This is a genomic window from Bacillus sp. BR3(2024) (assembly GCF_039134555.1).
Lineage (GTDB): Bacteria > Bacillota > Bacilli > Bacillales > Bacillaceae_G > Bacillus_A > Bacillus_A cereus.
Genome location: NZ_CP152433.1, coordinates 642,844 through 735,000 on the forward strand (window position 1 = coordinate 642,844; position 92,157 = coordinate 735,000).

Sequence of the window (92,157 nt, forward strand, 5' to 3'; positions counted from 1 at the left end):
AAGAGTTTGAAGAACTTTTAGCAGAAGCGAAAGTACGTAACATTGAGATTATGCTTGATATTGTTGTAAATCATAGTTCGACTGAACATAAGTGGTTTAAAGAAGCGAAGGAAGATAAAAATAGTCCATATCGTAATTACTATATTTGGCGTGATGAAAAAAATAATTGGCAGTCTAAGTTTGGTGGATCTGCTTGGAAATATGATGAGAAGACGGAGCAATATTATTTACATTTATTTGATGAAACACAAGCTGATTTAAATTGGGAAAATGAAAAACTTCGTGAAGAAGTATATGATATGATGCGTTTTTGGCTGGATAAAGGAGTAACAGGATTCCGATTAGATGTCATTAACTTAATTTCAAAAGACCAATGTTTCTTAAACGATGAAGGTAGTACTGCGACAAGTGATGGACGCAAGTATTATACAGATGGTCCGCGTGTTCATGAATATTTACAAGAGATGAACCGAAATGTTTTTGCAGGAAAAGATGTAATTACAGTTGGAGAAATGTCATCTACGACAATTGATAATTGTATTAAATATTCAAACCCTGAGCGTAATGAATTAAGTATGACGTTTAGTTTCCATCATTTAAAAGTAGATTATCCGAATGGTGATAAGTGGACGAAGGCTGATTTTGATTTTATTAAATTAAAAGAGATTATGTCTAGCTGGCAAATTGAAATGCAAAAGGGCGGAGGATGGAATGCGTTATTTTGGTGTAATCATGACCAGCCTCGCATCGTGTCACGCTTTGGTGATGATGGAAAGTACCGAAACGAATCTGCAAAAATGTTAGCGACAGCCATGCACATGCTGCAAGGAACGCCTTATATTTATCAAGGGGAAGAAATCGGTATGACGAATCCTAAATTTGAGTCCATCGAGCAATATCGTGATGTGGAATCGTTAAATATATACGATATAAAGCTAAAAGAAGGGCTATCAAAAGAAGAGATTATCGGGATTTTAAAGCAAAAATCTCGTGACAACTCTCGCACTCCGATGCAGTGGAATGAAGAGATGAACAGTGGTTTTACAACAAGTACACCTTGGATTTCAGCGGCTGAAAACTTTAAAGAAATAAACGTAGAGAAGGCATTAGAAGATAAAGAGTCCGTATTTTATCATTATAAAAAGTTAATAGAACTTAGGAAAACGTATGATGTAATTACAGAAGGAGAATATGCTATTTTGGATAAAAATGATCCTAAGATTTGGGCATATACTCGTACTACAGAAAGTGAAGTGCTGCTTGTTATAAATAACTTCTATGGAGAAGAAATAACGTACTCTGTACCAGCGCACGTTCAATTAGATGGAATGAAACAAGAAATACTACTGTCGAATTATAAAGATGCTAGCAAGGATATTACAAAACTTAGCTTAAGACCATATGAATCAATTGTGTATCGATATACGAAATAAAAGGTTGTATGCCGCATGGGCATACAACCTTTTATTTTAGGACACCACTGTACAAAATGTTTACCTCTACCTCAGGTTTGAATTTTACTTTTGCATAATCTTTATTCCAATTTTTCTTCTTCCATAAGTCAGGGTGATAGGCGATAAGGTGTCTGCCGATACCGAAAGCATCACAGTTTGCTTTTTGTAACTTTTTCGTTATCTTTTTAGCTTCTTTCGTAAGTTGTGTAGACAATTCTTTATTTAGTTTTTTTCTTTCATCCATTTTGTAAAGATTATCTCTCGGAGCTTCAAGCGCTATAACTTTTAGTTGGAGCTTAATGTGAGCATAAACATTTCCTTTTTTATCTGTTGTTATTTTTAAGTCGCGTTTTAACTTTCGATTGCTAATTTCCATTGTTAAATAATCAGATGTTTTCTCTGATTCATCGCTAGTAAGCTTTTGGGTTATACGGGCACTTGTTCCCATTTTTCCAGTTAATAATACGAATAAAACAGATTGTTTCAAAGGTAAATGCCCAGTTAATTTATCATTATTAAATAAAGCTAGACCGTTTGTAATCACTTCTTTTCCTTTTATTTTTATAGAAGGGAGGGTAAAGTCTTTACCGGGATCTAACATTTTTGTAGCAGCTGTTTCTAAAGTTTCTTTTGGAAACACACTCATATCTTCTAAACTTTTCACTTTTTTCTTTAGAAAATCTCCAATTAGTAAATTTCCTACTTTCTTTTTTTCTAGTATCTCGGATGTTTCACCATCTACTGCAATAAGTTTTACTAAAGCAGTTGGGTTTGTTGGGTCCCGAAAGCTGACATCTAAATAAGGTAATATACCTTTTTTTAGGATTTTGGTTCCGAGTAATTGAACGCCATATTTAAAATAGCGAATATTCCCAGTCACATTTTTTTTTAGGGCATCGCTTGTATCCCTTATGTTATGCCCGTTTGCTGAATGTATTTCATTTTCGAATGAAGATTGCTCGCCGCTTGAACTTTTTACGAGTTCAAGCGTTTGCTGAAGTTTATTCTCTTCCGTAATATCATAACCAATGCTATAAGCTAATCTGGCTTCTCTTAATGGCTCTTGATCCCAACAGCCAGAAAGGAGGGAACTAGTACATAATATAAAAAGTAATTTAACTCTTTTTTGGAACATACTGTTCTCCTTTCTTATTTCTTATTACTGAATAAAGTAGAAATAAAAGAGGGAGGACAACGATGAAAATATACGTGAACTTATCAGTGAAAGTTGAAATTACTTTTAATTCTTCAGGTGTATCTATAAATAAGGCTACACTAAAAGCAATAATACCGACGATTGGAACAGCTTTTTTATGATTAGCAAGATTGAATATATGCCCAACTCCGATTGAAGCAGCGCAATAATAACTAGCAATAGAAGCCACAACTGTTATCATCCATATTGGTATGAATAGTAAATCCGTCCGGTCTATAATCCCGATATGTAAGGAGCGTAATAAGTAAGCAACTGGTTCTGGAATAAGCTCGATTTGTTTTGGGCTAAATACGATATAGCAAATCCAAACAGTAAAAGTATAAAAAAGAGTTACAAATCCGTTAGCGATAGAAATTGCCTTCAGTTTTGCCACAGAACTCCCGTTTACTTTTGGGAAAGCGATAAGAATGATTTCAAAACCATACATGGCTGTAATTGTTTCCTTGGATGCTTGAATTATATTCCACCAGCCGGCTTCTGTAATGGGAAAAATATAAGAGAAATCAGCTCGGGAAAGCCCTAGGGCAATTAAAAGAGCCATGGGCAAAATGAGAATAGAAGCTATGACATAAAATCGTACGATGACTTTAAATGTATTATAGGCTATATAGCAGCAAGCTATCGTAAATAGTAAGAGAATTGCGTACCAAGGGGTCGCTTGCAAAACCCACACTTTAATGACATTACAAGCATTTAACATAACTGTCATACCGATAAGAGTAAAATAAAAAACATAAGCAAAGCCTAATAGTTTTCCAAACTTATTACCAAATAGCATACAAACACTTTCATACATATCTGCATCAGGGAATCGTTTTAAGAAAAGCCACATTAGTAAAATAATAAGCTGAATCGCAAGCCCGGCGATGAGCGCGGAAATCCATCCACCACCTTTTGCTATTGGGTGAAGACGGTTAGGTAGAGAAAGGATACCAACTCCGATTTGGCATTGAATAACGAAAAAGGTAAATTGAACGAGCGAAATTTTACTTTGCGTGTTTGTCACCGTCCTCATCCTCTCTCGTTACATGTTGTCGTTGCATTTTTTTCGGTTTTGGATCATGTGGTCGTTCCCAAAACGACCAAATTGGAAGTCTTACGAAAGAATCTTTCATATCTTTTATCCGCATCGGGGCAACAGGAGAAAGATATGGCGTATGAAATGAATGTAATTGACATAAATGAACGAAAGTTATAATTAGACCGAATGATATTCCGACGTATCCGAATATAGCAGCAAGAATCATTAATGGAAAACGAAGAATTCGAACTGCTGAACTCATATCGTTTGATGGAACGAGAAAAGATGAGATGGCAGTTAAAGCTACAACAATAATCATCGTATAAGAAACAAGTCCAGCTTTTACAATTGCATCACCAATTACTAAACCACCTACAATACCGATTGTTTGTCCAACTCGGCTTGGTAAGCGAATACCAGCTTCCCGTAATAATTCAAAGATTAATTCCATTAAGAGAGCTTCAAAAATAGGAGGAAGTGGTACTTTCTCTAATGAAGCTTTAATTGTATACACAAGTTCGAGCGGCAATACATCAGGATGAAAGGCTACGGTTGCGATATATATAGCTGGTAAGAGAAAAGCAATCAAGAAACTCACTAAGCGAATCATTCGGACGAAAGAACCGACAATCCAGCGGTTATTATAATCGTCTGGTGATTGATAGAAAGCAAATAACGTAACAGGAACGATAAGCGCTGTGGGATCTCCATCAGATAAAATAGCAACTCGTCCTTCCATTAAATTTGCAGCGGTCCTATCTGGACGCTCTGTATTTAATTGCTGCGGAAATGGTGAGAAAGACGTATCCTCTATAAATTCTTGTATATATCCTGGAGGCATAAGTGCATCTGTCTTAATCGTTTCTAACCTTCTTTTTACTTCTGTAACTAAATCGTCATTCGCTATGTTTTGCATATAAGCAATAGCTACTTTCGTGTGCATTTCTTCACCGAGTGTAAAATATTTAACAACTACATTTGGACTCTTAATGAGTTTACGAATAGAGGCTAAATTCGTTGCTAAATCTTCTACAAAACCAGTATGCGGTCCACGTACAATACCTTCATTATCAGGCTCTGTTATATCTCTTTTTAAAGATAGAGCCGTTTCAAAAGTGCAAAAGCTTTCGACATGTTCATGAAAATATAAAGATTTACCTTGTAATAAAAGCTGCACACCATAATTTAAATTCGTTTCTTTTTTCATATTTAATGTAGAAAAAGCTTTATCTAAAGATAAATCCGATCGCGTTAATAATGGCTCAAGAGCTAATTGATGAATTAGATTTGGGTCTGCTAAAGATTCGATATATATGATTATTCCTTTTCCGTTTTGAAAAGGGAGATCTAATTTTTTTATATCATCAGAATGAGAAAGTTTATTTTCAATGTAATTAATGTTCTCAGGGAGTGATGGAAACATATGCTTTTGGCCCGTACTCTCTTGTTGTTCTTTTTTCTCTGTCATAATTTCCACCTCTTTTAGATAAAGTTACTTCTGTTAATTTTTGCTTTTTGTGAGAAATTTATGCTTGGATTATTTTTGACAAAGTAGCTTGAAAGTTACGTTACGTCATCTTTTATACTATAGAAAATAGGGTATAGGGGATGATATAAATGACTTTGAGGGATATGTGGGGATGGAAAGAAATTTTATATTTATTTATGTTTGTATTTGTTATTGTTCCAGTAACTGTTGAATCTCTTTTTTATAAATATATTTTAGAAATAATAGGTAACTCACTATATGCTGGAGTATTAATGGGCTTTATAATGGCAGTGATATTTACTACTGTAGTTTATCTTTTTTGTATCAAAAGATATAAACTCTCGTGGAAAGATATTGGAATTCGGAAGCTTTCATGGAAAGATCTTTTATGGACAGTTGGAGCGGTTATTTTCTTAATTGTAGCTAGTATTGCTGTATTAGTGATAATGGAGAAAATGGGTATTTCCTTTGAAAATAGTAAGACGGAGACGGTCCAAAATGATAAATCAATCTATTCATTCTGTATCGTGGTAATTGGAGCAGCAATTATATCACCAATCTATGAAGAGATTTTATATCGAGGTGTTTTTTATACATTTTTTCGTGATAGATATGGCATGTGGGGCGGTATGTTTATTAGTTCCATAATATTTACCGTTGTCCATATCCCTACATATAACACATTACTGGTGAATTTTTTGAGTGGGGTAGTATTTGCATGGTTATATGAGAAAACAAATTCTATTTTATCAGCTATGATTGCCCACGCATTATTCAATTTCATAGCAGTACTTCTAACATTTGTGTCGAATTAAGAAGATATATAGGAGGGATATATATGGAAATAGCTGTAGAACGTGTTTTTACGAAAGAGATTTTAAAAAGAGCAGCGAATTTGTTTCATGTAACAGTAGAAGAAAAGCCACTTGGAGATTTTGAGAATTATATTTTTAAGGCGAAGGGTGATAATGATGAAGATTATGTATTACGTTTAACACATTCTTCTCATCGTTCTAAACAAGAGGTAGAGGCTGAACTAGATTTTTTACGATATGTTGCGGAGAATGGGGCAAAGGTAGCAGGACCTCTTTATTCAACGTCTCGAAATCTCGTAGAAGAAATCGTAGCAGAGGATGGGACTTTCTTTTTCGCTTCTTTATTTATATATGCAAAAGGTGAGCAAGTAAAAGGAGCAGAATCGCCTTATTGGGGAGATGCTTATTTTGAAGCGTGGGGAAAAGCGATTGGGCAACTGCATCGCCTTACAATGGATTATCCTAAAACAGACTACCGTGATACGTGGGAAGAAGACGAAAGTGGAATTGTTAATGAATTAGAAGATGGTCAAGTGAAAGAGATTGCAGCGGTATTAATGGATGAAATTAAGGCTCTTCCAGTTGAAAGAGAAACGTTCGGTCTTATGCACGGTGATATTCATCAAGGTAATTTTCATTATGATGGTAAAGAGCTAACAATCTTTGATTTTGATGATGCTGCTTATAATTACTTTATACATGATTTAGCGATGGTTTTATACTACTCTGTTCTATTTACACCGTGGACAGCAGAAGAGAAGACAGATTTTGCTCGTAAACAGTTACAAGTGTTACGAAAAGGATATGAGTATGAGCACAGGCTGGCGGATAGTTGGTATGAATCGTTACCACTATTTTTACGTTTACGTGATATAGGTTTATATGGAACGCTTCAAAAGAAGTTTAAAGGGAAAGATATGCCTGATAACTTCTTGAAATTATCAGAAGAGCTATACGAAAGAATTATTAAAAGAGAAGCAATTGTGAATATATAATACATTTAGTTCAAAACAAAGTATATAAAACAAATATATACTTTGTTTTTTTATACAAAAATATGTTTACTTTATTAAAATAATATTGTCCTAGATTCGGTATACACTTATAATTTTATATATATTCTGAATATTCTTTATAAAAAGGAGGGGGAATGTTGGAAGCTTTCGTAAATTGGTTAAATAATATTGTTTGGAGTCCAGCACTTGTTTATTTATGTTTAGGAGTAGGTTTATATTTTTCTATTCGAACGAAGTTTTTACAAGTAAGACATGTAGGAGAAATGGTGAAGCTGACATTTCAAGGGGAAAAATCAGAAGCTGGTGTTTCTTCATTCCAAGCGTTAGCACTTTCGTTATCAGGACGTGTTGGAACAGGGAATATCGCTGGGGTAGCAACAGCGGTTGCATTCGGTGGACCAGGAGCTGTATTTTGGATGTGGGCAGTAGCCTTTTTAGGAGCAGGATCAGCTTATGTAGAATCAACACTCGCGCAAATATATAAGACGAAACATCAAGGGCAGTTTCGTGGTGGACCTGCTTATTACATTGAAAAAGGTTTAGGTGTGAAATGGTATGCTTTAGTATTCGTTGCAGCGACAATTCTTGCAACGGGGCTTTTACTACCAGGTGTACAAGCAAATAGTATTGCTGTAAGTTTAGAAACTGCTTTTGGTATTAATACTACCGTATCAGGGGCTATATTAGTTGTCGTATTAGCTCTTATCATTTTCGGTGGAGTAAAGCGAATTGTTAACGTAGCGCAAGTTGTCGTACCGTTTATGGCAATAGGCTATATTTTAGTAGCTTGCGTCATTGTTGCTATGAATATTGAAAAATTGCCAGAAGCATTTATGTTAATTATAAGAAGTGCATTTGCATTAGAAGCTGCTTTCGGTGGTATTATCGGTTTAGCAATCTCTTGGGGGGTAAAACGTGGTATTTATTCCAATGAAGCAGGACAAGGGACTGGACCACACGCAGCAGCTGCAGCCGAAGTATCACATCCAGCTAAGCAAGGTTTAGTACAAGCATTTTCCGTTTACATTGATACATTATTTGTTTGTTCAGCAACAGCATTTATGATGATTATTACAGGCATGTATAACGTATTTGATGCAAGCGGAAAAAACTTTATCGTTAATAAACTAAACGGCGCTCAGCCAGGACCAGGATATACACAGGCGGCGGTAGAATCTGTTTTCCCTGGATTTGGAAATGGTTTCGTTGCAATCTCGTTATTATTCTTCGCGTTTACAACAATTATGGCGTATTACTACATTGCAGAAACGAATATCGCGTACTTAAATCGTGATAAAGATCGCCCTTGGATGTCCATGGTACTAAAGTTTGTATTTTTAGGAGCTGTATTCTACGGCTGTATAAAAACAGCAGCAACGGCTTGGGCTTTAGGCGACATTGGGGTAGGAATTATGGCATGGGTAAATATCATTGCGATTTTATTGTTACAAAAACCTGCATTAGTCGCATTAAAGGATTATGAAAAACAGAAAAAAGAAGGAAAAGATCCAGTATTCGATCCAGGGCCATTAGGAATTAAAAATGCTGATTTTTGGGAGCATGAATACGGGAAAGATAAGAAAGAAGAAGTATCTTAATCGAATAAAAATGAAGAAGCAAAGGGGAAACCCTTTGCTTTTTTTATGGACAAATTGAAGCTAAAAGTTATTTTTGGGACTATTTTTGAATATAAAAAGAATGTACATGCATTGTTAGGGGAAGGGGGAGTATGTTGATAGAATTTCGTAATGTAAATAAATATTATGGTAACTTTCAAGTTTTGAAAAATATTAATGTGCAAGTGAAAAAAGGCGAAGTGGTAGTAGTTGTCGGGCCTTCAGGATCAGGAAAAAGTACATTGCTTCGATGTATAAATCAATTAGAGGCAATTACAGATGGAGAATTAATTGTACAAAATACAGAGGTACACAATAAAAAAACGGACATGAATGAATTGCGGCGAAATATTGGGATGGTCTTTCAACATTTTTATTTATATCCACATAAAACGGTTCTTCAAAATATTACATTAGCACCGATTAAAGTAAATAAAGTTTCCAAAGAAGAAGCAGAGAAAACAGCAATGTTTTATTTAGAGAAAGTAGGAATCCCTGAGAAGGCTAACGTATATCCACATCAATTATCCGGAGGACAACAGCAACGGGTGGCAATTGCTAGAGGACTTGCAATGCAGCCGGAAATTATGCTATTCGATGAGCCTACGTCTGCTCTTGATCCAGAGATGATTGGAGAGGTACTTGATGTTATGAAAGCACTGGCTAAAGAAGGGATGACAATGGTCGTTGTCACGCATGAAATGGGATTTGCTAGAGAGGTAGCAGATAGGATCTTATTTATGGATGATGGCCAAATTATTGAAGATACAACACCGGCGAACTTTTTTGCAAACCCTGAACAAGAAAGAGCCCGTTTATTTTTAAGTCGGGTGCTAAATCATTAGAGGAGGAATTTCATGCTTAAAATGAAAAAGTTATTTACTTTAATCGTATTTTCATGTTTATTCGTGCTTGTTGTTGCTGGATGCGGAAGTAAGAAAGATGAGGCAAAGGAAACAAATACGAAGCAAGGCGGGGCTGTTGAGCAAATTAAGAAACGAGGGAAATTAGTAGTTGGGGTGAAGAATGATACGAATTTATTTGGATTAAAAAATCCTTCAACAGGGCAGGTAGAAGGATTCGATGTTGATGTCGCCAAGGCACTGGCGAAAAAGATTCTTGGAGATGAAAAGAAGCTAGAGCTGAAAGAAGTAACGTCTAAAACACGCATTCCAATGCTGAAAAATGGTGATATTGATGCAATTATTGCAACAATGACAATTACGGAAGAACGCAAAAAAGAAGTGGATTTTTCAGATGTATATTTTAAAGCAGGACAATCGTTACTTGTGAAAAAAGGAAGCAATATTAAGAGCGTCGATGATATAAAACAAGGCGTTAAAGTATTAGCTGTAAAAGGATCAACATCTACAAATAACATTCGTCAAAAGTCACCAGAAGCGACTGTATTAGAGTTTGAAAATTATAGTGAGGCATTTACAGCGTTAAAGGCAGGTAAAGGTGATGTGTTAACGACAGATAATGCGATCCTTTACGGAATGGCAAAACAAGATTCTAATTATGAAGTAGTAGGAAAAATTTTCACAGATGAACCGTATGGAATTGCAGTGCAAAAAGGGGCAGATGATTTAACGAAAGAGATTAATACTTTAATTAAAGACATGAAAGCAAGCGGGGAGTATGACAAATTATATGAGAAGTGGATTGGACAAAAACCAGAAAAGTAGATAGTAAAAGTGAGAGGATGAGAGTACTCATCCTCTTCTTGTAAAGAAAGAGGGGAGAATATGTGCCTGATTTTTCTATATTAACGAATAACATTGATATGTATTTAGAAGGGTTTAAATATACAGTTATGTCTAGTGTAATTGCATTGATAGGTAGTTTTATTTTAGGAGTAATTTTGGCAGTAATGCGTATTGCACCTATTCGCATTTTAAATTGGATAGGATCAGCTTTTGTGGAGTTTGTAAGAAATATTCCACTTGTATTAATTGCATTTATATTCTATTTTGCTTTACCTGTAATAGGAATTACTTTAAATGGTTTTGTAGCAGGAACAGTTACGCTTACGGTATATACGGCAGCTTTTATTGCAGAAGTAATTCGCGCTGGTATTTTATCAGTTGCGAAAGGGCAGATGGAAGCTGCTCGCTCTTCAGGGCTAACGTATGTGCAGGCGATGTATTATGTTGTCTTACCCCAAGCAGTGAAAATTGTAATTCCCCCTTTAGGAAACCAGTTTCTCAATTTAGTTAAAAACTCTTCAATACTTGGAATTATTGCTGGTGCTGATTTAATGTATCAAGGAGATTTAATTTCAACGAAGACGTTTGTTACGTTTGATGTTTATATATTTGTCGGGATGTTTTATTTAATATTAACAATTCCGCTCAGTATGCTAGTGCGTTATTTAGAAAAACGCTTAGCAAAGGAGGCGGTGTAAATGGATTTCAAGGGAGCAATTACAGGAGATCATATTCTATTTTTATTAAAAGGATTACTTATAACATTAGAGGTAGCGCTCATAGCAATTGTACTTAGTTTTATTATTGGAAGTGTAATCGGTATATTGCGCTACACGAAAATACCTGTCGTCTCACAAGTATTAGGAGTTATAGTTGAAGTGATTCGAAACTTACCACTACTGTTAATTATATTTTTCACGTATTTTGCACTTCCAGAAGCAGGCTTGAAATTAGAAATTATAACAGCTGCAATTGTTGCTTTAACAATATTTGAGGCAGCAATGATATCTGAAATTGTTAGAAGTGGTCTATTGTCTATTGAAAAAGGGCAGGTTGAAGCTGCAAGATCTTCGGGATTAACGTATGTTCAAGCGCTTTGGCATATTATTTTGCCACAAGCATTAAGGAGAATGGTTCCGCCGCTTGTCAGTCAATTTATTTCATTGCTGAAGGATACGTCGCTAGCGGTTGTTATATCACTCCCTGAGCTTATGCATAATGCTCAAATTATTAGCGGGCAAAATGTGAATTACATGATTCCGACGTTTATAGTAGTAGCTTGTATGTACTTTATCGTAAATTATAGTTTATCAATTTTATCGAGAAGATTAGAACTCCGTTGACTCTTACAATATATGTAAGGGTTTTTTCCTTGTTTCTCCTTATTTTCCTCTAAATAGAATCTAAATCTTGCAATAATTCGATTTTTATATTGTTTTATCAGAAAAGTTTTAATTTTATATAGAAAATGTAATCGCTTTCGTGTATATTTTTATTATCAGAAAATTTTAACAGGATATAGGGGTATGGTAGGGGGAGGATTTAGATGCAGCAACCAACGAATGAGAAATTACATCGTACGATGAAGAGTAGACATTTATTTATGATCGCACTTGGTGGTGTAATCGGAACTGGTTTCTTCTTAGGTTCAGGTTACACCATTAATCAGGCTGGACCAGGGGGAGCCATCCTTTCATATTTAGTAGGCGGATTTATTATGTATTTAACAATGCTTTGTCTTGGAGAGTTAACGGTAGCGATGCCGGTTTCAGGATCTTTCCAAAAGTATGCGACGAAGTTTATTGGACCAGGAACGGGCTTTATGATTGGCTGGTTATACTGGCTCGGCTGGGCAGTAACAGTGGGTCTAGAATTAACGTCAATCGGTTTAATGATGAAAAGATGGTTTCCAAATGTTGATGTTTGGGTATGGTGCCTTGTATTCGGTGTTATTTTATATGCTTCAAACGCAATTTCGGCGAAAAGTTATGCCGAATTAGAATTTTGGTTCTCTAGTATTAAAGTAATTACAATTCTTGCATTTGTTGTGCTTGGTGGTAGTGCATTATTAGGATTTATATCATATGACGGAAAAGAAGCAGCACCTCTTTTCTCTAACTTTGTAAGCGATGGTGGACTTTTCCCGAATGGACTAGCTGCCGTATTACTTACAATGATTACAGTTAACTTCTCGTTCCAAGGAACAGAGTTAATCGGAATTGCAGCGGGAGAAAGTGAAAATCCAGAAAAAACAATTCCACGTGCAATCCGTAATACAGTATGGCGCATTATGTTATTCTTCATTTTAACAATGACGATTTTAGTAGGATTAATTTCTTGGAAAGAAGCAGGCGTAATTGAAAGTCCATTCGTAGTCGTATTTGATAAAATTGGTATTCCATACGCAGCTGATATTATGAACTTCGTTATTATTACTGCGTTATTATCTGTAGCGAACTCTGGATTATATGCAGCGACGCGTATACTATGGTCACTTGCAAATGAGGGAATGGCACCAACTTCCTTCCAGAAAGTAAATAAGCGTGGTATTCCAATTACAGCGCTAGTCGTAACGATTGCGGTAGCTGGATTATCTCTATTCACAAGTTTCCTTGCAGAAGATACAGTATACATGTATTTATTATCGATAGCTGGTTTATCGGCTGTTTCAAGTTGGATCATTATTGCTCTATCGCAACTTCGCTTTAGAAGTCAGTATATAAAAGGTGGAGGAAAGTTAGAGGACTTAAAGTATAGAACACCACTATACCCAATTGTCCCGATTTTAGCCTTAATTACAAATAGCATTGTTGTTATTAGTTTAGCGTTTATTCCTGAACAAAGAATGGCGTTATACTGTGGTATTCCATTTATCATTTTCTGCTATATATATTATTATATTAGTAAGAAACGGCAGAAACCGATGAAAGTGGAGATGGAAAAAACAAATGAAACTAACAATCAAACACGATGATATAGAAGCAGATTTATCGTATGGTCAATTAGCGATTGGAAAAGAAAACGGGTATTCACCGTTACAATTACTCATTTCTTCTATCGCAGGATGTAGTGCAATTGTCTTTCGAACAATTTTAGAAAAGAAACGTATTACATATGATACGTTTACAATCGAAACTGAAATTGGTAGAAGTGAAGCTTTATCGAAGCCAGTTGAAAGTGTTCATTTGCACTATAAAATTAAAGCAGAAAACATTACAGAAGAGCAGCTGGACAAGGCGCTGCAACTTGCAGTGAAAAATTGTACGATTGTTCAATCTGTAAAAGATAGTATAAAGGTTACGGAAACAATTGAACTAATAAAATGAAACATAAAAACGTGAGAGCCGTATTCTCACGTTTTTATGTTTTTAGAAAGAGGGGAAAGTGTAGTGGGCTGTTTAGGTTGTAAATTAGCAAACGAAGAGAAAAAAATATATAAAGTATATGAAGATGATTATGTAACTTGCTTTTTAGATCATGCGCCTTTCTACCCAGGACATACTTTAATTGTGCCAAAGCAGCATGTTGTAGAAGTAGACGAATTAGATGATGTTGCTCAATTATGGATGCTTCTAAGCTGATGGCAAAAGCGATTAAGGCATTATATAAACCAGATGGAATTACAGTTTGTCAAAATGGTAGAGTATTTAACGAGTTAACACATTACCATATGCATGTCGTACCAAGATATAAAGAGCGTTCGTTTGCTGAGTTTTATACGGTGCAACCGGAGGAAAAGAAGAATCATAACTTTGAAGAGACAAAGAATTTGTTAAAAGAAGCGATAGAGCAAATACTGCATATTGAAAAGGTGTAAAAGAATTTTTCTTAGAGATACAGTCAGGAAAATTCTAATATTAAAAAGCCCAATTTCTCAGTTACAATAGAGAAATTGGGCTTTTGCTTATTCTATTATTAAATTTTATCTATAAAAAGATTTTGTAGTGTCACAAAGTATAGCGCTCATTCGTTATATAGAGTGAGAGGAGGAATTATATGAAAGTTACAAACAACGATTATGAAAAGATGGAAGAGCTATATGAGTTGTATGAACAAAAGATTTATTATGTAGCGTATTCTATTTTAAATAATATTCAGCAGGCCGAAGATTCGGTTCAAGAGACGTTTATTACTCTTTATAAGAACTTGGAAAAGCTCCATAGCTTGAGTATTGAAGAGCTTAAACGCTACATTTTGAGGGTTGCGAAAAACAAGGCGATTGATAGCTATCGGAAAAATAGACGACATGAAACATTTTTAGAAGAATATGAAAGAGAATCAACAGAAACAGTAGATGAAAATATTGAAAAGTGGGAAAAACGTGTAATGTCCGAGTTTCAAATTGATGCATTGTTAAAAGAGTTAAATGAGTCTAATAGACAGGTGTTTAAGTATAAAGTCTTCTATAACTTAACGTATCAAGAAATTTCAAGTGTCATGGGGATAACGGAGGCCAATGTCCGCAAGCAGTTTGAGCGTGCTCGAAAACGAGTCCAAAATATGATAGGAGGTATACAACATGACGAATTCAAAGAACTCCAAAGAAATATATGAACTTGCTGAAAAAATTGCTTTAGATGATTTTGATAAACTCGAAGAACAACATGAATTTTCACATACATATACGCGCAAAAAGAAATTGTTTATGGAAGAAATGAAGCTGAGAGGCGAGCGACCACAGAAAAAGCGTAAAAGACATCGTATGTTAATCGCTGCTGCCTGTTTATTAATTGGTATGCCAACAACTGTTTTTGGTGCAGTGAAAGTCTATAATATGATTGTTCAGAAACAAAATTACGAAGTAAATGTGTCGGTAAAAAATAAGGACTCAAAAAAGAGTGATAAGTGGTATAAGCTGAAAATAGGTAAATTGCCAGAAAATATGGAAGCAATCGATGATAGTGCTATGAAATATTCATTTAAAGATAACGACGCAATGGGCGGGTTTTCATTTGTTCTTTCGAGAGTGGGAGAAAATGCGGATTTTCAAACTTTATATTCAAAAAGTTATGAAGAAAAAGAGATAAATGGCAGGAAAGCAGTAATTGTCCATAAAGAAACTGGAAACAACAACGTAATGTTTGACAGAAAGGTCTTTCTCTTTTTTGAGAAAGAAGGGATTATGTTAGAAAGTTATATTGGATCCGATGTAAACGAAGAACAAATGATAGATGTGTTAGGGAGTATTTCACTTGAGCCTACGTCAAAAGAAAAGGCATCATATATAGCAGATTATGATGAAAATCGCTTTACCAAAGCAGCTGAACCGAAAGAAAATAAGGTGATTCCATTGAAAAAAGATAGTAAACGACTATTTCATATAGGACAAAAGGTTCCAGTAACGATATCTATGGATAACAGCCAAATTGAATATGTGATAGAAAAAGTTGAAGTCTTTGATTCAATTAAAGATTTTAAACAAGAGAATTTTAATGAACTTGGCCTAGAGATATTAAGCAAGAATAAGGCTTTAGATCAGATGGGAAAATTACTATCGTACAGACGAGATGAATATAAATTAGGGAATGGTAAAGATTCAATTGATACATTAGTAGATTCGAAATTAGTTAATGTTAAATTTGTCTATTTAACAACAACAGTGAAAAATATTGGTAAAAAATCGACAGAAGAAATCTATATGCATCCATCCATAAAACAGCTTAAATTTGAAGGGAATGCATGGAACTACGCTAAAGAAGAGGGAATGGACGCAACGCGTATTATGACGGGTGAAGTTGATTACTTGGAACCTCACGGAGACGGGAAAAGCTTTTATAATATTGGCAGTATCACACCAGGACAAACGGTGAAGGTTAACTTAGGTTATTTTGTAGATGAGGATAAACTAGATTCAATCTTTTTGGATGCTTTCCATTACAGAGGGAATGGTGGCACTGAAAATATGAATGCGGAATATCGTTGGTGGATTGATATTCGTCAATAGTAACAAAGAGACTAAAAAGCTGCTTACATCTAGCAGCTTTTTTCGTCTTCATACATATGTAAAATTTCTTTCGCACGTATACGTAAACCATCTATCAATTCTGTCGGTTCTAAAACTTTTGCATCTTTTCCGAGTCTATAAAATAAAGGGGTAATAAAATTGATTTCTCCTTTATCAATTGTTGAATTTATATATCCTGTCCCATCCTCGTTTATTATAACGAATTCCTCAAGATAAGGGACGCTTTTACATTGGCGTACGCCTTCTGTTGTCAGTAAAACATGTAACTGAGTAGGGATGTGTACTACGTTAGAGTTAGAGGCAAACCACTCTTCTAAATTCATGAATGTATCCTCATTTTCTTCCGTTGATAATATGGAAAGAATACGATCGATGCGATACAGTAATACTTTTTTTCTACCGAAGTCATAGGACGGTAAGTACCATAACCCGTCGTGAGCATATACACCAATCGGATGAACATGTTTTGTTTTTATCCCTGATTTAGATTCGTATTGAAAGTGTAAATTTTTATTTTCAATAGCCGCTGTTAACACTTCGTTTAAAAGTGGGGTCTCAATTGTTCTCTTCGGATTCCAAAAGGCGATATAAGAACGTATTTTATCAACTTTCACTTTCGCATCATGTTGTAGGGAGCTATACAGTTTATGTGTAACGGAATTGATTTCTGTGTTAAAAGGTAAGTCGCGATAGTAACTTAAAGATTGAAAAGCAAAAAAGATAGAGACTGCTTCTTCTTCCGTAAATAAGATAGGTGGAATGACCCTAGTTGTTAATACTTTATAGCCGCCGTTACGACCTTGTTCTGCGTAAATGGGCAACCCCATATCACTTAAATCTAAAATGTATCTATGAACCGTACGAACGGAAATATTAAATTCATCAGCTATTTCTTGAGCTGTAAATGTTTTTTTCGCAGAAGCAAATATAAGAATATCTAATAAGCGTTTAGCTTTTGACAAATGTATCACCTTTTCTTTTTAACATGACATAAATTGTCATGTTTTATTGTTAGTATATTGTTTACATCATATGTTATCAAGATGAGATACAAGGAGGAAAAGATATGTCACGTGAAATAGTTTTATTTATAGCGGCGAGTTTAGATGGATATATTGCGAAAGAAAATGATGATTTAGAGTGGTTAATGGAAACGGAAGGAGAGGGAGATAATGGTTATACAGAAATGTACGAAACGATTGATACAATAATTATGGGAAAGAAAACGTACGATTATGTAGTAGAGCATACGGAAACATTCCCGTACTTAGATAAAGCATGTTATGTTTTTTCTCGTTCAGAAAAAGGTTCAGACGGAAACGTGGAATTTGTAAATGAAGATGTAGTGGAGTTTACAAAAAGGTTAAAAGCACAAGAAGGGTCTAAAATATGGATGGTTGGTGGAGGAGAGCTACTGAGAGAATTCTTTAAAAATAATCTAATTGATGAATATATTGTTACGATTACACCGCATATATTAGGCTCAGGTGTCCCATTATTTAAAGAAAAGAATCCAGAAATTAATTTAACTTTAACGGATACGAAACGTTTTGGGCAATTTGTAAATTTATATTATAAAGTAAAATGATAAAGTGAAACTTTAATCAGTGGGGGTTTTGTTCATCTCCCACTGATTATTAGTTGAACCAATCGGGCTTTTACGGGCAGTTGATCCCCCACCTAACTTCTTTGCTTCCGCTGAATTTTGATGTAGGGGTCTTACTGCCCGTTAATGCGGGATAAAGAAATGATAAAACAAGATCCATGATCAACTTCACTCGTGACAGTAATCGTCCCGCCGTGTAGCTCTACAATTTCTTTCACGATAGATAGTCCTAAACCAGTTCCACCTGTAGCTCGTGATCTTGCTTTATCAACTCGATAAAAGCGTTCGAAAATGTGAGGGAGGTCTTCAAGCGGAATACCTTCGCCTTCATCTTCAATTGCAATGGAAATATGTTTATGTTCTTCTGTAACAGAAATGTTTATATGAGAATGCTCTTTTGAATGTCTATAAGCGTTATTTAAAATATTCACAACAACTTGTTCGAATCGTTGTTCATCTAAGTTTACTAGCAGTGTAGGAGGACAAGAGAAAAAAACTTTAATGTACCTTTCTTTATACATGGCGTTTACTTTTTCACATATACGCGTAAGGAAGGTGTGTAAATGCACTTCCTTTACTTGAATAGAAAAGTTATGTTGTTCCATTTGTGCAAGTGAAAATAAATCTTGAACTAAGTTTGTAATGTAATCAGACTCATCTTTTATAATTGATAAATATCGCAAACGTTGTTCAGAAGGGGTGCTTTCTTTTAAAGCAATGTCAGCGTAACCTCTTACGTATGTTAACGGTGTTCGTAATTCGTGAGCGACACTTGCTAGAAATTCACTTCGCTCTGTTTTCATATAATGTAGATCATTTGCGAGCGTCTGAATAGATGATGCTAGTTCACCAATTTCATCATTTCGAGTAGTTGTTAATGAAACAGATAAATCACCTTTACTCATTTTTTCAGTGGCATGTTTCATGTGTAACAATGGTTTTGTTAATAATCGAGATAATAGGAAAATTGTGATGACTGTGAGTAGAAACGTGATGGCACCAGCAATAATGAATTGTTTCGTTAATCCATTAACTAACTTTTCAATTGATTCTGTTCCAAGAAACATGTACACATAGCCTTCATGTTTTCCATCTACTACAATGGGGCTAACTGTACATATATAATTAGATGTTTTCCAATGATTTTCTATAATCGCTCCATTATGGTCTGTTCGAGTTTGCATTTTACTAATATGATCGTTTATAGTCGTGTTTATTTCGTTAGATTTAGCTAGTATTTCTTTATTTGCATTTGTAATAACGACAGTTGTTTCAGCTTCAGATTCCATTAATGCTACGTGAGAGATGGTTTGCTCATCGTAATATTTTTCAAGTACATCTCGATGACTATTTCCTCGCTTTAATAAAGCTGTCATCTCTTCATTTACTCTAGTGTTTACAAGACTATAATAGAGCAAAATAAAGAGAACACTTTCAATTAAAAGTGTAACAATTAAAAAATAAAATCCGAATTGAATTGAAATTCGTTTCATCGTTTTGCCCCTTACTGTTCAGTATCAATCCATCGATAACCTACTCCATACACGGTTTTTAAATGATGATCAATAGGGAAATTTGCTTTTCGCAATTTATCACGTAAATTACGAATATGTGAATCGACTGTGCGATCTTCTGTATTTGTGTTTAACCCCCAAATTCGTTCGATGAGCTGATCACGGTTTAATACGTAGTTTACATGGCGTAAAAATAATCCGAGTAAAGAAAATTCAATTGGTGTGAGAAGGAGTTCTTCATTATGGACAGAAACGAAGTGTTTTGTTTCATCCCATACAATACCGTGATATTGGATTTGTTTATGTTCATTTGTACGTCTTAAAACGGCTTCAATTCTTGCGAAAAGTTCTTCTTCATGGAAAGGTTTCGTTACGTAATCATCGGCTCCAATTTTTAATCCTTGAACGACATCTACTGTTTGATCACGAGCTGTAACCATAATAATAGGAATGTTACTAAAAGATCGGATTTTTTTGCACGTTTCCCATCCGTCCATCTTTGGCATCATAATATCGAGTAAAACAAATTTAAAGTTTCGATTTTCTATATGTAAAATAGCTTCTTCTCCTGAAGTCGCACATACGCAGTTATATCCAATTGGTGTAAGATAAAGCGTTAATAATTCAAGCATTCTCGGTTCATCGTCTACGAGCAGTATATCAATCATAGAGAGCCCTCCATATTTATAATCGTTACTTAAAGTGTAATGCAAAATCATGAAGAAATGGTGCAGATTATGATGTGTCTGCATAATTTCTTCAGAATTGCTTGTTATTGTGGAGTTGAAATTACATTTTAGGTAATCATATTGGCTCAAAAATGATTAATACGGAGGCGGTATAGTGAAAAAAATGACCCGAATTTTTGGGATAACAATAATTACAGCAGTTGGTCTTGCTGCATGCGGACAAACGAATACAGACCATAAAAACCATGAATCTACAAAAGAGAAGAAAACAGAGCAAAAGGAAATGAAAATGAAAATGAATCAGGAGGTAACGGCGCCAAAAGAAATGAACCAAGGTGCATCTAATGATTTATTAACGACAAGTTTAAAAAATGTAACGAGATTAAACACAAACGACCCTTTGCAAATGGCAGTATTAACTTCACAAACGATATGGCCAGCAACTCATAAGGAGAACCAGCCAGGTGCTGTTATTTTAGTACCAGCAAGCGAGTGGCAATTAGGTATTGCGAGTGCAGACCTTATTCATCATCCGAATAACGGGCCGATTTTATTTATAGAAAAAGAAAAGATACCGGAAATGACGTTAAAAGAAATAAAACGATTAAATCCAATCGGAACGAAAGATGGAACACAAATTATGGTGATGGGGGATGTAGGTACTAGCGCGCTTGAGCAATTAAAAGGTTATAAAGTAAAACAAATAAAAGAAACAGATCCAGCTATATTTGCGAAGGATGTTGATAAGGAGTATGCCGATATAACAGGAAGCTACCCAAATAGTGTTATTATCGGTTCGTCTGAAGAAGAAGGACGTTTATATACAACACCAGCTGTAAACTGGATTTCTCATATGCCAGAACCGCTTTTATATACAGAAAAAGATAAGGTGCCAGAAGCGACAATAGAGGCATTAAAAATGAGAAAAGATAAAGCAAATATATATGTATTAGGGCCAGAAAAAATTGTTTCAAAAGAAGTAGAAAAAGAGCTAAGCAAATACGGGAAAGTAACGCGTATTAGTGGAGAGACCCCTACAGAAAACTCGATTGCGTTCGCTAAGTTTAAAGATGAAAAAACAAAATTTGGCTGGGGATTCACAAAACCTGGTCACGGTTTATCATTTGTTTCAAGTAAAACACCAGATTTAGCAGTTGCTGGGGCACCTTTTTCACATATGGGTAAACACGCACCTGCTGTATTATTAGAAGAAGGTAAAGCTTCACAACCAGTGTATGACTTCCTTGCAAGCATTCAGCCGAAGTTTAAAGATGATCCAACACTTGGACCATATAATCACGGTTTCTTATTAGGAAGTACGAGTGATATTTCATTTGAAACACAAGGAATACTAGATGAGAGGTTAGAAATTGTTCAGGAAAGTGGTCAAGGACACGGTGGACATTAATGAAATGAGAAAAGATGCTACTAAGGTAGTGTCTTTTTCTTTAGGAAACTTTTACATAGCAAAAAATCTTCTACTCGTTATATAATAGCTTTCGTGCAGTCGGCTAGATTTTCTTATGGAGAAAATCAAATTATAAAGGAGTAGAGGAGTGATATTTTGTTTCAAACGATAAAAAATGACTGGTTTTCTAATGTGAAAGGGGACGTGTTATCAGGAATTGTCGTTGCTTTAGCGTTAATCCCTGAAGCGATAGCCTTCTCTGTTATTGCAGGCGTGGATCCGACAGTTGGACTATACGCAGCCTTTTGTATTGCAGTTACCATTTCATTTGTTGGCGGAAGAACTGGAATGATTTCAGCTGCAACAGGTGCAATGGCATTATTAATGGTAACGCTTGTTAAAGATCATGGTTTGCAATATTTATTTGCTACAACAATATTAACAGGTGTTGTCCAGATTATTTTTGGCGTGTTCAAACTGAGCTCATTTATGAAGTTTGTTCCGAAATCTGTTATGAGTGGTTTTTTAAATTCACTTGGAATTTTAGTTTTTACAGCGCAATTGCCACATTTTAAAAATGCAACTTGGCAAATGTATGCACTCGTTGTATTAGGACTTGCAATTATATATTTATTTCCACGTATTACAACGGCTGTACCTTCTACGCTTATTTCAATTATTATTGTGACGAGTATTGCACTTATGAGCGGATTACAGTTGAAAACAGTAGGAGATATGGGAAGCCTGCCGAAAGAATTACCGTTCTTTAGTATTCCTGACGTGCCTTTTACACTTGAGACATTAGGGATTATTTTACCTTATGCAGTTATGCTTGCAATTATCGGTTTACTAGAATCATTATTAACAGCTTCAGTTTTAGATGATATGACGCATACGGAAAGTAATAAGCATAAAGAGGCACGTGGACAAGGGATCGCAAACATTGTTGCTGGTTTCTTCGGAGGAATGGCAGGTTGTGCAATGATCGGTCAATCTGTTATTAATATTAAATCAGGTGGACGAGGTCGCCTATCAACATTTGTAGCGGGCGGATTTTTAATCGTATTACTATTCGTTTTAGGAGATTATGTCGTTCATATTCCGATGGCAGCTTTAGTTGCAGTTATGATTATGGTTTCAATCGGAACGTTTGATTGGAACTCTGTAGCAACGATTCATAAAGTGCCAAAAGGGAACGCATTCGTCATGATCGTAACAGTCGTGGTCGTTCTTATCACTCATAATTTGGGATTAGGTGTAATTATCGGAACAGTAATTAGTGCGGTTTTATTTGCATTCAATATGGCAAAGATTCACGTGAAACATTTATATATTGAAAATAAGAAAATATACGAAATTCACGGTCAACTCTTCTTTGCATCTACAGCAGATTTTATAAATGCTTTTTCATTGGATGAAGATATAAAAGAAATCGAAATGAACTTTACTCATGCGCACGTATGGGATGATTCGGCAGTGGCATCAATTGATAAAGTTATTATGAAATATGAACAAAGTGGCGTGAAAGTAAGTATAACAGGATTAAATGAACGTAGCTCAAAACTTGTTGCAAATTTAGCTACTTATAATAAAAGAATTGCTAGTTAAAAGCCTCCTTTTTAGGGGGCTTTATTATATAATACGAGTAGGATAACGAAAAGGGGATTCAGCATATGTACAAACAAATTATATTAGCATGTGACGGTTCTGAACATGCACTTCGAGCAGCGGAACATGCAACATATATTGCAAAATGTAGCGAAGAAACAAATGTTGAAGTTGTGTACGTAGTAGATAATAGAACGGCAAAATCAGATATTATACAAGGTCAAACAGATTTAGAAACAATATCAGCTAGTCGAAAAGATAAATTAAAAGAGATTGAAGGTTTATTAAAGAAAGAGAACATTTCTTATACAATTACGATATTACATGGTGATCCTGGAGATACAATTGTTCAATATGTGAATACAGGAGATATAGATCTTGTCATTGCTGGAAGTAGAGGGCTCAATACACTGCAAGAAATGGTGCTGGGAAGTGTAAGTCATAAAATAGCAAAGCGTGTGAAATGTCCAGTGATGATTGTAAAATGAAATAGAATGTAACGAAGACCTTAGTATAACTGAGGTCTTTTTTTATGTATAAATGACTCTTATTTGTGGAAATACTAGATATATAAGTTGAAAAGATGTTAACTTACAAATTTGTAAGTTAGTTGTTAGAGAAATCGATGTTATGAAATTTTTCCCATTGGTAAAATAAAAGTATCAAAGGGGAGATAGGGAGGATGGAAGTAATGAAATCATTTCAAAATTTGTCATATAGCCAAGGTGTCAGTCTTATTTGTTTAGGGGGATTTGCTGCATCTGTTACGTTAGCCGTTTTAATAAAGGTGTTTCATCAAATCTTTTAATCTTATAGTAGGGAAGGAATGGGTTGTTATCATTAGTAGGAACAGCAATGAAAATAAAAAATAGCTCTTAGCATGTATGTAAATGCTAAGAGCTATTTTTATGCTTGTTATATATTATTTAAGCTTGTTTTGATTTTACTGACCCTGTATTTAAAGTAAGAGCAAGGAAGAACATTGCAAGTACGCAAGATGCAAGTAATAAGATGAATCCGCCATCCCATCCGAATGCATCTACGATAAAGCCCATAGCTGCACTAGCGAAAGCTGCTCCGCCTAAGTAACCGAAGAATCCAGTTAAGCCTGCTGCAGTTCCAGCAGCTTTCTTTGGTGCTAAATCTAGAGCGTGTAGACCAATTAACATAACCGGTCCGTAAATTAAAAATCCAATTGCGACAAGTGCGATACTATCAACCATTGGATTACCAGGAGGGTTTAACCAGTAAACAAGAACTGCGATAAATACACCAACCATAAATAGAATACCAGCAGGTGCACGACGTCCTTTAAATAGTTTATCACTCATCCATCCGCAAAGAAGTGTACCTGGAATACCAGCCCATTCATATAGAGCGTAAGCAGTACGTGAGCTACTATGAGTAAAGCTTTTTTCTTCTACTAAATAAGTAGGAGCCCAGTCTACAACGCCGTAACGTACGAAATATACGAAAACGTTCGCAATAGCGATGTACCATAAAAACTTATTGTTTAATACGTATTTAAATAAAATTTCCTTTACTGAAAGTTCGCGTTCGCGATCTTTTACTTTTTCATCTGGTGGATATTCCCCAGTATGTTCTTCAATAGAAGGTAGTCCACAAGATTGAGGTGTATCTTTCATCGTAATTAATACATAAATACCAACTAAAATTGAAAGAATACCTGGGAAGTAAAAAATACTTTTCCAGTCATCTGCGAAGAAGTATAAGCCTAATGTTACAAGGGAAGGCATAAGCGCTCCGCCAACATTATGAGCGACGTTCCAAATAGACATTTTTGTACCACGTTCGCTAATAGAGAACCAGTGCACCATCGTACGACCACAAGGAGGCCATCCCATACCTTGTACCCATCCATTTAAAAACTGAAGTACAAACATAAGTATAATGCTCGTTGTAATGAAAGAAAATGAGCCGAAAATAATATTAATGATACCTGATAAAAATAGCCCAGCTGCTAAAAAGTAGCGAGGATTACAACGATCGGATACGATACCCATAAGAAATTTACTTAATCCGTAAGCAATAGAAACTGCTGAAAGGATAACCCCAAGTTCCCCTTTACTAAAGCCTTGCTCGATTAAGTATGGCATTGCTAGTGAAAAGTTTTTTCGAACAAAGTAGTAGCCTGCATAACCGATGAAGATACCTAAGAATACTTGTAAACGTAATTTACGGTATTCGCTATCAACGCGATCAGCTGGTAAGCGTTCCGCGTGGGGCGCAGGTTTAAATAATTGTGTGAAAAACATAAAATGAAAATCCTCCCCTAATTAATTCGAAGCGTTTTAAGACAGAGAATATAAAAAGGCCATGAAATATAAAAAAGTTTCCTTTTTTATGATTCATAGCCGTGTACTCCGTTTCTCCGTGACTGTCAATATTAACTTCGTCGAAAATTATACAACTTTGTGACAAAAATGTAAACGTTTTTATGAATAAAAGTATTGACGGATTTTGTTCGCGGGATTAATATTTAAATACGTTAAATATTTTATTGTTTAAATAAGAGGTGGATAACATGCCAAATGATATGACGCATATCGATAAAATTCAAGCTCTTGCCTTTTCGATTGGAAAGAAAATGCAGACGGAGTTATTAGAACAAATGCAAGCAACAGGACTTACACCACCGCAGTTTTATATTTTAAAGATTTTAGATCATTATGGGGCTTCAAGAGCGACAACATTAGCAAAAAAGATGTATGTGAAGCCTAGCGCGATTACAGTGATGATTGATCGTCTAATCGATCAAGAACTTGTAGAACGCTATCACGACAAAGATGACCGTCGTGTTGTCATCATCGAGTTAACGAAAAAGGGGAAAGCTAGAGTAGAAGAGGCAATGACAGCTCGCAACGAGCATATTGCAAAATACTTTTCACATTTAGAGTTGCAAGAAAGAGAAGATTTATTACGTCTCTTTGAGAAGTTAGAAACCATTATTTGCGGGACACAAGAGAAAAAAGAGAATAACTAAGAGGAATTGAGGAGATTACATGGAGCAACAAGAAAATCAAAATAGAAAGTTGTTGTTAATCGGTTTAGTAATCGCGATGCTATTTGCTGCATTAGATGGAACAATTGTTGGTACAGCAATGCCACGTATCGTCGGTGACCTAGGCGGATTAAGTTTAATGACATGGTTAACGACAGCTTATATGTTAACATCAACGACAGTTGTACCAATTGCAGGTAAATTAGCGGATTTACTTGGTCGTCGTAACGTATATATAACAGGGCTAGTTATTTTCATGATTGGTTCGGCGTTATGTGGTATGGCGAATGGTATGACAGAATTAATTATTTTCCGTGGTATTCAAGGTCTTGGTGGCGGTATTATGATGCCAATGGCTATGATTATTATTGGAGATATGTTCACGGGAAAAGAACGTGCGAAATGGCAAGGTATTTTTGGTGCGTTATACGGTCTTGCTTCTGTAATTGGACCGCAAGTTGGTGGTTGGATTGTAGATGCAGTGAACTGGAGATGGGTATTCTACATTAACTTACCGGTTGGTATTTTAGCAACAATCTTTATTGCAATGGGATTAAAATCACATAAACAAACAGGACCAATTAAAATTGATATCGCTGGAATCTTTACGATGATTCTAGGTGTTGTAAGTTTATTACTTGCGCTAACGTTTGGCGGAAAAGATTATGCATGGGATTCTTGGCAAATTATCGGTTTATTCGCACTAGCTGTAATTGGTATCGTTAGCTTTGTTATTGTTGAAACGAAAGCTGAAGAGCCGATTTTACCAATGCATTTCTTTAAAAATCGCACATTTACAATACTGAATGCGATTGGATTCTTTATGAGTATTGGAATGTTCGGCGCGATTATGTTCGTACCATTCTTCATGCAAGGTATTGTAGGAGTAAGTGCTGCTGAATCAGGAACAATTATGACTCCAATGATGATTACAATGATTGTAATGAGTATTATCGGTGGGCAACTTGTATTAAAAGTTGGTGTAAAACCACAAATTATCGCAGGTATGCTTATTATGGCCGGTGGTTTTTGGTTATTAACAACGATGGATATGCACACAACGAAGCTTACAGCTACTTCTTATATGATGGTTATCGGTTTAGGAATGGGTCTTGTAATGCCGACATTAACATTAGCGTTACAAGAAAGCTTCCCGAAAAAAGACCTTGGTGTCGTAACGTCATCAAGTCAGTTCTTCCGTCAAATTGGTGGAACATTTGGTATTACAATTTTAGGATCAATTATGAATAACACTTCAGGTACAACGTTAACAAATAAATTAGTACCTGTATTAGATACATTCCCGAAAGAAGCGGGACAAATGGTAACGAAATTTAAAGATATGATTCACACAGATCCACAAGGTTTATATTCGATGCTATTTAGCCCAGAGGCATTAAAACAAATGCCAGAAGCGTTTGCTAACAGCATTGTACCTATTTTGAAAAACTCTTTAGTAGACTCGCTTCATACTGTATTCTTAACAGGATTAGTATTTATCGTAGTAGGTGCCATCTTTACGATTTTCTTACAAAAAATTAAACTATCAGATCGTAAAAAAGATGCTGAAGAGCCTGCTGTTGAAGAAAAAGAAAAAACTGTATCATACTCGTAATGAAGAAGCATCGCCTTATGGCGGTGCTTTTTTGAGTATAACCTTAAAAGCTTTTTAGTGAGAAATGATTGACGTATTTTTAGAAATACGTTATATTATTTTCTGTAAACGGTTACATGAAATGAGGAGAAAAGAGAATGAGTACGATTAAAGACGTTGCGAAATTAGCGGGAGTATCTGTTGCGACCGTTTCCAGAGTTCTAAATAAAAATGGATATGTTCATGAAGATACATTAAAAAAGGTAGAGCGTGCAATAGAGATGTTAGATTATAAGCCTAGTACAGTAGCGCGTTCACTGTATAATAAAAAGTCTCGTTTAATTGGCTTAGTTGTTCCGAATATCGTGAATCCGTTCTTTCCAGAAGTTGCACGTGCCGTAGAAGATGTAGCACATAAACAAGGTTACACAGTTGTTCTTTGTAACTCTGATGAAAGTTTAGAAAAAGAGAAACAATACATTGATGTACTTAGACAAAATAATGTAGATGGATTTATTGTAGCAACGAATCCACAAAATAGTGTTAATTACATGAATTTATCTGTTCCGGTTGTTGCGATTGACCGTATGTTTAATGAGCGTATTCCTACTGTATATGCAGATAACTATGCAGGAAGTCAGGCTGCGACAAAGTTGTTACTAGATAAAGGATGTAAACATATTGCACATATTCGCGGACCACGTGATGTGAGTACTGCAAATGAACGTTTTGAAGGTTTTGTAGACGTTATTACGCAAAATAATCTTTCGTATATGATTGCGGAGAGTACGTTTGAGCCAGCAAATAGTGAGCGTGTAGCGATGGAATTATTAGAAGAATACCCGCATATTGATGGTATTGTTGCTGGGAATGATTTAATTGCGATTGGTATTGTAAAGGCTGCACTTCAAAAGGGGATTGCCATTCCAGATGATTTACAAATTATCGGATTTGATGGCATTTCTTTAACGGAAATGATGTATCCATCTATTACAACAGTTGCACAACCGATATATGAAATGGGGAAAATTGCAACAGAGTTGTTGTTAGAGCAAATGGAAGGAAATACATTAGAAGAGAAACACTATCGTTTGCCAATTGAAATTATAGAACGAAATACAACGAAGTAAGGAGATGAAACAGATGCCAAATATTGCAGTAGTAGGAAGCATTTCAATGGACTTAGTGGCTGTTTCAAAAAAACGGCCGAAAGCAGGAGAAACAGTAATTGGTGAAGCGTTTCATACAATCCCAGGAGGGAAAGGGGCAAACCAAGCAGTTGCTGCAGCTAGGTTAGGAGCAAATGTAGCAATGGTTGGAGCGGTAGGAAATGATGATTATGGAACAGTAGTTAGAAAAAATTTAGAGAACGAACGCATTTTTATCGATTATGTGGTACCGGTTACAGATAGAACGACAGGAATTGCTCATATCGTTTTAGCAGAAGAAGATAACAGTATTGTTGTCGTACAAGGGGCAAATGCTCTTGTAAATAAGTCAGTTGTAGATCGCTCCAAAGACCTTCTTGTAAAAGCGGATATGGTTGTTCTTCAACTAGAAATTCCACTTGAAACAGTAAAATATGTATTGGCTATTTGTGAGGAACATAATATTCCTGTTATGTTGAATCCAGCGCCAGCACAAGTTTTATCAGAAGAAATTTTAGAAAAAGCAACTTATATTACGCCAAATGAACATGAGTGCCGCATCGTATTAGATGATTTTACATCACCAATTGAAGATTTATTGGCGAAGTATCCAAATAAATTATTGATGACAGAAGGTTCTAACGGTGTTCGTTTCCATAATGGAACAGAGATTGTACATGTTCCTAGCATTGCTGTTGATGTAGTGGATACAACTGGAGCTGGTGATACATTTAATGGTGCGTTAGCAGTTGCACTTTCTGAAGGAGAGACACTTCAAAAAGCAATTCGTTTCGCGAATATTGCCGGTGGTCTTTCTGTAACGAAACTTGGGGCACAGGGCGGTATGCCAACGAGAGATCGAGTACGTGAAGTGCAGGTGATTGTTGGATGAAAAAGCATGGTGTATTAAACAGTGAAATCGCGGCAGTCCTTGCTTCACTTGGGCATACAGATACGGTTGTAATTGCTGATTGCGGTTTACCAATTCCTGACGGAGTAAAACGAATTGATTTAGCTGTTGAGATTGGAAAACCGAGTTTTTTAGAGGTGTTACAAGTTGTAGCTGATGATATGGCAATCGAAAAAGTGACGTTAGCAGAAGAAGTCATTATAAATAATGCGGAAGTAAATAAAGAGATCGAACAGAAATTAATAGAGCCAGCATTTGAGTATGTATCTCATGAACAATTTAAAGAGCATACAAAGAAAGCGAAGGCAATTATTCGTACAGGCGAGGCTACGCCTTATGCAAATGTAATTTTACATGCAGGCGTGATTTTTTAATAAAGGGAAGTGATGGGAATGCATATTGAAATGAAAAACATTTCAAAGGCGTTCAATGGCAATCCTGTTTTGAAGAATGCACAGTTTATGATTGAAACAGGAGAAGTCCATGCATTGATGGGGGAAAATGGAGCGGGTAAATCAACGCTCATGAAGATTTTAACAGGTGTATACAAAAAAGATGGTGGGACAATCAAGATTGATGGGCAAGAGCGCACCTTTAAAAATGCGAAAGAAGCTGAAGAGTACGGCATCGCATTTATACATCAAGAACTAAACATATTGCCGAATTTAACAGTAGCTGAAAATATGTTTCTCGGTAAAGAGTTAATGTATGGGAAAACAGGTATTTTACGCACTCGACAAATGAACGCGATTGCGCAGCAGCAACTAGCAGAGCTAGGGCTGCATGTAAGAGGCGCTATGTTAGCAGAGGAATTATCGGTTGGACAACAGCAAATTATCGAAATTGCGAAAGCATTAATGACAAACGCGAGCGTTATTATTATGGATGAACCTACTGCGGCACTGACGGATCGTGAAATCGAAACGCTCTTTACAGTAATCAATAAGTTACGTAAAAAAGGTGTTTCATTCGTGTACATTTCGCATCGTATGGAAGAGATTTTCTCAATATGTGATGCTATTACGATTTTGCGTGATGGAGAATACGTGGGAAAGAGATTAATTCCAGAAACATCATTTGATGAAGTAGTGAGTATGATGGTGGGGCGCAGCATTGGTGAACGTTACCCAGAGCGAAATAGTCAAATTGGTGATGTCATTTTTGAAATGCGTAATGGAACGAAGAAAGGGAAATTTGAAAATATTTCGTTTCAAGTGAGGAAAGGTGAAATCCTTGGTGTAGCTGGTTTGATGGGGGCTGGTCGCACTGATATTATGAAAGCGATATTTGGTTATGAACCTTTAGACTCTGGACAAATTTTTATAAATGGACAAGAAGTAAAGATTGATAGTCCAATAGATGCAATTAGACAAAGAATTGCTTTCATTACAGAAGATAGAAAGTCTGAAGGATTAGTGTTAGATTTTTCAATTCGAGAAAATTTAGCTTTACCGAATTTAGAAAATCTTTCAAAGGGAAGTGTTCTAAGCAATGAGCTAGAACAACAGTTTACAGAGGATATGATGAAGCTTCTTAATGTGAAAGCATCTAGCGGAGAGCAGGCAGTGAAATCTCTTTCTGGTGGAAATCAGCAAAAGATTGTAATCGCAAAATGGCTAGGCATTCATCCGCAATTACTCATTTTAGATGAGCCAACAAGAGGTGTCGATGTTGGAGCGAAAAAAGAAATTTACTCTATTATGAATAAGCTTACAGAGCAAGGCGATGCCGTTATTATGGTATCATCTGAGCTTCCGGAAGTTTTAGGGATGAGTGATCGAGTTCTTGTTATTCATGAAGGAAAAGTCGGCGGAATTTTAGGGAAAGATGAGGCATCACAAGAGTCTATTATGGCACTAGCTACAGGGGGAGAGTAAGGATGGCTAAGAAGGGGAATGTATTACAACAACTCGGTTCTTTAATCGGTTTAGTATTAATTATCGTCGTAATTACAGCTTTAAATCCAGCGTTCATTGAAATTCCAAATTTATTTAATATACTGCGTCAAGTATCGATTAATGCGCTTATTGCATTTGGAATGACCTTCGTAATTTTAACAGGGGGTATTGACTTATCGGTAGGTTCTATTTTAGCATTATCAAGTGCACTTGTTGCTGGAATGATGGCAAGTGGCATGGATCCGTTCCTTGCAATGGTAGTTGGACTATTAGCAGGTCTTGTAATGGGAATTGTAAACGGTATCATCATTGCGAAAGGAAAAGTAGCTCCATTTATTGCAACTTTAGCAACAATGACTATTTTTCGTGGGTTGACGCTTGTTTATATGGACGGACGTCCGATCACTGGTCTTGGTGATCATTTAATGTTCCAAATGTTTGGCCGCGGTTATTTTCTTGGTATTCCGGTACCCGCTGTTACAATGATGATCGCTTTCGCAGTACTGTACTTCATTTTGAAGAAAACGACATTTGGTCGCCGTACATTTGCAATTGGTGGAAATGAAGAAGCAGCAGCACTATCAGGTATTAATGTTACGAGAATTAAAGTAATGATTTACGGTCTTTCCGGAATTTTGGCAGCGCTTGCAGGTATTGTCTTAACATCACGATTAGATTCTGCACAGCCGACTGCAGGTACTTCTTATGAATTAGATGCAATTGCAGCAGTTGTATTAGGTGGAACAAGTCTTTCTGGGGGAAGAGGATGGATTGTTGGTACATTCATCGGTGTACTTATTATCGGTGTACTAAATAACGGTTTAAATTTATTAGGTGTATCTTCTTTCTTCCAACAAGTTGTAAAAGGACTTGTAATCTTATTAGCTGTATTAATTGATCGTAGAAAAGAAGCGTAATGGAGGGACAGTTCATGAAGAAATGGTTACTTATACTCGTTGCATGTATTATGGTCATTACTGCTGGTTGTTCAATGGAACCGCCAGAATGGGCAAAGGATTCTAGCGATAAAGGTCGAAATAAAACTATTAAAGTTGGATTCTCTGTTTCAACTTTAAATAATCCCTTCTTTGTAACTTTGAAAAAGGGGGCAGAAAAGAAAGCGAAAGATAGTGGCATCGAATTGATTGCTGTTGATGCGCAAAATGATGCAGCAAAGCAAACGAACGATGTTGAAGATTTAATTCAAAAGGGTGTCGATGTAGTTGTTATTAATCCGACCGATTCAGATGCTGTTGCTTCAGCAGTAAGTGCAGCAAACGCAGCAAATGTTCCTGTTATTACAGTAGACCGCGTTGCGAATTCAGGTAAGGTTGTTTCTCACATTGCATCTAATAATATCGAAGGTGGTCAAATGGCTAGTGATTACATTCGTGAATTAGTCGGCGAAGGAGCAAACGTTGCTGAGTTAGAAGGAATCCCTGGATCGTCTGCTGCTCGTGAACGTGGGAAAGGATTCCATAACGTAGCCGATAAGTCTTTAAAAGTAGTTGCCAAACAAGCGGCTGATTTTGATAGAGCGAAAGGATTATCTGTTATGGAAAACATTTTGCAAGCAAATAGCGATATTAAAGCCGTGTTTGCTCATAACGACGAGATGGCATTAGGTGCACTTGAAGCATTGAAGTCTGCTGGAAAAACAGATGTAGTAGTTGTTGGATTTGATGCAACAGAAGATGCTGTGAAAGCGGTTAACGATGGGCGTATGGCTGCAACAGTCGCTCAAAAACCAGAATTAATCGGAGAGAAGGCGATGCAAACAGCAAAAGAGATAACACAAGGTAAAAAAGTGGACAAATCTATTCCGATTGAATTAGAGCTTATTAAGAAAAATAAATAAATATAAAATGAAAATTAGGAAGGAAGAACAACAAATGAAATTCTTTATTGATACAGCAAACATTAACGAAATTAAAGAGGCAAATGAATTAGGCGTATTAGCTGGAGTAACGACAAATCCATCACTTGTAGCAAAAGAAGGCGTAGATTTCCACGAGCGCATTCGTGAAATTTGCAACGTTGTAGAAGGACCTGTAAGTGCAGAAGTAATTAGCTTAGAAGCTGATAAAATGATTGAAGAAGGAAAAGAATTAGCGAAGATTGCTCCAAACGTTGTTGTAAAAGTTCCAATGACAACAGAAGGTTTAAAAGCAGTAAAAGCGTTCTCTGATTTAGGAATTCGTACAAACGTTACATTAGTATTCTCAGCAGTTCAAGCATTACTTGCTGCTCGTGCTGGTGCAACGTACGTTTCACCATTCTTAGGTCGTTTAGATGATATCGGTCATAACGGTATGGATTTAATTCGTCAAATCGCAGAAATCTTTGCAATTCATGGTATCGAAACAGAAATCATCGCAGCATCTGTACGTCACAGCGTTCACGTAACTGACGCAGCATTAAACGGTGCACATATTGCAACAATCCCAGCAAACGTAATTGCTTCATTAGTGAAGCACCCATTAACAGATCAAGGAATTGAGAAATTCTTAGCTGATTGGGAAAAAACACAAGAGAAATAATAGAAAAGCAAGAATCCTAGTTTAATTGACTAGGATTCTTTTTTTATTTAAAAGAATTTTCATGCAATTTTGCATATTGTCTTTTAAATTTGTTATATAAGATATTTAATATATATCACATAACTCTTTATTTTTAATATTTCGACATAAAGTGAAACTTTAATCAGTGGGGGCTTTGTTCATCCCCCCACTGATTATTAATTGAACCAAGGGATAAAAAGATAGAGGGTCTGACCAGAAAACTGGAGGGCATGATTCTATAACAAAAAGCTTAATGTTTATAGAATTATGTCTTTTTATATAGGGAGGGTAGTAAACAGAGATTTGGACAAAAATGCACCGATTTATCTGAATTTTAAGTTTTATAAAGGGGAGAAATGGAATGAGAAGAAAAGCACCATTTAAAGTGTTGTCATCATTAGCAATTGCGGCAATTATCGGATGTACATCTGTAATGAGTGCTCCGTTAGCATATGCAGAAACGGTAGCAAAAGAGAAAGATAGTGTATCTACAACACCAATTGATTACAATTTAATTCAAGAAGATCGTTTAGCGGAAGCTCTGAAAGAAAGAGGAACAATTAATCCAGCATCTTCTAAAGAAGAGACGAAAAAAGCTGTTGAGCAATATATTGAAAAGAAACAAGGAGATCAGGCGAATAAAGAAATTCTTCCAGATGCTCACTCACAAGAAACATCTGATTTCACAAAAAAAGTAAAAGAGAAAAAGATGGAAGAAAAGGAAAATGTAAAAAAGGCTGAAAAAAATGTTAGCCTTGAGCAAAAGCCAGAACCAAATAAAAAGCAATTGAATGGGCAAGTTCCAACTTCAAAAGCAAAGCAAGCTCCATATAAGGGATCTGTTCGATCGGATAAAGTATTAGTGTTACTCGTTGAATTTAGTGATTATAAACATAATAATATTGATCAAACACCAGGTTATATGTATTCGAAAGACTTTAGTAGAGAACATTATCAAAAGATGTTGTTCGGTAATGAGCCGTATACTTTATTTGATGGTTCAAAAGTAAAAACGTTTAAACAATACTATGAAGAGCAGTCTGGTGGTAGTTATACGACAGATGGATATGTAACGGAGTGGCTAACTGTTCCAGGAAAAGCATCTGATTATGGAGCTGATGGTAGCAGCGGTCACGATAATAAAGGTCCAAAGGGTGCACGTGATTTAGTGAAAGAAGCTTTGCATGCAGCTGCTGAGAAAGGACTAGATTTATCTCAGTTTGATCAATTTGATAGATATGATACAAACGGGGACGGGAATCAAAATGAACCTGACGGTGTAATTGATCATTTAATGGTAATCCATGCTGGTGTTGGTCAAGAAGCTGGTGGCGGTAAATTAGGTGATGATGCGATCTGGTCACATCGTTCAAAATTAGCAGTAGATCCAGTAGCGATTGAAGGTACGAAATCAAAGGTAGATTACTTTGGTGGTAAAGTAGCAGCACATGATTACACAATTGAACCAGAAGATGGAGCTGTAGGTGTGTTTGCACATGAATTTGGACATGATCTTGGATTACCAGATGAATATGACACGAAATATACTGGAAATGGTTCACCAGTCGAAGCTTGGTCATTAATGAGTGGAGGTAGTTGGACAGGGAAAATCGCAGGAACAGAGCCGACTAGTTTTTCACCACAAAATAAAGACTTCTTACAAAAGAATATGGGTGGCAACTGGGCAAAAATATTAGAAGTAGATTACGATAAAATTAAGAGTGGTGTGGGAGTTCCTACCTATATTGATCAAAGTGTTACGAAATCAAATCGTCCAGGCGTTGTACGTGTTAACTTACCAGGTAAAAGTGTTGAAACGATTAAACCGGAGTTTGGAAAGCATGCATATTATAGTACAAGAGGCGATGATATGCATACAACGTTAGAGACACCATTCTTTGATTTAACAAAGGGAACAAATGCAAAATTCGATTATAAAGCAAATTATGAGTTAGAAGCAGAGTGCGATTTCGTCGAAGTACATGTAGTAACAGAAGATGGAACGAAAACATTAATTGATAGACTTGGGGAAAAAGTAGTCCAAGGAGATAAAGATACAACAGATGGGAAATGGATTGATAAATCATATGATTTAAGTCAATTTAAAGGCAAAAAAGTGAAACTACAATTCGACTATATTACAGATCCGGCTGTAACATATAAAGGTTTTGCGATGGACAATGTAAATGTAACTGTTGATGGACAAGTTGTATTTTCTGATGATGCAGAAGGACAGTCTAAAATGAATTTAAATGGTTTTGTTGTTTCTGATGGGACAGAGAAGAAAGCTCATTATTACTACTTAGAGTGGAGAAATTATGCGGGATCAGATAATGGTTTAAAAGCAGGAAAAGGTCCAGTGTATAATACAGGTCTTGTCGTTTGGTATGCAGATGATAGTTTCAAAGATAACTGGGTTGGGGTGCATCCAGGTGAAGGATTCCTTGGTGTTGTAGATTCTCATCCAGAAGCGCTAGTTGGTAATTTAAACGGAAAACCAGCATACGGTAATACAGGCATGCAAATTGCAGATGCAGCATTTTCATTTGATAAAACACCAGCATGGAGTGTAAATTCATTAACACGTGGTCAGTTTAACTATTCTGGATTACAAGGTGTTACAACTTTTGATGATTCAAAAGTATATAGTAACAAGCAAATTGCAGACGCAGGAAGAAAAGTTCCAAACCTTGGACTTAAATTCCAAGTTGTTGGACAGGCAGAAGATAAATCGGCAGGCGCTGTTTGGATTAAACGTTAATAACATAAAAGCACATTCTTCATATGAAGAGTGTGCTTTTTAATTTGTACAGTAAGTTATTATTTTAGTTTATCCCGCATTAAAGGTCAGTAAGATCCCCACCTCAAAATTCAGTGGAAATAAAGAAGTTAGTTGGGAGATCAACTGCCCGTAAAAGCCCGATTGGTTCAACTAATAATCAGTGGGGAGGAACAAAACCCCCACTGATTAAAGTTTCACTTTATGTAATACAAGTGTTTATTCATGTGTACTGTATCAAATTATGTGGGGAAAGGAAATATTTCCGAGGAAATTGTCGAAGTATCGTCAGTATTTATAAACTTTCTGTTTAAAAGAAGAGATGTATTATTGCCTTTACGGCTCAATTTATTTACATTGTTATTTGGTTATACACAAAAGTAATATATTGGGCAAAAAGAGTTCTATTCGATAGGGCTCTTTGGTTTTGTATTTGATATACAAATATTAACCTCGATTGTTTGGAAATGTATCTTCTTGTTTAGCGTCAGTTGGACTTTAACTGCAGTTTTTGTTTTTCGTTTATATGAAGAGCGAGATGAGCCATTACCTTTTATATTTAAATTAATTGGCATTATTCCAACGCTTCCATTGTATTATGGATTATATAAATATGCATTTTAAAAAAGACAACGATGGATTATCCCATCATTGTCTTTTTTACTTTGCTTCTTACATAAATCATCCCAGCAAATGTTAATAAAAATGCTGTCCCGATAATGAAGCTGATGCTAGGTGATGCTCCGATTGCGCCGACTGTAAAGGAGCCAGCAACAACTCCTAATGAGAAGAAGGCATAAAATAATCCGAATGCCTTTCCGCGATTATCGTCTGTAGTATTTTCAACAAGTAAAGCGTTAATAGACGGAAAGAGGATTGCGAATCCAATTCCATAAATCATCATTACGATAAAGAGCATACCTTTTGTAGCAAATAATCCAAGTAAAGATAATGCGAATGCCATAACTGCAATTCCGATTAGCATTAGTTTCGAACGATTAAATCGATCATAAATACGATTTGTTGGAAGCAAGAAGAAGAGGATAGCAGTTATACCAAATACACTTAACATCATGCCTGTTGTAGATGCTTTAAGCGCTAATGCCTCAACTTTTACTGGTAACATATAAGTGACAATTCCTTGTGAAAACATTAATGTGAAAGCACCAATATATGCTTGTAATAACGGTTCTGATTTTAAAAGTTCAACCATATCTTCTTTGTTCATCATTTGCGTTCTTGATGTATCTTTTCTTGATACGTTATTTGGTAAGAAGAATAGAGATACGATCGTACCAAGAGCCATTAAAATAGAAATAGTAATGAAGACCCACTCTACGCCAGCTGTTGCTTTCATAATACCGCTGAAAGCAGGTCCTACGATTGCGGCTGTTCCAACAGCAGCACCAGATAGAGCCATTGCTTTTCCTTGTCTTTTTGCATTTGTTTGTTTTGATAAAAATGTAAAGGCAGCAGGAATTAAAAAGCCATCACTAAATCCATGCATAAAGCGCACAACTAATAGTTGTTCACCACTTTGAACAACGGTGTATAACAAGACTATGAAACTCGTAATTCCCATGCTTATATAAAGGATTTTTTTTGCACCAAATTTATCGACAGCGGCTCCAGCAATAATATTACCGATCATATTAGCGAATGAGTACATACCGACAACTAGCCCGATAATAAGAGGAGTTCCTCCAAGGCTTTGAGCGAAAGTACTCATAATAGGTAATTGTGAAAATGTATCTAAAAATGCCACGATAACGATAAAGTAAATAAAATATTTCAAGCGATATTCACCTCTCCTATGCTATTATGGCACAATGCTAATTTCACCTGCAATGAAATTGAATTAACAGATGTGGAAAAAAGTACAAAGTGACAAAATATTGAACGTTATTTGTAAAAAATTAGTGGGGATGTGATTGTTTTTTTGAAATATATGGATAGAAGTATTATAATAGAATTGTAAACTTCACCAGGTTAAGTATATACATAGAGAGGGATGTATAAAATGAAAGCACTACTTTGGCATAATCAACGTGATGTACGAGTAGAAGAAGTACCAGAACCAACAGTAAAACCAGGAACAGTGAAAATCAAAGTTAAATGGTGTGGTATTTGTGGGACAGACTTGCATGAATATTTAGCAGGGCCTATTTTTATTCCAACAGAAGAACATCCATTAACACATGTGAAAGCACCTGTTATTTTAGGTCATGAGTTTAGTGGTGAGGTAATAGAGATTGGTGAAGGAGTTACATCTCATAAAGTGGGAGACCGCGTTGTTGTAGAGCCAATTTATTCTTGTGGTAAATGTGAAGCTTGTAAACATGGACATTACAATGTTTGTGAACAACTTGTTTTCCACGGTCTTGGCGGAGAAGGCGGCGGTTTCTCTGAATATACAGTAGTACCAGAAGATATGGTTCATCACATTCCAGATGAAATGACGTATGAACAAGGTGCGCTTGTAGAACCAGCAGCAGTAGCAGTTCATGCAGTACGTCAAAGTAAATTAAAAGAAGGGGAAGCTGTAGCGGTATTTGGTTGCGGTCCAATTGGACTTCTTGTTATCCAAGCAGCTAAAGCAGCAGGAGCAACTCCTGTTATTGCAGTTGAACTTTCTAAAGAACGTCAAGAGTTAGCGAAATTAGCAGGTGCGGATTATGTATTAAATCCAGCAACTCAAGATGTGTTAGCTGAAATTCGTAACTTAACAAATGGTTTAGGTGTAAATGTTAGCTTTGAAGTAACAGGTGTTGAAGTTGTACTACGCCAAGCGATTGAAAGTACAAGCTTCGAAGGACAAACTGTAATTGTTAGTGTATGGGAAAAAGACGCAACAATTACTCCAAATAACTTAGTATTAAAAGAAAAAGAAGTTATTGGTATTTTAGGATACCGTCACATCTTCCCAGCTGTTATTAAATTGATTAGCTCCGGTCAAATTCAAGCAGAGAAATTAATTACGAAAAAAATTACAGTGGATCAAGTTGTTGAAGAAGGATTTGAAGCACTTGTAAAAGATAAAACACAAGTGAAAATTCTTGTTTCACCTAAATAAGATAGAATCGAATAGAGTAGCCCTTTTCTAGAAATAGAAGAGGGCTACTTTTTTTCTATACTGAAAGGTGATAGACTTTCCTGTAACTAAAGGTATTTTGTTTGGAAGGGGAAGTCTAATGCTTTCATTTATGTTGACATTGAAACGGATGCTAAAAGCTTGTTTGCGAGCATGGAAAGATAAAGAATTTCAAGTGTTATTCGTATTAACAATTTTGACATTAATATCTGGTACAATCTTTTATAGTACAGTGGAGGGGTTACGTCCTCTGGATGCTTTATATTTTAGCGTTATGACGCTGACTACTGTCGGTGATGGACAATTTAGTCCCAAAACTGACTTCGGAAAGATATTTACGATATTATACATATTTATAGGGATCGGATTAGTGTTTGGATTTATACATAAGTTGGCAGTTAATGTACAATTGCCAAGTATATTATCGAATAGAAAAAAAGAGTAAAGCATGTGTATGCTTTACTCTTTTTTTACATTAGTTTAGACAAGCCTTAATAATAGTTTATTAAAATGAAAGTGTATTCATTCATTATATTCACTGTGTATAAAGTTATAATGATATGAACATTTGCATATTTTAATTTAGTGATAGAAATTTCGTGAAAGGTGGGATATTCTAGTCATAGGTTAACCGGACGACATCATAGGATCCTAACAAAATGTTTACAATAATTCAATTATAAAATGGAGGATTTTATATGAAAAAGAAAGTACTTGCTTTAGCGGCAGCTATTACATTAGTTGCTCCATTACAAAGTGTTGCATTTGCTCATGAAAATGATGGGGGACAGAGATTTGGAGTTATTCCGCGCTGGTCTGCTGAAGATAAACATAAAGAAGGCGTGAATTCTCATTTATGGATTGTAAACCGTGCAATTGATATTATGTCTCGTAATACAACACTTGTAAAACAAGATCGAGTTGCACTATTAAATGAATGGCGTACTGAGTTAGAGAACGGTATTTATGCTGCTGACTATGAAAATCCTTATTATGATAATAGCACATTTGCTTCACATTTCTATGACCCTGACAATGGGAAAACTTATATTCCGTATGCAAAGCAAGCAAAGGAAACAGGAGCTAAATATTTTAAATTAGCTGGTGAGTCTTATAAAAATAAAGATATGAAACAAGCGTTCTTCTATTTAGGATTATCTCTTCATTATTTAGGGGATGTAAACCAACCGATGCATGCGGCAAACTTTACGAACCTTTCTTATCCACAAGGATTCCATTCTAAATATGAAAACTTTGTAGATACGATAAAAGATAATTATAAAGTAACGGATGGAAATGGATATTGGAACTGGAAAGGTACGAATCCGGAAGATTGGATTCATGGAGCGGCAGTAGTTGCGAAACAAGATTACGCTGGCATTGTAAATGATAATACGAAAGATTGGTTCGTGAGAGCTGCTGTATCACAAGAATATGCAGATAAATGGCGCGCTGAAGTTACACCAATGACAGGTAAGCGTTTAATGGATGCACAACGTGTTACTGCTGGATATATTCAGCTTTGGTTTGATACGTACGGAAATCGTTAAGTATTTAAAAAAGGTCAAATCTCAGAATAGAGTATTTGGCCTTTTTATCACTATACAATACATGGAGGTATGAAACGTGAAAGGTAAATTGCTAAAAGGTGTACTTAGCTTAGGTGTTGGTTTAGGAGCTTTATATAGCGGAACGTCAGCTCAAGCAGAAGTATCTATAAATCAAAATGATACATTAAAAGTGATGACGCATAATGTATATATGCTATCAACAAACTTATATCCGAACTGGGGACAAACTGAGCGTGCTGATTTAATCGGGGCGGCAGATTATATAAAGAATCAAGATGTAGTTATATTAAATGAAGTGTTTGATAATAGCGCTTCAGATCGTTTATTAGGGAATTTGAAGAAAGAATATCCAAATCAAACAGCAGTATTAGGTCGTAGTAGTGGAAGTGAATGGGATAAAACGTTGGGAAACTATTCATCTTCAACTCCTGAAGATGGTGGCGTTGCGATTGTGAGCAAATGGCCAATCGCTGAAAAGATTCAATATGTATTTGCAAAAGGATGCGGGCCAGATAATTTATCTAATAAAGGATTTGTATACACGAAAATTAAGAAAAATGATCGCTTCGTTCACGTGATTGGTACGCATTTGCAAGCGGAAGATAGTATGTGCGGAAAAACTTCACCTGCATCTGTACGTACAGACCAATTAAAAGAAATTCAAGACTTTATTAAAAATAAAAATATACCAAATAATGAATATGTGTTAATTGGTGGTGATATGAACGTAAATAAAATTAATGCAGAGAACAAGAATGATTCAGAGTATGCATCTATGTTTAAAACATTGAACGCTTCTGTACCATCTTATACTGGACATACAGCGACTTGGGACGCAACGACAAACAGTATTGCAAAATATAATTTCCCTGATAGTCCTGCTGAGTATTTAGATTATATTATTGCAAGTAAAGACCATGCGAACCCATCATATATAGAGAATAAGGTGTTACAGCCGAAATCTCCACAATGGACTGTTACATCATGGTTCCAAAAATATACGTATAATGATTACTCTGATCATTATCCAGTAGAGGCGACTATTTCTATGAAGTAGTTTCAAAAAGTTTCTTCGTAAAGAAGAAACTTTTTTTATTTGCAAACAGGAAAATCACACTTTCTTTCCAATATGTATAAGACATATTGAGAAGAGGAGAGAAAAATGTGGATCGAGGAATTTTTAAAGAAGTTCCATTACCGTGTGCATTTTTGGATGAAATGGCTTTAGATAGAAATATTCAATCGATTATAGAGTTAAGTGGAAATAAGAAGATTCGTATAGCGAGTAAATCGTTACGCTCTGTTCCAATTATGCAAAAGATTTTAGCTGCAAATGATCGATTTCAAGGTGTTATGTGCTTTTCACCTAGAGAGATTTTATTTTTAATAGAACAAGGATTTAATGATTTATTGCTTGGATATCCTGCTTACGATGAAAGAGCTCTGTATGAAATTAGTTTGCTAACAAAGAAAGGTTTCATTATAACTTGTATGGTGGATTGTGAAGAGCATATTGTGTATTTAGAAAACATTGCTGAGAAATCTAAAGGATGTTTTCGTGTTTGTTTGGATATTGATATGAGTAGTCGTTTCTTTCAATTTCATTTTGGTGTACAAAGATCCCCAGTAAAAAATGTGCAGGATGCGTTGAAAGTAGTAGAAAAGGTGAGAAGGTCATCATATTTAATGTTAGATGGTGTAATGGGTTATGAAGCTCAAATTGCTGGGGTGGGAGATCATATACCGAATCAATGGTTGAAAAGTAAAGTAATTTCGTATTTAAAGCAGAAATCAGTGCTAGAAGTGAAAAAAAGAAGAGAACATATTGTAAAAGCAATACAAAACATTGGTATTGAGCTAAGGTTTGTAAATGGAGGCGGAACAGGAAGTATAAAAACAACTGAGAAAGATAATTCAGTTTCAGAGATTACAGTAGGTTCTGCTTTTTATTCTCCGAAGCTGTTTGATTATTATAAAGAGGTGAAATTTTATCCAGCGGTCGGATTTGCATTACCAGTTGTGCGTAAACCAGTCCAGTTTATTTACACTTGCCTAGGTGGTGGATATATTGCTTCAGGAGCAGTTGGAAAAGATAAAGAGCCTGAAGTTTGGAGACCGAAGGGTGCAAAACTATTAGCTTTAGAAGGTGCTGGCGAGGTACAAACGCCAATTTTTTATAGCGGCGAGGAACGAGTGGATATAGGAGAGTCCATTTTGTTTCGTCATAGTAAGGCTGGTGAATTATGTGAGCGCTTTCCTTTTTTGTATCGTGTTAAAAAAGGAGAGATTGTTGGGGAGTATTCAACATATCGGGGGGATGGCCAATGCTTTCTATAAAGGGGAAAAAGTGGAGAAATTGGACAGGGAATGTAGAAGGAACGCCGCATTATACGATGTATCCAGAAAGTATACAAGATGTAGTAGAAGTTGTGGGGCTTGCGCGAAAAAAGGGAAAGAAAATTCGTGTTGTCGGTTCAGGACACTCGTTTACCCCCCTTGTGCAAACGGAAGAAGTTTTAGTTTCTTTAGATGAATTGAAGGGTATTGTGAATATTGATGCAGAGAAGATGGTTGCTGAAGTATGGGCAGGAACAAAGTTATATGATTTAGGGAAGTTACTTGAGGAAAAAGGCTATGCGCAAGAAAATTTAGGGGATATTGATTCACAATCTATTGCAGGAGCGATTAGTACGGGGACTCATGGAACGGGTATTACCTTTGGGAGTTTATCAACACAAGTTATAGAGATTACGGCAGTTTTATCTAATGGTGAGAGTATAGTTTGTTCGGAAACTGAGAACGTAGAATATTGGAGAGCGTTTCAGTTGTCACTTGGAATGTTAGGTATCATTGTAAAGATAAAATTAAAGGTTATTCCAGCGTATTCACTCGTTTATGAAAGTGAAAAACAGTCATTATCCACTGTAATGAACAAACTAGAAGAATATAAGAAGCATCGTCATTTTGAATTTTTCGTTTTTCCTTATTCTGATGAAGTACAAGTAAAACTTACGAACGAAACAACGAATACAGGCAGTGATTTGAAATGGCATAAATTAAAGGTGGAGTTACTTGAAAATAGGATGTTCTCTTTACTATCTAAAGGGTGTAAATGGTTTCCTTCTATAAGTAAAGGAGTGAGTCGATTATCAGCTAAAGCTGTACCAAACACAAAAATAATTGGCCCGAGCTATGAAGTATTTGCTACATCACGTACGGTACCATTTTATGAAATGGAGTATAGCATTCCTTCAAAGTATATGAGGACGGTTGTAGAAGAAATCTCAAATCTTATTGAAAAGAAAAAGTATAAGGTGCACTTCCCGATCGAATGCCGCTATGTGAAAGGTGATGATATATGGCTTAGTCCAGCCTATGGAAGAGATTCAGCGTATATCGCTGTTCATATGTATAAAGGTATGAAATATGCTGCTTACTTTGGCGAAGTGGAAAAAATTTTTCTGAAGTATGAAGGGCGTCCGCATTGGGGGAAAATGCATACATTATCGTATGAGCAATTACAAGATATATATCCAGAGTTTCATTCGTTTTTACAGGCGAGGAAGTCTCTAGATGAACTTGGAATGTTTTTTAATCCTTATGCAGAAAAGTTATTTATCCCGCTATTTGCCGGGCAGTAAGACCCCCACTGATTAAATTTTCACATTATGTATATAAAAAAGCTGACAAATAATTATTTGTCAGCTTTTTTTAGTGTAATTGCATTTCTTGTATGACTAATATGTTCATAAAATAGTAGTTTATCACGGCTAAATACATGCAGTAAAACATGAATAATGAATAGGCCGTTAATGATAAATAGGAATAACAATGTAACGAGTAATACTAAAGGTTCTGTATGATTTAACATAGAGCTACTAGAAAGAATATAATTGATTCCGCCTAACGCAAAATAAAATATACCGTAGCGAATAAATAGTTCTTTTAATGTAATACGATCTGATTTTCCTTTCAGATGAATGCGAAGCAATGCTTTCCCAATTGTTTTTCCATTTGTAAAGTATGGAATAAGAATAAAATAAATAAGGATTGAACACGTAATGAAAATGAGTTCATACATATTCGTGTAAGATTGCATATTAGAAACGAAGAAAGAATTTCCTTTGTTTTTAACGACAGGTACGACGATAGATAAGAAAATCCAATCAATTTGCATCGCGATAAGGCGACGAATGAATCCGACTGGTTTCGTTTCCAAATCAATATGACTATCTAACTCGTTTGTCTTCGGAAGGAAGTACGTAAATATTGGTGCAATGATAAAACCAATTACGCCACCTAATGTATTTAAAAACAAATCATCGATATCAAATAATCGGTATGCACAATTGTATATACCGTATAATCCAGTCACTTGTGTTAGCTCGAAAAATAGTGAAAGGAAAAAGGAAATGCAAATTGTTTGTAAGAAACTACGTCGGAAATAATAACGTAAGTAAATACCGAATGGAACAGTTAATAGAACATTAAATGCAACTTGTAAAAACGCAGACTCTTTTAATAAGTAGAAATAAGTAGCTGGTTTCGTTAAAACTGCCGATGTATGACTACTAATCTCTTGTATGAAATAAAATGGTGAGAGTTGCATGTGTTGTGTATTAGCTGGTTGTAGGCTACAAGTATCAAACGTTTGTGGTAACGGCAAAATAACAAGAAAATAGGCATTTAATAAGTAAAGTAATAATGAGTATAAAATAAATGAGCGCCATTTATTTAAATAACCGTATTTTCGATAATTAAATATTAAAAAAGGGATTAAAAGAAACATTGCTAAAAAGGGGAATAAAATAAATGCTGTTTTTACTGGAAATAAATATGCAGTCAAAGTAAAACTCCTTTCAATGAAAATTCGTTTATCATTATAGCGCTAAAAATATTTAAATACAAAGTTAAAATCTTTCGAAATAGAAATAATTACTAATTTTATAGGAATTAAGTTATAATAAATTTAATATGAGGATATTATGATTATGTAAGTTGAGAGAGGGTACAAGAGATGCGATATGAACTTTTTTCTGTAAGTGGGGATCATATTACGACTTTTGAAAGTGCATGGCGTTTTCAGGAGGGAGAACAGATTTTTGTTCATGATGATCAAACAAAAAGAAACTTTATTATTATTCGTCTGACGCATGATGTATTTCAACAAAATAAACATGTTATTCGTTTGTATTGTCAAGAGAAGAAAGTGTATGCATAAGAGAAGCCCTTTTACAGTATGAAAAGTAAGAGGGTCCTTATCTTGTTATTTGTGAACAGCCCGATTGATGAGGGCTGATTAAAGTTTCACTTTATCATTTTGCCCCTCGTAAGGAATAAAAAGAGAAGGGTTAATGCACATAGGTAGCATTTGATTTGGAAGAAAGTATATAGCCTTGTATTTTGTGCTTCAAAGTTACATGGCCTTCTCTTTGAGAAAGCCATGTATGGTAATCTTGTTGTGTTTTCCATAACAGACGAATCATATATTCTGCCTTATCATTTGTACGATGAACATGTGAAAACTCTATGTTAATACAACCGTTCGTTCCAGGGGAAGGATAATATTGTTTAAGCCCATAAAGTAGCTCATTTTCATATTCGTACTTAATGTGAATGAGTTTAGTAACTATAAACATATAAACACCTCTTTTACGATAATAGTAGGAAAGATAGAATTACTGTAATAGTAAACTTAAATAATATTATACTATTCAGAAAATTCTAAGTAAATAATAGATTTTAACTTAATAGAGGTATAAAAAAGCGAGTCATTCTATTACACTAGATGACTCGCTTTCAATTTGTAAGTTTTACTTTATAAGAAAATAAGAGTAAGTACACCTACGATAATACAATAGAAAGAGAAATATTTTAAATTTCCTTTTGCCATAATGTTCATAAACCATTTTAGTGAAATATACGTCATGATAAATGTTGCGATGAATGCAACGACATATGGTACGAATAATGTGTCTAGATTTGGATCATTTGCAATGTCTGTAATGCTTAACAATAAGCCACCTAAGCTAACAGGAATGTATAGTAAGAATGAGAAGCGAAGTGCTGTTTCTTGCTTCATACCAAGTAACATTGCTGCTACGATTGTGGCACCAGATCGGCTTATTCCGGGAATCAGTGCGCAAGCTTGTGCTAATCCGACGATGATTGCATCTTTCATAGAAAGGTCGCCATCATTTTTACGACCGCGTAAATTTCTAATAATCCAAAGGCCGACAGCAGTAATAAGAAGGGAAATCCCAACCATCTTCACACCTTTTAAGTACTGATCGATGTAATCTTTAAATAAAACACCAATAACACCTGCTGGAATGGTTGCAATAACAAGATAAATAATAAAGAAGAAATCTGATTTTGCGTCTTCTGCTCTTGTAAATATATAAGAGAGACCATTCTTCGTTAGACGAATTAAATCATTTCTATAAATAAGTAATACAGCTAATAATGAAGCTGAATTAACAAGTAGTTCGAAGCTAAACCCTTCTATTTTTAGTCCTAGCAAATGTTGTGCTAAAACGAGATGACCACTTGAAGAAATCGGAATTGGTTCTGTTAGTCCTTGGAACAGACCGAGAATTAAATATTTTAAAACGTAGTAAAATTGTTCCATAATAACCTCCTTGTTTATTAGTTGAAAGAAACAACTTTTCCATTATAACAAAGATATGGATGAATATTGAAAAGAAATAAATATTCGAAATAAAATAAAAATCCCTTATAGCAGTATAAGGGATTTTTATTTTTAATTAAGAAGTTACTGTTTCTTGAAGACTTTTAGACAATTGAACATCGACTTTTTCAGCATCATGAATATGATTCATAATAGTAGTATTTAATTTTTGGAACATTTGTTGCGTGTTAGCGAATTCTCGTAATATGTCATCATTACAAGACTTTTGGTTTTCGATAGCCTTAATAACATTTGTAGCACCATTTTGTAACGTTTGAATCATAACTAAAATATTTTCAATTCTAGCATTTGTATCGGCGCTCATTTCTACACCTTCATCAACTAAATGTAAATTATCTTTTGTGTTATCATATGCTTTTTCAATTTCTTCCTGAATTTTTTTCGTTAAGTTGCCGATGTTTTTTGTACTTTCTGCTGTACTTTCCGCTAGTTTTCTTACTTCATTGGCAACGACAGCGAATCCCTTACCATGCTCTCCAGCACGCGCGGCTTCAATACTCGCATTTAAAGCAAGTAAATTTGTTTGTGCTGCAATGTTTTGAATGACTTCTACAATTTGCTCGATTTCCTTTGAGCGTTCGCTTAGATGATTCATACTATTAGACGTGCGTTGAGATTGTTCACCTAATTTATTAATTACAATAAGTAAGCGGTGAACGGATTCTTTTCCTTCATTAGAGCAGTCAATAATTTCTGCAATAGACTGAATTAAGCTTTGTTCCTTTTGTAACATTTCATTATTTAACTCATTGGAATGTGTCGTACGTGTTGAAACATTTTCGAAACATGAACTTAATTGTTGAACTAAGCTTTGAAGTGTATTGTGTTGGTTATTTACAAGTTGATGCTCTTGGACAACGCTTTGTACACGATCGTGGATAGTAGAAATAGTCTCTTGCTTTTCAATATCTTTTTGTTTTAATTCTGCTTCTAATTCTTGTATACGCTCTTCTAATTGAGCAATTGTATGTTGGAGTGATTTTTTTTGAGTAAACATGTATTTATTTCAACCGCCTTCGAAAGTTATATTTTCTCTATATTTGGATTTTAGCATCTTTTGTATTTTTTAAATATAGGAATTGTTAAATATTTAAGAATCTATTACATTTTATTCATAATTCTCTTTTTTTCGTCACGAAAAATAAACTGTATTTAATCGTTTTGTAAACAAACTGTAAAATAAATCATGTATAACTGTATAAGAAGGGAGTCGGATTATGAACTATTTTAAGCGAATCAGCTGTCTAGTATTAGCAGGAATTATCGGTCTTTCTAGTACAGTCGCTGTTAAAGCAGAGTCAAACGACGAGAAACTTAACAACATGCAACAGCAATTGCAACAAAACGATGCAGAAATGCAAAAGAAAGAGCAAGAAAAGCAAGCTGTTAGTAAAGAAATTAAAGGTATCGAAAACGAACTACATAATTTAAATAATACAATTGCAAAAAATAAAGAGGATCAAGCTGCTATTCAACGTAAAATTGATGAAACACATAAGCAGATTGAGCAAAAAAAGCAAGAAATTGTCGTTTTGGAGGATAAAGTCCTTGCTCGTAAAGATATTATGAGAAAACGTATGGTTTCTGTTCAAAACAGTTCAAATACAAGTTTAGTAGTAGAAGTTGTAGTAGAGTCAAAAAACTTTGCAGACTTCTTACAACGTATGAACGCAGTTTCTACTATTCTAGAAGCTGATAAAGAAATTTTACGTCTACAAGAACAAGATCTTCGTCAAATTGAAGAAGATAAGAAAACAATTGACGAAAAAGAAGCATCTTTAGTAGTAGACAAACAAAAATTAGCAAAAGCGCAAGCTGAACTGCAAGATAACTTGAAAAAACGTCAAGATAACTTACAAACAGTTCAAGCTAAATATAATGAAGTTGCAAGTCAACTTAATTTAGCAGCGGAAGAGAAAGCTAAAATTGAATCAAATATGAAGACAGTACAAGAAACGATTGCTCGTGAGCAAGAAGCAGCAAGAATCGCAGCGGAAGAGCGTGCAAAAGCAGAAGCGGCTGCAAAAGCAGAGCAAGAAGCTTTAGCGAAAGCACAAGCAGAAATTGCTGAAAAGCAAAAGCAGGAAAAAGCTAGTAAACCAGCTGAACCTGTAGCAAAAAATACAGAAACAGAGTCTAAGCCTGATACGAAACCAACTCAAGGTGGAAAAGAATTTTACGTAACAGCAACCGCTTATACAGCTGACCCATCTGAAAACGGCTATAAACCGGGTGAAACTGTAAAATCTAAGTTAGGACATAATTTAACTGCAAATCCAAACATGAAATTAATTGCTGTAGATCCATCTGTTATCCCATTAGGTTCTACTGTATATGTAGAAGGATATGGAACAGCAATTGCTGGAGATACTGGTAGTGCAATAAAAGGGCATATCATTGATCTATTAATGCCAAATTCAGCTCAAGCTAATGACTGGGGTAGAAGAACAGTTAAAGTTAAAATTTTAAACTAACAAGTAATCCAACTTTACAATACGTAGAGTTGGATTTTTTTATAATAATAATGTTAAGTTGAGTTTACATTTTGTTAAGGATAGCATACAATAATGGTGAGAGGTGGTAAATTTGACCATTTTAAACAGAGTAAAAGAATTAAGAGCTCGTTTTAACTTTACGCAAAGTGTATTAGCAGAAAAGGTTGGAGTAACGAGACAAACAATTGCTGCAATTGAAAAAGGGGATTACGTTCCTTCGTTGTTATTAGCACTTACGATTTGTGATGTGTTTCAGTTAAAGATGGAAGACGTGTTTGTTTTAAATAAGGAGGGGGAAGAGGATGAATAGAATTGTTTTTTCTTATATCATAAACGTGCTTTATACTGCTTTAGCATGCTGGACATTTCTTGAATTTTATAGTGTCATTACAGAGTTAGCAGATATAATTAAAAACGAGAAATTCCCATTTGAAGTATGGTTTAATGGAGTACCATTCATTTTATTATTTATTGGAGCAATTATAGTTACAATTTTTTATAGAATTCAAAAGAAAAAATATAAGAATTTATCTTTTTGGATGTATCCATTATTATTTCCGCTAGAAGATGAACGTGAAAAAGCGATTACGGATAAAGCTTGTCGAACAACATTTGTATCGTTATGGTTTGTGTTACCTTGTGCAGTTGGATTTTTAACTTTTTCGCCTATTATTAATGAATATCTTCCTGGATACCCATTATATATTCTATTTTCTATTTTCTTTATTCAAATGACAGTATTTCACGTATCACTATACAGAAATAAATTAGCTTAAAAAGAAACCTTCTTGCATCGGCAAGAAGGTTTCTTTTTAAGCTAATACTTGTACATATAGCGATATTATTTTATCATTTTATATAGAGTAAGATTTTGTAAGGGAAAGGAACTGTGTATGAATAAGCAAAGAATTTATAGTATAGTAGCAATTCTGCTATTTGTTGTAGGTGGCGTGTTAATTGGAAAGCCATTTTATGATGGATATCAGGCTGAAAAGAAACAGACTGAAAATGTGCAGGCTGTTCAAAAGATGGATTATGAAAAGCATGAGACGGAATTTGTAGATGCTTCCAAAATTAATCAACCAGACTTGGCGGAAGTAGCGAATGCATCATTAGATAAGAAACAAGTAATTGGTCGTATTTCGATTCCAAGTGTTTCAGTAGAACTGCCTGTTTTAAAAGCTTCTACTGAAAAAAACTTATTATCAGGTGCAGCGACAGTAAAAGAGAATCAAGTTATGGGAAAAGGAAATTACGCATTAGCAGGACATAACATGTCTAAAAAAGGTGTTTTATTTAGTGATATAGCTTCTTTGAAAAAAGGCGATAAAATTTATTTGTATGACAATGAAAATGAATATGAGTATGCGGTTACTGGTGTATCTGAAGTGACTCCTGATAAGTGGGAAGTTGTAGAGGATCATGGGAAAGATGAGATAACGCTTATTACATGTGTATCTGTAAAGGATAATTCTAAGCGTTATGTTGTTGCTGGTGATTTAGTAGGAACGAAGGCGAAGAAGTAAAAAAGAAGGTGAACTCTTTAAAGAGTTCACCTTCTTTTTTACTAATGTTGAGAAATAATAGAATATTTTGGTTTGTATTCAAATATTATTCTATTTATGTATAATAAAGTTAGGATTCTATATTTTGGGAGGAACAAGAGTGAGACAACAGGTGAAGAAACTTCTTTTAACAACGAGTATAGCGTTATTGGTAGCTCCAATTTCAGCTTATGCACATCCAGGGCGTACAGATGCTAATGGCGGACATACGTGTCGTACAAATTGTGAGAAATGGGGATTACAGTACGGGGAATATCATTATCACAATAAACCAGCTTCTAGTAGTGGCGCAACGAGCCCAGCTCCTAGCCAGAATAATAATAGTGCTGTAGAAGCTGAGAGACAAGCAGAAGCACAGCGCAATACCGAGGCGGAAAAACAACGTAATGCAGAAGCACAGCGTAAAGCTGAAGAAGAGAGACAACGTGTAGCCGAGGAACAAAGAAAAGCTGAAGAGGCACGTAAGCAAGAGGAAGCGCAGCGCCAAGCTGATATGGAAAAAGGTCAACTTGAAGGTCAAAAGAATGGAGAAACTGATTTTAAAGCAGGAAAAAATGATGCAGAAGTGCATGTAGCTGGAAAATCTGATGCATATAAACAAGCGTTTAAAGCGACTTATGCAGCCGTATGGTCTTTAGAAGAGCAGAAGAAAACGCATTTTGAAAAAGGAAAAGAACAAGGGTTAGCACAAGAGACGATGGACGATAGTCAAGTTGCTCCAGAGTTTAAGGTAAACTTTGCAGACGGATTCAAAGTAGGGAATAAAGAAAGAACAGAAAAAATTGAAAAAGAGCAAGCTGAGTTAGGGGAAAAGACAGGGAAAGAACTAGCTGAAAAGAATCCTGGAAATAGAGAGAAAGAAGTATACGTGAAGGCATATGAAACAGCGTATGAAAAAGGCTATAAGTCTACAAAAAAGGTAGTAGAAAAGGCTGGCTATAAGTATGCATTTGAAAACTATGATTTAAAAGTTCCTGCTAAGTATGAAAGAAATGAATTGTTAAAGAAATGGTTTACTGAAGGATTTAAATCGAATAAAAAAGCAGCGGAAATTCGAGAAGAAGGGTATAAAAAGGGAGACAGCTGGTTCTCATTCTTCTATAAGAGTTTCGTACCAAGTGAATATAAAGAACATAAAGAGCTGTACGAACAAGCAATTGAAAAAGGTAAAACAGCATAAAAAAAGATGAGGAGAAATTCCTCATCTTTTTTAATCCATCCATTTCACTAATTTCTTAGAAATTAATAATAAAACACAACCTAGTACAATTGCCACAGCGCCAATAACTGTGAATACTTCAGCGTATCCAAGTGAAGTTGTGAAGCTTGCAAGTTGTCCGCCTAAAATGTTGGCGATACCTGAACTTGCTAGCCATACACCCATTAGTAAAGATGCTAATTTTACCGGAGCAAGCGCACTAACCATTGATAGTCCGACAGGTGATAAGAATAGCTCACCTAACGTATGGAAAAGATACGTAAAGACGATAAACAGTAAGTTTGCTTTTTCTGTAATGTTATGTTCATCACTACCTGTTTTTAATGTAGCGATAACGAGAATGATATAACCAATACCGAGCAAAATCATACCAAGTCCCATTTTAGTTGGGATTTTTAAATCACCCTGCTTGCGAGTTGCAAGTTTTGCCCATAATGCAGAAATGACTGGAGCAAGTAAAATAATAAATAATGGATTGACCGATTGGAACCAAGATGTTGGAACTTCCCATCCGAACACAGAGCGGTCTACAAATTTGTTTGTATATAATGTTAATGAGCTACCAGCTTGTTCAAAGCCAGCCCAGAAGAAGACAACGAAGCATGTTAAAATGACGATAACTGCGGTACGTTGTTTTTCTTTTTTTGTTAATGGTGTATCTCCTACTGATGGTTGTCCAGCAGCTGTTTGTAAATCGCGAGTTGGTTTTTTACCGATATTACCAAGGAAGCGATTTGATAGTGTTGTAAATAAAATTTGTCCAATGATCATTCCGATTGAAGCGGCTAAGAAACCGTAACGGAATCCGTAATGTACAACGCCATCAACTGTTGTTTTGAATAAATTTTCTGATAAAAATCCGCAAACGAGTGGAGCTAAAAATGAACCGACGTTAATACCCATATAGAAAATGGTAAATGCACTATCACGTTTTGGATCGTTCTCTTCGTATAATTCTCCAACCAGTGTAGAGATGTTCGGTTTGAAGAATCCGTTACCGATAATAATAAGCGCTAATCCGAGGTATAGGCCTAATTGGTTTTGCAAGGCAAATAGTGTAAGGTTACCGATTGCCATTGTTATACCACCAATTGTGATTGCTTTTCGTCTACCTAGAAAACGGTCTGTTAAGTATCCACCAATCATTGGTGTGAAATAACAGGCCCCAGTATAAAATCCGTAAATAGAGAGTGCCCATGCGGGACTAAACCCAAGACCACCGCTTACTAAAGCTGTCGTTAAATATAATGTTAATAATCCTCGTAATCCATAGTAACTAAATCTTTCCCACATTTCTGTAAAGAAGAGTAAGTATAAACCTGGAGGATGTTTCTTTTTTCTTTGTTGTTCTCTTTCTAGTTGTATCGCTGATTCCATGTTATTTTCCTCCTGACACAAACAAAAACAAAGTTAATAATTTTGTACATTTAATATTTTACTTTATTAACTATTATAAGTCAATAAAGGTTGATTTTTCAGAAGAAATTGGAAAAGAGGAATAGCTATAGAATGGGTGTTTCTTTTGTGATAGACTATGGACTATGTTTTCTTTGTAAGGAAGCGGGTTATTGTACTTTTTTATATGTGAAATTGATTTCATAAAAGATGAAATTAAAGAAGGAGAAAGAAATGAAATTGTTACAGAAAAAAGAAATTTTACTTATTAGCCTTATGTTATTCTCTATGTTCTTTGGAGCAGGGAATCTGATATTTCCACCTTTCCTTGGGTATGAAGCAGGAGAACATGTTTGGATTTCATTAGTAGGGTTTATTATATCAGCAACAGGTCTTCCTATATTAGGTGTTATCTCTATTGCAAAAGCAGGAAGTTTTCAAACGTTAGCGGGTAGGGTTCATTCTTCATTTGCAATTATTTTTCCATGTATCGTGTATGTATTTATTGGACCTGGGCTTGGTATACCCCGTGCGGGAAGTTTAGCTTTTGAAATGGGGCCAGGTCAGTTATTCCCTGAAGCAGGAAACGGATTATTATTGTTTTACACAGTTATTTTCTTTAGTATTGTTTACTGGTTAAGTTTATCCCCATCTAAATTAATGGGGTTGTTTGGAAAAGTCTTGACGCCATTATTATTATGTATGATTGCACTCATTTTTATAAAGAGTATGTTTACAACAGTAGGAGATATGAAAGAACCAATAGGGAACTATGGCCAAGCTCCTATGTTTCAAGGGTTTTTAGATGGATATTTAACAATGGATGCGTTAGCTGCTTTAATCTTTGGAATTGTTATTGCAAATGCATTACGTGCAAAGGGTATTGAAGATGATAAAGGTTTAGCGAAATATATGAGTATTGCTGGAATTGGGGCAGGACTATTATTATCTATTATTTATGTCATCCTTGGATATGTGGGGGCAATTAGTGGCTCATTAGGAACATTTGATAACGGTGCGAAAGTGTTAGCACAAGTTATGATTACATTATTTGGACAGGGCGGAGTCGTTTTATTAGGTCTTATTTTTACTATCGCGTGTTTATGTGTTTCAATTGGACTTGTTACGTCTTGTAGTCAATTTTTTGCGAGTGCATTTCCGAAAGTATCTTATAAATTGTGGGCATTTATAGTAAGCGTTGTTAGTATGATTTTAGCTAATTTAGGGTTAACGCAAATTTTAAAAGTATCAGTACCAATTCTTGGATTTATTTATCCAATTGCGTTAACGCTTATTATTCTAGGGTTATTCCATCAGTATATTGGAAAGTATGCATACGTATATGCAGTAACTGTTTTGGTTGTAGCGATATTTAGTGCAATTGACATTTTAAATAAAAATGTAATGATGAATCAGTGGACGTCAGCATTAAAATACATCCCGTTTTATACAGAAGGTGTTGGGTGGATTGTTCCAGCTATTGTAGGCATGTGTCTTGGTTTTATCGTTAGCATTTTTCTAAATAAGAATAAATGAGTAAAAAGGTGTTTTCCTATTTTGGGAAGACACCTTTCTTTTTTTGGAAAAATACTATTGAAAATGAATAGACTAAGAGTATGATAAAGATAATTGGTAATATATAGGTTCAATGAGAGTTACGAATAAGGGGGGAGCGTATGAAGAAGGATTTGGATAAGAAAATAGAAGCACTCGAAACGGCAATTGAAACAATTCAAGAAGCACTTGCTGAATTAAAAGTAAAGCAGAGGGAAATAGAAGTAGAAAACGCTCAGCAACATGTTAGTAAGAACAAGAAAGAATATATTGAAATGGTAATGGAGGAAAAGCCAAAAGAAGAAATAGTTAAGATAAAAGAGCCTTTGCAAGAACCTGAGTTAAAACAAGTAGATATATCGGCTTTTAAACCAGAGCCATTTAATATTATTAAGTTTTGTCAGACGTGGTTACCGCGTGTATTTGTCGGTATTATGTTGCTTGGAGTGATCTGGTTATTTAAAGCAGGGGTAGATGCTGGTTTATTAACACCAGCGATACGAATTGTGTTTGGTATCGCATTATCTATCGGGTTGTATTATATAGGAGATATTCAAATTAAAAGAGAGCGGCAAGCGTTAGGATTAGTATTAGCTGGAGGAAGTATTACCGGGATTGTTCTAACGACGTTTGCAGCACATTATTTATATGGATTTATTCCGGCAAGTGTCGCGTTTCTCTGTAATATTGCATGGGTTATTTTAGGGATTTATTTAGCGAAAAGATATCAATCGGAATATCTCACTATTTTCGTAGCGGTCGGTGCGTTCTTCGTACCATTCTTGTTAAATAGTACGACTCCTAATCCTTATATTTTCTTTGGATATGAGACAGTATTAACACTTAGTTTATTATGGTATGCGTTGAAAAATCGTTATAAATACTTATATATGATTTCTTACGCTGTTGCTGCCATTGTCCTTTTCGTTTTCTTTGCTGTTATGTCAATGTTAGTAGAGAACTTGCAAATACAGTTAACGATTGTATATGGTTTGATTCATTTACTATTATTTTGGCATATGTTTACGGAGAGAAGTTTTATACTAGAACCACGTTTGGCGATATTTAGTGCGAATGCAGTGTTCTTTATACTAGCTATTTCAAAAATACCTGATTTTACAACATGGGGATTAATTATTAGTGCACTCGTGCATGCCGCTATGTTCGTATGTGAATATAGGAAAAATAGACATTCTACATTTACAAATCTCTTATTTGGTTTCGCAATGGGAGCATTTAGTTTAGCAATTTTATATGAGTATAGTTTAGTGAATGCAGCGATTGTACTATTGTTACAAGGTTTCCTCGGCATGGTCACTTCTATTAAAGTAAAACAACAGATAAAATTGTATGTTAGTGCGACGGTTTACGCAATTGGAATGATACAGACTATTTTTAGCCCGTTTGATCAATTTATTTCGGCAGGCTTTGTTGCTCATCTTATTTTAATAGGAACGTTCTATTATTGCATGAGAGAAGCGAAAGAAGTATTAGCGAGCTTCGGCAAATATATGTATTCTATAGTGCTCTATTGGTTTATGATAATTGTATTTATTACAATTACGAGAATCGGTGAAGTTTTATCTGCAGATGGAAGCGTAATTAGTGTATCAGTATCGTTATTATGGATGGTATATGCATTATTTGCGGTTTGGTTTGGAAGAAATAGAAATATGAATGAAATATTATATGCTGGTTTAGTCGTTTTAGTCGTAACGGTAGGGAAGTTATTCTTACTTGACTTACCAGAGGTATCGATGATGATTAGGGCAGTGTTATTCCTAATCGTCGGTAGTATAGGTATCGTTATTTCAAGAATGTTTTTCTCGACGGAAGAGAAGTGAGAAGAAGGCAATCCATGTATGGATTGCCTTTTTTATTATTTCTTATTAATCGTTACAGTTTCATTATATTTCGTTGTTGTATTTTGGCGTAGACGAAGCGTTGCTTGTCCAGTTGTATTTGAATCAATCTGTACATTTACAACTTTCTCAGCAGAGCCTAAGCTGTTTGTTGTGAAAGAAAATGCACTACTATATCCGAAAGTAGATGGCCAAGTGCCGTTTGCATTTTGTACTTTAGCCACTTGTGTTCCACCAGTAGTGAAGATACCTAAAGAATAGTTGTTATACGTTGTATTAGGTAGTAAGTTATTTACTTGAATCTTCATTTGGAAAATTTCATTGTTTGGTAGAATGCTAGGGTGTGTAACGACGTAGTCGCTTGTTGTTACCGCACCGTTATAACCGTATGAACCTGGTTTAAAAGTATTTGTATTAAACCATTGATAACCTGCATTTGGTGCACTCCAAGGTTCAGGTTGTGGTTCTGTTGATAAGCTTGGCTGTTCAAATGTTTGTAGAGCTGTAGGTGAATCAAGTTGTAAACCATTTACTTGATCTAAACTTGTAAATGTCTCTTTATTTGATAACCAATTTACGATGTTTTCTAATAAAATCGCATCGTTTTCTTCTTTATAACCATCGTAAGTTTTCTTTGTTTGGCCAGAATCTTCACGAACGTATTTTGGCGTAGCATCTTCAACAGGAGAAGAGTCACCAATAAAGGCAGCTTTTCCAAGTCCTACTTTTGCGATAGCAGCATATGGGCCTTCTGCAATACCACCGCCATTATAAACGCCACTATCAACAGCGTTATTCCATTTTGATGGATTTTCTGGAAGGTAAACAAGTCCTTTTGCTAGTTTTGGGTTTGTAATTGCTAGAGTAGAACCAGCATGCATTGCTACAGACGAAACACCTTTTGTAATTCCGAAAGATTGTTCAGGCGATACAATTGTTTTCGCTGAAACATCACCAAGTGCATTGTAGCGGAAGCGAATACCGAAGTTGTCAGAGAGCCAATCAGAGCTTTCTACTCCTTGCATAGCTTGTGAATTAGCTTCTTCATTAGACATTCCTTTTGCTGGATTATCCCAAGCACCGCGTCTATATCCATTAAATACTTCAGAAGAGTCCCAGCGATTTTTATTACGATCTGCATTGTAATGATCAGCAATAAAGAAGATACTACCACCATTTTTTACATATTGTAACATAGCGTCCTGCTCAGATTTTTTGTAAGGAATATTAGCTTCTGGAACGATAAATACATTGTAATCTTTTAAGTCTTCGTACGTAATAGGTGTTGATTTACGAAGTTCCTTTACGTGATATCCGTTTTTTGCAATGCCGTTTCCGAAGTCAGAAAAGCCGCCGTCAATAACCCAGTCAGCTGTCCCAGCAGTTTGACCGTGTGTATTATCGAATAATACTTTCTTCCCATTGTTTTGATTTACAACTTTTGCAGCAATTTCAGGAGCTGGGTCTACAGAGCTTTCGGCATAAGTAGACGATATGAACGAGGTCCCTATACTTAGTGTAATTGCTGTTGCTAAAGAAAATGTAATCCATTTTTTATTCTTCATAGAAGAATCCCCCTAATAATAAATATATGTGCTTTAATAATGTAATTTATTTTTCTGTAAAAATAAAGACGGAAAACATAAAAAATATTAAAAAATTGTAAAAATACCGTGAATTTTGTTGAGAAATATTTATATAGATATAAAAACATCCCTTCCAAGTAATAAGGAAGGGATGTTTTGCTTAACTAATTTTTGAGTTAGGTGTTTCATCAATCTTATGAAACCCTTTCATGTAATATACGATTGCTAAGCCGATAAGCCAAATTGGGCCGACAATCAATGCAATTCGTGTATCTTCTGAATACGCCATTATACCTAATACTAATACAAGGAAAACGAGTGAGAAATATGAGCTTAATGGGTATAAAGGCATTTTATACGATAACTTTTGTTTATTTTGAGTAGGCAAGCTTTTACGGAATTTAATTTGAGCGACTAATATAATTCCCCAAGTCCAAATTGCACCGAAAGTTGAAATGCTAGTAAGCCATGTAAATACCTTTGCAGGTACGAGATAGTTTAATATAACACCAATTAGTAAAACGATAGCAGTTGCTACAATTCCTTGGCTTGGAATGCCATTTTTATTTAAACGACCAAATCTTTCAGGAGCTTTTTTCTGCTGAGCTAATGTATATAGCATACGGCCTGTACTAAATAAACCACCGTTACAAGAAGAAAGAGCTGCTGTTAATACGACAAAGTTAATAATACCTGCTGCTTTTGCGATACCAATTTGTTGGAATGTTAATACGAATGGACTGCCTTTCTCACCAAGTTCGTTCCATGGATAAATTGCCATCATAACGAATAATGCCCCAACGTAAAAGAGTAGAATTCTCCAAAATACGTTATCGATTGCCTTTGCGAGTGTTTTCTTCGGATTTTGAGCCTCACCAGCTGTAACACCGATTAATTCAACGCCTAAATAAGCGAATAGTACCATCTGCATGGAGAGTAGTAACCCAGAAAATCCATTTGGGAACCAGCCACCATGTGACCAAAGATTTGAAATACCAGTAGCGATACCACCGTTTCCGAATCCGAATAAAATAATACCAGCTCCGACTACTATCATACAGATAATTGTGACAATTTTAATGAGAGCAAACCAAAACTCAAGTTCTCCAAATACTTTTACCGATAAGAAGTTAAAAGCGCTCATTAATAATAGAGCAAGTAATGCCCAAGTCCAGCGCGGGATATCTGGGAACCAGTACTGCATGTAAATACCAGCTGCTGTAATTTCAGCCATACAAGTAACAACCCATAAGAACCAGTAATTCCAACCAGTAATATAACCAGCGAGTGGTCCAATATAATCATATGCATATTTACTAAAAGAACCAGCAACAGGTTGTTCAATTGCCATTTCCCCAAGCGCTCGCATAATGAAAAAAATAACGAGACCGGCAATCATATAGCCTAGCAAAATAGAAGGACCTGCTAGTTTAATGGCGGAAGCGGATCCTAAAAATAGCCCAACGCCAATAGCTGAGCCCAGTGACATTAAAGTAATATGTCGTTCTTTTAAACCACGATTTAAAGTTCCAGATTTGTTTGTGTGCTGCATAAGAAGAATCCCCCTTGTAGAGTGAACGATATTTGAATGCGTTTACTAAATATTTAACTATTTCAAATTATAAAACATTTCTATCTGTTATGCTACAAAAATAATCATAATGAACTGTACTACATCTGTACTTGTCAGACTTAAACTTAAAATTCTAACTATTAGGGAATATATTGACTCTTCTTTTTATTGATTGTTAAGATTAAGTATTATATTTTCTCACATACTAGTAAGAAAAAGAATGTGTGATAATAATTCAGGTGTAGGAAGGGTACATAAGCATGTTTCAATTACAAAAATATAACACTTCTGTGAAGCAAGAGTTTTTAGCTGGCATCACAACTTTTTTTACATTTGCGTATATTCTTGTCATCAATCCAAAAATATTATCTGATGCAGGTGTACCATTTGACCAAGCGTTTACAGCAACAATTATTGCAACCGTTGTTGGAACAGTAGGTATGGCGATTTTCGCGAATTACCCGATTGTTATTGCTCCAGCTATGGGAATGAATGCATATTTTGCTTATTCTGTTGTACAGAAGGCAGAAGGGATTACATATGTAGTTGCCTTTTCAGCTGTATTTGTAACGGGGATTATTTTTCTTTTATTATCTTTTACTTCGTTTAGGCAAAAGTTAATTTTAGCAATTCCTGATAGTTTAAAGCATGCAATTGCAGGTGGAATTGGACTATTTATTGCTTTTATTGGATTGCGCCTTTCTGGAATTATCGTGGATCATCCGTCTAATTTAGTTACGATTGGTGATTTTCATTCTCCAGCTGTTATTTTAACTTTAATTGGTTTAATATTAGCGGCGGTATTAATGACATTGCGTGTGAGCGGTGCATTATTTATTAGTATGATTGCGACAGGAATTATTGCCTTCTTTACAGGGCAATTGAAGTTTGCTGATAAAATTGTGGCGATGCCTCATTTACCAGAGGGTATCATCGTTTCAAACCCAATCAATGCCTTTTCAAATGTAATTGAATACGGATTATACGGCGTTGTATTTTCATTTTTACTTGTACTTTTATTCGATACAACAGGTGCATTACTTGGTTTAATTAAACAAGCAGGTTTAATTACAGACAATACAGAGAAGCGTTTTGGTAAAGCGTTTATTGCAGATGCAATTGGCGGGACTACAGGTTCTATCTTTGGAACAAGCCCAACAGCAGCGACGATTGAATCGTCAGCAGGTATTGCTGCAGGTGGTAAAACTGGGTTAACAGGGATTGTAGTTGTTGGTCTAACAATTATAACGGCATTTTTTAGTCCTGTTATTGCTTCTTTATCAAGTGTAGCCGCTATTACAGCTCCTTCATTAATTATAGTAGGTAGTTTAATGGCACAAAGCATTCGAGATATTAATTGGAATGAATTTGAAGATGCGTTACCAGCATTTTTAATTTTTATAGGTATTCCGTTAACATCTAGTATTGCGAATGGAATTGCAATTGGATTTTTAGTGTATCCAGTCTTGAAAATTGTGAAAGGGAAAGGGATGGAAGTGCATCCGTTACTATACTTATTTACAATTTTATTTGGATGTCATTTATTCTTATAATATAGGAGAGGGGGCTTCTTATGAGGGGCTCCTTTTTTGTGTATAATAAAGTGAAACTTAAATTAGTAATGTAAAATATAAATTACTTATTGGAATATATATTATAATAAGGGTGGAGGAGAAAGAAACAGTAAACAAAAACATAGACAAAAGTAGGCATATATAGTGAAAAGTAATTATGAAACAATATAAACCGAAAGAATTTTCAGAAATGCTTAATGTCTCTGTTAAGACATTGCAAAGGTGGGACAATCAAGGTGTTTTACCTGCTTACCGAAACCCAAAAGGAAGAAGATATTATACAGAAGAACAGTATAAGAAATATATGGGTATTCAAGAAGAACTTGTTCAGGATTTAATATCTATCATTCATGTATTTAGCTGTAGAATATATGGGTTGAGAAAATACAAAAAGAAAATGTCGGAGGATGAAGACTTATGAAAAGAGCATATTTAATAGAAATCAAACCGACAACTGAACAAATTAGTAAAATCCGTCAAACTATTGGGGTGTGTCGATATGTATATAACCTGTATATCTCTAAAAATAAAGAGGTATATGAGTCGGAGGGGAAATTTCTTAGTGGTTATGACTTTTCCAAATGGTTAAACAACATTCATACAAAAGAGTGTGACCAGTGGATTAAAGAAGTGTCGAGCAAAGCGGTAAAACAAGCGATTATGAATGGAGATAAAGCTTTTAAGCGGTTTTTTAAAGGTTTATCTAAGTTTCCACGATATAAAAAAAAGAAGAAGCAAGATGTGAAGTGCTACTTTCCGAAAAACAACAAAACAGATTGGACAGTAGAAAGACATAGAGTAAAAGTCCCTACAATTGGTTGGATAAGGTTAAAAGAGTATGGATATATTTCAAAAAATACAACTGTAAAAAGTGGTACAGTATATCAAAGAGCAGGAAGATACTATGTGTCTATACTCTGTGAAGTGAAAGAGGTAAAACCAAATGCAACTCTCAATACAGTAGGTCTAGGAATTGATTTGGGAATTAAAGACTTCGCTGTACGTAGCGATGGAAAAACTCACAAAAATATAAATAAAACAGTACAAGTAAAAAAGATAGAAAAACGGTTAAAACGTGAACAACGCTCTTTATCACGCAAATTTGAAAATATAAGAAAGAGAGGTGAACAACCTGTTACTAATAAAAGAGCGAATATAAACAAAAATATTCTTAGGGTGCAACAACTACATGCTAGGCTAGCAAATATTCGATTAGCGTATGTAAAGTCTATTGTAAATGATGTGGTGAAAACCAAGCCAACGTTTATTGTAGTAGAAGATTTGAATGTGAAAGGTATGATGAAGAACAAACATCTATCTAAAGCTGTAGCGCAACAATGTTTTTATGCTTTTAAAACATGGTTATTAATGAAATGTAGGGAATATGGAATTGAACTACGGCAAGTGGACAGATTCTATCCATCTTCTAAAATGTGTTCATGTTGCGGTCAAAAAAAGTCGGATTTAAAGCTGTCTGACCGAGTATATACATGTGAATGTGGCAATGTAATAGATAGAGATTTAAATGCGTCAATCAACCTTTTACAAGCAAAAAAATATACAATAATAACGTAAATAGATTGTATATATGTACGGTGGGCTACATCGGAATTTACGCCTGTGAAGTGTCACAGCAAACTATAGTAGCAAGTGATTAGCGAGGCAGGGCACGTAGAAGCAGGAATACTCTAAGAATATACATTTGTCTATATTTTTAGTAGCAGGAACATGAATGGCTGTAAGTAAAATAAAAGTCGCGCGTGTTCAATTAGATTTAACACAGCAACAATTAGCAGAAAAAGTAGGCGTTACAAGGCAAACGATTAGTTTAATTGAGAAGGGGAAATACAATCCATCTTTAGATTTATGTTTAAAAATTTGTTATGCAGTAGATAAAACGTTGAATGATTTGTTTTGGGAGGAAAAGGAGTGGTAGGATGAAAATCGTGAAAGATGAACGTTTAATGATTGAAGGGTTAAAACATATTAGATTAGCTTTCATCTTACAAAATATCGTCATACTAGCTATCGTCTTTTACCGCTATGTCTTGCAAGGGGCAGGATATGAAAGTGTTTCGGATTTATTAATGGTATTTATGGGCGGGATAATAATTATTAACTTTTTAAATCTGAAAAATTCAGTGGAAGTGTATGAGCATACGGGCGGAGTGTCGCGTCGTTATTTTATGAAGCTATTATTCATTCCGGTAGGTATTATTATTGGGATTTTAGCTATTTGTATCGTTGTAACACCAGATATTTCGATAAAGGAAATTAGTATGACAGGACTTATTATGTTTGCTTGTTTTTTAGTTCCAAGTTTGTTTATATACATATATATGAAAAAAATAAAAAGAGAAGATTGAAATATAAGAAAGGCTTTCCCATATTGAGGAAAGCTTTTCTCATATTCTTTTATATAGTACTTTATGAAGGCCAATCGGTTCAATTTCAAAGATTTCACCATATTCCTGAAAGCCTAAGTGTTTGTAATAGTCAGCTACAGTAATTCGGCCATTACACCATAATATATTTGCTTGGCGTTCTTGCAAGATTTGTTCCGCCTTCTGAATTAAGGAGCTTCCAGCACGGTTGTTTCGAAATGCAGGTAATGTTGCCATTCCTCGTAGACGATAATGAATACCCGTTGGTAAGTCGGGATATATTTCTTTTGAGAAGGAAGCGATACTAATTAGTTCATCGTTTATAAATGCGCCTAAGTGGAAGGTGTCTGTTTCATAATCGGAAGGGTATTTACAATCTGCTAATGTTTGATTGGGGCGTAAAATTTTTTGACGTAATACGTAAGTTTCAGATCCCTCAATATTTTTCACGGTAATCATATTAACATCCTTTCTTATAACGCTTTTTCTGTTAATTGTATAAAGAAATAGGCAGGTGCGGCGAGAAGTCCGAGTATGCTAGCAGTTCCAAGAAGGAGTGAAAGTAGGAGGCAAGAATATTTTATTCCATTCGATTTTTTCCATCCGTAACTACAAATCTCAATACTAACACCGATGAGAATAATGGCAACGAGTATTTCGGCTAATAATAAGAGAGCTAAAGTTATAATAGACATAATGTAATCCATCCCCATAATATGTGATAGTAACATTTTACCATATGAAATGGAAAAAATGCCCCTCAATTATGTGAGGGGCATTTTTTTATTCTAATATGTTTTTTAGTGTATCGATATGTTCTTTTGAGCCTGTTACAAGTAATGTATCACCGTGTTGTAGTCTTGTATCTCCATGTGGGATTAATGCTTTATTTCCACGATAAATTTGAATGACTAGTACATCACCTAAAAACGGAAGGCGACGAAGTGCAACGCCGTTATATTTATTGCTCCGTAGTTCAACTTCACGGACTGTTTCGTTTGCTGTTGTAATTAAGCGAACGAGACTAGGTTTATCAATAAGCGCACGTAATAAAATACGTGTAGAGTTAATTGTTGAGAATACAGCGATATGTTCTTGCGTTGCTTTTTCTTGTAGAAGTGGATCTTCTACACTTGCAATAACATGTTCAACACCTAGCTCTTTTGCATGTTCTGCCAATAATAAGTTTTGTTCATCATCACTTGTTGCAACAACGACGCGATCTGCATCAAATGCTGTTTGTTCAGTTAATGATGCGATTGTGATGTCATCCAATTTCACGATAGGGAAGTCGTGCGATTTCGCTTCTTCATCATTTATTTTGTTTTGACGCATCATATATAGCGTTACGTCATAATCTTCTCGTTTTAAATCTAGTGATAACGGAAGGGTAATTCTGCTCGCGCCAATAATAGCTACTTTTGGTTTTGGTGTTTCTACTTTTGGGAACATTTTTTTAAACAATATAGGTGCAAAAATACAAGTAATAACTGCGCTTAAAATAAGAGAGGCAGATAAACTTGGACTGATGATCTCCAGTTTTTCACCAATTTGTGCAGCCGCAATAACTAAAGAAAGTGTCGATGTTAATAAAATTGCACTTCCAAGTACGATATTACGTGGATACCATTTTCTTAAGACGAGTGATGGTAAGAGTTTTGAAATAAAGAGTCCTACAATTAAGATTGGGATCATTAGCATGCTAGAAGGTTCTTTGAAAATAGACCACACCTCTAGATTTACACCAACCATTACGAAGAAAATAGGGATGAAGAAACCGTAGCCGATAGAATCAAGTTTTTCCACCATATCTTCATTTGGTGATAATAACGATACAAGTACACCTGCTAAGAAGGCGCCTAAAATATTTTCTGCTCCAACAGATTCCGATAACCCAACTAAGATTAAAATGAGTGCAAAAACAGCTCGTGTATCAATTTGTACACTACCAGCTTTTAAACTATCTAAGTATGGAATGTTTTTAAAACGTTTTGCAACGAAGTAAATAACAATACCAGCGCCGAATAGAAGAAGAAGAAGCCACATGCTTTGGCCGCTTTCGGAATTTAATCCGACGAATACAGCGAGTAAAATCATTGTAACTAAATCCGCAATAACAGCGACTAATAAAATGATTTGCCCAATTGCTGTTTTTCCTAAGTTATTCTCTTTTAATGTTGGTACAACAACACCTAAAGAAATAGTTGAAATAATTAAAGTCATGAACATTGCATTATCTACGAATCCTAGCCATACGAATAGTAATGATAGGGCATAAGATAAGATGAAAATAAATAAGAAGATAATGCTTGCTGCCTGAAATGTATTTGGTTCGTTTGTCGTATTTTTTTTCCCTTTTTGTTTAAAGATAGAAAAATCAATTTCTAAACCGCTTAAGAACATGAGGAAGATAAATCCTAATGTTGATAAAACTTGAAGCCATATATCTGGCTCAATAATATTAAACCCACTTTTACCTACAAAGATTCCTGCAATAATTTCTGCAACGACCACAGGAAGTGCTTTTAATTTAAAGCGTTGTAACAAAAGGGGAACGAAAAACGCGATTGCAACGACAACCATAAGTGATAGAACAGAAGTATGATGTTCCATTGCGTTCTCTCCCTTCAAATAAATATAGTACCTATTTAGCCATATAATAGGTAGAAAAGCAACGCATATGGATTCGATTTCATAAAGAAAGACTTTTCTTAACATTTGTCATAATAAGTATATTTTTCATGATTATGCTGTTAATTCCGTAATGTGGATGTAATAGAGGGGATAAAAAAAGACTGCTGAGGAATCTCAGCAGTCTTTTTCATGTACATTACATTGAGAAGAAGATCCATACAGTTAAACCAACTGTTGCAGTTGCAACGAAGAAACTGTATATCATTGTAAGAATTTGAACTCTTCCTTCTCCTTCTTTTAAATGCATGAACATAATTAATTGTAACAATGCTTGCGCAACAGCCATTATGATAATAGTTGTTAAGACTGTTGAAAGTGGCAATGTTGTGTAAAGTGCCACGTATAACGCTAGAAACGTTAATGCAAGCGATAAAATAAATCCGAAAACGTGTGACCAAGGGAATCCGCTATGCGCATGTCCGTTTGCTTGATTGTTGTTTTGAGCCATTTACGCCACCATCCCGTTCAAGTAAACTAGTGTGTAAATAAAGACCCAGACAAGATCAAGGAAATGCCAGTATAAGCTGATAATGAATACTTTACGAGCTGTAACTGGTGTTAAACCTCGTTTTAAAATTTGGATAATAACACAAATTGCCCAAATGATACCGCCTGTTACGTGGGCTCCATGCGTTCCAAGAAGAACGAAGAATCCAGATAAGAAAGCACTTGTTTGAATTGTTGCGCCTTCACCAATGTACATAATGAACTCTTCGATCTCGAAGAATAGGAAACCTGCACCTAAAAGTAATGTAAGGACGAACCATCCAAGCATCGCTTTTTGGTTATGCTTACGCATTTCATGAATTACGATACCGCATGTAAAACTACTTGTTAAAAGTAGTAATGTTTGAATTAAAAGCGTTTTAAGTTCAAACAATTGCGCTGGTGTTGGGCCATCTGCCGTACGACCAGCAAGGACTAGATAAGAGGCGAAAAGTGTTGCGAACAGCATAATTTCAGCCCCAAGAAAAATCCAGAATCCTAGGATATTCAATCTGCTTTGTTCGGATTGATATTCCAAAGGTAAGCTTTTATCTAAAGCCGCCATGTCATTTCACCTCTCATGCTATATGTTCTGTTTTTTTAATTTCATCAACACTGATATAGTAGCCTTCATCATAATCGAATGAACGATAGATTAAGCAAGCTAAAATACCAATACCACCGATTGCTGCAAGCCAGAACCAGCTAAATACTAATGCGAAACCTGCAAGACCGAAGAATCCAGACGCAATAATAGGCACACCAGAGTTACTTGGCATGTGAATTGGTTTAATATCTTCTGCTGCTGGTGTAACTGTTTCTCCGCGTTTTTTCATGTACCAGAAAGCATCAGCTTCTTTAATTTCAGGAAGCTTCGCGAAGTTGTAATGTTGTACAGGAGAGTGAGTTGCCCATTCAAGTGTACGACCATCCCATGGATCTCCAGTTGTGTCACGTTCACCGTGACGTGCACTCCAAATTACGTTGTAGCAAAGAAGTAGGAAGCCGATACCCATCATTACCGCACCAACAGATGCGATTTGGTTTAGCCATCCCCATCCAAGACTTTCAGAGTAAGTGTACATACGACGAGTCATACCGTCTAAACCTAAGAAGTACATTGGGAAGAAACAGATGTTGAATCCGCTCATAAAGATCCAGAATGTCCATTTACCTAGGCGTTCATTTAACATATGACCAGTCATTTTTGGATACCAGAATGTGAATCCAGCAAGCATAGCGAATACTGTACCTGCGATTAATACGTAGTGGAAGTGAGCGATTAGGAAGTAGCTGTTATGGTATTGATAATCAGCTGCTGCCATTCCAAGCATAACCCCTGTAACCCCACCGACTACGAAGTTTGGAATAAATGCCAATGACCAAAGCATTGGAACTGTAAAACGAATACGTCCTTTATACAGTGTAAACAACCAGTTAAAGATCTTAACCCCGGTTGGAATCGAAATCGCCATTGTCGAAATCGAGAAGAATGAGTTAACCGCTGGACCTGCACCCATCGTGAAGAAGTGGTGAAGCCATACGACGAAACTTAGTAAAGAAATTGCAACCATTGAGTATACCATTGCACTGTAACCGAATAGACGTTTACGTGAGAATGTACTAATGATTTCAGAGAAAATACCGAATGCCGGTAAAATAACGATATATACTTCAGGGTGACCCCATACCCAGAACAGGTTGGCCCATAACATTGGCATACCGCCGCTCGCCATCGTAAAGAAGTGAGCATCGAATAGACGGTCAAATGTCATTAATGCAAGAGCAACTGTTAATACTGGGAAAGCGAAAATAATGATAATTGTTGTAATTAAGATTGACCAAGTAAACATTGGCATTCTCATTAAAGTCATACCAGGTGTACGCATTTTTAAGATAGTAACAAGGAAGTTAATACCGGTCATTAGCGTACCGAGACCTGAAATCTGTAATGCAATTGCGTAGTAGTTATTTCCTACGCCCGAAGTAAACTCTGTACCTGCCATTGGGAAGTAAGAAGTCCACCCGGCGTCTGGAGAACCACCGATTACGAAAGCGATGTTGAATAACATTGCTCCGACAAAGAATAACCAGAAACTTAAAGCATTTAAGAACGGATATGCAACGTCACGAGCACCAATTTGTAATGGTACTACAAGGTTCATTAATCCCATAACGAATGGCATTGCCATGAAAAGAATCATTACTGTACCATGTGTTGTAAAGATCCCGTTATAGTGTTCAGCGTTTAAATAAGTTGTTTCTGGGAATGTTAACTGTGCACGGATCATTAAACCATCCATACCACCACGGAATAACATGATAACCGCAGAAATAATATACATAGCTCCGATTTTTTTATGGTCAACAGTTGTTAACCATTCGTCCCAAAGCCATTTCCATTTTTTATACTTTGTTAGTACGAAAATGATTGCTAATGTCACAAGAACGATAGAAGCGTCTGCACCGTAAATAATCGGGTCACCTGTGACAAAGAATTCATCAAGCTTCACTGTGTTCACTCCAATCTGTTGGAATAATAGCTATTATTTTTTGTTTTTGTAGTAGTTGTAATCACAATATTCAAGTGATTTTGGATCTACATAACTTAAGTGGTGACTAGAGAATGTCATACGACCAACTACACCAGGTTTAACAATTTCGTTGTACTTAGCTTCTGTTAGTTTAGGAGCAGTTTCTTGTACTTCTTTAACCCACTTGTCATATTTCTCTTTAGTTTTTGCTTCAACTTCGAACTCCATGTGTGTGAATCCTTCACCAGAGAAGTTCGCACTACGGCCTAGGTAAGAACCTGGCTTATCAGCTTGTAAATAAAGATCCATAATCATGCCATCCATTGTGTACTTCATACCACCAAGTTCTGGTACCCAGAAAGCATTCATTGGGCCGACAGAAGTCAGTTTGAATTGAATTGGTACACCAGCTGGGATGTTTAAATAGTTAACGGTTTCAATTTTTTCCTCTGGGTAACTGAATAACCATTTCCAGTTTGCAGATGTAACATAAATTTCAACTGGTTTAATATGTTTGGACTCTTTCGGAACCTCTTCCGAAGCATAAGTTGCTTTTACTGTTGGAATCGATAATGCGATAACGATAATAACAGGAACAAGCGTCCAAATAATTTCTAGTAATGTGTTACCGTGTTGTTCAGGTGGCTCATAGTCCATATTCTCTGGTTTTTCACGATAACGAATCAAGATGACTGTAAACAGAATGAATACAATTGCGATAATTAATGACATAAGCAAGAATGACCAAACAATTAAATCATACTGTGCTTTTGCAACAGGTCCTTGCGGATTTAATACTGCGAGTTTTTTATCACAGCCACCGAGGAACAGAAGTAATGATAACGGAAGAAGCGAAGCCAACTTCCAAAACGCTTTCTTTAGTTGCACGATTGAAAATCTCCTTTCTCCTTGGATTGAAACTATGCCAATAAAACAATATAAACCTATTAATTTATAGAAGGCAATAGTTTTTGATATATTGTTAAAAAATAGACACAAATGCACACTTTTTAAGGTGAATATCATTTGTAACTTGATTACATTGTAAACTATTTTCCAGAGAAAAACGTGATTGTGAAAATTTTAAGATAAATAAAGTTATACCAGGATATCCAAGAAATAGAAAAAAGCTATCTTATCATAAGAAAGATAGCTGAATATTTTGTATATTTAGTTTATTTCTTGTATGACAGTTCGTGGCTGTTCAAGTGTGACAATTTTTTTATATTTAACTTGATATAAAATGTAACAAATAATCATAAATGGAATGCCACAATAAAGAGCAATTCTTTGATCTGGAATGAAAGCCAAACTAACAAATGTAATGAAATTCAGCGAAAACGCTACGATTGGAACTAGTGGATAGAGCGGTGTACGATATTTTAAATCATTTATGTTGCCACCGTTTTTCACGAAATTTCTACGGAAGAAAAACTGTGAAGCGGCGATTGACATCCAAACGACAACGGCAGCCATTGCTGCAATAGATGTTAAAACTAGAAAGACAGTATCTGCCGCAAATACACTTGTTAGTAAGGACAGGCTAGCGAAAATTAGGCTGAAAATTAATGCATTTAGCGGTACACCTTTTTTAGTTAATTTCGTAAATGCTGGACTTGCCATTCCTTGTTTTGCCATCGCCCACAGCATACGAGAATTTGCGTAGAGACCAGAGTTAGCAACGGATAATACAGCTGTAATAATAACAAAGTTCATAATGTCTGCTGCATATGGGACACCGGCTACATCAAATACAAGTACAAAGGGACTTTCGACTAGATTAGCCTCTTGCCATGGGAGTAAACCTACAACAACTGATATCGCTAAGACGAAGAAGAAGAGAGTTCGCCAAATTGTGTTTTTAATTGCTTTTGGAATTGTTTTTTCAGGATTTTCACTTTCGCCTGAAGCGATTCCGATTAATTCTGTTCCTTGGAAGGAGTAATTTACTGTAATCATCGTAAGAAGAACAGCTAATGCACCATTTGGAAATAGCCCGCCATTTTCAGTGAAATTATGAAGCATTGGAGCTGGCTTTCCATTAAAGTCTAGTAGACCGAACATAACAGCGCCGCCAAGTACGATGAAAATAACAATTGTTGCGACTTTTACACTTGCGAACCAAAACTCTGCTTCTGCATATGCTTTTGCTGATAAAGCGTTTACGAGGAAGAGTGCTGCTGCAAATGTAACGCACCAAATCCAGGAAGAAACGTCTGGAAACCAGCGTTTCATTAAAATACTTACAGTTGTTAACTCTACGCCAACTGTAACAGCCCAATTTAACCAATACATCCAACCGACAACAAATCCAAAACCAGGTGAAATGAATTTGCTTGCATAACTTTGGAATGAACCTGCTTCTGGCATAGCGACGGATAATTCACCAAGACATAACATCGTTAAATACATAACAAATCCACCGACTAAAAATGCGAGAATAGCACCACCAGGTCCGGCATTATGGACAATTTGACCAGATCCCATAAATAACCCGGTTCCGATAACACCGCCGAGTGCAATCATAAATAGGTGTCTACTTTTCATTGTTCGTTTTAAATCTGTTTGTTCAATTTGTTGATTCATATGCCCCTCACCCCGTATTTTCTTGAATGTGTGAACTTCGTTTTATTCTGAGTTTTTAATCATTAGTGGGGGATGCAACACACACTCGGTTTATTTGCTATGAAATGAATGGAGTATGTAAAAAAACGAACTATGACTAAATACTCTAAGAATGTTTGTTAACATGGTGATATCTTCACTATGTTAACAATTTTGATTTTAACAAAATATTCTGTAAATGTATAATTATTTTTCTTTTTATTAAAAATAATTAGAATTTTTATAATTAATTCTATGAGCGATAATTCACATGATCTTTCTAGCAAACTAGTAAGAAGAAGGGTACAATGATAAGAGGTGTATCTGTAAAATAATAATTAATGGAGTTTTGTTTATAATGAAAAAGTTAAAATATCTTTTTGTTTTTGGGATTATACTTGCTGCTGCATTTTTTATAGGAAAAGATAAAATCATGCAAAAGGCGCAAGTTCTACGCTTAGAGTTTCTATCTGAAATGAAAGAAGCAGCTATGATTGAAGATGTTCCGTTTATTAAACAATTACCAGAATTGCCCAGAGGGTGTGAAGTGACAAGTTTAGCTATGTTGCTGCAATATAAAGGTGTACAAGTAGATAAGATGCAACTTGCTAGTGAAATTCATCGTGTTCCATTTGAACAAAATGGTTTGCGTGGAAATCCTTACGAGGGATTTGTGGGAAATATTTATACAAAGGCAGAGCCTGGATATGGTGTATACAATAAACCAATCTTTGATTTAGCAGAAAAATATGTTCCTGAAAAAGTAATTAATTTAACAGGTAGAGACATGCAAGATATATATAAAGTAATTAGTTCTGGCTCTCCGGTATGGGTCATTATTAATACGACGTTTAAGCCGCTAGCTGAAAGTAGTTTTGAAACATGGAATACGAGTTCAGGCGAAGTGAAAATTACATATTATGAGCATAGTGCAGTAGTAATTGGATATGATCAAAACTTTGTATATGTAAATGATCCTCTTAAAAATAATCCACGTTTGGCTGTTCCGCGAACAGAATTTGAGAAAGCTTGGGAGCAAATGGGGAAACAAGCAATTACTATTTTATAATAATGAAAAAGTCATCTTTTGGATGGCTTTTTCTTTTTGGTTTGTTAACACTGAAAATTCAGAAGATTCTTTTAAAAGTTAACGATTCACGTTATAATAACATTTAACTTGGTGAAGAAGGGGAGAAGAGAAATGGATGTTGCAAAGGAACTTGTTTTGTCAAAAAATCAGTTAGTTGAGTGGAGAAGGCATTTTCATAAGTATCCAGAGTTATCTTTTCAAGAAGAGAAAACATCGCAGTTTGTGTTCGATATACTTCGGAAATTCCCATATTTAGAAGTGTCACGGCCGACTAAATATAGTGTGATGGCAAAGCTAGTAGGTAAACATCCGGGCAAAACAGTTGCGATTCGAGCCGATATGGATGCTCTTCCTATTCATGAAGAAAATGAGTTTGATTTTATTTCTACATATAAAGGTGTAATGCATGCATGTGGTCATGATGGACATATAGCGATATTACTTGGGGTTGTACATAAGTTGGTAGAAGAAAGAGAGAAGATTAAAGGGGAGATTCGTTTTCTATTCCAACATGCTGAAGAGAATTTTCCTGGTGGTGCAGAGGAGATGGTTGCTGCAGGTGTAATGGAAGGTGTGGATTATATTATTGGTGCTCACCTTTGGGCGTCGTTAGAGGTTGGGAAAATAGGTGTTATTTATGGTCCTGCAATGGCTGCACCGGATGTTTTTAAAATTAAGATAGAGGGAAAAGGTGGACATGCTGGAATCCCTCATGAAACGGTGGATAGTATTGCAATCGGAACACAAGTCGTTTCGCAACTTCAGCAAATTGTATCTCGCCTCACGAATCCGTTAGATTCTCTCGTAATATCTGTTACGCAATTTCATGCTGGGACAACTCATAATGTAATACCAGAGCAAGCTGAGATTGAAGGGACAGTAAGAAGTTTAAGACATGAATTACGAGGTGAAACAGAGAAGAAGATTGAGCGGATTGTGAAGCATATTACGGAATCTTACGGAGCGAAATATACATTTTCATATGAATATGGATATCGACCAGTTGTAAATGATTATGAAGCTACAGAGCTTATTGAACAAACGGCATTACAACTTTATGGAAGGGATAGAGTTGTTCGTTTACAGCCGACGATGGCTGGAGAAGATTTTTCAGCGTTTTTACAAAAGGCACCGGGGACATTCTTTTTTATCGGAGCGGGAAATAAAGAGAAAGGTATTATATATCCTCACCATCACCCTCGTTTTACGATTGACGAAGATGCATTACCGATTGGAGTGGAAGTCTTTGTATCAGCCATTATGAACTTTATAAGTAAAGGAGAATGAGATGAAGAAAATACACATTCTAGCGCTTATCCCAGTTCTTTGTTTAGTAGTTGGGCCAATATTTGCGAATTCAGTTACTCCTTACGTATTAGGGATGCCATTTTTATTATTTTGGGTATTATTATCAGTGTTTATTACATCTTTTTGTATGGGGCTTGTGTACGTGTTTGATCCTGCTAATAAGGAGGATGTAAAATGACTGCATTACTTATCATTATTTTATTTTTGTTTCTCGCACTATTTTTAGGGATTCGGGCACAACATGGAAAAGATATGAATTTAGAACAATGGTCAGTTGGAGGAAGAGGATTTGGCACTATTTTTGTTTTTCTCCTTATGGCAGGTGAAATTTATACGACGTTTACATTTTTAGGGGGAAGCGGCTGGGCGTATAGTAAAGGAGCACCTACCTTTTATATTTTGGGATATGGTGCTTTAGCTTATCTTTTATCGTATTTTTTATTGCCACCCATTTGGAAGTATGCGAAAGAGCATAACCTTGTTTCACAGTCAGATTTTTTTGCGAAGAAATATAGAAGTAAAGCGCTTGGACTTATTGTTTCGATTGTTGGTGTTGTTTCCATCATCCCATATCTTGTTTTACAGTTAAAAGGACTGGGAATTATCGTTTCAGAAGCTTCTTACGGAAGGGTGTCACCTGTTGTTGCAGTATGGATCGGTGCTATTGTTATAACTATATATGTAATGGTTTCAGGTATACATGGTTCGGCTTGGACGGCTGCTTTGAAGGATATTATGATACTGTTTATCGTTATGTTTTTAGGTATATATTTGCCGTATCATTATTATGGAGGATTTCAGCCGATGTTTGAGGCTGTAGAGGCAGCGAAACCGGGATTTTTATCTTTACCTGAAGAAGGAATGAGTATTTCTTGGTTTGTTTCTACTATTATATTAACGGCCCTCGGTTTTTATATGTGGCCTCATACATTTGCTTCTGCTTTTTCTGCAAAAAATGAAAAAGTATTTCGTAAAAATGCAGCAATTATGCCATTGTATTCTTTAGTTTTACTTTTCGTATTTTTTGCAGGATTTGCTGCTATATTGCAAGTTCCTGGGTTAAAGGGAGCGGATGTAGATCTTTCGTTATTCCGTCTTGCTTTACAAACTTTTGATCCTTGGTTTATTGGAATTATTGGTAGTGCGGGAGTATTAACGGCATTGGTTCCAGGGTCTATGCTTGTTATGGCGGCTTCTACACTGTTAGCAAAAAATATTTACCGAACGATAGTCCCGTCTGCTTCAGATAGACAAGTTGCTAAGATGGCAAAATTATTTGTGCCTGTAGTAACGCTCGTGGCAGTTTTATTTACATTTAAAGGAGGAGAAACAATAGGAGCACTTCTATTAATGGGATACAGTATCGTTACACAACTTTTCCCTGCACTTGTATGTAGCTTGTTTCCACGTCAAATTATTACGAAGCAAGGGGCGATTGCAGGAATGGGAGTTGGGCTATTAGTGGTCGCATATATTACCTTATCTGGTTCAACTATAGCCACGATGTTTCCGAGTTTCCCGCAGTATATAAAAGATTTGAATGTAGGTATAGTCGCATTGTTAATTAATATAATTGTGATGTTTGTAGTTAGTGGATTTACAAAAGGTGTATTTATAAAGAAAAACACTATAATAGTAGAAAAGTAATTCGTTTATCCTGCATTAACGGGCAGTAAGACCCCCACCTCAAAATTCAGCGGAAGCAAAGAAGTTAGGTGGGGATTAAACTGTCCGTAAAAGCCCGATTGGTGAGGGTTGATTAAAGTTTTACTTTATTAGAGCTATCTTTGAAAAGAGATAGCTCTTTTTTTGTATATATTTCCTTCTATTAGCGGAATCTAACTAAAAACTTGTTGAAAAGGAAGCTAGGTGGGGAAATTGTTAGAGCTTGAAGGTAACTTATTTGAAGTTATGAAAGAAATTAGGGATGAGTTAGGTTCACCTAATGATTTAACAATTAGAGAAGTTGCTCTTGCTGGGAGTTTTACACGTTGTGCGGTTGTGTTTTTATGTGGATTGACAGATAAGGATAATGTTTATAAATATGTCATTCGCACACTGCAATACGAAGAAATTATAAATGAGGAAGCTGTTGTTCAAACGTTATTGGATCGTTTTATTTCTATCGCAGAAGTGGGTGTAAAGACGAAGTTTCCAGATATTATGAATGCGATATTAGCGGGAGATACAGTTATATTAATTGATAATATTCAAACCGCTATCGTTATTAATAGTAGGGCCTGGGAGAAGCGAAGTTTAGAACCACCAGTGACAGAAGATTTAATACGCGGACCGAGAGTTGGATTAAATGAAGATATTAATGTGAATAAAATGTTAATCCGACGCAGTTTACGCGATCCAAAGTTGAGGTTCCAATCTTATATTATGGGGAAGCGATCGCAGAAAGAAGTAACCCTAGTATATATAGAAGATATTATTAATCCTCACATTGTAAAAGAGTTAGATCGCCGTCTTCAATCAATAGTGACAGATGTCGTTTTGGAAACAGGTACGATTGAACAATTAATTCAGGATAATAATTTATCCCCATTTCCACAGTTTTTGAATACAGAGAGGCCTGATAATATTATAGCCTCATTAGCGAAAGGGAAGGCGGCCATTTTAGTAGACGGATCCCCGTTTGCTCTTATTGCACCACTTGTGTTTGTTGATATTTTTCAATCTGTAGAAGATCATTACGAGCGCTGGGTGATTGGAACGTTATTAAGATTTTTACGTATGGGTTCAGGCATAATTGCGGTTTTGTTACCAGCTATGTATGTAGCACTTGTATCTTATCATCAAGGACTTATTCCTTCTAAACTGGCTTATTCAATTGCAGGTGCGAGGGAAGGTGTTCCGTTTCCTGCATATATTGAAACGTTAATGATGGCCTTGACTATGGAATTAATACGAGAAGCTGGAATCCGATTGCCGAAACCGATGGGACAAACGATAGGGATTGTAGGAGGTCTTGTAATTGGAGAAGCTGCGGTAAATGCAGGGATTGTAAATCCGTTTTTAGTTATTATTATTGCAGTTACTGCGATTGCTACGTTTTCGCTTCCTGTATATAGTATTACGATTACGTTCCGAATTTTACTTTTCGTCTTTGTATTAGCTGCAACGGCTTTTGGGCTGTATGGGATCATTCTAGCTCTGATCGCACTTGCTATTCATATTACAAATTTAACAAGTGTTGGTATACCGTATACAACTCCAATTGCTCCTGCATTTTATAAAGATTGGAAAGAAGAATTTATTCGCATGCCAAAATCGATGTTGAAAGATAGACCAGAGTACTTACAAACAAAAGATTCTACAATACGTCCAAAGGAGCGAAAATAAGTGAAACCATTTGAGTATGGCGATGAAGAGATTGGATCTCGTGAAATTGGGTTTGCGGTATCATCGACCATTATTGGTATAGGGGCATTGTCTATGCCAAGAGATATCGCTAACCAAACTTTATTTTCGGACGGTTGGATTATCTTGCTTTTGGGTGGATTGATCTGCGCGGTTTTAGGTTGGTTTGTGACGAGAGTGGCTATCTTATTTCCAAAACAAAATTTTGTTCAATATACGAGTGCGCATTTGACGAAGCCTGTTGCATACACAATTAGTAGTATTTTAGTATTAACGTTTGCTGCTTTGACAGCATATGAATCGCGAATGATTTCAGTTATTTCTCAAACGTATTTATTTAGTGATACACCAATACAACTACTGTCTTTCTTCTTCTTATTAGTTGTTATTTATGGAATAGCAGGATCAAGAGCAGCCTTATTAAGGTTAAATGTTTTATTCTTACCTATTGTTTTAATTGCGATAGTACTTCTTTCTTTATTGAATATAAATTTAATGGAAATAAATAATTTACTACCAGCTTTTCAAACGAAAGTAAGTCAATATGCTGTTGGAGTTAAAAATTCTATTTTTACGTTTATTGGATTTGAAGTAGCGTTATTTTATGCGGTTTTGCTGAATGATAAGACAGCGAAAAAAGCGCCAATGGCAGTCGCGAAAGCGGTGATGGTAAACGTGCTGTCATACATTTTAATTTATGTAACTTGTATTAGTGTTTTTACTTATATGACAACACGTGGATTGACATATCCAACAATTGAATTAGGGAAAGAAATTGAAATTGGTGGAGGATTTTTAGAAAGGTTTGATGCGATTTTTTTTACGACTTGGATTATTACTATTTATAACACTACAGCAATGTATTATGATGTCGCATCTTTATTGTTTTGTGCTATGTTTCCGAAAGTGAAGAAACATATTTTTATTTTCGTAAGTGCCCCTATTATTTTTATGGTGAATATGATACCTAGTAGTTTGAATGCTTTATCAAGTTATGGGACTTATTTAGCTTGGATAGATATGGGGTTTGTTGTCTTAGCGCCTTTGCTCGTTTTAATTGTATATAAAATAAAAAGAAGGAATGGTGGAAATGAAACACCTTCTTAAAATTATAATGGTTATGGCTTTAACTGGATTTATGAGTGGGTGTTCTGAGTTAGAAGAGATAGAAGAAAGAGGATTTGTAGTAGGAGCGGCTTACGATATCGTAAAGGAGAAGAAAGCGAATCCAATTATGAAAGGAACCTATCAGATGGTACTCCCTAGTAAATTGTCTCAACAGGGTGGACAAGGGGGTGGGGATAGCGAAAATTATATTAATGTTAGTGCAAAAGCAGATAGTGTATTTGAACAAATAAGAATAATCGCCAAAAAAATTAGTCGTACATTATTTTTCCCTCATATACAAGTGATTATTTTCTCTGAAGAATTACTTTCACATCCATACATTTTGCAAAATACGTTAGATGTATATATTCGCGATCATGAGATGAGAAGAAATATTCGTTTGTTCGTTTCTAATAAAAATGCCGAAGCTATTTTAAAACAAAGTGCCAAGCCTGAAAATTTACCGGCGCAGTATATTGATATGTTAGCTGAACACCCTCCAAAAAATGCCCAAATGATTGAGGCTGCAAGAATTGGTGAGGTGCAGGAAAAGATGATCTCTAACCGAAGTTTTGTATTACCTATTCTTGAACTAACAAAACAAGGGGTACAAATGAACGGTGCAGCATTGTTTCGTGGAAAGGATAATAAGTGTGTAGGCAATTTGAGTGGGGAAGAAACATTAGGGATGAATTATATAATAGGTAAAAAAATTGGAGGTTTTTTTACCATTCGTAAAAAGGATCAACTTATTACATATGAAATTCATAAGTTACGTCGAAAAACTAAAGTATCCACAACGAATGCTACAAAACCGAAATTTAATATTCATTTATTTCTGGAAGGTACAATAGCTGAGTTGCACTTTAGTGATCATAAAAAGGTTTTGAATGAAAAACGTTTAGAGAAGGATATATCGGAAGAAATGGAGGAGCGTATTCAAAAATCGATTAAGCTTGTTCAAAAAAAATATAAGGTAGATGTATTAGAGTTAGGGGAAGTGTATAAGAGACATAATTATAAAGAATGGACAAAAATAAGTAAGAATTGGGATCAAGGCGAAAATTACTTTAGTAATGCTGAAATTACTGTTCACGTTCATCCAACAATTGAACATTCAGGTTCAGCTTTACCGAAAAGAGTGAAATAAGGTGATGAAAGTTGTTTACTGGATTAGGAATTAGTTGCACGATATTAATGGCGGTGCTGCCGGGGGCTATATATTTCATTCATAAAAAACTCACAACGTATGGAGCGCAGCCGTGGAATACTGATGTGCAAAAAAAGAAACCTGAATGATTTTCAGGTTTCTTTCGGACAAAGCATATGTGAAGGGGGATGCCTTCTATGTATGCTTTGTTTTATACAAGCCCTAACCAATGTACCAATTGTGTAGAGAGGAATGTAACAACAATGGCGATAACGGTAGGGATTGCAAACGATAAGAATGTCCATTTTGCACTTTTTGTTTCTTTGTATATGTTAACCAGTGTTGTTCCGCACGGGAAATGAAGAAGTGAGAACAACATTGTGTTTAACGCTGTTAACCAAGTCCAACCATTTTCTAGGAATAGATTTTTAATTTGATTAAAATCATCTATTTCAGTTAAAGCCCCAGTTGATAAGTAAGACATTAATAAAATTGGGATTACAATTTCATTAGCAGGTAGTCCAAGAATGAATGCAGCTAGAATAAACCCGTCAAGTCCTAACATTTTAGCAAATGGATCTAGGAAATTTACAAAATACATAAGTAAGCTTGTGTCACCGATAAAAATGTTAGCAAGTAACCAAGTTAATGCAGCTGCAGGGGCAGCAACAACTATAGCTCGTTTTAAAACGTAGATTGATTTATCGAGTGTTGCGCGAACAATTGTATTCCAAACTTTTGGCTTGCGGTACGGAGGTAACTCAAGTGTGTAGTGAGTTGGAACCCCTTTTAAGGCTGTTTTTGATAGTACCCAAGAAACAGTTAATGTCATAATAACACCAAGTACAACCATTCCAACTACAACGCCAGCAGTAACCAATGTTTGCATACTGCCTGTATAACCAGCAGCCATAAATAGTGAAGCCATTAAAATTAACATAGGCCAGCGACCGTTACAAGGAACGAAGTTGTTCGTTAAAATTGCTAGCATACGTTCACGTGGTGATTCAATGATACGTGTTGACATAATGGCTGCTGCATTACAACCAAATCCCATTGCCATTGTTAAAGATTGTTTCCCGTGTGCACCGGATCGTTTGAATAAGCGGTCCATATTAAACGCGACACGTGGTAAGTATCCATAGTTTTCTAATAGCGCGAACATAGGGAAAAAGATTGCCATAGGTGGTAACATAACGCTAATAACAGCACCGATACCACGGAACAAACCAAGTATTAAAATGCCATGTAACCATTCAGGTGCATGCGCTGCTTGGAACCAAGATGTTAAATATCCTTCGGCCCATCCGAAGAATTCGGCAATCATATCAGATGGTACGTTAGCGCCTGCAATTGTAAGATAAAAAATAATAGATAAAATACCGAGCATAATTGGGAATCCCCAGATTGGAGATGTGAAAATTTTATCTAGTTTTTCGGAACGATATAATTTATCAGTATTTGTATATTGGACAGATTCTTTACATATGCTTGCAGATGTTCGGTAAATATCTCCGACTATATCATCTCGTATATCTTCTTTTGAAAGTGTTTGTGCATGTTGAATAATATAGTCTAATGGAAGAGCTTTACTGGCTGAGTGAGATTCCATTAATTACGACCTCCCTTACAAGTGGTTCATTATGGTGTTTTTGAAGTGTAGTTAAGAAATTTTTATCTCCATCTAATATACGTAACGCAATCCAACGTGCTGGATACGTATCACCGAACACTTTATAAATTTGTGGTTCTAATTCCTGAATCATATTTTCGATTTTTTCGCTGTAAGTAATTTTAATTGGTGTTGGAATTAGTTTTTTATTTGCTATTTTTGCAATAACATTTAGCAAATGACCAATACCTACTCGGTTACGTGCTGAAATTTTAACGACAGGTACACCAAGTGATTTTGCTAATTTCTTTTCATCGATAACAATCCCTTTTTTCTCGGCTTCATCAATTAAGTTAATGCAAATGACTACATTGTTTGTCATCTCCATCACTTGAAGTGCTAAATTTAAATTTCTTTCCATAGCAGTTGCGTCTATAACAACTACAGTTACTTCTGGTTTTTCAAATATAATATAATCCCTCGCTACTTCTTCGTCTGCGGAATTTGAGTATAGTGAGTAGGTTCCAGGTAAATCTATTAGTGTATAATTACTTCCGTTATGTTCATATTCTCCTTCAGCTTTTAAAACAGTTTTTCCCGTCCAGTTTCCAGTATGTTGTTTTAAGCCTGTTAAAGTATTAAATAATGTACTTTTCCCTGTATTCGGGTTACCAGCTAAAGCGATACGATGTTTGCTCATCTGAAATCATCTCCTATTAATACCCCGAAAATAAGGGAGCTTTCTTCTTTACGCAGTGCAATAGTTGTGTTACTCACTTGATAAGCGACCGGATCTCCAAGTGGACTGCGTTGCAATACTTTAATCGTCGCCCCCGGGATAAATCCCAAATCTAATAAGCGTCGTTTCATAGTTCCTTCTAATTGTATCTTCTCAATTTGTACAAACTCTCCTATTTTAAATTCGGAAAGTGGTTTTATATTAGCCGATACCATAAAAGTTACCTCATCTCTATATTTTTAGTTTGAGTTTAAAAAGTTTCCTAAGGTAAACTTTTTGTTAGTAATATAGTAGACTACATTGGATTATGTTGTCAATTAGTACTTTAAAAATATTCATTTATTTTTAGAATTGTTCCAATTTATTTAGTTGTACTAAAAAATATTACTGAAATTATTTTTAATGTGCATAAATTAGGTGTGTAAAAATTACAAAATACAGCGGAATTGTAAATGTAACTTTAACGAAAAGGGAAAAAGAGAGAAAAACATTTACATTGAATTTACATTGTTAAGAATATATTTACATTGCAGCGTAGTTAGTGTGGTTTTTGTTGGGTTATTTAACTATAAATGTTGGGATTTCTAGCTTTTAAGGATTATTATCGTCATTTACTTAAAATTAAAAATTGCTTAACACTCACATAATATTGTTGTCCTACAATGAATTTGTGTTCGAAAGAAAATGAATTCGAAAAGTGATAATCCAAATGGGGGTACAAGACATGGTTATGAAAAAAGGTATTAAATTTTCTTTAGCAGCTTTAGTGGTAGCAGGAGCATTAGTTGGTTGTGGGAAAGCAGAAGATACAACTAGTAAAGACACTGCTAAAGGAAGCGATAATACAAAACAAGAATTATCAGGTACGATTGCAGCGGCTGGTTCTACAGCTCTTCTACCTCTTGCGGAGGAAGCTGGAAAGAAATTCATGGAGAAAAATTCAAAAGTTTCTATTCAAGTTCAAGGTGGCGGTAGTGGAACTGGGATTAACCAAGTAGCATCTGGTGCAGTACAAATTGGTAATTCAGATGTTCCGTCCGGAGATAAAATAAAAGATGCTGAAAAGGCGAAAGAATTAGTAGATAACAAGGTAGCGGGTATTGCATTCGCTCTTGTCGTAAATAAAGATGTAAAAGTTGATAACTTAACAATGCAACAAGTACAAGATATCTTCACTGGAAAAGTAACAAACTGGAAAGAAGTAGGCGGAAAAGATGAAAAAATCAATGTAATTAATCGTCCAGCTTCATCTGGTACACGTGCTACATTTGAAAAAACGATTATGAAAGACGCGAAAATTAATGATGGAACTGGTACAACACAAGATTCTAACGGTGCAGTAGAGCAAGCGATTAACTCTACTCCTGGTTCGGTGAGCTATTTAGCAATGTCTTACATGGTGGGCGAGAAAAAAGGCGCACTACAAACAGTCAAAATTGATGGTGCTGAACCGAAAGTTGAAAACATCGCGTCTGGTAAATATCCATTCTGGTCTTACGAATATATGGTAACAAAAGGTGAAGCGAAGGAAGCGACGAAAGCTTACATCGATTATGTAAAAGGTAAAGATTTTGAAAAACAAGTAGAAGATATGGGCTACATTCCAATGTCTAAATTAAATAAGTAATAAAATTTTATGGGGCTGGCTGCAAGGCCAGTCCTGTTCATTTCAATCTGTGAAGTGGGGTCTGTCCTGTGATGAAGGGGAAAAAACAAATTAATTACGTGAAAAGTGAATATATAGGAAGATCACTTGTTACGTTTTGTGGTATTTTTATTGTTTTAATTACATTAGCTATTATTGCGTTTATTTGTGGGAAAGGTATTCAATCTTTTACACAAAGTGGTATCTCATTTACTGAGATGTTAACATCGACAAAATGGAATCCAAATGCTGAGCAAGGATCCTTCGGGGCTTTAATTTTCATTGTAGGTTCAACGGTGGTTTCGTTAGGTGCGGTTATTATTAGTGCACCAATTGCTATAGCTCTTGCTATATTCATGAATTTAATTTCGCCAAAGTTTGGAAATAAAGTATTGAAGCCTGTTCTAGAATTGTTAGTTGGTATTCCTTCGGTTGTATACGGATTATTAGGTGTTACGATTTTAGTACCACTATTACGTGATTCGTTTGGGGGAGTAGGCTTTAGTTTAATTGCAGGTATTGTTGTATTAAGTATTATGATTTTACCTACTATTGCTAGTATCGCTTCTGATGCAATACGTTCTGTTCCATTTGATTATTTAGAAGCTTCTTATGGTCTAGGATCAACGAAATGGCAAGCGATTAGCCGAGTGATTGTTCCTGCTGCGAAAAAAGGGATTTTAACAGGTGTTGTTTTAGGCTTAGCGCGTGCTTTCGGTGAAGCGTTAGCGGTTCAAATGGTAATCGGGAATACGATTAAATTACCAGAAGGAATATATAGTCCGACAGCGACGTTAACTGGTATTTTAACAATGGACATGACGAATACATTGAACGGAACTGCTTGGAACAATGCGCTATGGACTTTAGCGATGATTTTACTTGTTATTTCATTCCTGTTTATTTTAGTAATTCGAGCGATTGGGCAAAGAGGTGAGCGATAATAATGAATGCAAGAACGGTAAATAAAGTTTGGACGGGTATCTTTTATGCGGTTGCGGCTTTAGTTGTAGCTTTGCTAGTGTTCTTAGTATTTGAGATTTTACAAAAGGGATGGGGATTTTGGGATCCTAATTTCTTGTTTGGAGAACCAAGCAATACAAGAGCTGGTGGTGGGATTGGTCCGCAGTTATTCAATTCCTTCTACATGCTTGTTATAACGCTTATTATATCTATTCCTCTTGGATTAGGTGCTGGAATATATTTAGCGGAGTACGCAAAACAAGGACGTTTTTTAAATTTTGTTCGTCTATGTATAGAGACGATGGCGTCTTTACCTTCTATTGTTGTTGGTTTATTTGGTTTGTTAGTGTTCGTTACAATGACAGGTTGGGGATACACAGTAATGGGTGGTGCTCTTGCTTTAACTATTTTAAATTTACCAGGTTTAACGCGTGTTTGTGAAAATGCGATTTCAGAAGTTCCTCAGAATGTAAAAGAGGCAAGTCTTGGATTAGGTGCAACGAAGTGGCAAACAATCGCTCGTATTATTATCCCATCGTCATTACCACAAATTATTACAGGGATTATTTTAGCGGCGGGTCGTATATTTGGGGAAGCGGCAGCATTAATTTACACAGCGGGTTTAACATCCCCGATTTTAAATTCAGCAGCGGATTTCTCAAGTCCTGCGCATCCTTTAAATCCGTTTAGACCAGCTGAAACATTAGCGGTTCACATTTGGAAATTAAATTCTGAAGGAGTTATTCCAGATGCGAAGTTGATTGCGACAAAATCTGCAGCTGTATTAATTATTATGGTATTACTATTCAATGTTATTTCACGCTTGATAGCATCTATATTACACAAGCGCTTTACAGGAACGAAAAGAAAAAGTAAAACAACGAAAAAGGTAAAAGCGGCATAAATTATAAAGAAGAACTCTCTATTTATAGGTAGGGGGTTCTTTTGTATTTTAATATAGAAGGAATGGATGTAATGATTGTTGAATTTGTGATTAATTATAAAGAAGAACAGATGTAATTTAGAGAGGAGCTTTAATTTGTTTTTTCTGCAAATGTCAGGTTTTCCTGGGTCAGGAAAATCGACAGTTTCTAAGTATATAGCGAAATTAACAGGTGCTGTAATTATAGATCATGATGTTTTGAAATCCGCGTTGTTAAAATCATTAAAAGTAAAAGGAATTGAATCAACGATTGTTGGTGGGCTTGCGTATGATGCCGAATGGGTATTGATTGATTCTTATTTAGAACAAGGGCATAGTGTTATATTGGATAGTCCGTGTTTATATGAGGGAATGGTTGAAAAAGGGATTGAACTATCAAATAAACATGGTGTGAAATATAAATATATTGAGTGTTATCTTAATGATATGGAAGAGATTAATAGGAGACTGCAAACACGTAAGCGTATGATCAGTCAAATTGAAAAGGTGGAGTCGGAAGTAGGTTTTAAAAAGTGGTTAAATGGTAGTAAAAGACCTTCAAATAATGAATACCTTATTGTGGATTCTAGTAAACCTATAGAGCAATATGTGGAAAAAATGATGGATTATATGACTAAATAGAGAAAAGGCGTTATCTTCATTTGTGAAGATAACGCCTTTTGTTTTTAAATATCAGGTGTTTCTGTAGAAGTGCTTATTTTCCTACGGGAGCGTCTTTTTCTCCCGATTTTATCTAATAGTTCATACATAACTGGAACGACTACTAATGTAAGAGCAGTTGAGACTGCCAAACCGCCGATGACAACGACGGCTAAACTTTTTGATACCATACTTCCTGCTTGGGATTGGCCAAATAGGAGTGGGAGCATAGCAACGATTGTTGTAATAGCTGTCATAATAATTGGGCGTAGTCTAGTAGAACCTGCTTCAAGTAAGGCTTCTCTAGTTTCCATTCCATGTTCCCGATTTTGTTGGACTCTTTCTATTAATACAATAGCGTTTGTAACAACAATCCCGATTAACATTAATGCGCCGATCAAGGAATTTACATCAACAGGTGTTCGTGAAATGATTAATCCTAAAATACCACCGACAGCAGCTAATGGTAAGGAGAATAGGATTGCAAAAGGAGCACGTGCTTGCCCGAAGGTGATAACCATAATTAAATATACAATCCCGATTGCAATCCCCATAATTTTGAATAAATCTGTAAAATTCTCTTGCATAGATTCAGTAGCTCCTGCGATATTTACTTTTGCACCACCAGGTAAATCTAAGTCAGTCATCGCTTTATTTACTGCTGTGTTTACTTTACTCAAATCTTCATTTGAAGCTTCGGCTGTAATTTGGATTGTTTCTTTTCCGTCTTTATGGAAAATTTCTGTTTGTGTTTGTTTTTCTGAAATAGTTGCAATGTCTTTTAAAGGTATTGGTCCATTAATAGGTGATAGTATGTTTGTATTTAAAATATCTTCTTGTTTATTAATGTTTTCTTTTTTGTGTTCTATCATAATAGTAGCTTTTTCATTATTAATTGTAATTTCGCCAATAGGTGATTTCTTCATAAGGAATGCTACTTGTTGCGCAGCTATTTCTGGTGTTAAACCTAGTTGTTCAGCCTTTGTTTGATCAATATGAATTTGCCATTCTTTCTTAGAGTCTTCTAAATTTGTTTTTACTTTAGAAAGATCATCCATGCTTTTTAGTTTTGTTTCAACGATAGTAGCCGCTTCTTTTAAATCCGCTTCGTTAGTAGCTGTTACGTTAAATTGTAAGTTATTGCCGCCGCCAGAGCTTGAATAACTTGTTTTTATATAATCAAGTTCAGCAGGCTCAAAAGTTTTATGTTCCTTTTTTAACTCTTTAATATATTGATCAATATCAGAACCTTTTTTAAAGACTACGAATATACTAGCGAGGTTATTTTTAGTTGTTTGCCCCCATTGTGCATCTTCTGCGCTAGATCCCATTCGTAAAATAACGTCTGTTATATCTGAATTAGAAAGTAATTTCTTTTCAAAATCAAATGCTTTTTGTTTTTGAGATTCAGCATTATAATGGGCTGGAAATGTCATGTTAATAGATAACATTGTGTCGTCTTCAGATTTTATGTTTGCTTTCGGTAGTAATATATAAGCTGCAATTGATCCTACAAATAATAAAAATGCAGTAAGTAGAATAATGAATTTATGAGAAAGAGCCCACTTTAATGTAGCGACATATCGTGATGAAGAACTTGGCTTTCGATGCTTTGTTTTTTTGAGTAGTAAAAAAGCCATAAGTGGAACAACTGTTAGTGCAACGATTAAGGATGATAATATAGAATATACAACTGCTAATACCATAGGTAACATTAATTTTCCGATTGCTCCTGATACGAGGCCGATAGGTAAAAAAACAGCGACCGTTGTTAAAGTAGAAGAAGTAATTGCGACTGCGACTTCTTTCGTTGCATCGAGAATGATATCTTTAGAGAAAGAATCTTTTTGTAAACGGCGGAAAATATTCTCGATGACAACGATACTATCATCGACGAGACGTCCAACCGCAACAGCTAAACCACCGAGGGTTAAAATGTTAAGCGTAATGTTAGATTGATGTAGTAAAAAGAGTGTTAATAAAATGGATAATGGAATACTGACAACAGCGATGAGTGTTGTTCGGAAGTTACGTAAAAAGATTAAGATAATTAGAGTTGCAGCGATTGCTCCAAGTATTACTTCTTTTCCCATGCTAGTAACAGCATTTTCAACTTGTTCATGGGTTGAAGCCAAAAGTTTAATGGAAAATTGATCTTTATATTCCTTATCTATCTCTTTAACTTTTTTATCAATCTCTTTTCCAATGGCAACTGCATTTTTACTCGGTTCTTTCATGATGATTAATCCTGTGCCTTCTTCTCCGTTTATATGTGAGATTGTATCGTAGTGTTGTTTGATTTCAATTTGAGCAATGTCTTGCAATTTCACTTGGGGTGCCACAGTGATGTTTTTAATGTCATTTACATTTTTTATGTCCCCAATGACGCGGAGGTTGTATTCTTCCTGATTAACAGTAATTGCCCCAGCTGGAGTAGAAGTTTCTTTTCCTTGTAAAACAGTTAGTACCTGCTGTGATGTTACGTTTTTGTTTTTTAATTGGTTCGGATCAAGTACGATAGATAATTCAGAGGTGGATTTTCCGAAAAACATAACGTTGGCAACACCATCAATGTTTTCGAGTTGTGGTACGATTTCTTTTTCAATTTGTTTTTCATCTGCTTTTGAAAAACCGTTTTGTTTCTGGATAGTAATTTGAGCGAGTGGAATCATAGAAGTGTTTAATTGACTAACTACGGGCTTGGTTACATCTTTAGGTAATTTAATTGTATTGACGGCTTTTTCGACTTCGCGTGCTGCATCTTTCATGTTTGCTTTTGATGTATACGCAATGTCGATACGTGATAATCCCTCGTATGTAGAAGAAGTAATGGTGTCGACGTGTTCTAAATTGCGAAATTGTTTTTCGAGAGGATCAGTTACATCCTTTGTCATCGTTTCAGCGTCGAGTCCTTGAGATAAGGTTGTGACGGTAATTGCTGGATTGTCGATACTCGGTAAAAATTCCATAGGTAATTTAGAGCCGGAATAAACACCGAGTATGGAAATGAGAAAAATCATGATGATAATGGCAGCTCGGTTTTTTAATGAAAACTTTGTTAACCTATCCATAAAATAATTCCTCCATTGGTTTATTTATAGTTGAGTGCGTCCTTTCTTACTATATAACAAAAAATGGATATTTTTCATTAATTAAATGTAAAAAAATTCTAACAATATCCTTAAGTTTGTATTAGGATTGGAATGTTGTTAATTTGTAGGGGGTAAATTTTTGAATGAGAAGGAAGGGGATAATGCGCGCGAGTGGCTGTTTAATGTAGACGGGATTTTTTCTTAAGGCTAATTTGTATAGTTATTTTATAGAAGGATAATGATTATAAGCTTTAATATAGAAGAGAATGAAAATTTGGGAAGGTATTGTGAAATACAATTTGGTTGAACGGAGTGTATTAGCATACAATTAGAATAACTATTTTCAGTAGTAAGGATAATAGTTACTTCTATAGAAGAAAGTAGGGTAGATAATTTTTTTTATATTTTTATAAAAAAACACTTGTTATTTAAAAGTTGTGATGGTATATTAATAAACGTCGCTGATGCGGAAACGCAGAAAACGACAAAAAAGAAATTTTAAAACTTAGTTGACATCGAAAAATTAAGATGTTAATATGATGAAGTCGCTTCTGAAGCGGCGGACA

85 protein-coding genes and 2 pseudogenes (1 of these 87 only partly in view) are annotated in these 92,157 nt (G+C 35.5%); 60 read left to right on the forward strand and 27 right to left on the reverse strand.

Annotated features, from left to right (window positions below; genetic code table 11):
* Positions 1-1,433, forward strand: the 3' portion of a protein-coding gene (gene treC, locus V7S45_RS03270) for an alpha,alpha-phosphotrehalase (protein WP_000656141.1). 229 nt of this gene lie to the left of the window's left edge; only the last 1,433 of its 1,662 coding nucleotides appear in the window; its start codon lies beyond the left edge, outside the window; it ends in the stop codon at positions 1,431-1,433.
* A 31-nt stretch (positions 1,434-1,464) separates the two neighbouring features.
* On the opposite strand, the gene gerKC is transcribed toward treC, so the two are convergent.
* From gerKC to gerKA, 3 genes are read right to left on the reverse strand one after another with little or no spacing between them, the layout of a single operon-like run.
* Positions 1,465-2,589: a spore germination protein GerKC gene (gene gerKC / locus V7S45_RS03275; protein ID WP_000486848.1), complete on the reverse strand. Its 1,125-nt coding sequence runs from the start codon at positions 2,587-2,589 to the stop codon at positions 1,465-1,467.
* Positions 2,570-3,676 (reverse strand): GerAB/ArcD/ProY family transporter, encoded by a 1,107-nt coding sequence (locus V7S45_RS03280; RefSeq protein ID WP_342761651.1) that lies wholly within the window; start codon positions 3,674-3,676, stop codon positions 2,570-2,572. The genes gerKC and V7S45_RS03280 overlap by 20 nt, the downstream gene beginning before the upstream one ends.
* On the reverse strand, positions 3,657-5,159 hold the full coding sequence (gene gerKA / locus V7S45_RS03285; protein ID WP_025687819.1) for a spore germination protein GerKA: 1,503 nt from the start codon (positions 5,157-5,159) through the stop codon (positions 3,657-3,659). Before gerKA ends, V7S45_RS03280 begins: the two co-directional genes overlap by 20 nt.
* Before the next feature lie 149 nt (positions 5,160-5,308).
* Here gerKA and V7S45_RS03290 point away from each other — a divergent pair, with 149 nt between their 5' ends.
* From V7S45_RS03290 to V7S45_RS03345, 12 genes and pseudogenes are all read left to right on the forward strand, one after another.
* Positions 5,309-5,995, forward strand: coding sequence for a type II CAAX endopeptidase family protein (locus V7S45_RS03290; RefSeq protein ID WP_000175182.1), 687 nt, complete (start codon positions 5,309-5,311; stop codon positions 5,993-5,995).
* Between the two features lie 23 nt (positions 5,996-6,018).
* Positions 6,019-6,990 (forward strand): phosphotransferase, encoded by a 972-nt coding sequence (locus tag V7S45_RS03295; protein ID WP_000401644.1) that lies wholly within the window; start codon positions 6,019-6,021, stop codon positions 6,988-6,990.
* Between the two features lie 158 nt (positions 6,991-7,148).
* Positions 7,149-8,609, forward strand: a complete 1,461-nt coding sequence (locus V7S45_RS03300; RefSeq protein WP_000387160.1) for an alanine/glycine:cation symporter family protein — start codon at positions 7,149-7,151, stop codon at positions 8,607-8,609.
* 131 nt (positions 8,610-8,740) lie between these two features.
* Positions 8,741-9,472: an amino acid ABC transporter ATP-binding protein gene (locus V7S45_RS03305; protein WP_006917993.1), complete on the forward strand. Its 732-nt coding sequence runs from the start codon at positions 8,741-8,743 to the stop codon at positions 9,470-9,472.
* Between the two features lie 12 nt (positions 9,473-9,484).
* Positions 9,485-10,315 carry a glutamine ABC transporter substrate-binding protein GlnH gene (gene glnH, locus V7S45_RS03310; RefSeq protein WP_000916491.1) on the forward strand — a complete coding sequence of 277 codons (831 nt, stop codon included), beginning with the start codon at positions 9,485-9,487 and terminating at the stop codon, positions 10,313-10,315.
* A gap of 62 nt (positions 10,316-10,377) precedes the next feature.
* On the forward strand, positions 10,378-11,034 hold the full coding sequence (locus tag V7S45_RS03315; protein ID WP_001112667.1) for an amino acid ABC transporter permease: 657 nt from the start codon (positions 10,378-10,380) through the stop codon (positions 11,032-11,034).
* Positions 11,035-11,679: an amino acid ABC transporter permease gene (locus tag V7S45_RS03320; protein WP_000345960.1), complete on the forward strand. Its 645-nt coding sequence runs from the start codon at positions 11,035-11,037 to the stop codon at positions 11,677-11,679.
* 203 nt (positions 11,680-11,882) lie between these two features.
* Positions 11,883-13,310: an amino acid permease gene (locus tag V7S45_RS03325; protein ID WP_001187097.1), complete on the forward strand. Its 1,428-nt coding sequence runs from the start codon at positions 11,883-11,885 to the stop codon at positions 13,308-13,310.
* Positions 13,285-13,662, forward strand: a complete 378-nt coding sequence (locus V7S45_RS03330; protein WP_000778831.1) for an OsmC family protein — start codon at positions 13,285-13,287, stop codon at positions 13,660-13,662. Before V7S45_RS03325 ends, V7S45_RS03330 begins: the two co-directional genes overlap by 26 nt.
* Before the next feature lie 63 nt (positions 13,663-13,725).
* Positions 13,726-14,153: pseudogene (locus V7S45_RS03335) on the forward strand (HIT family protein).
* A 179-nt stretch (positions 14,154-14,332) separates the two neighbouring features.
* Positions 14,333-14,890: an RNA polymerase sigma factor gene (locus V7S45_RS03340; protein WP_025687262.1), complete on the forward strand. Its 558-nt coding sequence runs from the start codon at positions 14,333-14,335 to the stop codon at positions 14,888-14,890.
* The gene (locus V7S45_RS03345) at positions 14,856-16,280 is read left to right on the forward strand and encodes a DUF4367 domain-containing protein (RefSeq protein ID WP_025687261.1); all 1,425 of its coding nucleotides are present in this window, start codon (positions 14,856-14,858) and stop codon (positions 16,278-16,280) included. The genes V7S45_RS03340 and V7S45_RS03345 overlap by 35 nt, the downstream gene beginning before the upstream one ends.
* 29 nt (positions 16,281-16,309) lie before the next feature.
* Here the strand turns inward: V7S45_RS03345 and V7S45_RS03350 are convergent, their stop codons facing one another.
* The gene (locus tag V7S45_RS03350; RefSeq protein WP_157797727.1) at positions 16,310-17,272 is read right to left on the reverse strand and encodes a YafY family protein; all 963 of its coding nucleotides are present in this window, start codon (positions 17,270-17,272) and stop codon (positions 16,310-16,312) included.
* Positions 17,273-17,367: 95 nt separating this feature from the next.
* Here V7S45_RS03350 and V7S45_RS03355 point away from each other — a divergent pair, with 95 nt between their 5' ends.
* Positions 17,368-17,889: a dihydrofolate reductase family protein gene (locus V7S45_RS03355; RefSeq protein WP_000085779.1), complete on the forward strand. Its 522-nt coding sequence runs from the start codon at positions 17,368-17,370 to the stop codon at positions 17,887-17,889.
* A 131-nt stretch (positions 17,890-18,020) separates the two neighbouring features.
* Here the strand turns inward: V7S45_RS03355 and V7S45_RS03360 are convergent, their stop codons facing one another.
* Both V7S45_RS03360 and V7S45_RS03365 read right to left on the reverse strand, forming a co-directional pair.
* Entirely contained in the window at positions 18,021-19,400 is a 1,380-nt protein-coding gene (locus V7S45_RS03360) for a HAMP domain-containing sensor histidine kinase (RefSeq protein WP_088345275.1), read from the reverse strand.
* An 11-nt stretch (positions 19,401-19,411) separates the two neighbouring features.
* Positions 19,412-20,089 (reverse strand): response regulator transcription factor, encoded by a 678-nt coding sequence (locus tag V7S45_RS03365; RefSeq protein WP_000565475.1) that lies wholly within the window; start codon positions 20,087-20,089, stop codon positions 19,412-19,414.
* A gap of 175 nt (positions 20,090-20,264) precedes the next feature.
* Between V7S45_RS03365 and V7S45_RS03370 the strand changes: the two genes are divergently transcribed.
* The 4 genes from V7S45_RS03370 (at position 20,265) to V7S45_RS03385 (ending at position 23,934) form a co-directional block, all read left to right on the forward strand.
* Positions 20,265-21,518, forward strand: coding sequence for an ArsR family transcriptional regulator (locus V7S45_RS03370; protein WP_088345277.1), 1,254 nt, complete (start codon positions 20,265-20,267; stop codon positions 21,516-21,518).
* Between the two features lie 156 nt (positions 21,519-21,674).
* A complete protein-coding gene (locus tag V7S45_RS03375; RefSeq protein WP_342761652.1) occupies positions 21,675-23,126 on the forward strand; it encodes a SulP family inorganic anion transporter in 1,452 nt (483 codons plus the stop codon).
* Between the two features lie 65 nt (positions 23,127-23,191).
* Positions 23,192-23,614, forward strand: a complete 423-nt coding sequence (locus V7S45_RS03380; protein ID WP_000277999.1) for a universal stress protein — start codon at positions 23,192-23,194, stop codon at positions 23,612-23,614.
* Positions 23,615-23,817: 203 nt separating this feature from the next.
* Positions 23,818-23,934 (forward strand): DUF4027 family protein, encoded by a 117-nt coding sequence (locus V7S45_RS03385; protein ID WP_000834733.1) that lies wholly within the window; start codon positions 23,818-23,820, stop codon positions 23,932-23,934.
* A 118-nt stretch (positions 23,935-24,052) separates the two neighbouring features.
* On the opposite strand, the gene glpT is transcribed toward V7S45_RS03385, so the two are convergent.
* The gene (glpT, locus tag V7S45_RS03390) at positions 24,053-25,402 is read right to left on the reverse strand and encodes a glycerol-3-phosphate transporter (protein ID WP_000466385.1); all 1,350 of its coding nucleotides are present in this window, start codon (positions 25,400-25,402) and stop codon (positions 24,053-24,055) included.
* A gap of 269 nt (positions 25,403-25,671) precedes the next feature.
* Here glpT and V7S45_RS03395 point away from each other — a divergent pair, with 269 nt between their 5' ends.
* The 11 genes and pseudogenes from V7S45_RS03395 to V7S45_RS03445 form a co-directional block, all read left to right on the forward strand.
* Complete coding sequence (locus tag V7S45_RS03395) at positions 25,672-26,130, forward strand: MarR family transcriptional regulator (RefSeq protein WP_001132365.1); 459 nt, start codon at positions 25,672-25,674, stop codon at positions 26,128-26,130.
* A 19-nt stretch (positions 26,131-26,149) separates the two neighbouring features.
* The gene (locus V7S45_RS03400; RefSeq protein WP_000437647.1) at positions 26,150-27,763 is read left to right on the forward strand and encodes an MDR family MFS transporter; all 1,614 of its coding nucleotides are present in this window, start codon (positions 26,150-26,152) and stop codon (positions 27,761-27,763) included.
* Positions 27,764-27,900: 137 nt separating this feature from the next.
* The gene (gene rbsR / locus V7S45_RS03405) at positions 27,901-28,872 is read left to right on the forward strand and encodes a ribose operon transcriptional repressor RbsR (RefSeq protein ID WP_000104051.1); all 972 of its coding nucleotides are present in this window, start codon (positions 27,901-27,903) and stop codon (positions 28,870-28,872) included.
* A 13-nt stretch (positions 28,873-28,885) separates the two neighbouring features.
* Complete coding sequence (rbsK, locus tag V7S45_RS03410) at positions 28,886-29,782, forward strand: ribokinase (protein ID WP_001132865.1); 897 nt, start codon at positions 28,886-28,888, stop codon at positions 29,780-29,782.
* Positions 29,779-30,174, forward strand: coding sequence for a D-ribose pyranase (gene rbsD / locus V7S45_RS03415; protein ID WP_000716151.1), 396 nt, complete (start codon positions 29,779-29,781; stop codon positions 30,172-30,174). The genes rbsK and rbsD overlap by 4 nt, the downstream gene beginning before the upstream one ends.
* 18 nt (positions 30,175-30,192) lie before the next feature.
* The gene (gene rbsA, locus V7S45_RS03420) at positions 30,193-31,677 is read left to right on the forward strand and encodes a ribose ABC transporter ATP-binding protein RbsA (RefSeq protein ID WP_000546779.1); all 1,485 of its coding nucleotides are present in this window, start codon (positions 30,193-30,195) and stop codon (positions 31,675-31,677) included.
* Between the two features lie 2 nt (positions 31,678-31,679).
* A complete protein-coding gene (rbsC, locus tag V7S45_RS03425) occupies positions 31,680-32,615 on the forward strand; it encodes a ribose ABC transporter permease (protein WP_001074646.1) in 936 nt (311 codons plus the stop codon).
* Between the two features lie 14 nt (positions 32,616-32,629).
* Positions 32,630-33,556: a ribose ABC transporter substrate-binding protein RbsB gene (rbsB, locus tag V7S45_RS03430; protein WP_000758976.1), complete on the forward strand. Its 927-nt coding sequence runs from the start codon at positions 32,630-32,632 to the stop codon at positions 33,554-33,556.
* Positions 33,557-33,590: 34 nt separating this feature from the next.
* Positions 33,591-34,238 (forward strand): fructose-6-phosphate aldolase, encoded by a 648-nt coding sequence (gene fsa, locus V7S45_RS03435; RefSeq protein WP_000667670.1) that lies wholly within the window; start codon positions 33,591-33,593, stop codon positions 34,236-34,238.
* Positions 34,239-34,620: 382 nt separating this feature from the next.
* Complete coding sequence (gene inhA2, locus V7S45_RS03440) at positions 34,621-37,020, forward strand: M6 family metalloprotease immune inhibitor InhA2 (protein ID WP_001252987.1); 2,400 nt, start codon at positions 34,621-34,623, stop codon at positions 37,018-37,020.
* A gap of 429 nt (positions 37,021-37,449) precedes the next feature.
* Positions 37,450-37,662, forward strand: a pseudogene (locus V7S45_RS03445) (hypothetical protein); the annotation flags it as partial.
* 16 nt (positions 37,663-37,678) lie between these two features.
* Here the strand turns inward: V7S45_RS03445 and V7S45_RS03450 are convergent.
* Positions 37,679-38,833, reverse strand: coding sequence for an MFS transporter (locus V7S45_RS03450; RefSeq protein ID WP_000873271.1), 1,155 nt, complete (start codon positions 38,831-38,833; stop codon positions 37,679-37,681).
* Positions 38,834-39,058: 225 nt separating this feature from the next.
* On the opposite strand from V7S45_RS03450, the gene bdhA reads away from it, so the two are divergent.
* The 6 genes from bdhA (at position 39,059) to V7S45_RS03480 (ending at position 45,341) form a co-directional block, all read left to right on the forward strand.
* Complete coding sequence (bdhA, locus tag V7S45_RS03455) at positions 39,059-40,111, forward strand: (R,R)-butanediol dehydrogenase (protein ID WP_000645827.1); 1,053 nt, start codon at positions 39,059-39,061, stop codon at positions 40,109-40,111.
* Between the two features lie 118 nt (positions 40,112-40,229).
* Positions 40,230-40,574, forward strand: coding sequence for a potassium channel family protein (locus V7S45_RS03460; protein WP_000948241.1), 345 nt, complete (start codon positions 40,230-40,232; stop codon positions 40,572-40,574).
* Positions 40,575-40,827: 253 nt separating this feature from the next.
* The gene (gene cerA / locus V7S45_RS03465) at positions 40,828-41,679 is read left to right on the forward strand and encodes a phospholipase CerA (protein WP_000730997.1); all 852 of its coding nucleotides are present in this window, start codon (positions 40,828-40,830) and stop codon (positions 41,677-41,679) included.
* Positions 41,680-41,755: 76 nt separating this feature from the next.
* Positions 41,756-42,757, forward strand: coding sequence for a sphingomyelinase C (gene sph / locus V7S45_RS03470; protein WP_342761653.1), 1,002 nt, complete (start codon positions 41,756-41,758; stop codon positions 42,755-42,757).
* Between the two features lie 107 nt (positions 42,758-42,864).
* Positions 42,865-44,037 (forward strand): amino acid deaminase/aldolase, encoded by a 1,173-nt coding sequence (locus V7S45_RS03475; RefSeq protein WP_025687254.1) that lies wholly within the window; start codon positions 42,865-42,867, stop codon positions 44,035-44,037.
* Positions 44,025-45,341: a D-arabinono-1,4-lactone oxidase gene (locus V7S45_RS03480; RefSeq protein ID WP_000948912.1), complete on the forward strand. Its 1,317-nt coding sequence runs from the start codon at positions 44,025-44,027 to the stop codon at positions 45,339-45,341. Before V7S45_RS03475 ends, V7S45_RS03480 begins: the two co-directional genes overlap by 13 nt.
* Positions 45,342-45,394: 53 nt before the next feature.
* Here the strand turns inward: V7S45_RS03480 and V7S45_RS03485 are convergent, their stop codons facing one another.
* A complete protein-coding gene (locus tag V7S45_RS03485; RefSeq protein ID WP_000128025.1) occupies positions 45,395-46,546 on the reverse strand; it encodes a VanZ family protein in 1,152 nt (383 codons plus the stop codon).
* A 171-nt stretch (positions 46,547-46,717) separates the two neighbouring features.
* Here V7S45_RS03485 and V7S45_RS03490 point away from each other — a divergent pair, with 171 nt between their 5' ends.
* A complete protein-coding gene (locus tag V7S45_RS03490) occupies positions 46,718-46,921 on the forward strand; it encodes a hypothetical protein (RefSeq protein ID WP_001268332.1) in 204 nt (67 codons plus the stop codon).
* 130 nt (positions 46,922-47,051) lie between these two features.
* Here the strand turns inward: V7S45_RS03490 and V7S45_RS03495 are convergent, their stop codons facing one another.
* The 3 genes from V7S45_RS03495 to V7S45_RS03505 form a co-directional block, all read right to left on the reverse strand.
* Positions 47,052-47,339 carry a hypothetical protein gene (locus V7S45_RS03495; RefSeq protein ID WP_000471238.1) on the reverse strand — a complete coding sequence of 96 codons (288 nt, stop codon included), beginning with the start codon at positions 47,337-47,339 and terminating at the stop codon, positions 47,052-47,054.
* 179 nt (positions 47,340-47,518) lie between these two features.
* Positions 47,519-48,331, reverse strand: coding sequence for an undecaprenyl-diphosphate phosphatase (locus V7S45_RS03500; protein ID WP_000434794.1), 813 nt, complete (start codon positions 48,329-48,331; stop codon positions 47,519-47,521).
* A gap of 136 nt (positions 48,332-48,467) precedes the next feature.
* On the reverse strand, positions 48,468-49,409 hold the full coding sequence (locus V7S45_RS03505) for a methyl-accepting chemotaxis protein (protein WP_000495035.1): 942 nt from the start codon (positions 49,407-49,409) through the stop codon (positions 48,468-48,470).
* A gap of 220 nt (positions 49,410-49,629) precedes the next feature.
* Here V7S45_RS03505 and V7S45_RS03510 point away from each other — a divergent pair, with 220 nt between their 5' ends.
* The 5 genes from V7S45_RS03510 to V7S45_RS03530 all read left to right on the forward strand — a co-directional run bounded on the left by V7S45_RS03510 (position 49,630) and on the right by V7S45_RS03530 (position 53,652).
* Positions 49,630-50,886: a 3D domain-containing protein gene (locus V7S45_RS03510; RefSeq protein ID WP_001105783.1), complete on the forward strand. Its 1,257-nt coding sequence runs from the start codon at positions 49,630-49,632 to the stop codon at positions 50,884-50,886.
* Positions 50,887-50,998: 112 nt separating this feature from the next.
* Complete coding sequence (locus V7S45_RS03515) at positions 50,999-51,217, forward strand: helix-turn-helix transcriptional regulator (RefSeq protein WP_000154019.1); 219 nt, start codon at positions 50,999-51,001, stop codon at positions 51,215-51,217.
* Entirely contained in the window at positions 51,210-51,683 is a 474-nt protein-coding gene (locus V7S45_RS03520; protein ID WP_342761654.1) for a DUF2178 domain-containing protein, read from the forward strand. The genes V7S45_RS03515 and V7S45_RS03520 overlap by 8 nt, the downstream gene beginning before the upstream one ends.
* A 117-nt stretch (positions 51,684-51,800) precedes the next feature.
* On the forward strand, positions 51,801-52,433 hold the full coding sequence (locus V7S45_RS03525; RefSeq protein ID WP_001041724.1) for a class A sortase: 633 nt from the start codon (positions 51,801-51,803) through the stop codon (positions 52,431-52,433).
* A gap of 139 nt (positions 52,434-52,572) precedes the next feature.
* Positions 52,573-53,652, forward strand: a complete 1,080-nt coding sequence (locus V7S45_RS03530; protein ID WP_088345286.1) for a YHYH domain-containing protein — start codon at positions 52,573-52,575, stop codon at positions 53,650-53,652.
* Between the two features lie 30 nt (positions 53,653-53,682).
* Here the strand turns inward: V7S45_RS03530 and V7S45_RS03535 are convergent, their stop codons facing one another.
* Positions 53,683-55,068 (reverse strand): peptide MFS transporter, encoded by a 1,386-nt coding sequence (locus tag V7S45_RS03535; protein ID WP_000443143.1) that lies wholly within the window; start codon positions 55,066-55,068, stop codon positions 53,683-53,685.
* 252 nt (positions 55,069-55,320) lie between these two features.
* On the opposite strand from V7S45_RS03535, the gene brnQ reads away from it, so the two are divergent.
* Together brnQ and V7S45_RS03545 are read left to right on the forward strand one after the other, a co-directional pair.
* The gene (brnQ, locus tag V7S45_RS03540) at positions 55,321-56,622 is read left to right on the forward strand and encodes a branched-chain amino acid transport system II carrier protein (protein ID WP_000771689.1); all 1,302 of its coding nucleotides are present in this window, start codon (positions 55,321-55,323) and stop codon (positions 56,620-56,622) included.
* Positions 56,623-56,762: 140 nt separating this feature from the next.
* Positions 56,763-58,484, forward strand: coding sequence for a DUF2339 domain-containing protein (locus tag V7S45_RS03545; protein WP_342761655.1), 1,722 nt, complete (start codon positions 56,763-56,765; stop codon positions 58,482-58,484).
* A gap of 35 nt (positions 58,485-58,519) precedes the next feature.
* Here V7S45_RS03545 and V7S45_RS03550 read toward each other — a convergent pair whose 3' ends face one another.
* Positions 58,520-60,067 (reverse strand): hypothetical protein, encoded by a 1,548-nt coding sequence (locus V7S45_RS03550; RefSeq protein WP_000791522.1) that lies wholly within the window; start codon positions 60,065-60,067, stop codon positions 58,520-58,522.
* A gap of 181 nt (positions 60,068-60,248) precedes the next feature.
* The gene (locus tag V7S45_RS03555; protein ID WP_001164897.1) at positions 60,249-61,640 is read right to left on the reverse strand and encodes an amino acid permease; all 1,392 of its coding nucleotides are present in this window, start codon (positions 61,638-61,640) and stop codon (positions 60,249-60,251) included.
* 281 nt (positions 61,641-61,921) lie between these two features.
* Between V7S45_RS03555 and V7S45_RS03560 the strand changes: the two genes are divergently transcribed.
* The 5 genes from V7S45_RS03560 to V7S45_RS03580 all read left to right on the forward strand — a co-directional run bounded on the left by V7S45_RS03560 (position 61,922) and on the right by V7S45_RS03580 (position 65,601).
* Positions 61,922-63,214 (forward strand): NCS2 family permease, encoded by a 1,293-nt coding sequence (locus tag V7S45_RS03560; protein ID WP_342761656.1) that lies wholly within the window; start codon positions 61,922-61,924, stop codon positions 63,212-63,214.
* Positions 63,215-63,392: 178 nt separating this feature from the next.
* Entirely contained in the window at positions 63,393-63,656 is a 264-nt protein-coding gene (locus V7S45_RS03565) for a helix-turn-helix domain-containing protein (protein WP_000816201.1), read from the forward strand.
* Entirely contained in the window at positions 63,653-64,810 is a 1,158-nt protein-coding gene (locus V7S45_RS03570) for an RNA-guided endonuclease TnpB family protein (RefSeq protein WP_025687755.1), read from the forward strand. Before V7S45_RS03565 ends, V7S45_RS03570 begins: the two co-directional genes overlap by 4 nt.
* Before the next feature lie 157 nt (positions 64,811-64,967).
* A complete protein-coding gene (locus V7S45_RS03575; RefSeq protein WP_000301183.1) occupies positions 64,968-65,171 on the forward strand; it encodes a helix-turn-helix transcriptional regulator in 204 nt (67 codons plus the stop codon).
* Position 65,172: 1 nt separating this feature from the next.
* Entirely contained in the window at positions 65,173-65,601 is a 429-nt protein-coding gene (locus V7S45_RS03580; RefSeq protein ID WP_000706629.1) for a hypothetical protein, read from the forward strand.
* 39 nt (positions 65,602-65,640) lie between these two features.
* On the opposite strand, the gene V7S45_RS03585 is transcribed toward V7S45_RS03580, so the two are convergent.
* The 8 genes from V7S45_RS03585 to V7S45_RS03620 all read right to left on the reverse strand — a co-directional run bounded on the left by V7S45_RS03585 (position 65,641) and on the right by V7S45_RS03620 (position 73,919).
* Positions 65,641-66,078, reverse strand: coding sequence for a GNAT family N-acetyltransferase (locus tag V7S45_RS03585; protein ID WP_000633767.1), 438 nt, complete (start codon positions 66,076-66,078; stop codon positions 65,641-65,643).
* 14 nt (positions 66,079-66,092) lie between these two features.
* Positions 66,093-66,350 carry a DUF4022 family protein gene (locus V7S45_RS03590; protein ID WP_000926991.1) on the reverse strand — a complete coding sequence of 86 codons (258 nt, stop codon included), beginning with the start codon at positions 66,348-66,350 and terminating at the stop codon, positions 66,093-66,095.
* A 52-nt stretch (positions 66,351-66,402) separates the two neighbouring features.
* Entirely contained in the window at positions 66,403-68,232 is a 1,830-nt protein-coding gene (locus tag V7S45_RS03595; protein WP_000399965.1) for a monovalent cation:proton antiporter family protein, read from the reverse strand.
* Positions 68,233-68,449: 217 nt separating this feature from the next.
* On the reverse strand, positions 68,450-68,761 hold the full coding sequence (gene qoxD / locus V7S45_RS03600; protein WP_000068425.1) for a cytochrome aa3 quinol oxidase subunit IV: 312 nt from the start codon (positions 68,759-68,761) through the stop codon (positions 68,450-68,452).
* Positions 68,762-69,364: a cytochrome aa3 quinol oxidase subunit III gene (qoxC, locus tag V7S45_RS03605; RefSeq protein WP_000729317.1), complete on the reverse strand. Its 603-nt coding sequence runs from the start codon at positions 69,362-69,364 to the stop codon at positions 68,762-68,764. It lies immediately after the preceding gene.
* 13 nt (positions 69,365-69,377) lie between these two features.
* The gene (gene qoxB, locus V7S45_RS03610) at positions 69,378-71,312 is read right to left on the reverse strand and encodes a cytochrome aa3 quinol oxidase subunit I (RefSeq protein ID WP_000762366.1); all 1,935 of its coding nucleotides are present in this window, start codon (positions 71,310-71,312) and stop codon (positions 69,378-69,380) included.
* 33 nt (positions 71,313-71,345) lie between these two features.
* Positions 71,346-72,221 carry a cytochrome aa3 quinol oxidase subunit II gene (locus V7S45_RS03615; RefSeq protein WP_001176165.1) on the reverse strand — a complete coding sequence of 292 codons (876 nt, stop codon included), beginning with the start codon at positions 72,219-72,221 and terminating at the stop codon, positions 71,346-71,348.
* Between the two features lie 282 nt (positions 72,222-72,503).
* Positions 72,504-73,919: an amino acid permease gene (locus V7S45_RS03620; protein WP_001075757.1), complete on the reverse strand. Its 1,416-nt coding sequence runs from the start codon at positions 73,917-73,919 to the stop codon at positions 72,504-72,506.
* A gap of 376 nt (positions 73,920-74,295) precedes the next feature.
* Here V7S45_RS03620 and V7S45_RS03625 point away from each other — a divergent pair, with 376 nt between their 5' ends.
* The 8 genes from V7S45_RS03625 (at position 74,296) to V7S45_RS03660 (ending at position 82,107) form a co-directional block, all read left to right on the forward strand.
* Positions 74,296-75,006, forward strand: a complete 711-nt coding sequence (locus V7S45_RS03625; RefSeq protein ID WP_000734490.1) for a C39 family peptidase — start codon at positions 74,296-74,298, stop codon at positions 75,004-75,006.
* Between the two features lie 132 nt (positions 75,007-75,138).
* Positions 75,139-76,314: an amidohydrolase gene (locus tag V7S45_RS03630; protein WP_000382128.1), complete on the forward strand. Its 1,176-nt coding sequence runs from the start codon at positions 75,139-75,141 to the stop codon at positions 76,312-76,314.
* Position 76,315: 1 nt separating this feature from the next.
* Positions 76,316-76,513: a DUF3311 domain-containing protein gene (locus V7S45_RS03635; protein WP_000719833.1), complete on the forward strand. Its 198-nt coding sequence runs from the start codon at positions 76,316-76,318 to the stop codon at positions 76,511-76,513.
* Positions 76,510-77,982: a sodium:solute symporter gene (locus V7S45_RS03640; protein WP_000125937.1), complete on the forward strand. Its 1,473-nt coding sequence runs from the start codon at positions 76,510-76,512 to the stop codon at positions 77,980-77,982. Before V7S45_RS03635 ends, V7S45_RS03640 begins: the two co-directional genes overlap by 4 nt.
* Positions 77,983-78,204: 222 nt before the next feature.
* Positions 78,205-79,683, forward strand: coding sequence for a spore germination protein GerLA (gerLA, locus tag V7S45_RS03645; RefSeq protein ID WP_002023287.1), 1,479 nt, complete (start codon positions 78,205-78,207; stop codon positions 79,681-79,683).
* Positions 79,684-80,808 (forward strand): spore germination protein GerLB, encoded by a 1,125-nt coding sequence (gene gerLB / locus V7S45_RS03650; RefSeq protein WP_000802005.1) that lies wholly within the window; start codon positions 79,684-79,686, stop codon positions 80,806-80,808.
* Positions 80,792-81,958, forward strand: coding sequence for a spore germination protein GerLC (gene gerLC / locus V7S45_RS03655; protein WP_342761657.1), 1,167 nt, complete (start codon positions 80,792-80,794; stop codon positions 81,956-81,958). The genes gerLB and gerLC overlap by 17 nt, the downstream gene beginning before the upstream one ends.
* A gap of 11 nt (positions 81,959-81,969) precedes the next feature.
* Positions 81,970-82,107 carry a hypothetical protein gene (locus V7S45_RS03660; protein ID WP_000493991.1) on the forward strand — a complete coding sequence of 46 codons (138 nt, stop codon included), beginning with the start codon at positions 81,970-81,972 and terminating at the stop codon, positions 82,105-82,107.
* Positions 82,108-82,169: 62 nt separating this feature from the next.
* Here V7S45_RS03660 and V7S45_RS03665 read toward each other — a convergent pair whose 3' ends face one another.
* The 3 genes from V7S45_RS03665 to V7S45_RS03675 are packed head-to-tail and all read right to left on the reverse strand — an operon-like array spanning position 82,170 to position 84,524.
* The gene (locus V7S45_RS03665) at positions 82,170-83,570 is read right to left on the reverse strand and encodes a nucleoside recognition domain-containing protein (RefSeq protein WP_000443605.1); all 1,401 of its coding nucleotides are present in this window, start codon (positions 83,568-83,570) and stop codon (positions 82,170-82,172) included.
* Positions 83,548-84,270, reverse strand: coding sequence for a FeoB small GTPase domain-containing protein (locus V7S45_RS03670; protein WP_025687671.1), 723 nt, complete (start codon positions 84,268-84,270; stop codon positions 83,548-83,550). Before V7S45_RS03670 ends, V7S45_RS03665 begins: the two co-directional genes overlap by 23 nt.
* A complete protein-coding gene (locus V7S45_RS03675) occupies positions 84,267-84,524 on the reverse strand; it encodes a FeoA family protein (protein ID WP_000252982.1) in 258 nt (85 codons plus the stop codon). Before V7S45_RS03675 ends, V7S45_RS03670 begins: the two co-directional genes overlap by 4 nt.
* Positions 84,525-85,033: 509 nt before the next feature.
* Here V7S45_RS03675 and V7S45_RS03680 point away from each other — a divergent pair.
* The 4 genes from V7S45_RS03680 to V7S45_RS03695 all read left to right on the forward strand — a co-directional run bounded on the left by V7S45_RS03680 (position 85,034) and on the right by V7S45_RS03695 (position 88,481).
* Complete coding sequence (locus V7S45_RS03680; RefSeq protein ID WP_000245108.1) at positions 85,034-85,936, forward strand: phosphate ABC transporter substrate-binding protein PstS family protein; 903 nt, start codon at positions 85,034-85,036, stop codon at positions 85,934-85,936.
* 71 nt (positions 85,937-86,007) lie between these two features.
* A complete protein-coding gene (gene pstC, locus V7S45_RS03685) occupies positions 86,008-86,898 on the forward strand; it encodes a phosphate ABC transporter permease subunit PstC (RefSeq protein WP_000676677.1) in 891 nt (296 codons plus the stop codon).
* Positions 86,899-86,900: 2 nt separating this feature from the next.
* The gene (gene pstA / locus V7S45_RS03690) at positions 86,901-87,821 is read left to right on the forward strand and encodes a phosphate ABC transporter permease PstA (protein WP_000994141.1); all 921 of its coding nucleotides are present in this window, start codon (positions 86,901-86,903) and stop codon (positions 87,819-87,821) included.
* 135 nt (positions 87,822-87,956) lie between these two features.
* On the forward strand, positions 87,957-88,481 hold the full coding sequence (locus tag V7S45_RS03695) for an ATP-binding protein (RefSeq protein ID WP_000465755.1): 525 nt from the start codon (positions 87,957-87,959) through the stop codon (positions 88,479-88,481).
* Positions 88,482-88,525: 44 nt separating this feature from the next.
* Here the strand turns inward: V7S45_RS03695 and V7S45_RS03700 are convergent, their stop codons facing one another.
* Positions 88,526-91,570 (reverse strand): efflux RND transporter permease subunit, encoded by a 3,045-nt coding sequence (locus tag V7S45_RS03700; RefSeq protein ID WP_000375536.1) that lies wholly within the window; start codon positions 91,568-91,570, stop codon positions 88,526-88,528.
* Positions 91,571-92,157 lie beyond the last annotated feature (587 nt).

What these genes read in the sequence shown, in the direction of transcription:
- V7S45_RS03630 (WP_000382128.1), top strand. Translation starts at nt 75,139, where the DNA reads ATGGATGTTGCAAAGGAACTTGTTTTGTCAAAAAATCAGTTAGTTGAG.
- V7S45_RS03520 (WP_342761654.1), top strand. Translation starts at nt 51,210, where the DNA reads ATGAATAGAATTGTTTTTTCTTATATCATAAACGTGCTTTATACTGCT.
- V7S45_RS03590 (WP_000926991.1), bottom strand. Translation starts at nt 66,350, where the DNA reads ATGTTACTATCACATATTATGGGGATGGATTACATTATGTCTATTATA.
- V7S45_RS03500 (WP_000434794.1), bottom strand. Translation starts at nt 48,331, where the DNA reads ATGGAACAATTTTACTACGTTTTAAAATATTTAATTCTCGGTCTGTTC.
- qoxC (WP_000729317.1), bottom strand. Translation starts at nt 69,364, where the DNA reads ATGGCGGCTTTAGATAAAAGCTTACCTTTGGAATATCAATCCGAACAA.
- gerKC (WP_000486848.1), bottom strand. Translation starts at nt 2,589, where the DNA reads ATGTTCCAAAAAAGAGTTAAATTACTTTTTATATTATGTACTAGTTCC.
- V7S45_RS03325 (WP_001187097.1), top strand. Translation starts at nt 11,883, where the DNA reads ATGCAGCAACCAACGAATGAGAAATTACATCGTACGATGAAGAGTAGA.
- V7S45_RS03395 (WP_001132365.1), top strand. Translation starts at nt 25,672, where the DNA reads ATGCCAAATGATATGACGCATATCGATAAAATTCAAGCTCTTGCCTTT.
- pstA (WP_000994141.1), top strand. Translation starts at nt 86,901, where the DNA reads ATGAATGCAAGAACGGTAAATAAAGTTTGGACGGGTATCTTTTATGCG.
- rbsA (WP_000546779.1), top strand. Translation starts at nt 30,193, where the DNA reads ATGCATATTGAAATGAAAAACATTTCAAAGGCGTTCAATGGCAATCCT.
- V7S45_RS03355 (WP_000085779.1), top strand. Translation starts at nt 17,368, where the DNA reads ATGTCACGTGAAATAGTTTTATTTATAGCGGCGAGTTTAGATGGATAT.
- cerA (WP_000730997.1), top strand. Translation starts at nt 40,828, where the DNA reads ATGAAAAAGAAAGTACTTGCTTTAGCGGCAGCTATTACATTAGTTGCT.
- rbsR (WP_000104051.1), top strand. Translation starts at nt 27,901, where the DNA reads ATGAGTACGATTAAAGACGTTGCGAAATTAGCGGGAGTATCTGTTGCG.
- V7S45_RS03635 (WP_000719833.1), top strand. Translation starts at nt 76,316, where the DNA reads ATGAAGAAAATACACATTCTAGCGCTTATCCCAGTTCTTTGTTTAGTA.
- pstC (WP_000676677.1), top strand. Translation starts at nt 86,008, where the DNA reads ATGAAGGGGAAAAAACAAATTAATTACGTGAAAAGTGAATATATAGGA.
- glpT (WP_000466385.1), bottom strand. Translation starts at nt 25,402, where the DNA reads ATGTTTTTCACACAATTATTTAAACCTGCGCCCCACGCGGAACGCTTA.
- V7S45_RS03580 (WP_000706629.1), top strand. Translation starts at nt 65,173, where the DNA reads ATGAAAATCGTGAAAGATGAACGTTTAATGATTGAAGGGTTAAAACAT.
- V7S45_RS03675 (WP_000252982.1), bottom strand. Translation starts at nt 84,524, where the DNA reads ATGGTATCGGCTAATATAAAACCACTTTCCGAATTTAAAATAGGAGAG.
- V7S45_RS03700 (WP_000375536.1), bottom strand. Translation starts at nt 91,570, where the DNA reads ATGGATAGGTTAACAAAGTTTTCATTAAAAAACCGAGCTGCCATTATC.
- V7S45_RS03290 (WP_000175182.1), top strand. Translation starts at nt 5,309, where the DNA reads ATGACTTTGAGGGATATGTGGGGATGGAAAGAAATTTTATATTTATTT.
- V7S45_RS03480 (WP_000948912.1), top strand. Translation starts at nt 44,025, where the DNA reads ATGCTTTCTATAAAGGGGAAAAAGTGGAGAAATTGGACAGGGAATGTA.
- V7S45_RS03365 (WP_000565475.1), bottom strand. Translation starts at nt 20,089, where the DNA reads ATGATTGATATACTGCTCGTAGACGATGAACCGAGAATGCTTGAATTA.
- V7S45_RS03620 (WP_001075757.1), bottom strand. Translation starts at nt 73,919, where the DNA reads ATGAATCAACAAATTGAACAAACAGATTTAAAACGAACAATGAAAAGT.
- glnH (WP_000916491.1), top strand. Translation starts at nt 9,485, where the DNA reads ATGCTTAAAATGAAAAAGTTATTTACTTTAATCGTATTTTCATGTTTA.
- V7S45_RS03380 (WP_000277999.1), top strand. Translation starts at nt 23,192, where the DNA reads ATGTACAAACAAATTATATTAGCATGTGACGGTTCTGAACATGCACTT.
- gerKA (WP_025687819.1), bottom strand. Translation starts at nt 5,159, where the DNA reads ATGACAGAGAAAAAAGAACAACAAGAGAGTACGGGCCAAAAGCATATG.
- V7S45_RS03625 (WP_000734490.1), top strand. Translation starts at nt 74,296, where the DNA reads ATGAAAAAGTTAAAATATCTTTTTGTTTTTGGGATTATACTTGCTGCT.
- V7S45_RS03510 (WP_001105783.1), top strand. Translation starts at nt 49,630, where the DNA reads ATGAACTATTTTAAGCGAATCAGCTGTCTAGTATTAGCAGGAATTATC.
- V7S45_RS03490 (WP_001268332.1), top strand. Translation starts at nt 46,718, where the DNA reads ATGCGATATGAACTTTTTTCTGTAAGTGGGGATCATATTACGACTTTT.
- rbsD (WP_000716151.1), top strand. Translation starts at nt 29,779, where the DNA reads ATGAAAAAGCATGGTGTATTAAACAGTGAAATCGCGGCAGTCCTTGCT.
- V7S45_RS03460 (WP_000948241.1), top strand. Translation starts at nt 40,230, where the DNA reads ATGCTTTCATTTATGTTGACATTGAAACGGATGCTAAAAGCTTGTTTG.
- V7S45_RS03340 (WP_025687262.1), top strand. Translation starts at nt 14,333, where the DNA reads ATGAAAGTTACAAACAACGATTATGAAAAGATGGAAGAGCTATATGAG.
- brnQ (WP_000771689.1), top strand. Translation starts at nt 55,321, where the DNA reads ATGAAATTGTTACAGAAAAAAGAAATTTTACTTATTAGCCTTATGTTA.
- V7S45_RS03360 (WP_088345275.1), bottom strand. Translation starts at nt 19,400, where the DNA reads ATGAAACGAATTTCAATTCAATTCGGATTTTATTTTTTAATTGTTACA.
- qoxD (WP_000068425.1), bottom strand. Translation starts at nt 68,761, where the DNA reads ATGGCTCAAAACAACAATCAAGCAAACGGACATGCGCATAGCGGATTC.
- rbsC (WP_001074646.1), top strand. Translation starts at nt 31,680, where the DNA reads ATGGCTAAGAAGGGGAATGTATTACAACAACTCGGTTCTTTAATCGGT.
- V7S45_RS03505 (WP_000495035.1), bottom strand. Translation starts at nt 49,409, where the DNA reads ATGTTTACTCAAAAAAAATCACTCCAACATACAATTGCTCAATTAGAA.
- V7S45_RS03545 (WP_342761655.1), top strand. Translation starts at nt 56,763, where the DNA reads ATGAAGAAGGATTTGGATAAGAAAATAGAAGCACTCGAAACGGCAATT.
- V7S45_RS03525 (WP_001041724.1), top strand. Translation starts at nt 51,801, where the DNA reads ATGAATAAGCAAAGAATTTATAGTATAGTAGCAATTCTGCTATTTGTT.
- V7S45_RS03305 (WP_006917993.1), top strand. Translation starts at nt 8,741, where the DNA reads ATGTTGATAGAATTTCGTAATGTAAATAAATATTATGGTAACTTTCAA.
- V7S45_RS03495 (WP_000471238.1), bottom strand. Translation starts at nt 47,339, where the DNA reads ATGTTTATAGTTACTAAACTCATTCACATTAAGTACGAATATGAAAAT.
- V7S45_RS03550 (WP_000791522.1), bottom strand. Translation starts at nt 60,067, where the DNA reads ATGAAGAATAAAAAATGGATTACATTTTCTTTAGCAACAGCAATTACA.
- V7S45_RS03400 (WP_000437647.1), top strand. Translation starts at nt 26,150, where the DNA reads ATGGAGCAACAAGAAAATCAAAATAGAAAGTTGTTGTTAATCGGTTTA.
- bdhA (WP_000645827.1), top strand. Translation starts at nt 39,059, where the DNA reads ATGAAAGCACTACTTTGGCATAATCAACGTGATGTACGAGTAGAAGAA.
- V7S45_RS03535 (WP_000443143.1), bottom strand. Translation starts at nt 55,068, where the DNA reads ATGGAATCAGCGATACAACTAGAAAGAGAACAACAAAGAAAAAAGAAA.
- V7S45_RS03670 (WP_025687671.1), bottom strand. Translation starts at nt 84,270, where the DNA reads ATGAGCAAACATCGTATCGCTTTAGCTGGTAACCCGAATACAGGGAAA.
- V7S45_RS03640 (WP_000125937.1), top strand. Translation starts at nt 76,510, where the DNA reads ATGACTGCATTACTTATCATTATTTTATTTTTGTTTCTCGCACTATTT.
- V7S45_RS03595 (WP_000399965.1), bottom strand. Translation starts at nt 68,232, where the DNA reads ATGGAACATCATACTTCTGTTCTATCACTTATGGTTGTCGTTGCAATC.
- V7S45_RS03320 (WP_000345960.1), top strand. Translation starts at nt 11,035, where the DNA reads ATGGATTTCAAGGGAGCAATTACAGGAGATCATATTCTATTTTTATTA.
- V7S45_RS03385 (WP_000834733.1), top strand. Translation starts at nt 23,818, where the DNA reads ATGAAATCATTTCAAAATTTGTCATATAGCCAAGGTGTCAGTCTTATT.
- V7S45_RS03330 (WP_000778831.1), top strand. Translation starts at nt 13,285, where the DNA reads ATGAAACTAACAATCAAACACGATGATATAGAAGCAGATTTATCGTAT.
- inhA2 (WP_001252987.1), top strand. Translation starts at nt 34,621, where the DNA reads ATGAGAAGAAAAGCACCATTTAAAGTGTTGTCATCATTAGCAATTGCG.
- V7S45_RS03345 (WP_025687261.1), top strand. Translation starts at nt 14,856, where the DNA reads ATGACGAATTCAAAGAACTCCAAAGAAATATATGAACTTGCTGAAAAA.
- V7S45_RS03570 (WP_025687755.1), top strand. Translation starts at nt 63,653, where the DNA reads ATGAAAAGAGCATATTTAATAGAAATCAAACCGACAACTGAACAAATT.
- rbsB (WP_000758976.1), top strand. Translation starts at nt 32,630, where the DNA reads ATGAAGAAATGGTTACTTATACTCGTTGCATGTATTATGGTCATTACT.
- V7S45_RS03680 (WP_000245108.1), top strand. Translation starts at nt 85,034, where the DNA reads ATGGTTATGAAAAAAGGTATTAAATTTTCTTTAGCAGCTTTAGTGGTA.
- V7S45_RS03665 (WP_000443605.1), bottom strand. Translation starts at nt 83,570, where the DNA reads ATGGAATCTCACTCAGCCAGTAAAGCTCTTCCATTAGACTATATTATT.
- fsa (WP_000667670.1), top strand. Translation starts at nt 33,591, where the DNA reads ATGAAATTCTTTATTGATACAGCAAACATTAACGAAATTAAAGAGGCA.
- gerLC (WP_342761657.1), top strand. Translation starts at nt 80,792, where the DNA reads ATGAAACACCTTCTTAAAATTATAATGGTTATGGCTTTAACTGGATTT.
- rbsK (WP_001132865.1), top strand. Translation starts at nt 28,886, where the DNA reads ATGCCAAATATTGCAGTAGTAGGAAGCATTTCAATGGACTTAGTGGCT.
- V7S45_RS03575 (WP_000301183.1), top strand. Translation starts at nt 64,968, where the DNA reads ATGGCTGTAAGTAAAATAAAAGTCGCGCGTGTTCAATTAGATTTAACA.
- V7S45_RS03555 (WP_001164897.1), bottom strand. Translation starts at nt 61,640, where the DNA reads ATGCAGCACACAAACAAATCTGGAACTTTAAATCGTGGTTTAAAAGAA.
- V7S45_RS03565 (WP_000816201.1), top strand. Translation starts at nt 63,393, where the DNA reads ATGAAACAATATAAACCGAAAGAATTTTCAGAAATGCTTAATGTCTCT.
- V7S45_RS03560 (WP_342761656.1), top strand. Translation starts at nt 61,922, where the DNA reads ATGTTTCAATTACAAAAATATAACACTTCTGTGAAGCAAGAGTTTTTA.
- V7S45_RS03295 (WP_000401644.1), top strand. Translation starts at nt 6,019, where the DNA reads ATGGAAATAGCTGTAGAACGTGTTTTTACGAAAGAGATTTTAAAAAGA.
- V7S45_RS03585 (WP_000633767.1), bottom strand. Translation starts at nt 66,078, where the DNA reads ATGATTACCGTGAAAAATATTGAGGGATCTGAAACTTACGTATTACGT.